Source organism: Leisingera sp. SA215 (assembly GCF_055902035.1).
Window position 1 is genome coordinate 1 of sequence record NZ_JBVVXU010000004.1, and the last position, 110,753, is coordinate 110,753.

General features: G+C 63.2%; 112 protein-coding genes, 1 tRNA gene and 3 pseudogenes (1 of these 116 running past the window's edge). 62 read left to right on the forward strand and 54 right to left on the reverse strand.

Features of this window, described 5'->3' with window-relative positions:
* Positions 1–1,270: serine hydroxymethyltransferase (gene glyA / locus AC0KW6_RS05760; RefSeq protein WP_323782561.1), on the forward strand; the 1,270-nt coding region annotated here is incomplete at its 5' end.
* Between the two features lie 225 nt (positions 1,271–1,495).
* Here glyA and AC0KW6_RS05765 read toward each other — a convergent pair.
* Positions 1,496–1,861, reverse strand: a complete 366-nt coding sequence (locus AC0KW6_RS05765; protein ID WP_323782559.1) for a hypothetical protein — start codon at positions 1,859–1,861, stop codon at positions 1,496–1,498.
* 103 nt (positions 1,862–1,964) lie between these two features.
* Here AC0KW6_RS05765 and AC0KW6_RS05770 point away from each other — a divergent pair, with 103 nt between their 5' ends.
* Positions 1,965–2,723, forward strand: a complete 759-nt coding sequence (locus AC0KW6_RS05770) for an alpha/beta fold hydrolase (protein ID WP_323782564.1) — start codon at positions 1,965–1,967, stop codon at positions 2,721–2,723.
* Positions 2,724–2,892: 169 nt separating this feature from the next.
* Here AC0KW6_RS05770 and AC0KW6_RS05775 read toward each other — a convergent pair.
* Together AC0KW6_RS05775 and AC0KW6_RS05780 are read right to left on the reverse strand one after the other, a co-directional pair.
* Positions 2,893–3,287: pseudogene (locus AC0KW6_RS05775) on the reverse strand (sterol desaturase family protein); the annotation flags it as partial.
* Between the two features lie 139 nt (positions 3,288–3,426).
* Entirely contained in the window at positions 3,427–4,185 is a 759-nt protein-coding gene (locus AC0KW6_RS05780; RefSeq protein ID WP_323782556.1) for a class II aldolase and adducin N-terminal domain-containing protein, read from the reverse strand.
* A gap of 113 nt (positions 4,186–4,298) precedes the next feature.
* On the opposite strand from AC0KW6_RS05780, the gene AC0KW6_RS05785 reads away from it, so the two are divergent.
* The 8 genes and pseudogenes from AC0KW6_RS05785 (at position 4,299) to AC0KW6_RS05820 (ending at position 8,793) form a co-directional block, all read left to right on the forward strand.
* Positions 4,299–5,189, forward strand: a complete 891-nt coding sequence (locus AC0KW6_RS05785; RefSeq protein ID WP_474034383.1) for a LysR family transcriptional regulator — start codon at positions 4,299–4,301, stop codon at positions 5,187–5,189.
* A 235-nt stretch (positions 5,190–5,424) separates the two neighbouring features.
* Complete coding sequence (gene queC, locus AC0KW6_RS05790) at positions 5,425–6,126, forward strand: 7-cyano-7-deazaguanine synthase QueC (RefSeq protein WP_474034384.1); 702 nt, start codon at positions 5,425–5,427, stop codon at positions 6,124–6,126.
* Complete coding sequence (queD, locus tag AC0KW6_RS05795; protein ID WP_323782547.1) at positions 6,126–6,479, forward strand: 6-carboxytetrahydropterin synthase QueD; 354 nt, start codon at positions 6,126–6,128, stop codon at positions 6,477–6,479. The genes queC and queD overlap by 1 nt, the downstream gene beginning before the upstream one ends.
* Complete coding sequence (gene queE, locus AC0KW6_RS05800; protein WP_474034386.1) at positions 6,476–7,183, forward strand: 7-carboxy-7-deazaguanine synthase QueE; 708 nt, start codon at positions 6,476–6,478, stop codon at positions 7,181–7,183. Before queD ends, queE begins: the two co-directional genes overlap by 4 nt.
* Positions 7,184–7,200: 17 nt before the next feature.
* A complete protein-coding gene (gene queF / locus AC0KW6_RS05805) occupies positions 7,201–7,665 on the forward strand; it encodes a preQ(1) synthase (protein WP_323782541.1) in 465 nt (154 codons plus the stop codon).
* A gap of 190 nt (positions 7,666–7,855) precedes the next feature.
* Positions 7,856–7,992, forward strand: a pseudogene (locus AC0KW6_RS05810) (IS5/IS1182 family transposase); the annotation flags it as partial.
* Positions 7,993–8,073: 81 nt separating this feature from the next.
* Positions 8,074–8,154: pseudogene (locus AC0KW6_RS05815) on the forward strand (IS5/IS1182 family transposase); the annotation flags it as partial.
* A 303-nt stretch (positions 8,155–8,457) separates the two neighbouring features.
* Complete coding sequence (locus AC0KW6_RS05820; RefSeq protein WP_474034387.1) at positions 8,458–8,793, forward strand: hypothetical protein; 336 nt, start codon at positions 8,458–8,460, stop codon at positions 8,791–8,793.
* A gap of 740 nt (positions 8,794–9,533) precedes the next feature.
* Here AC0KW6_RS05820 and AC0KW6_RS05825 read toward each other — a convergent pair.
* The 3 genes from AC0KW6_RS05825 to AC0KW6_RS05835 all read right to left on the reverse strand — a co-directional run bounded on the left by AC0KW6_RS05825 (position 9,534) and on the right by AC0KW6_RS05835 (position 10,867).
* Positions 9,534–9,619 (reverse strand) — tRNA-Leu (locus AC0KW6_RS05825).
* 107 nt (positions 9,620–9,726) lie between these two features.
* A complete protein-coding gene (locus AC0KW6_RS05830) occupies positions 9,727–10,263 on the reverse strand; it encodes a tetratricopeptide repeat protein (protein WP_474034388.1) in 537 nt (178 codons plus the stop codon).
* 133 nt (positions 10,264–10,396) lie between these two features.
* Positions 10,397–10,867 (reverse strand): Lrp/AsnC family transcriptional regulator, encoded by a 471-nt coding sequence (locus AC0KW6_RS05835; RefSeq protein WP_323783213.1) that lies wholly within the window; start codon positions 10,865–10,867, stop codon positions 10,397–10,399.
* A gap of 125 nt (positions 10,868–10,992) precedes the next feature.
* Here AC0KW6_RS05835 and putA point away from each other — a divergent pair, with 125 nt between their 5' ends.
* The 3 genes from putA (at position 10,993) to AC0KW6_RS05850 (ending at position 15,942) form a co-directional block, all read left to right on the forward strand.
* Positions 10,993–14,406 carry a bifunctional proline dehydrogenase/L-glutamate gamma-semialdehyde dehydrogenase PutA gene (gene putA, locus AC0KW6_RS05840; RefSeq protein WP_474034389.1) on the forward strand — a complete coding sequence of 1,138 codons (3,414 nt, stop codon included), beginning with the start codon at positions 10,993–10,995 and terminating at the stop codon, positions 14,404–14,406.
* 53 nt (positions 14,407–14,459) lie between these two features.
* On the forward strand, positions 14,460–15,230 hold the full coding sequence (locus AC0KW6_RS05845; RefSeq protein ID WP_474034390.1) for a rhomboid family intramembrane serine protease: 771 nt from the start codon (positions 14,460–14,462) through the stop codon (positions 15,228–15,230).
* Between the two features lie 331 nt (positions 15,231–15,561).
* Positions 15,562–15,942: a GFA family protein gene (locus tag AC0KW6_RS05850; RefSeq protein ID WP_474034391.1), complete on the forward strand. Its 381-nt coding sequence runs from the start codon at positions 15,562–15,564 to the stop codon at positions 15,940–15,942.
* Between the two features lie 81 nt (positions 15,943–16,023).
* Here AC0KW6_RS05850 and AC0KW6_RS05855 read toward each other — a convergent pair whose 3' ends face one another.
* Positions 16,024–16,809 (reverse strand): inositol monophosphatase family protein, encoded by a 786-nt coding sequence (locus tag AC0KW6_RS05855; RefSeq protein WP_323783240.1) that lies wholly within the window; start codon positions 16,807–16,809, stop codon positions 16,024–16,026.
* 189 nt (positions 16,810–16,998) lie between these two features.
* On the opposite strand from AC0KW6_RS05855, the gene AC0KW6_RS05860 reads away from it, so the two are divergent.
* The gene (locus AC0KW6_RS05860) at positions 16,999–18,018 is read left to right on the forward strand and encodes an NADP-dependent oxidoreductase (protein WP_323783243.1); all 1,020 of its coding nucleotides are present in this window, start codon (positions 16,999–17,001) and stop codon (positions 18,016–18,018) included.
* Between the two features lie 83 nt (positions 18,019–18,101).
* Here the strand turns inward: AC0KW6_RS05860 and AC0KW6_RS05865 are convergent, their stop codons facing one another.
* A complete protein-coding gene (locus AC0KW6_RS05865) occupies positions 18,102–19,007 on the reverse strand; it encodes a LysR family transcriptional regulator (RefSeq protein ID WP_474034393.1) in 906 nt (301 codons plus the stop codon).
* 98 nt (positions 19,008–19,105) lie between these two features.
* Between AC0KW6_RS05865 and metF the strand changes: the two genes are divergently transcribed.
* The 3 genes from metF to AC0KW6_RS05880 all read left to right on the forward strand — a co-directional run bounded on the left by metF (position 19,106) and on the right by AC0KW6_RS05880 (position 21,121).
* The gene (gene metF / locus AC0KW6_RS05870; RefSeq protein WP_323783250.1) at positions 19,106–19,975 is read left to right on the forward strand and encodes a methylenetetrahydrofolate reductase [NAD(P)H]; all 870 of its coding nucleotides are present in this window, start codon (positions 19,106–19,108) and stop codon (positions 19,973–19,975) included.
* Positions 19,976–20,039: 64 nt separating this feature from the next.
* Positions 20,040–20,525 carry a PaaI family thioesterase gene (locus AC0KW6_RS05875; RefSeq protein WP_474034395.1) on the forward strand — a complete coding sequence of 162 codons (486 nt, stop codon included), beginning with the start codon at positions 20,040–20,042 and terminating at the stop codon, positions 20,523–20,525.
* 80 nt (positions 20,526–20,605) lie between these two features.
* The gene (locus AC0KW6_RS05880) at positions 20,606–21,121 is read left to right on the forward strand and encodes a DUF2867 domain-containing protein (protein ID WP_474034397.1); all 516 of its coding nucleotides are present in this window, start codon (positions 20,606–20,608) and stop codon (positions 21,119–21,121) included.
* A 96-nt stretch (positions 21,122–21,217) separates the two neighbouring features.
* Here AC0KW6_RS05880 and AC0KW6_RS05885 read toward each other — a convergent pair whose 3' ends face one another.
* Genes AC0KW6_RS05885 through AC0KW6_RS05895 form a run of 3 tightly spaced genes read right to left on the reverse strand, consistent with a single transcriptional unit; the run spans position 21,218 to position 25,769 of the window.
* Positions 21,218–22,294 carry a DUF2235 domain-containing protein gene (locus tag AC0KW6_RS05885; RefSeq protein WP_474034398.1) on the reverse strand — a complete coding sequence of 359 codons (1,077 nt, stop codon included), beginning with the start codon at positions 22,292–22,294 and terminating at the stop codon, positions 21,218–21,220.
* Positions 22,272–24,569, reverse strand: a complete 2,298-nt coding sequence (locus AC0KW6_RS05890) for a xanthine dehydrogenase family protein molybdopterin-binding subunit (RefSeq protein ID WP_474034399.1) — start codon at positions 24,567–24,569, stop codon at positions 22,272–22,274. The genes AC0KW6_RS05885 and AC0KW6_RS05890 overlap by 23 nt, the downstream gene beginning before the upstream one ends.
* 48 nt (positions 24,570–24,617) lie before the next feature.
* Entirely contained in the window at positions 24,618–25,769 is a 1,152-nt protein-coding gene (locus AC0KW6_RS05895; protein ID WP_474034401.1) for a type III PLP-dependent enzyme, read from the reverse strand.
* Between the two features lie 106 nt (positions 25,770–25,875).
* Here AC0KW6_RS05895 and AC0KW6_RS05900 point away from each other — a divergent pair, with 106 nt between their 5' ends.
* The 17 genes from AC0KW6_RS05900 to AC0KW6_RS05980 all read left to right on the forward strand — a co-directional run bounded on the left by AC0KW6_RS05900 (position 25,876) and on the right by AC0KW6_RS05980 (position 42,836).
* A complete protein-coding gene (locus AC0KW6_RS05900) occupies positions 25,876–26,313 on the forward strand; it encodes an Lrp/AsnC family transcriptional regulator (RefSeq protein WP_323784103.1) in 438 nt (145 codons plus the stop codon).
* Positions 26,314–26,836: 523 nt separating this feature from the next.
* The gene (locus AC0KW6_RS05905) at positions 26,837–29,896 is read left to right on the forward strand and encodes a valine--tRNA ligase (RefSeq protein WP_474034402.1); all 3,060 of its coding nucleotides are present in this window, start codon (positions 26,837–26,839) and stop codon (positions 29,894–29,896) included.
* Between the two features lie 185 nt (positions 29,897–30,081).
* On the forward strand, positions 30,082–30,390 hold the full coding sequence (locus tag AC0KW6_RS05910; protein WP_323783867.1) for a DUF1330 domain-containing protein: 309 nt from the start codon (positions 30,082–30,084) through the stop codon (positions 30,388–30,390).
* Positions 30,391–30,432: 42 nt separating this feature from the next.
* The gene (locus AC0KW6_RS05915; RefSeq protein WP_323783871.1) at positions 30,433–30,894 is read left to right on the forward strand and encodes a tellurite resistance TerB family protein; all 462 of its coding nucleotides are present in this window, start codon (positions 30,433–30,435) and stop codon (positions 30,892–30,894) included.
* Positions 30,894–31,334 carry a tellurite resistance TerB family protein gene (locus tag AC0KW6_RS05920; protein ID WP_323783865.1) on the forward strand — a complete coding sequence of 147 codons (441 nt, stop codon included), beginning with the start codon at positions 30,894–30,896 and terminating at the stop codon, positions 31,332–31,334. The genes AC0KW6_RS05915 and AC0KW6_RS05920 overlap by 1 nt, the downstream gene beginning before the upstream one ends.
* Positions 31,331–32,095, forward strand: a complete 765-nt coding sequence (locus AC0KW6_RS05925) for a phosphate/phosphite/phosphonate ABC transporter substrate-binding protein (protein ID WP_323783863.1) — start codon at positions 31,331–31,333, stop codon at positions 32,093–32,095. Before AC0KW6_RS05920 ends, AC0KW6_RS05925 begins: the two co-directional genes overlap by 4 nt.
* Before the next feature lie 143 nt (positions 32,096–32,238).
* On the forward strand, positions 32,239–33,018 hold the full coding sequence (locus AC0KW6_RS05930; RefSeq protein WP_474034403.1) for an ABC transporter ATP-binding protein: 780 nt from the start codon (positions 32,239–32,241) through the stop codon (positions 33,016–33,018).
* 46 nt (positions 33,019–33,064) lie between these two features.
* The gene (locus AC0KW6_RS05935; RefSeq protein WP_474034404.1) at positions 33,065–33,772 is read left to right on the forward strand and encodes a transporter substrate-binding domain-containing protein; all 708 of its coding nucleotides are present in this window, start codon (positions 33,065–33,067) and stop codon (positions 33,770–33,772) included.
* Between the two features lie 108 nt (positions 33,773–33,880).
* Complete coding sequence (locus AC0KW6_RS05940; protein ID WP_323776702.1) at positions 33,881–34,765, forward strand: ABC transporter permease; 885 nt, start codon at positions 33,881–33,883, stop codon at positions 34,763–34,765.
* Entirely contained in the window at positions 34,762–35,568 is an 807-nt protein-coding gene (locus AC0KW6_RS05945; protein WP_474034405.1) for an ABC transporter permease, read from the forward strand. Before AC0KW6_RS05940 ends, AC0KW6_RS05945 begins: the two co-directional genes overlap by 4 nt.
* 194 nt (positions 35,569–35,762) lie before the next feature.
* Positions 35,763–37,082 carry a glutamine synthetase family protein gene (locus AC0KW6_RS05950; RefSeq protein WP_474034406.1) on the forward strand — a complete coding sequence of 440 codons (1,320 nt, stop codon included), beginning with the start codon at positions 35,763–35,765 and terminating at the stop codon, positions 37,080–37,082.
* A gap of 72 nt (positions 37,083–37,154) precedes the next feature.
* The gene (locus AC0KW6_RS05955; RefSeq protein ID WP_474034408.1) at positions 37,155–37,835 is read left to right on the forward strand and encodes a type 1 glutamine amidotransferase; all 681 of its coding nucleotides are present in this window, start codon (positions 37,155–37,157) and stop codon (positions 37,833–37,835) included.
* A complete protein-coding gene (locus AC0KW6_RS05960) occupies positions 37,835–39,193 on the forward strand; it encodes a glutamine synthetase family protein (protein ID WP_323776695.1) in 1,359 nt (452 codons plus the stop codon). The genes AC0KW6_RS05955 and AC0KW6_RS05960 overlap by 1 nt, the downstream gene beginning before the upstream one ends.
* Positions 39,194–39,299: 106 nt before the next feature.
* Entirely contained in the window at positions 39,300–40,610 is a 1,311-nt protein-coding gene (locus AC0KW6_RS05965) for an NAD(P)/FAD-dependent oxidoreductase (RefSeq protein ID WP_474034409.1), read from the forward strand.
* Between the two features lie 158 nt (positions 40,611–40,768).
* Positions 40,769–41,974 (forward strand): DegT/DnrJ/EryC1/StrS family aminotransferase, encoded by a 1,206-nt coding sequence (locus tag AC0KW6_RS05970; protein ID WP_323776691.1) that lies wholly within the window; start codon positions 40,769–40,771, stop codon positions 41,972–41,974.
* Positions 41,975–42,066: 92 nt separating this feature from the next.
* Positions 42,067–42,588, forward strand: a complete 522-nt coding sequence (locus AC0KW6_RS05975; protein ID WP_323776689.1) for a hypothetical protein — start codon at positions 42,067–42,069, stop codon at positions 42,586–42,588.
* A gap of 53 nt (positions 42,589–42,641) precedes the next feature.
* A complete protein-coding gene (locus tag AC0KW6_RS05980) occupies positions 42,642–42,836 on the forward strand; it encodes a hypothetical protein (protein WP_024089577.1) in 195 nt (64 codons plus the stop codon).
* A 181-nt stretch (positions 42,837–43,017) separates the two neighbouring features.
* Here AC0KW6_RS05980 and phaR read toward each other — a convergent pair whose 3' ends face one another.
* Positions 43,018–43,572, reverse strand: a complete 555-nt coding sequence (gene phaR, locus AC0KW6_RS05985; protein WP_323776687.1) for a polyhydroxyalkanoate synthesis repressor PhaR — start codon at positions 43,570–43,572, stop codon at positions 43,018–43,020.
* A 196-nt stretch (positions 43,573–43,768) separates the two neighbouring features.
* Here phaR and AC0KW6_RS05990 point away from each other — a divergent pair, with 196 nt between their 5' ends.
* Positions 43,769–44,083: a hypothetical protein gene (locus tag AC0KW6_RS05990; protein ID WP_474034411.1), complete on the forward strand. Its 315-nt coding sequence runs from the start codon at positions 43,769–43,771 to the stop codon at positions 44,081–44,083.
* A 163-nt stretch (positions 44,084–44,246) separates the two neighbouring features.
* A complete protein-coding gene (locus tag AC0KW6_RS05995; RefSeq protein WP_474034413.1) occupies positions 44,247–45,995 on the forward strand; it encodes an adenylate/guanylate cyclase domain-containing protein in 1,749 nt (582 codons plus the stop codon).
* Between the two features lie 94 nt (positions 45,996–46,089).
* Here AC0KW6_RS05995 and AC0KW6_RS06000 read toward each other — a convergent pair whose 3' ends face one another.
* Both AC0KW6_RS06000 and AC0KW6_RS06005 read right to left on the reverse strand, forming a co-directional pair.
* On the reverse strand, positions 46,090–46,539 hold the full coding sequence (locus AC0KW6_RS06000; protein WP_323776683.1) for a phasin family protein: 450 nt from the start codon (positions 46,537–46,539) through the stop codon (positions 46,090–46,092).
* A gap of 132 nt (positions 46,540–46,671) precedes the next feature.
* Positions 46,672–48,474 carry a PHA/PHB synthase family protein gene (locus tag AC0KW6_RS06005; protein ID WP_323776681.1) on the reverse strand — a complete coding sequence of 601 codons (1,803 nt, stop codon included), beginning with the start codon at positions 48,472–48,474 and terminating at the stop codon, positions 46,672–46,674.
* A 133-nt stretch (positions 48,475–48,607) separates the two neighbouring features.
* Between AC0KW6_RS06005 and phaZ the strand changes: the two genes are divergently transcribed.
* Together phaZ and AC0KW6_RS06015 are read left to right on the forward strand one after the other, a co-directional pair.
* On the forward strand, positions 48,608–49,882 hold the full coding sequence (phaZ, locus tag AC0KW6_RS06010) for a polyhydroxyalkanoate depolymerase (RefSeq protein WP_474034414.1): 1,275 nt from the start codon (positions 48,608–48,610) through the stop codon (positions 49,880–49,882).
* A 4-nt stretch (positions 49,883–49,886) separates the two neighbouring features.
* The gene (locus AC0KW6_RS06015) at positions 49,887–50,459 is read left to right on the forward strand and encodes a DUF6151 family protein (RefSeq protein WP_474034415.1); all 573 of its coding nucleotides are present in this window, start codon (positions 49,887–49,889) and stop codon (positions 50,457–50,459) included.
* On the opposite strand, the gene AC0KW6_RS06020 is transcribed toward AC0KW6_RS06015, so the two are convergent.
* From AC0KW6_RS06020 to AC0KW6_RS06030, 3 genes are all read right to left on the reverse strand, one after another.
* The gene (locus AC0KW6_RS06020) at positions 50,456–51,076 is read right to left on the reverse strand and encodes an alpha/beta fold hydrolase (RefSeq protein ID WP_474034416.1); all 621 of its coding nucleotides are present in this window, start codon (positions 51,074–51,076) and stop codon (positions 50,456–50,458) included. The two genes, AC0KW6_RS06015 and AC0KW6_RS06020, sit on opposite strands and share 4 nt — an antisense overlap.
* Positions 51,077–51,303: 227 nt before the next feature.
* Entirely contained in the window at positions 51,304–51,729 is a 426-nt protein-coding gene (locus AC0KW6_RS06025) for a VOC family protein (RefSeq protein ID WP_323776674.1), read from the reverse strand.
* A gap of 113 nt (positions 51,730–51,842) precedes the next feature.
* A complete protein-coding gene (locus AC0KW6_RS06030) occupies positions 51,843–52,592 on the reverse strand; it encodes an alpha/beta hydrolase (protein WP_474034417.1) in 750 nt (249 codons plus the stop codon).
* A 132-nt stretch (positions 52,593–52,724) separates the two neighbouring features.
* Here AC0KW6_RS06030 and AC0KW6_RS06035 point away from each other — a divergent pair, with 132 nt between their 5' ends.
* Positions 52,725–53,732, forward strand: a complete 1,008-nt coding sequence (locus tag AC0KW6_RS06035) for an Lnb N-terminal periplasmic domain-containing protein (protein ID WP_474034418.1) — start codon at positions 52,725–52,727, stop codon at positions 53,730–53,732.
* 102 nt (positions 53,733–53,834) lie between these two features.
* Here AC0KW6_RS06035 and AC0KW6_RS06040 read toward each other — a convergent pair whose 3' ends face one another.
* Positions 53,835–54,083 carry a hypothetical protein gene (locus tag AC0KW6_RS06040; RefSeq protein ID WP_323776670.1) on the reverse strand — a complete coding sequence of 83 codons (249 nt, stop codon included), beginning with the start codon at positions 54,081–54,083 and terminating at the stop codon, positions 53,835–53,837.
* A 282-nt stretch (positions 54,084–54,365) separates the two neighbouring features.
* Between AC0KW6_RS06040 and thrS the strand changes: the two genes are divergently transcribed.
* The 5 genes from thrS (at position 54,366) to AC0KW6_RS06065 (ending at position 59,082) form a co-directional block, all read left to right on the forward strand.
* On the forward strand, positions 54,366–56,312 hold the full coding sequence (gene thrS, locus AC0KW6_RS06045; RefSeq protein ID WP_474034419.1) for a threonine--tRNA ligase: 1,947 nt from the start codon (positions 54,366–54,368) through the stop codon (positions 56,310–56,312).
* A gap of 221 nt (positions 56,313–56,533) precedes the next feature.
* Complete coding sequence (locus AC0KW6_RS06050) at positions 56,534–56,839, forward strand: BufA1 family periplasmic bufferin-type metallophore (protein ID WP_474034420.1); 306 nt, start codon at positions 56,534–56,536, stop codon at positions 56,837–56,839.
* Between the two features lie 68 nt (positions 56,840–56,907).
* Positions 56,908–57,762, forward strand: coding sequence for an MNIO family bufferin maturase (bufB, locus tag AC0KW6_RS06055; protein WP_474034421.1), 855 nt, complete (start codon positions 56,908–56,910; stop codon positions 57,760–57,762).
* Positions 57,759–58,514: an HvfC/BufC family peptide modification chaperone gene (locus AC0KW6_RS06060; protein WP_474034422.1), complete on the forward strand. Its 756-nt coding sequence runs from the start codon at positions 57,759–57,761 to the stop codon at positions 58,512–58,514. The genes bufB and AC0KW6_RS06060 overlap by 4 nt, the downstream gene beginning before the upstream one ends.
* Before the next feature lie 4 nt (positions 58,515–58,518).
* Complete coding sequence (locus AC0KW6_RS06065; RefSeq protein ID WP_474034423.1) at positions 58,519–59,082, forward strand: DoxX family protein; 564 nt, start codon at positions 58,519–58,521, stop codon at positions 59,080–59,082.
* Between the two features lie 73 nt (positions 59,083–59,155).
* On the opposite strand, the gene AC0KW6_RS06070 is transcribed toward AC0KW6_RS06065, so the two are convergent.
* A complete protein-coding gene (locus tag AC0KW6_RS06070; protein ID WP_323776663.1) occupies positions 59,156–59,524 on the reverse strand; it encodes a hypothetical protein in 369 nt (122 codons plus the stop codon).
* Positions 59,525–59,566: 42 nt separating this feature from the next.
* Positions 59,567–59,884 (reverse strand): ArsC/Spx/MgsR family protein, encoded by a 318-nt coding sequence (locus tag AC0KW6_RS06075; RefSeq protein ID WP_474034424.1) that lies wholly within the window; start codon positions 59,882–59,884, stop codon positions 59,567–59,569.
* Positions 59,885–60,072: 188 nt separating this feature from the next.
* Here AC0KW6_RS06075 and AC0KW6_RS06080 point away from each other — a divergent pair, with 188 nt between their 5' ends.
* Positions 60,073–60,279, forward strand: coding sequence for a cold-shock protein (locus tag AC0KW6_RS06080; protein ID WP_323776660.1), 207 nt, complete (start codon positions 60,073–60,075; stop codon positions 60,277–60,279).
* Positions 60,280–60,334: 55 nt separating this feature from the next.
* Here AC0KW6_RS06080 and AC0KW6_RS06085 read toward each other — a convergent pair whose 3' ends face one another.
* On the reverse strand, positions 60,335–60,814 hold the full coding sequence (locus tag AC0KW6_RS06085) for a dihydrofolate reductase (RefSeq protein WP_323776658.1): 480 nt from the start codon (positions 60,812–60,814) through the stop codon (positions 60,335–60,337).
* Positions 60,815–60,832: 18 nt separating this feature from the next.
* Positions 60,833–61,729 carry a thymidylate synthase gene (locus AC0KW6_RS06090; protein WP_474034425.1) on the reverse strand — a complete coding sequence of 299 codons (897 nt, stop codon included), beginning with the start codon at positions 61,727–61,729 and terminating at the stop codon, positions 60,833–60,835.
* 541 nt (positions 61,730–62,270) lie between these two features.
* On the opposite strand from AC0KW6_RS06090, the gene AC0KW6_RS06095 reads away from it, so the two are divergent.
* From AC0KW6_RS06095 to AC0KW6_RS06105, 3 genes are all read left to right on the forward strand, one after another.
* The gene (locus tag AC0KW6_RS06095; RefSeq protein ID WP_474034426.1) at positions 62,271–63,317 is read left to right on the forward strand and encodes a hypothetical protein; all 1,047 of its coding nucleotides are present in this window, start codon (positions 62,271–62,273) and stop codon (positions 63,315–63,317) included.
* 6 nt (positions 63,318–63,323) lie between these two features.
* On the forward strand, positions 63,324–64,727 hold the full coding sequence (locus tag AC0KW6_RS06100; protein ID WP_323779301.1) for a surface lipoprotein assembly modifier: 1,404 nt from the start codon (positions 63,324–63,326) through the stop codon (positions 64,725–64,727).
* Between the two features lie 70 nt (positions 64,728–64,797).
* Complete coding sequence (locus tag AC0KW6_RS06105) at positions 64,798–65,226, forward strand: VOC family protein (protein WP_323779300.1); 429 nt, start codon at positions 64,798–64,800, stop codon at positions 65,224–65,226.
* A 310-nt stretch (positions 65,227–65,536) separates the two neighbouring features.
* Here AC0KW6_RS06105 and AC0KW6_RS06110 read toward each other — a convergent pair whose 3' ends face one another.
* The 3 genes from AC0KW6_RS06110 to AC0KW6_RS06120 form a co-directional block, all read right to left on the reverse strand.
* Entirely contained in the window at positions 65,537–66,034 is a 498-nt protein-coding gene (locus AC0KW6_RS06110) for a MarR family winged helix-turn-helix transcriptional regulator (RefSeq protein ID WP_323779298.1), read from the reverse strand.
* 76 nt (positions 66,035–66,110) lie between these two features.
* Positions 66,111–66,368, reverse strand: coding sequence for a succinate dehydrogenase assembly factor 2 (locus AC0KW6_RS06115; protein WP_323779305.1), 258 nt, complete (start codon positions 66,366–66,368; stop codon positions 66,111–66,113).
* A gap of 7 nt (positions 66,369–66,375) precedes the next feature.
* A complete protein-coding gene (locus AC0KW6_RS06120) occupies positions 66,376–66,792 on the reverse strand; it encodes a helix-turn-helix domain-containing protein (protein ID WP_323779296.1) in 417 nt (138 codons plus the stop codon).
* A gap of 97 nt (positions 66,793–66,889) precedes the next feature.
* Here AC0KW6_RS06120 and AC0KW6_RS06125 point away from each other — a divergent pair, with 97 nt between their 5' ends.
* Positions 66,890–68,092, forward strand: a complete 1,203-nt coding sequence (locus AC0KW6_RS06125; protein WP_474034427.1) for a pyridoxal phosphate-dependent aminotransferase — start codon at positions 66,890–66,892, stop codon at positions 68,090–68,092.
* Positions 68,093–68,106: 14 nt separating this feature from the next.
* Positions 68,107–68,520 (forward strand): hypothetical protein, encoded by a 414-nt coding sequence (locus AC0KW6_RS06130; RefSeq protein ID WP_323779291.1) that lies wholly within the window; start codon positions 68,107–68,109, stop codon positions 68,518–68,520.
* Positions 68,521–68,541: 21 nt separating this feature from the next.
* Here the strand turns inward: AC0KW6_RS06130 and AC0KW6_RS06135 are convergent, their stop codons facing one another.
* The 4 genes from AC0KW6_RS06135 to AC0KW6_RS06150 form a co-directional block, all read right to left on the reverse strand.
* Complete coding sequence (locus tag AC0KW6_RS06135; RefSeq protein WP_474034428.1) at positions 68,542–69,318, reverse strand: hypothetical protein; 777 nt, start codon at positions 69,316–69,318, stop codon at positions 68,542–68,544.
* A gap of 184 nt (positions 69,319–69,502) precedes the next feature.
* Complete coding sequence (locus AC0KW6_RS06140; protein WP_323779287.1) at positions 69,503–70,486, reverse strand: NAD(P)H-binding protein; 984 nt, start codon at positions 70,484–70,486, stop codon at positions 69,503–69,505.
* Between the two features lie 132 nt (positions 70,487–70,618).
* Complete coding sequence (locus AC0KW6_RS06145) at positions 70,619–71,062, reverse strand: nucleoside deaminase (protein WP_474034429.1); 444 nt, start codon at positions 71,060–71,062, stop codon at positions 70,619–70,621.
* Between the two features lie 86 nt (positions 71,063–71,148).
* A complete protein-coding gene (locus tag AC0KW6_RS06150; protein ID WP_474034430.1) occupies positions 71,149–72,531 on the reverse strand; it encodes an MATE family efflux transporter in 1,383 nt (460 codons plus the stop codon).
* Positions 72,532–72,652: 121 nt separating this feature from the next.
* Between AC0KW6_RS06150 and AC0KW6_RS06155 the strand changes: the two genes are divergently transcribed.
* Entirely contained in the window at positions 72,653–73,303 is a 651-nt protein-coding gene (locus AC0KW6_RS06155) for a TIGR02453 family protein (RefSeq protein ID WP_474034431.1), read from the forward strand.
* A 3-nt stretch (positions 73,304–73,306) separates the two neighbouring features.
* Here AC0KW6_RS06155 and AC0KW6_RS06160 read toward each other — a convergent pair whose 3' ends face one another.
* From AC0KW6_RS06160 to AC0KW6_RS06170, 3 genes are all read right to left on the reverse strand, one after another.
* Complete coding sequence (locus AC0KW6_RS06160) at positions 73,307–74,221, reverse strand: nickel/cobalt transporter (RefSeq protein WP_474034432.1); 915 nt, start codon at positions 74,219–74,221, stop codon at positions 73,307–73,309.
* A gap of 1 nt (position 74,222) precedes the next feature.
* A complete protein-coding gene (locus AC0KW6_RS06165; RefSeq protein WP_474034433.1) occupies positions 74,223–74,858 on the reverse strand; it encodes a DUF1007 family protein in 636 nt (211 codons plus the stop codon).
* Positions 74,859–75,103: 245 nt separating this feature from the next.
* Entirely contained in the window at positions 75,104–76,519 is a 1,416-nt protein-coding gene (locus tag AC0KW6_RS06170; protein WP_474034434.1) for a pyridoxal phosphate-dependent decarboxylase family protein, read from the reverse strand.
* A gap of 235 nt (positions 76,520–76,754) precedes the next feature.
* On the opposite strand from AC0KW6_RS06170, the gene parE reads away from it, so the two are divergent.
* From parE to AC0KW6_RS06200, 6 genes are all read left to right on the forward strand, one after another.
* Positions 76,755–78,713, forward strand: a complete 1,959-nt coding sequence (gene parE, locus AC0KW6_RS06175; RefSeq protein WP_474034435.1) for a DNA topoisomerase IV subunit B — start codon at positions 76,755–76,757, stop codon at positions 78,711–78,713.
* Positions 78,714–78,749: 36 nt separating this feature from the next.
* Positions 78,750–79,664, forward strand: a complete 915-nt coding sequence (locus tag AC0KW6_RS06180; protein WP_474034436.1) for a restriction endonuclease — start codon at positions 78,750–78,752, stop codon at positions 79,662–79,664.
* Between the two features lie 919 nt (positions 79,665–80,583).
* Positions 80,584–81,348: a hypothetical protein gene (locus tag AC0KW6_RS06185; RefSeq protein WP_474034437.1), complete on the forward strand. Its 765-nt coding sequence runs from the start codon at positions 80,584–80,586 to the stop codon at positions 81,346–81,348.
* 28 nt (positions 81,349–81,376) lie between these two features.
* A complete protein-coding gene (locus tag AC0KW6_RS06190; RefSeq protein ID WP_474034438.1) occupies positions 81,377–82,033 on the forward strand; it encodes a DNA-3-methyladenine glycosylase I in 657 nt (218 codons plus the stop codon).
* Between the two features lie 18 nt (positions 82,034–82,051).
* Positions 82,052–82,732 (forward strand): hypothetical protein, encoded by a 681-nt coding sequence (locus AC0KW6_RS06195; protein ID WP_323778483.1) that lies wholly within the window; start codon positions 82,052–82,054, stop codon positions 82,730–82,732.
* A 162-nt stretch (positions 82,733–82,894) separates the two neighbouring features.
* Positions 82,895–83,329 carry a DMT family transporter gene (locus AC0KW6_RS06200; protein WP_323778481.1) on the forward strand — a complete coding sequence of 145 codons (435 nt, stop codon included), beginning with the start codon at positions 82,895–82,897 and terminating at the stop codon, positions 83,327–83,329.
* A 61-nt stretch (positions 83,330–83,390) separates the two neighbouring features.
* On the opposite strand, the gene AC0KW6_RS06205 is transcribed toward AC0KW6_RS06200, so the two are convergent.
* The 5 genes from AC0KW6_RS06205 to AC0KW6_RS06225 form a co-directional block, all read right to left on the reverse strand.
* Positions 83,391–83,711, reverse strand: a complete 321-nt coding sequence (locus tag AC0KW6_RS06205) for a bactofilin family protein (RefSeq protein ID WP_323778480.1) — start codon at positions 83,709–83,711, stop codon at positions 83,391–83,393.
* Positions 83,712–83,922: 211 nt separating this feature from the next.
* Complete coding sequence (locus AC0KW6_RS06210; RefSeq protein ID WP_474034439.1) at positions 83,923–84,606, reverse strand: ABC transporter ATP-binding protein; 684 nt, start codon at positions 84,604–84,606, stop codon at positions 83,923–83,925.
* Positions 84,599–85,885, reverse strand: a complete 1,287-nt coding sequence (locus AC0KW6_RS06215; RefSeq protein ID WP_323778476.1) for a lipoprotein-releasing ABC transporter permease subunit — start codon at positions 85,883–85,885, stop codon at positions 84,599–84,601. The genes AC0KW6_RS06210 and AC0KW6_RS06215 overlap by 8 nt, the downstream gene beginning before the upstream one ends.
* A 245-nt stretch (positions 85,886–86,130) precedes the next feature.
* Positions 86,131–87,486 carry a proline--tRNA ligase gene (proS, locus tag AC0KW6_RS06220; protein ID WP_474034440.1) on the reverse strand — a complete coding sequence of 452 codons (1,356 nt, stop codon included), beginning with the start codon at positions 87,484–87,486 and terminating at the stop codon, positions 86,131–86,133.
* A 535-nt stretch (positions 87,487–88,021) separates the two neighbouring features.
* Positions 88,022–89,623: a BCCT family transporter gene (locus AC0KW6_RS06225; RefSeq protein WP_323778474.1), complete on the reverse strand. Its 1,602-nt coding sequence runs from the start codon at positions 89,621–89,623 to the stop codon at positions 88,022–88,024.
* 451 nt (positions 89,624–90,074) lie between these two features.
* Here AC0KW6_RS06225 and AC0KW6_RS06230 point away from each other — a divergent pair, with 451 nt between their 5' ends.
* The 3 genes from AC0KW6_RS06230 to AC0KW6_RS06240 are packed head-to-tail and all read left to right on the forward strand — an operon-like array spanning position 90,075 to position 93,488.
* Positions 90,075–91,148 carry an AI-2E family transporter gene (locus tag AC0KW6_RS06230; protein WP_474034441.1) on the forward strand — a complete coding sequence of 358 codons (1,074 nt, stop codon included), beginning with the start codon at positions 90,075–90,077 and terminating at the stop codon, positions 91,146–91,148.
* 5 nt (positions 91,149–91,153) lie between these two features.
* A complete protein-coding gene (locus AC0KW6_RS06235; RefSeq protein WP_323778470.1) occupies positions 91,154–91,861 on the forward strand; it encodes an HdaA/DnaA family protein in 708 nt (235 codons plus the stop codon).
* A 52-nt stretch (positions 91,862–91,913) separates the two neighbouring features.
* Positions 91,914–93,488, forward strand: a complete 1,575-nt coding sequence (locus AC0KW6_RS06240; RefSeq protein WP_323778491.1) for a Ppx/GppA family phosphatase — start codon at positions 91,914–91,916, stop codon at positions 93,486–93,488.
* 15 nt (positions 93,489–93,503) lie between these two features.
* Here AC0KW6_RS06240 and AC0KW6_RS06245 read toward each other — a convergent pair whose 3' ends face one another.
* Positions 93,504–93,884 carry a hypothetical protein gene (locus tag AC0KW6_RS06245; RefSeq protein ID WP_323778469.1) on the reverse strand — a complete coding sequence of 127 codons (381 nt, stop codon included), beginning with the start codon at positions 93,882–93,884 and terminating at the stop codon, positions 93,504–93,506.
* Positions 93,885–94,135: 251 nt separating this feature from the next.
* Between AC0KW6_RS06245 and AC0KW6_RS06250 the strand changes: the two genes are divergently transcribed.
* Positions 94,136–95,218: a hypothetical protein gene (locus tag AC0KW6_RS06250; protein ID WP_323778468.1), complete on the forward strand. Its 1,083-nt coding sequence runs from the start codon at positions 94,136–94,138 to the stop codon at positions 95,216–95,218.
* Between the two features lie 105 nt (positions 95,219–95,323).
* On the opposite strand, the gene AC0KW6_RS06255 is transcribed toward AC0KW6_RS06250, so the two are convergent.
* From AC0KW6_RS06255 to AC0KW6_RS06285, 7 genes are all read right to left on the reverse strand, one after another.
* Positions 95,324–96,319 carry an endonuclease/exonuclease/phosphatase family protein gene (locus AC0KW6_RS06255; RefSeq protein WP_323778466.1) on the reverse strand — a complete coding sequence of 332 codons (996 nt, stop codon included), beginning with the start codon at positions 96,317–96,319 and terminating at the stop codon, positions 95,324–95,326.
* Positions 96,300–96,998 carry a molecular chaperone DjiA gene (locus AC0KW6_RS06260; RefSeq protein ID WP_323778465.1) on the reverse strand — a complete coding sequence of 233 codons (699 nt, stop codon included), beginning with the start codon at positions 96,996–96,998 and terminating at the stop codon, positions 96,300–96,302. The genes AC0KW6_RS06255 and AC0KW6_RS06260 overlap by 20 nt, the downstream gene beginning before the upstream one ends.
* 9 nt (positions 96,999–97,007) lie before the next feature.
* The gene (locus AC0KW6_RS06265; protein WP_323778463.1) at positions 97,008–97,529 is read right to left on the reverse strand and encodes a GNAT family N-acetyltransferase; all 522 of its coding nucleotides are present in this window, start codon (positions 97,527–97,529) and stop codon (positions 97,008–97,010) included.
* A complete protein-coding gene (locus tag AC0KW6_RS06270) occupies positions 97,526–98,134 on the reverse strand; it encodes a VOC family protein (RefSeq protein ID WP_323778461.1) in 609 nt (202 codons plus the stop codon). Before AC0KW6_RS06270 ends, AC0KW6_RS06265 begins: the two co-directional genes overlap by 4 nt.
* Before the next feature lie 114 nt (positions 98,135–98,248).
* Positions 98,249–98,737: an MAPEG family protein gene (locus AC0KW6_RS06275; protein ID WP_474034442.1), complete on the reverse strand. Its 489-nt coding sequence runs from the start codon at positions 98,735–98,737 to the stop codon at positions 98,249–98,251.
* A 306-nt stretch (positions 98,738–99,043) separates the two neighbouring features.
* Positions 99,044–101,173 (reverse strand): methylmalonyl-CoA mutase, encoded by a 2,130-nt coding sequence (gene scpA, locus AC0KW6_RS06280; RefSeq protein ID WP_474034443.1) that lies wholly within the window; start codon positions 101,171–101,173, stop codon positions 99,044–99,046.
* A complete protein-coding gene (locus AC0KW6_RS06285; protein ID WP_474034444.1) occupies positions 101,139–102,071 on the reverse strand; it encodes a hypothetical protein in 933 nt (310 codons plus the stop codon). The genes scpA and AC0KW6_RS06285 overlap by 35 nt, the downstream gene beginning before the upstream one ends.
* A 176-nt stretch (positions 102,072–102,247) precedes the next feature.
* Here AC0KW6_RS06285 and AC0KW6_RS06290 point away from each other — a divergent pair, with 176 nt between their 5' ends.
* Complete coding sequence (locus tag AC0KW6_RS06290) at positions 102,248–102,682, forward strand: DUF4174 domain-containing protein (protein WP_323783379.1); 435 nt, start codon at positions 102,248–102,250, stop codon at positions 102,680–102,682.
* A gap of 22 nt (positions 102,683–102,704) precedes the next feature.
* Here the strand turns inward: AC0KW6_RS06290 and AC0KW6_RS06295 are convergent, their stop codons facing one another.
* From AC0KW6_RS06295 to AC0KW6_RS06335, 9 genes are all read right to left on the reverse strand, one after another.
* A complete protein-coding gene (locus AC0KW6_RS06295; protein WP_323783377.1) occupies positions 102,705–103,208 on the reverse strand; it encodes a hypothetical protein in 504 nt (167 codons plus the stop codon).
* A 147-nt stretch (positions 103,209–103,355) separates the two neighbouring features.
* On the reverse strand, positions 103,356–105,401 hold the full coding sequence (locus AC0KW6_RS06300; RefSeq protein ID WP_323783375.1) for an acetyl/propionyl/methylcrotonyl-CoA carboxylase subunit alpha: 2,046 nt from the start codon (positions 105,399–105,401) through the stop codon (positions 103,356–103,358).
* Positions 105,402–105,529: 128 nt separating this feature from the next.
* Positions 105,530–105,733 (reverse strand): hypothetical protein, encoded by a 204-nt coding sequence (locus AC0KW6_RS06305; RefSeq protein ID WP_474034445.1) that lies wholly within the window; start codon positions 105,731–105,733, stop codon positions 105,530–105,532.
* Between the two features lie 649 nt (positions 105,734–106,382).
* Positions 106,383–106,727, reverse strand: coding sequence for a hypothetical protein (locus tag AC0KW6_RS06310; RefSeq protein ID WP_024089508.1), 345 nt, complete (start codon positions 106,725–106,727; stop codon positions 106,383–106,385).
* A 69-nt stretch (positions 106,728–106,796) separates the two neighbouring features.
* Positions 106,797–106,937, reverse strand: coding sequence for a hypothetical protein (locus AC0KW6_RS06315; RefSeq protein ID WP_024089507.1), 141 nt, complete (start codon positions 106,935–106,937; stop codon positions 106,797–106,799).
* A 214-nt stretch (positions 106,938–107,151) separates the two neighbouring features.
* The gene (locus AC0KW6_RS06320) at positions 107,152–107,553 is read right to left on the reverse strand and encodes a DUF6497 family protein (RefSeq protein ID WP_474034446.1); all 402 of its coding nucleotides are present in this window, start codon (positions 107,551–107,553) and stop codon (positions 107,152–107,154) included.
* 98 nt (positions 107,554–107,651) lie between these two features.
* On the reverse strand, positions 107,652–108,080 hold the full coding sequence (locus AC0KW6_RS06325) for a hypothetical protein (protein WP_474034447.1): 429 nt from the start codon (positions 108,078–108,080) through the stop codon (positions 107,652–107,654).
* A 79-nt stretch (positions 108,081–108,159) separates the two neighbouring features.
* Positions 108,160–109,692, reverse strand: a complete 1,533-nt coding sequence (locus tag AC0KW6_RS06330; protein WP_323782442.1) for an acyl-CoA carboxylase subunit beta — start codon at positions 109,690–109,692, stop codon at positions 108,160–108,162.
* 168 nt (positions 109,693–109,860) lie between these two features.
* Positions 109,861–110,753 carry the 3' portion of a hypothetical protein gene (locus AC0KW6_RS06335; RefSeq protein WP_323782439.1) on the reverse strand. 316 nt of this gene lie beyond the right edge of the window, so the window shows 893 of its 1,209 coding nt (coding positions 317–1,209); its start codon lies beyond the right edge, outside the window; the stop codon is at positions 109,861–109,863.

Below are 110,753 nucleotides of genomic sequence, written 5' to 3' on the forward strand. Positions count from 1 at the left end.
CTTTTTCACCCAAGCGCTGTCGGAGCGCGATCCTGAACTTTATGCCTCGATCACAGCCGAGCTGGGCCGCCAGCGCGACGAGATCGAGCTGATTGCCTCCGAGAACATCGTCTCGGCCGCGGTGATGGAAGCGCAAGGCTCCGTCCTCACCAACAAATACGCCGAAGGCTACCCGGGCCGCCGCTACTATGGCGGCTGCCAGTATGTCGACGTCGCCGAAAACCTGGCCATCGACCGCGCCAAGCAGCTGTTCGGCTGCGAATATGCCAATGTGCAGCCGAACTCCGGCAGCCAGGCGAACCAGGGTGTGTTCCAGGCGCTGATCCAGCCCGGCGACACCATTCTGGGCATGGATCTGGCCTCCGGCGGCCACCTGACCCATGGCGCCCGCCCGAACCAGTCGGGCAAGTGGTTCAACGCGGTTCACTATGGTGTGCGCGAAAGCGACAACCTGATCGACTACGATCAGATCCAGGCTCTCGCAACCGAGCACCAGCCCAAATTGATCATCGCCGGCGGCTCCGCCATCCCGCGCCAGATCGACTTTGCCAAATTCCGCGAAATCGCCGACAGCGTCGGCGCCTATTTCATGGTCGACATGGCCCATATCGCGGGTCTGATCGCTGCCGGTGAGCACCCCTCGCCGTTCCCGCACGCGCATGTGGCCACCACCACCACCCACAAGACCCTGCGCGGCCCGCGCGGCGGCATGATCGTGACCAATGACGAGGGCATAGCCAAGAAGGTGAATTCGGCGATCTTCCCCGGCATCCAGGGCGGCCCGCTGATGCATGTGATCGCCGGCAAGGCGGCGGCCTTCGGCGAGGCGCTGAAGCCGGAGTTCAAGGCCTACCAGAAGCAGGTCCGCGCCAACGCGGCGGCACTGGCGGACCAGCTGATCCAGGGCGGGCTGGACATTGTCACCGGCGGCACCGACACCCATGTCATGCTGGTCGACCTGCGCCCCAAAGGCGTCACCGGCAATATCGCCGACAAGGCGCTGGGACGGGCCCATATCACCACCAACAAGAACGGCATCCCGTTCGACCCGGAAAAGCCCACCGTGACTTCCGGCCTGCGTCTGGGCACCCCGGCAGGCACCACCCGCGGCTTCGGCGAGGCAGAGTTCCGCCAGATCGCCGATCTGATCATCGAGGTGATCGACGGGCTGGCCGCCAACGGTGAAGACGGCAATGCGGATGTGGAGGCCGCGGTGCGCGCCAAGGTTGCGGATCTCTGCGCCAGGTTCCCGCTGTACCCGAACCTGTAAGCCCTTGCAGGAGTGAAAAAAACGAACCGCCGCGCGCCGCAAGGCCGCGGCGGTTTTGCTTTGCGTCAGGAGGCGCCCGCACCGCGCGCAGGTGTGGCCGCAAAAACCGCGCTCGATACCCCGCTCGCGCCGGGTGGCGCGCTTCTGCCTTGCCTGCCATGAGGCCGCAGTGAGTTTTGAACCACGTTCAAAATACTGCCGGTAGCGTTGGCGCTTAGCGGGGAATCAGACCAGGCCGCGCCAGCGCAGGACCACGATCAGCAGGATCAGCACCACCATCACGGAAAACGCCATACTGCCCAGCACTCCCAGCCAGAAGCCTTTGCGCCGGTCTGCCAGGTCGACTTTCTGCAGATGCGCCTTCACTTCGCGCGCAGCGCCCCGAAGCGGTTTCTCGTCCACCGTCGGCCGCAACTTGGGATGTTCCAGCATCGGCAGAGCATCGGCAAGTTTCATGCCCTGCTTGTAGATCCGGCGCGGCAGACGGCGGCGCGCCCGTTTCAATGCGGCGGCAAGATCGCCGGAGGCCTGTTCGCGCTCCTTCAGCAGCGTACGGATGTCCTCGATATCCTGATCCAGACTGGCGGCCATTCTGGCACTCTCCCTCAGCTGCCGTTCGCGGCCACCCTAGCCTGCGCTGATGACTGTCTCAATGGGGGTGGCAAGCCCTTGCCTGCGCGGCTATCTAGACCTTATGCTGAACACAATCACACATGGCACTGCCACTGGAAAACCCCCGCTGCTGATTGCCCATGGCCTTTATGGCTCAGCCCGGAACTGGGGCGTCATCGCGAAACGCCTGTCGGATGAACGGCAGGTTGTTGCCGTCGACATGCGCAATCACGGCGACAGCCCGCGGACGGACAGCCACACCTATCCTGAGCTGGCCAAAGATCTGGCAGAGGTGATTGCAGCCCACGGCGGGCAGATGGATGTGATCGGCCATTCAATGGGCGGCAAAGCGGCGATGACGCTGGCACTGAACCATCCCGAGGCGGTGCGCCGCCTGGTGGTTGCCGACATTGCACCGGTTGCCTACGGCCATACCCAGATCCAATACATCCACGCGATGCGCACGGTGGACCTGGATACGGTTGAGCGCCGCCCGGAGGCCGCCGCGCAACTGGCCGAGGCCGGAGTAGAACCTGCGCTGCAGAGTTTTTTCACCCAGTCGCTGGATATCCCGAACAAGCGCTGGAAGCTGAACCTGGACACGCTGGCGGATCAGATGCCGAACATCATGTCTTTTCCTGAGACTGATGCCGCGTGGCAAGGACCGGCGCTGTTCTTGTCGGGCGCCAACTCGGACTATGTGCTGCCCGAACACCGCGATAGGATCCGCGCACGCTTCCCTGCCGCCCGTTTTGCGAAACTGCCCGGTGCAGGCCATTGGCTGCACGCCGAGAAGCCGCGGGAATTCGAGGCCGCGGCACGGGTGTTCCTGAACGCGTGACGACCCGGGCGGCACCATGACCCGGCCCGCCGGGCGGGGCTACCGGGTGTACATCTGCTTCTTCAAGTTCCGGGTGCGTTGCGTCGCGGCGGCGGAGCCATCCGTGGTAGGTGCCGACCCATCTGTCAAAGGGGGTCTCCGACGTGCCATAGTTGCACTCGAAGTACCGGTGATGCAGCTGGTGAAAGAAATCACCTGCCCGCGCGGTCCCGGTCTCCTTGACGATGACCCTCTCGAAGCCGGAATGTGACAACACCGGACTCACCTGCTGGAACATCGCGTGGAACACCAGATGCAGCGGGTGCGAGGGCAGCACCAAGTGGATGAAATAGGCGGTGAAATACAGCAGGTTTCGAACCAGTTATTGGAAATCCCTGACCACGAGCCGGTGTTGACGTTGCGGTGATGCACCGTATGAACATGACGATAGAGTTTCGGATGATGCTCGAGCCAGTGCACCCAGTAAAAATGCAGGCCGGACCACATCGGGATCAGCAGCACCCAGACCACGCACCAGACCGGTGCTTCGGCAAAGCTGGCAACCGGCACCCAGCCGTTCGCCATCACCCAGAACTGCGCCGCCCGGCCTGGGTGGCCATTGAAACAGCGGGTTGAGCGGCACCGGTCCCTCGGGGCGGTAGTTCCAGCGCTGGTTTTCCGGATCCGGATGGCTTGCAGTCATGGTTACAACTCCTGCTTGCGGTCAGCTGGCGTAGTCCGCTCCTTCGCCGTCGAGGATCGCCTTCAACTGGGCCAGGTGGCGTTCTGCCTGATCCGGGTAATCCTCCAGCTCTTTTGCAGTTTTCTCAGCAATCTCGTCGCTCAGCACCCGCAGTTCCCGGCCGGTTTGCAGGGCACGGATATAGGTCTCCGCTGCGCGTTCAAAGTAGTAGAGCCGGTTGAAAGTGTCCGCGACACTATCGCCGATGATCAGCACTCCGTGGTTGCCCATGATCATCACCTTGACCTTTGGGTCGGTCAGCATCGAGGCGCAGCGCGCGCCCTCGTCGGCGAACGCCAGCCCGCCAAAATCGTTGTCGATCACATAGCGGTTATAGAAGGTCGCGGTGTTCTGATCGATCGGCGGCAAGGTGCTGTCGGCCAGGCAAGCGAGCACAGTGGCATGGATAGAGTGCACATGCATCACGCAGCGGGCATGCGGGCACAGCCGATGGATGGAACCGTGCAGCCCCCAGGCGGTCGGGTCCGGCGCGTCGGGGCGTTCCATCGTCTTGGGGTCGCCCGCGTCCAGCAGCAGAAGATCCGAGGCCTTCACCCGGGCAAAATGCACCTGGTTCGGGTTCATCAGGAACTGGCTGCCGTCCTCATTCACCGCCAGGCTGAAGTGGTTGGCCACCGCCTCATGCATGTTCAGCCGCTCGGTCCAGCGGAAGGCGGCCGCCATGTCGACGCGCTCCTGCCAATGGGTGAGGTTCGGGCTTAGGTCTGTTTGCTTGTTCATTCTGGCACCTCCGGAAACGTTGCTGCGGTATTGGTGCCAGCCACAAGAACTGCTGACAAACAATTGATTCAGCGGTAATGCATTAGGTGAACTAATGCATAGGTCATGCATCCATGCCATCATCCGGATCGCACTCATCGTCCCTGCCTCCGCTTACCTGGCTGCGCGCCTTTGAAGCCAGCGCCCGGCACCTGTCCTTCACCCGCGCCGCGGGTGAATTGAACCTGACGCAATCAGCCATCAGCCAGCATGTGCGCAGCCTGGAGAACTTCCTGGGGCGCGAGCTGTTCATCCGCAAAACCCGTGCGCTGGAGTTGAGCGAGGCAGGCGCCAATTACATGCCCATCGTGCGCGAAGCCTTTGACCTGATTGCGGCCGGAACACAGGCCTTTACCGGCGGCGATCAGGGGCGGCATCTGGTGCTGCAGTGCAACATGGCGTTTTCGGTGTTCTGGCTGTCGCCGCGCCTGCCCCGGCTGTATAAAGAGTTCCCCTGGCTGGTGCTGAACATCGTGACGCCGATCTGGGACCCCGATCGGCACGCAGTCAATGCCGGCACCGAAATCCGCTTTGGCCGCCCTGCGGACATGTCCGCCGCCGCGATCCGGCTGACCCGCGACAGGTTCTACCCGGTGTGCGCGCCGGGCTATCAGGGCGGCGAAGTGGACTTTAAGACCTCAACCCTGTTGGATTGCGGCGGTGTAACAGGCTCTTGGGGGGCATGGTTCAAATCGCAAGAGCTGCCGTTTGAGCGCAATCATGAGATCAATCTGGCCTCCACTTACGTGATTGCCATGACCGCGGCGGTGAATGGCGCCGGGATAGCGATGTCGCACGATACGCTGGCGGGCGGGCTGCTGGAGAGCGGCCAGCTGGTCAAGCCCAGCGGCCATTCGGGGGAGCTTTTGGAGAACTATTTCCTGATGCCGCCACCCAGTCATGCCAGCACGCCGGCGTCGCGTGCATTTCTGGAGTGGCTGGCGGGGGAACTGCCGCCGGTGTAGCGGAAAACATGAGGTTCGTGCCTGACCTTGGGGAGGCGCAAAAGCGCCTTCCCGGGGGAAGGTCAGGCGCGGGCCGTGCCCCTGCGCGCCACGGCCCAAGAAGGCACTTTCAACATTTTCCGACATCACCTTAGAAAAGTGCGCAATCCGTCCGCCCCTTGCGTGTGACCGCCTGCGCCGCTATATCCGCCGCACCGGTCGCAGCCTACCCGGTCACCAAAACAAGGGTTCAAAAATGAAGACTATCGTTATCTGCTCGGGCGGGCTGGATTCCGTTTCGCTTGCCCATATGGTCGCTGCCGAACAGCAGCTGACCCGTCTTGTCTCCTTCGACTATGGCCAGCGCCACCGCAAGGAGCTCGACTATGCCGCAGCCGCCGCCAGACGGCTGGGCGTGCCGCATGACATCATTGACATGCGCACCATCGGCGCCGCGCTTTCGGGTTCCGCCCTGACCGATGACATCGACGTGCCGGACGGCCACTACGCAGAAGAGACCATGAAGGTCACCGTGGTGCCGAACCGCAATGCCATCATGCTGACCATCGCCTATGGCATTGCTGCCGCGAACGGTGATGAGGCGGTGGCAACGGCGGTGCATGGCGGCGACCACTTCATTTATCCGGACTGCCGCCCGGCCTTCACCGAGGCGTTTGATGCCATGCAGCGGGCAGCGCTCGACGGCTACGCCGATGTGCGTCTCTATACCCCGTTTGTACACCAAACCAAGGGCGACATCGTGACAGCGGGGGCGAAGCACAACACCCCCTTTGCCGGCACCTGGTCCTGTTACAAGGGCGGCGACAAGCATTGCGGCCGCTGCGGCACCTGCGTGGAACGGCGCGAGGCGTTCCATCTGGCGGGCGTCGAGGATCCGACAGAATATGCAGACCCCGATTTCTGGCAGCAGGCGATTGCCGGGAAGGACGGCGGCTGATGTTCCGGATCACCAAGGAGTTCCACTTCTCCGCGTCGCATCAACTGACGCATCTGCCGTCCGATCACCAATGCGCCCGCCTGCATGGGCACAACTATGTTGTGGTGGTGGAACTGGCGGCCAAGGAGCTGAACGCGGACGGTTTCGTGCGCGACTATCACGAGCTGAAGCCGCTGAAGGAGTATATCGACGGCACCTTCGACCACCAGCATCTGAACGATGTGCTGGAGAGGCATTCGACGGCGGAAAACATGGCCAAGCATTTCTATGACTGGTGCCATGCGCGCTGGCCGGAAGTCACCGCGGTGAAAATTTCGGAAACTCCGAAAACCTGGGCGGAGTACCGGCCATGACCCTGCGCATTGCTGAAATCTTCGGCCCCACGATCCAGGGCGAAGGTGCGCTGATCGGGGAGCCCACGATATTTGTGCGCGCAGGCGGTTGTGATTACCGCTGCTCCTGGTGCGACAGCCTGCATGCGGTCGACAGCGCCTACCGCCATGACTGGGCCGTGATGGCGCCGGAGCAGGTCATGGCAGAGGTGCGCCGCCTGTCTGGCGGCAGGCCGCTGACAGTGTCGATTTCCGGCGGCAACCCGGCGATCCAGGATTTCGCCCCGGTCATTGCCTATGGCAAGACCGAAGGCTACCGCTTTGCCTGCGAGACCCAAGGATCTGTCAGCAAGGCCTGGTTTGCGGATCTCGACACGCTGGTGCTGAGCCCCAAGCCGCCCTCAAGCGGTGAAACGGTGGATTGGAAAGCCTTCGGCCAATGTCTTGAAGCCGCCAGGGGCTGCGGCCAGGCGGTGATGAAGATCGTGATATTTGACGACAAGGACTACGCTTGGGCCAAGTCCGCCGCTGAACGCCATCCCGAACTGCCCCTGTATCTGCAGCCCGGCAACCCGGAGGTCGACCCGACCCTGCCGGTCGATCTGAGCCAAGCCACCGACCGGCTGTTGTGGCTGATAGAAAAAGTAACCGGCGACGGCTGGTTCACCCCCCGCGTCCTGCCCCAGCTGCATGTGCTGGTCTGGGGCAACAAGCGCGGCGTCTGAAGACAAGGAACCCTGACATGTCCGACAGCATCTACAGCAACCTGAAACAGCTGGGCGGCGACACCATCCTGCCGGCCAGCCCGGAAGAGGCTGAACTGGAGCGCGTCCAGAATCCGCAGGCCGACGTCGCCTATAACGTGCGCTTCACCGCGCCGGAATTCACCTCGCTCTGCCCGATGACCGGGCAGCCGGATTTCGCCCATCTGGTGATCGACTATGTGCCCGGCAAATGGCTGGTGGAGAGCAAATCGCTGAAGCTGTTCCTGACCTCCTTTCGCAACCACGGCGCCTTTCACGAGGATTGCACGGTCTCCATCGCCCGCCGCCTGGCGGACTTCCTGGAGCCGCAATGGCTGCGCATCGGCGGCTACTGGTACCCGCGCGGCGGCATTCCAATTGACGTGTTCTGGCAAACCGGACCGATGCCCGAGGGCGTCTGGATCCCTGACCAAGGCGTGCCGCCCTACCGCGGCCGCGGCTGACACAAGCCTAAGCATCTGCAGCATACCTCGGCCCGGCGGCACTGCTGCCGGGTTTTTGGTTCAGAACAAGCCATACCCGATCCTGGCCACCCGGCTGCAGGAAGAAACGAGTTCAATTTGAAATGTGGGCCAGGACCCATTGATTTCCGTAGGCCTGCGTGATTCACGGCTCATAAATAGTGCGCGGAACATGTCTGATCCTTTCTGGCTGAGCGACGCACAGATTGTGCGTTTGGAGCCTTTCTTTCCCAAGCCTGATGGTAAGCCTCGTGTCAATGAGCGGCCTGTGCTGAGCGGGTTATCTTCTTCAACCGCAATGCCTTACCTTGACGCGACGCACCCGCTGCCTATGGCCCGCACAGTCAGGCAGGACCGTCGCCCCAGTGGGACGATGCAAGCCCGGTGAACGCCTTCTGCGATAGCCGCGGGCGCCCTCTCAACCTGTTCGTCACCGCCGGGCAAGTCAGCGACGACATCGGCGCGCGGGCTCGCGCAGCAGCGCCGCGTCATGTCCGCGTGCGCAACCTGCGCCAGGGGTGCTAACCGGAGAATTCAAACATGGATCCCCCGGTGAAAAAAGGGGCGCGCGGCCCCTCAACCGCCACGCGCCCAGATCCAACCGGGGAGGATCTGGCGGGGGCATGCAGGCGCGCCCATCCCCGGTCAACCCCCTGCCTTGGAACCAGCGTAAATGCCACTGGCGCCCCTTTTAACAGCGGGAGCTAACCAAACCCTCTTGAAACAGCCCCTCGGTTCGTGCCTAACCGCTCCGCATTGTTTCAGGAGCAAGTCATGGACACATTTGAAGGGCTGTATAAGGCAGATTTCATAACCCCCTCCCAGCACGGATACGGAGTACTCGTTGTTTCTAATGGCACCGCGCGCGGGGGCGACAGCATCGTGTCTTACGATGGAACCTATGCCCTGTCCGGCACAGACGTCACCTTCGACCTTGATGTCTTCCGGCATTCCAGCATGGGAACTCGGAGCCCCATCTTCAAGCGTGACAGTGTCACCCTGACGATCAACGCAAAATGGCTGGCAGACGGCCGGATCGCGGGCAACGGCCAGAGCCCTGAAGCCCTTGGCATTCCAATGAAAATCGTTCTGACCAAGCTGCGGGACTAATACGATCATGCCGCCCGCACCATCGCCTGGCCGAAGTCTCCCGGCGGGCCGGGATCCGTCAGCATAACCAGCAGCGCGATGTGGCTGGCGGGGGCGGAAGTAGACCGACAATAGGTCAGGCGCATTTGCTTTCATCGCGTATGGGTCAATGCGAATTGACCCAAGACTGTCGACCACCCGCCGCACCAGACTGGCCGCAGGATACATCATTGTTCCCAATCGGGGTTAGGTTGGGGCGGCTCATGCAGCTTCCCCATCGCGTGCTTGGACGGTTTCCCCTCAGCTATGAGCCAAGGTGAAAGCCGCGGGCGGCCAGCGGTTCGACCCCGCTCGCCTGCGCGCCGCCTACCTGATCGACCGGCCCGAACCCGCGCCGGAACCCATGGACCAGACCCTCGCGCGCGTCGGCGCCATGCGCGCCCGCTGCCGGTTCGGCCAGGCGATGCTGCTGCAAGAGCTGGGCGGCAGGTTCACGCCGGGCAGCACAGACCCGATCGACCGCTTCGATTTCAAAGAGACGCGCTGGCGCTTGTCCCTTCTCGGCCTCTCAGCCACCGGGAACGACATGCCGTCTGCGCCCGTGCCAGCCGCAAAGCCCTGTCCCGCTCCGCTCAGCAGCGCAGGAAATAGCCTGGACCAAAACGGGAACAGAACGAGACTGTGGGAGCAAGGTGTGGGAGTCGCGCAAATCGCGCAAAACGTCCCCTCCGCCGCGGGAACATATTTTCCTGTAAAATCAATGGTGCGGACGGCGGGACTCGAACCCGCACGGCCATACGGCCAGGAGATTTTAAGTCTCCGGTGTCTACCATTCCACCACGTCCGCGCAAGGCACCGCAGGACGGCGCCTTAGCAGCAGGTCTAGCCTTCTGAATTCATGCGGACAATCGGTTTTCGGCGCCTACCGGAAAATTTCCCGCGTCCGGGGCAGGACTACAACTCCACATCTCCTGCGCCCTGCGGTGCCAGCGGCCCGCCCGGGCCGGCCAGTTGGCGCTCTGGCAGCCAGGGGTTTAACGCCAGCGCTTCGGCCAGGGCCGCGCGTGCTTCATCCAGCCGCGACAAACCGTAAAGCGACAGCGCCCGTCCGCTCATCGCGGCGACATGGCGGGGCGACAGCTCCAGCGCCCGGTCCAGATCGCGCAGTGCCGCGGCAAAGTCCCGCCGCAGGTACTGCACAAAGGCGCGCTGGTTGTAGCCCTCGGCATAATCCGGACAGTAGGCGATCAACTGGTCAAAATCCTCCAAAGCCCCCAGAAAGTCCAAGGCCGTGCGCTTGGTCATCCCGCGGTCCAGCATAGCCTGAGCCTGCGAATCCGGCGCATCGGCCCAGAACTCCCACATCCGGTTGGCAATCTCGCGCGCCTGATCCTCGGTGGCGGCCTTCTGCACCTCGTGCAGCAACCCGTCCAGCCGGGCGCTATGGTCAGGAGCAGCCGGGCAATCAGAGGCCTGTACAGGGAAACCCATGGTCAAGGCGGTAAAGACCGCAGCAAATCCGGTTAAGCGAAGCGGTGTGCGAAACAATACATAGAGCATGCTGCTATGCTGGCATATTTTGGCATTCGATCAAGTCAACTGCACGCGCGCATTCCGCCCCGTCCTATAGGGGTGCCAATGCGCCGTCTTCTTTGACCGCTTCCATCGCAACATAGGTCGAGGTCGAGGCGACATGCGGCAGCGAGGAAATCTTTTCCCCCAGCACCGCCCGGTAATCAGTCATCGAGCGGGTCCGCACCTTCAGCAGATAATCAAAATGCGACGCCATCATATAGGCCTGTTCGATCTCCGGCAGCCTCGCCACAGCCGCGTTGAACTTGACCAGCGCCGCCTCGCGGGTGTCGTCCAGCTTCACCTCGACAAAGGCGACGTGGTCCAGCCCCAGCCGGATCGGATCCACCAGCGCCCGGTAGCCGGTAATGATGCCCTCAGCCTCCAGCCGCCTGAGCCGGGTCTGGGTGGGTGTTTTCGACAGACCGATCTTGCGGGCCAGATCGGCAATGGAGATCCGGCCGTCCTCACTCAGCACATTCAGAATCGCCCGATCGAACCGGTCCAGTTCAGGAAAGTTCATTTGGACCTCCTCATTCCTTATTTTTCACTCTTTCGCCTTAGTATTCCTTATATTTAGGCGATTGTCCCGCCTGAAAGGGTGTATCCTGTGCAAAAGCCCTGCACACCCTTTGTGGAGTTCCCCGCATGACAACCCAACCAAAACTGCGCCACCGGATCGACGCCGGAACCTATGCCGATCAAACCGCGATGCGTGACCAGCTGATTGCTCAGGCAGCCCTGTCCGAGGCCGATCGCACCCGGATCTGTTCCAATGCTGCAGCGCTCGTGCGCGACATCCGCGGCCATTCGGCACCCGGCCTGATGGAAGTTTTCCTGGCCGAATACGGTCTTTCCACCGATGAAGGGGTGGCACTGATGTGCCTGGCCGAGGCGCTGCTGCGGGTGCCGGATGCCGACACCATCGATGCGCTGATCGAGGATAAGATCGCGCCCTCCGACTGGGGCAAGCATCTGGGCAAGTCCACCTCCTCGCTGGTCAATGCCTCGACTTGGGCGCTGATGCTGACCGGCAAGGTGCTGGACGAGGAACGCAGCCCGATCGGTGCCCTGCGCGGTGCTATCAAACGTCTGGGCGAGCCGGTGATCCGCACCGCCGTCAGCCGCGCGATGAAGGAGATGGGCCGCCAGTTCGTGCTGGGCGAGACCATCGAAAGCGCGATGGATCGCGCTGCAGGCATGGAGGCCAAGGGCTATACCTATTCCTATGACATGCTGGGCGAGGCCGCCCGGACCGAGGCTGACGCAGCCCGCTATCACCTGTCCTATTCCAAGGCGATCTCGGCCATTGCCGCCGCCTGCAACAGTGACGACATCCGCAAGAACCCTGGCATCTCGGTGAAACTGTCCGCGCTGCATCCGCGCTATGAGCTGGCGCAGGACGCCAGCGTGATGGAGCACCTGGTGCCGCGGCTGAAGGCGCTGGCGCTGCTGGCCAAAGCAGCGAAAATGGGCCTCAACATCGACGCCGAAGAGGCCGACCGCCTGTCGCTGTCGCTGGAGGTGATCGAGGCGGTGGTGTCTGATCCGTCACTGGCCGGCTGGGACGGCTTTGGCGTGGTGGTGCAGGCTTACGGGCCGCGCACCGGCCTGGCGATCGACGCATTGCATGAGATGGCAGAGAGGTATGACCGCCGCTTCATGGTGCGGCTGGTGAAAGGCGCTTATTGGGATACCGAGATTAAACGTGCCCAGGTCGAAGGCGTGGATGGGTTTCCCGTGTTCACCAACAAGGCGCTGACCGATCTGTCCTATATCTCCAACGCCCGCAAACTGCTGGGCATGACGGACCGGATCTATCCGCAATTCGCAACCCACAATGCCCATACTGTTGCCGCCATCCTGCATATGGCCGCGGACAAGGACAACGCAGACTACGAGTTCCAACGCCTGCACGGCATGGGCGAAACCTTGCACCAGATGGTGCTGGAGCAGAACAGGACCAACTGCCGGATTTATGCACCTGTCGGGGCCCACCGCGATCTCTTGGCCTATCTGGTCCGGCGCCTGCTGGAAAACGGCGCCAACAGCTCTTTCGTGAACCAGATCGTCGATGACAACGTCCCGCCCGAAGTGGTCGCCGCCGATCCCTTTGCAGCGGTTGCCGATATCAGCCGCAAGATCCCGACCGGGCCTGAGCTCTACGCGCCGGAGCGCCCGAACTCCAAAGGCTTCGACCTGGGCCATGCGCCCACCCTGGCCAAGATAGAAAAGGCCCGCGCGCCGTGGCGGACCCATCGATGGCAGGCCGGACCGCTGCTGGCAGGCGATGCCCGCCCCGAGACCGCCAAGGATGTGACCAGCCCCACCGATCTGAGCGTGACCGGAACCGTCAGCCAGTGCAGCCCAGAAGATATCGAGCTGGCACTGGCGCTGGCCGACCCTTGGGATGCTCCGGCTGCCGAACGCAGTTCCATCCTGAACAAAGCCGCGGATTTATACGAGGAAAACTTTGGTGAGCTGTTCGCCATCCTGGCCCGCGAGGCCGGCAAGACCATTCCCGATGCGGTGGCCGAACTGCGCGAGGCGGTGGATTTCATGCGCTATTATGCGGCCCGAATCCCCGATGCGCCGCCGGCTGGGATCTTCTCCTGTATTTCGCCCTGGAACTTCCCGCTTGCAATCTTCACTGGTCAGGTTGCAGCGGCGCTGGCGGCAGGCAACGCGGTGCTGGCAAAGCCCGCCGACCAAACGCCGCTGATCGCTCACCGCGCCGTGCAGCTGATGCACGAAGCCGGCGTGCCGCGCAGCGCCATGCAACTGGTGCCAGGCCGCGGCAGCGTGGTCGGCGCGGCAATCACCTCCGATCCGCGGGTTAATGGCGTGGCCTTCACCGGCTCCACCGCCACCGCCCTGCGCATCCGCCGGGCGATGGCCGACAACCTGCAGCCCGGCGCACCGCTGATTGCTGAAACCGGCGGTCTGAACGCGATGATCGTCGACTCAACCGCCCTGCCTGAGCAAACCGTGCAAGCGGTGATTGAAAGCGCCTTCCAGTCGGCGGGTCAGCGCTGCTCCGCCCTGCGCTGCCTCTATCTGCAGGAGGACATTGCCGACACCGTGCTGAAAATGCTGAAGGGCGCAATGGATTGCCTGCATCTGGATGACCCCTGGCATCTGTCTACTGACAGCGGTCCGGTGATTGACGAAGGCGCCCGTGCGGGAATTCTCGCCCATGTCGCCAAGGCCCGTGCCGAGGGCCGCGTGCTGAAAGAAATGCGTGCCCCGCAAGGCGGAACCTTTGTCGCCCCCACGATGATCGAAATCCCCGGCATCAGCGCGCTGGAGGAAGAGATTTTCGGCCCTGTCCTGCATGTTGCGCGGTTCAAATCCCAACAACTGGATCAGGTCATTTCCGACATCAATGCAACCGGTTATGGTCTCACCTTCGGGCTGCATACACGTATCGACGACCGGGTGCAGCATGTCTGCGACCGGGTGCATGCAGGGAACATCTACGTGAACCGCAACCAGATCGGCGCCATCGTCGGCAGCCAGCCGTTCGGCGGCGAGGGTCTGTCCGGCACCGGCCCCAAGGCGGGCGGTCCCTACTACCTCAGCCGTTTCTGCGCGCCGGACCGTCAGCACAGCAACGCTGTGTGGCAGACCACCTTTGCCGAACTGCCTGGGGAAAGCGGCGTGCCTGTGCGCCCTTTGACCACCACCCTGCCCGGCCCGACCGGGGAATCGAACCGCCTGACCGTCTCGGCCCGCCCGCCGCTGTTGTGCATGGGACCAGGGCCCGAGGCCGCGGCGGACCAGGCCAAAGAGGTGATCGGTCTCGGCGGTACCGCAATTGAGGCGCACGGGATGTTCGATCTGCACCGGCTGGAGGCGATCCAGGGCATTGCCGGCGTGTTGTGGTGGGGTGACGAGGCAACGGGCCGCGAGATCGAACAGTGGCTGGCCAAGCGCGACGGCCCGATCATCCCGCTGATCCCAGGCACGCCAGACCGTGCCCGCGTCCTGGCTGAACGCCACGTCTGCGTTGACACAACTGCCTCGGGCGGTAACGCGGACCTGCTAGGCGGCAACGCCTGAGCTGCGCCCGATAAGTGCTTGACGCTGGGCCATTTCCGGCCCAGCGTTTCCCCATGTTTCCGATCCGCGACCACAACCCGTCCGGCCGCAGGCCCTATGTCGTCTATGCGCTGATGACGGCGAATATCCTGGCCTATATCTATTACACGGCCAGCTATGCCTCCCCCCGCGCACTGGTCTATTTCTATGATGCCTATGCGGTGGTTCCGGCCGAGGTCAGCAACGGGTACGGGTTTGAAACCCTGTTCACCTCATTGTTCATCCATGCCGGCCTGATGCATCTGGGCGGCAACATGCTGTTCCTGTGGATCTTCGGCGACAACCTGGAGGATGAGATGGGCCATCTCCCCTTCCTTGCGTTCTACCTTGCCAGTGGCATCGGCGCAGGGCTGATCCACGTCTATTCGGCGCCGGGGTCCATGGTGCCCACTGTCGGGGCTTCCGGTGCCATTGCAGGCGTCATGGGCGGTTACCTGCTGATGTTCCCCAAGGCCCGCGTCGATATCCTTCTGGTGCTGATCATTTATTTCCGCATCTTCACGATCCCCGCCTTTGTGATGCTGGGCGTTTGGCTGGCGATGCAGTTTTTCGGCGGCCTCGGCGCCGATCCGGACCAGGGCGGCGTCGCCTATTGGGCCCATGCCGGCGGTTTTGCGGTGGGGCTGATCCTCTGCCTGCCCCTGTGGCTGCGGCGCGGCGGCCCGGCGTTCTGGAACAGGACAGACGGCCAGCCGCCGCATCCGGAAAGCAAGTATGAATACTCCGCCAGCCGCATCCCCAAACTGCCCCGCAAGAAACGCAACCCGGGGCCTTGGGGGAAATAGGATGATGGCAGAAGGTTCGTGTCAGGGGATGCCGGATTTGATGCTTCCCGCGGACGGCAGAGATACGCCGCGGCCGGATCGCAACGGCCCGCAATGGAAATTTGTCACCCCGGCGACTGTCAGGGCTGTTTCAACACCGGCCTGCGGGAAAAAATCCTCGGGTTCATGCAACCCGATGAACACAGAAAGCCGTTTGATCGTCGAGCGGCCCGCAGCAATAATAACCTAAAAGTAATGCAGGCCGCTCTATCCCGACTATCGTCCCCCAGAAGAAGATCGGGATGTCCGGGATGTAGGGCAGCGGAAAGCTGTGTCCAGTACAGGAGGTCAAATGGAACACCTGAAAGCCAATTGCCATTGCGGCGCGGTTGAAATCGAAGCTGATTTCCCCCAAGGCCTTGCCTCTGCCGCGCGCTGCGACTGTTCCTTCTGCCGCCGCCGCGGGGCGGCTGCCGTCACCGCCGTTGCCGCCGGCCTGAAGGTGCTGAAAGGGGCGGAGAACCTCAGCCTCTACACTTGGGGCACTCACACGGCGAAACACTATTTCTGCAAGACCTGCGGCATCTATACCCACCACCAGCGCCGCTCCGACCCCAGGGAATGCGGTGTCAATCTGGGCTGTATCCAAGGCGCCAATCCGCGGACGCACGCGCAAACCTATGGCGAGATCCCCTGGAACGACGGTGTTAACCATCCGTCAGACCAACAATAGCCTTCCGCCCGGCCTTAATAACCTGAAACGAAAAACGCGGCCCAGAGGCCGCGTTTCAAATCGTCGGGTTTCCGGGCTGGTTCAGCCGCGGATCACCTTTGCGAAGTTATCGAAGATCGGCTCGTTCGCGCAGACCACGCTGCCGCTGTCGATAATGCCCGCCTCGGGGTCGATCGCCTCGGCAAAGCCACCGGCCTCTTTCACAATGATGATGCCCGCGGCCAGGTCCCAGGCGTTCAGGCGGCGTTCCCAGAAACCCTCGTAACGGCCGGCGGCCACATAGGCCATGTCCAGCGCGGCAGAGCCCCAGCGGCGCACACCGGCACAGGCCGGCATCAGCCGGGCCAGGTCCTGCAACGTCAGCGGCAGATCGGCGCGGCCGCCGAACGGCACGCCGGTGGCAAAAATGGACTCGATCATCCGGTGGCGGCCCGACACGCGGATCCGGGTATCGTTCATCCAGGCACCGGCGCCCTTCTCGGCAAAGAACATCTCGTCCTTGGCAGCGTCATAGACCACGCCCGCGACGATTTTGCCCTTATGCTCCAGCGCAATCGAGATCGCCCAATGCGGCAGCCCATGCAGGAAATTCGTGGTGCCGTCCAGCGGGTCGACGATCCAGCGGCGGGTGGGATCCTCGCCCTCTTCCTCGCCGCCTTCCTCGGCCAGCCAGCCATAGGTCGGGCGCGCGTTGCGCAGCTCTTCCTTGATGATTTTTTCAGCGGCGATGTCAGCCCTGGAGACAAAGTCGCCGGCGCCTTTCATCGACACCTGCAGATTCTCCACCTCGCGGAAGTCTTTCACCAGGGAACGGCCAGCCTTGCGGGCGGTCTTGATCATCACATTGAGGTTTGCGCTGCCAATCATATCTGCAGTATCCTGTCACGTCGGGGAGATGCCGGTCAAACCGTGCCTATACGCCCCCTGCCCGCAGTTGCCAAGGGGCTTTGCCGCAAAGTGCCCAACCGCTTTGACGCCCGGTTACCTTCTCAGGAGCGGTTGAAATCCTGCGTCATGACGCCCAGAGTTTGACAAAATCAGATCAAGGAACAGCTCATGTCCGACCAGATGCAGCGTATCGTGCTGGCCAGCCGCCCCGAAACCCAGGCCAGCGAAGACAACTTCCGTCTTGAGGTTGCCGGCTTGCCCCAACCCGGCGACGGCGAAGTGATCGTAAAAGTCCACTATATGTCGCTGGACCCCTATATGCGCGGACGCATGAATGCGGGAAAATCCTATGCCGCACCGGTCGAAATCGGGGACACTATGACCGCAGGCGGTGTTGGCGAGGTGATGGCCTCAAACAGTCCGGATTTTGTTCCCGGCGACTTTGCTCTGGGCATGTTCGGCTGGGCCAGCCATGCCTGCATCCGGGCCTCGGAGATCCGCAAGCTGGACCCGCAGATGGCTCCGCTTACGACGGCGCTCGGCGTTCTTGGCATGCCGGGGTTTACCGCCTGGCATGGCTTGCAGGCCTATGGCCGTCCCAAGGCCGGCGAAACCCTGGTGGTTGCCGCGGCCACCGGCCCTGTCGGGTCGATGGTGGGGCAGTTGGCGAAACAGGCGGGGCTGCGGGTGGTCGGCATCGCGGGCGGCGAAGACAAATGCAAACTGGCAGTGGAGACATTCGGCTTTGACAGCTGTCTCGATCACCGCGCCCTGGGCTCAGCCGAGGCGCTCAGCGCGGCATTGGCGGCCGCCTGCCCGGAGGGGATCGACATCTACTATGAAAACGTCGGCGGCAAGGTTCTGGAAGCGGTGCTGCCGTTGATGAACAGCTTCGGTCGAATTCCTGTCTGCGGCATGATCGCTTGGTACAACAGTGCGGAAACAGAGCTGACGGCCCCCGCCATCTGGCGTTCCGTGCTGACCAAATTCCTGTCCGTGAACGGCTTCATCATCTTCAACCACTACGACCGTTACCCGGAATTCCTGCAACAGGTCGCGCCCAAGATCGCCAGCGGCGAGATCAAATATCTGGAAGACATCGCCGAGGGGCTGGAGAACGCGCCCAAAACCTTCCTGTCGATGATGCAGGGCGGCAATACCGGCAAGCAGATCGTCAAGCTGGTCTAGGCCCCGCGCCCGCTTGCCAGTATCACGCCACCGCGCGGAGCGGGCACGGAAGCCGGAACGGCGCCCGGCCGCTCCGCACCCTGTCAAACATGCTGCAGCTTGCGGGCTTCGACCTTGGCCAGGCGGATCAGCTCCTGCATGTAAGGTTTCTCGCGGTCCTCGGCCCGGATCGCTGCATAGAGCCTGCGGCTGATCCCCGATTTTGTCAGCGGCCGTGTCACGTAGTCCGAGGAATATTTCACCTCCCGAACCACCCAGTCCGGCAGCACTGATACGCCGCGGTTTGATGCCACCAGCAGCAGGATCACCGCCGTCAGCTCCACCTGGCGGATCGAGGCAGGCTCAACCCCCGCCGGGATCAACAGCTGGCTGAACACATCCAGCCGGGTCTTTTCCACCGGATAGGTGATCAGATTCTGGCCAATGAAATCAGCAGCTTCAACAAATGGTTTCTCTGCCAGGGGATGCTGGGCCGAGGCGACAAACACGGCATTGTAATCAAACAGCTCAATAAACTCGACGCCGGCAATCTCCTCGGGATCGGAGGAGACCACCAGATCCACCTCCTCCTTTTGCAGCGCAGGCAGCGCATCAAAGGCGAGGCCAGGGCGGATATCCACATCCACATCGCCCCAGTTTTTGCGGAACCCCTCCAGCACCGGAAACAGCCACTCAAAACAGGCGTGGCACTCGATGGCGATATGCATGCGCCCGGTGTGCCCGTCGCGCAGGGAGGAAAACTCCGCTTGTGCTGCTTCAAGTTGCGGCAAAACCTGCTCGGCCAGCCGCAACAGGCGCTTTCCCGCCGGTGACAGTTTCATCGGCTTGGAGCGCCGGATGAACAGTTCGACGCCGGCTTGCTCCTCCAGCCCCTTCACCTGATGGCTCAGCGCGCTTTGAGTGATGTTCAGCTGATCCGCGGCACGGGCCAGCCCGCCAGCCTCGTGAATGGCCTTGATCGTGCGGAGGTGACGGAACTCAATATGCATTATTCGATTGCGCTCATGTTGTTCTTGAGGATTATGAAATTGTCTCACAATGCTGCGCATGCAACAAGAGGTGAAATCAACCTAGCGAGAGACCTGAGATGACGACGCCCAAGATTTCCTTTGAATTCTTTCCGCCGCAGAATCTCGAAGCCTCCTTCCGGCTTTGGGACACCGTGCAAGTCCTCGCCCCGATGGACCCGCGGTTTGTGTCCGTAACCTATGGCGCAGGCGGCACCACCCGCACGCTGACCCGCGATGCGGTGGCTGCCCTGCACAAATCCTCCGGTCTGAATGTCGCCGCGCATCTCACTTGCGTGAATGCTTCCAAGGCCGAAACGCTGGAGATTGCCGACCAGTTCGCCGAAGCCGGCGTGTCCGAGATTGTCGCCCTGCGCGGCGATCCGCCCAAGGGCGAAGGCAAATTCATGCCGCACCCCGACGGTTTTGCCAATTCGGTGGAGCTGATCAAGGGGCTGGCCTTGCGCGGCAATTTCAACATCAAGGTCGGCGCCTACCCGGACCGCCACCCGGAAGCCGCGGATCAGGCCGCAGATGTGGAATGGCTGAAGCGCAAACTGGATGCCGGCGCGGATGAGGCGCTGACCCAGTTCTTCTTTGAGGCCGAGACCTTCTTCCGCTTCCGCGATGCCTGCGAAAAGGCCGGTATCGACAGCAGCAAGCTCACCCCCGGCATTCTGCCGATCGAGAACTGGAAGGGCGCGCGCAACTTTGCCAAGCGCTGCGGCACCATCATCCCTCAATGGGTCGAAGACGCCTTTGACAAGGCCCTGCGCGACGACCGCGAGGAACTGCTGGCCACCGTACTTTGCACCGAACTGTGTTCGGACCTGCTGGAGGGCGGTGTGGACAAGCTGCATTTCTACACGCTGAACCGCCCCGAGCTGACCCGCGATGTGTGCTTTGCCCTGGGTGTCACTCCCAAGGTTTCGCTTCAGAACGTGGCGTAAGCCTTGCGGGCCCCGGCGCGCGGTTTCTAATGGAGGGAATTTCCCCGCCAAGGACCCGCGCGCCATGTTTTATGCTGACAAACCTGCCGACCTGCTGACAGTGGAGCAGATCACCCGGATTTCCGGTCTTGATTTCATGCAGGGTATCCTGGACGGCCGCTTGCCCGGCCCCCCGATCGCAGCAACGCTGGGCTATCATCTGCACAGCGTCGAAGAGGGTCAGGTTGTGTTTCGCGGCACGCCGGAATTCCCGGTCTGCAACCCGATGGGCACCGTGCATGGCGGCTGGTACGGCACGCTGCTGGACAGCGCCATGGCCTGCGCGGTGATGACCAAAGTGCCTGCGGGGTCGGTCTATACAACGCTGGAATACAAGATCAACATTCTGCGGGCGATCCCGCTGGGCACCACCATCGACTGCAGCGGCACCATCGACCACGTGGGCCGTTCCACCGGTGTCGCGCATGGTGAAATCCGCGGGCTGCAAGACGGGCGGCTTTATGCCACCGGCTCCACCACCTGCATCGTGATGCAGGCAGCCCCGGGCTGACCCGCCTTCCGGGCTTGCCCGCTGCCTGCATCCGGCTATGCTTCTTCCCAGCTGCCGGACGACCGGAAAGAGGGCTGATCATGCCGCCAAACAGTTTCGGCCGGGCCGCCACTGCCCGCATTCAAATTCTGGCTCCTGCCAAGGAGCTGGATTTCCTGGATACGCAATCCATCGTCCTGCCCGTCCCTGTCACTCCGCTGGCGGCCTGGAACATCATGCACGCGCGGCCACTGCCTGGCATGAACCTGGCTGTCCGGCTGCGCGACGCGATTTCAGCCTGTTTCGGGGTCAAACGCATCGGCGGCATCAGCCGCACGCCAAAAGCGGCGGTCAAAACAGGTGATAAGCTGGATTTTTTTCTGGTGGAGGCCCTGTCGGATGAGGTTCTGACCCTGACCGTCCGGGACCGGCATCTGGATGTGATGACCTGCGTTTCCTCCAACAGCGGTGTGTTGTCGGTGACATCGTCCGTCAAGACGCACAATCTGTTCGGCCGGGTCTATATGATCCCGGTCCGCCCCGCCCACAGGCTGATCGTGGCCCGGACGCTGAAACGTCTGCAGCAAGAACTTGCGCGGCGGGCGCTTGGCGGCTAATCGTCATTGCCGCCGTGACCGTTTCGCTCGGGACAGGCTTTGCGACCGGGCCCGGTTGCCTGGCTGGCCGGGGTTAAACCCGGCTGCGCCGAGGCATCAGGTCTTCGAGAACATGGCCAGCCAGCCACCACCTTCAGCGGCCCCCTGCTTGCCGCCATCGACGCTGCTGTGCAAACGCTCGCTGCCGTCCAGACCAACCCGGCGGCGGCTGCGCAGCAGGAAAATCTTGCCCCATCCGCGCCAGGTGCCAACAGAAGGTGCATTTGGATCCACCGGATACCGCATACGCCAGTCCAGCGGCAGCGGCAGACCGCGGTCCTCGGCCTTCTCCAGCATCCACACCAGCGGAATGTTTGCCTTGGGGCGGGCCTCTTCAAATCCGCCAAGCTGGCCGCCGACGTCGCCATGGGCGCCGCGGAACCAAACCTGTTCCACATGACCGCGCCAATCCTTGGGGCAATCCCACAGCACCGGATTGAAAACATCGCGGGTCTCGTCCAGCGCCAGCGCGTGGTAGCCGCTTTTGACGTGGTGGCCCAATTGGTGGTTGTGGAAATTGTGCCGGTTCTCCGCCCAGCGCCACAGCAACGGCAAACGCAGCCCCAAAGCCTTGACCGTGTCCCAGACGCCGACCATCTCAATCCCGACCTCTTCGTGGCAATGCGCCGCGGTGAAGGCACCCGATGACTTTGACCGCCCGTTCAGGCGGTAATGCCGGTAGGCCGTGCGAATGTTGCGCACCGTTGCATGTTCCGCCTTCAAAAGGCCGATCCGGTCGATCACACCGGCCAGCGAGCGCACTGCATAGGCGCCGCGGGAATAGCCGAACAGAAAGATCCGGTCGCCGGGACGGTAGCGGGAGGCAAGATATCCATAGGCCCAGCGGATCTGGCGGTTGATGCCGCGCCCCATCATCACGTCCGGCGCACTGCCCCAGCCTTTCCACTGCACGCCGGATTCATAAAAAATCGAGACCTCGCCGCTCATTTCACGGCACAGCCGGAACAGCTGGCCGGCATGAGTTTCATTGCCCTCATCCAGGGTCGACATGGTGCCGTCCAGGATAATCACATGGGCCTGCGGCCCGCGCAGCTTGGTTTCGCCGGAATGCACCGAGCGCAGCGGCCGGCCAAGCCACTCAAGAACCTTTTTACTCAGCTGCGTCAGAAACATCCCTAAGCACTTCCCAAACTCTCTGCGGGGTGAACGGCATGTCCACCTGCCGCACACCACGGTCCCAGACCGCGTCCTGCACCGCATTGGCGACCGCCGCCAGCGCGCCGACGGTGCCCGCCTCGCCGCAGCCCTTCATTCCCATCGGGTTCTGGGTCGACGGCACGGGCTCGGAGGTAAACCCAATCATGGGGAGGCCGCTTGCGCGCGGCAAGGCATAGTCCATGAACGAAGCTGTGAGCAGCTGTCCGTCTGAATCGTAGACAACCCGCTCCAGCATGGCCTGTCCCAGCCCCTGCGCCACCCCGCCATGCACCTGGCCCTCGGCCAGCAGCGGGCTGATCAGATTACCGAAATCGTCGACTACAGTGTAGCGCTCAACGGTGGAATTCCCAGTCTCCGGATCAATCACAACCTCGGCAACATGGGCGCCATTGGGAAACGAACGTCCCGGCAGCCTGGCCCGCGCCGCGTGGCGCTGCAGATCGAGCCGCCCTTGCGCGCGGGCCATCTCTGCCGCTTCCAGCATGGTGGGGGTCAGATTGGAACCCGGAGCACGGAAGGTATCGCCATCAAATTCGATCGCTTCCTTCTTCACGCCCATCTCCTCCGCCAGGAAGGGGATGAAGGCCGCGATCATCGTCTCCACCGCGGCCAGCGTGGCGTTGGCCTGGGTGGTGACCGAGCGCGACCCGCCAGTGCCGCCGCCCGTTGCAATCCGGTCGCTATCGCCCTGGATCACTTGAATATGGTCGGCCGGGATACCGCTCTGGTCCTCAAGGAACTGGGCATAGACTGTTTCATGCCCCTGGCCGTTGCTTTGCGTGCCGACATAGATATTCACCCGGCCACCCTCCAGAAACTCCACTTCCGCGCCTTCTGAAGGATCGCCCAAAATGCTTTCGATATAGTAACAGACCCCGACGCCCCGGTACTTGCCGCGTTTACCATCTGCGGCGCGGCGAGCGGCGAATCCCCCCAGATCCGCCTCATCCGCCGCGCGGCTCAAAACTTTGCCGAAGTCGCCCACGTCATAGGTCTCTCCGGTCACGGTGCCATAGGGAAAGGCCCCCGGTTTGATAAAATTGCGCCGCCGCAGCTCCAGCGGATCGACGCCCAGCTCGCGCGCGGCGCGGTCCATCGCCCGCTCCAGAACATAGATCGCCTCTGGGCGCCCAGCGCCGCGGTAGGCATCCACCTGGGTGGTGTTGGTATAGATCCCCTCTACCTGCAGCCAGGCAGTCTGGATGTCGTAGACGCCTGCCAGCACCCTGCTGAACAGCTGGGTCTGGATCGGCTGGCCGAAAGGCGCGTTGTAAGCGCCGAGGTTGCAGCGGGTGCTGACCCTGTAGGCGGTGATTTTCAAACTTTCATCAAAGGCCAGTTCCGCCAGCGAGGTCAGGTCCCGCCCGCCGTTGTCGCTCAGCATCGACTCGGTCCGGTCGGCAATCCAGAACACCGGGCGACCAAGCAAGCGGGCGGCCTGGGCGACGGCAAAGTATTCCGGGTACGGAAAAGCCTTCATGCCAAAGCCGCCGCCCACATCCGGGATCGTGACTTTGACGTCTGCTTCATCCAGCCGCATCTTGGCCGCCAGCTGGGATTTGATCGCCCAGACCCCCTGCCCGCCGAAGGTGAAATGCAGCCGCCCGCCGGTCCATTCGGCAAAGCAGCCGCGCGGTTCCATCGAGTTGACGATAATCCGGTTGTCCTCCACCTGCAGCGCAACGGTGTGCGCCGCGGTGCGGAAAGCCTCGGCCGTTGCGGCCTCATCCCCCATGCCCCAGTCAAAGGCGCGATTGTCCGGCACCTCCGCATGCAGTGGCTCACCGCCCGGCAAGACGTCCATCTTGGCAGGCAGATCATCAATGCCGAGCTCGATCAGCTCTCCTGCATCACGGGCCTGATCCAGTGTCTCCGCAATGACCACCGCCACCGGTTCCCCCACATAGCGCACACGGTCCCGTGCCAGCATCGGCCGTTCGGGGGCGGCGCCGCTGGAGCCATCCCGGTTCTTGACCGTGGTGCCATCCATGGAGACGTCAATGCCGGCAGCCTCCAGATCCGCTAGGGTGATAACCGCATGGACACCGTCGCACGCGCGCGCATCTTCAATGTTCAGCGCCGTGATCACGCCATGCGCCACCGGACTGCGCAATACCCAGGCGCGCAGGGCGCCTGCCGGGGCAGCATCCTCGATGTACTGCCCCTGACCGGTCAGAAACCGCAGGTCCTCGACCCGCTTCACCGGCTGACTTTTACCGAATTTTCCCATGCTTGCCCCCTTGATCGCGCTGACTGGCGTTTCGGGGCGAGACTAACCTCAGCGGGCAGCTTGTCCAGACAGCTCAATCACCGTCGCCACGTCAGACAGCCCATAGCCGTTGAATTGCGTGCTCATCGCGGATGAATAGGCCCCCAGCCCCGGAAACAGCACATAGTCGCCGGTTTCGGAATCAGCGGGCAGCGGCAGCCCGTCCGGCAAGCGGTCAAGACTGTCACAGGTCGGCCCGAACACAACGCGGGGCTGGCGCAGGCCTGCACGATGGGCGCCATCCGCCCCGACCACTTCCACCCGCCCCGGCAGACCCATGTCGCGGATATCAACCAGCCCGCCATAGATGCCGTCGTTCAAAAACACCACCTCGCCGCCCTTGCGCATCCCCTTGATTCGAGCTGCCAGGGTGAAGCTTTCAGACACCATCGCCCTGCCCGGCTCGCAGATCAGCGTGGGTTTGTCCGCGCCGAACACCTGACCCGCGGCGGCACCAATGGCGTCAAAGACCTTCTCCAGATCCGGCGCCACGCCATCCCGGTTGGCCGCAAACCCGCCGCCCACATTAAGGCGTGCAATCTTCACCCCCGCCGCGTCCACAATCCGCTTGGCTGCGTGGACGTATTCCACCCAAGCGCTTTCGTCCTCGCACTGGGTCCCGGGGTGGAAGCACAGCGCCGGCGTCCAGCCATCTGCCGCCACCTGTTTCAACAGCTCTATGGCTTCCTCCGGGGCGGCGCCGAATTTGCTGCCGAAATCATAGACCGCACCGGCCACCGGCAAGGCAAAGCGTACAGCTACTTCGCAAGAGCGCGGCACTGCGCCCAGTTTCTCCAGCTCGCTCAGCTCATCCACCGACCAGCTGGCGACGCCATGTTCGATCCCCGCAGCGATCTCTGCCTTGGAGCGCATCGGGTTATTGTAGTGCATCACCGCATCGGGGCTGGCAGCGCGCACTGCCGCCATTTCGGCGGGCGAAGCTACATCAAACGCGGTGATCCCTGCCGCCACCAGATTGGACAATACGGCTGGATGCGGGTTGGCCTTAACGGCATAGGTCACCAGCCCCGGAAACCCCCGCTGAAACCGCCCCGCAACCTCATGCAGCACCCGCGGCGAGAAATAGAGGATCGGGTGATCCGGCGTGCTGCGGGCCAGATGGGATTCAGGGGAAAGCCAAAGCGGTGGAATTTGCTGCATCAGGGAAAACCTCGTTCGTTTTTTGTATTTTCCGATGATTTCCCGTCGATTCCGCTCGTCAATTCCACTAAAGTGACGGAAACAGACGTCAAATCGTAGGCAATTTATGCAAACCGACGGCACTGATCAGCGCCTCGTTACCCTCCTGCGGGAAAATGCCCGCCGCCCGGTTGCCGATCTTGCCCGCCATCTGGGGCTCGCGCGCACCACCGTGCAGGCAAGAATCGAGCGGCTGGAAGCCACCGGGGTAATCACCGGCTACACGCTCAAATGCTCTGCAGCCTCCCGCCCGCCGTTGCAAGCCACGGTGCTGATGTCGATCGAGCCGCGCTCAGGGCCAGAGGTGCTCGCCCGTTTGCGCAGCCTGCCGGGGGTGGAGGTGGTGCACACAACCTCGGGCCGGTTCGACCTGCTGGCCCAGGTGGTGGCGCAAAGCACCGCCGAGCTGGACCAGACCATCGACCATATCGCCGAGGCGCGCGGCGTGCGCTCCTCGGAAAGCCTGATCCATCTGGCCACCAAGCTGGACCGCACCGGGCAGTAGGCGCCAAACCCTGCGCTCGCAGTCCGGCAGCCAACCGCGGAACAGCTTGGCAGCCGGGCGCATTGAACCGCGATCCAGCTAGATCAGGCGGCACGCCTTCTGCCCCGGCACTTCGGCCTCCGGCAGGCTACGCCGCACTCTCCGAGCGGGCGGCAGGAAAGACCAACCCGCGCCGAAATTTACCCCCTTCGGTACCAACAGGAACGCCGCCGCAAGATCCGGGTCGGCGAATGAGATGTGCTCGGGGAAAAAAGCGGCCCACTCTCCCAATGCGGTACAGGCTGGAGAGCCGATGACCGCACCAGGAAGAGGCCGCCTCCGCCGTTGGCAGGATTATCTCTTTCGGACGGACGGCCCGGTTGCGGTGGCGCTTCGACCTTGCTTCTTGCTGGTCTGAAATACTCAAATCGCGGCCGCCGCCCCCTCCCACAGCGGCTTGCGGTAAAGAAAACCCCATATCCGCCTTCCCCTTCCTGCCGCCATTGGGTAATTGATCGCCCAACTGCATGAGGGATCAAGACGCATGGCGATGGAAAAGACGTTCAACGCGGCCGAAGCGGAGAGCCGCCTTTACAAGGCCTGGGAAGAGGCCGGCTGTTTCAAGGCAGGCGCCAACGCCAAGCCGGAGGCCTCCACCTATTGCATCATGATCCCGCCGCCGAACGTCACCGGCGTCTTGCACATGGGCCATGCCTTCAACAACACGCTTCAGGATATTCTGATCCGCTGGAAGCGGATGCAGGGTTACGACACTCTGTGGCAGCCGGGCACCGACCATGCGGGGATCGCCACCCAAATGGTTGTCGAGCGTGAGCTGGCAAAAAACCAGCAGCCGTCGCGCCGCGAGTTGGGCCGCGAGAAGTTCCTGGAGAAGGTCTGGGAATGGAAAGAGAAATCCGGCGGCACCATTGTTGAACAGCTGAAACGCCTTGGTGCGTCCTGCGATTTCTCCCGCACCGCCTTTACTATGGCCGGTGCCCATGGCGACACCCGTACCGGCCACGAGAATTCCCCCAACTTCCACGATGCCGTGATCAAGGTCTTTGTGGAGATGTATAACAAGGGCCTGATCTACCGCGGCAAGCGGCTGGTCAACTGGGACCCGCATTTCGAGACCGCGATTTCCGACCTTGAGGTCGAAAACATCGAAGTTGCCGGCCACATGTGGCACTTCAAATACCCGCTCGCGGGCGGCGCCACCTACACTTACGTGGAGAAGGACGAGGACGGCAACGTGATCCTCGAGGAGGAGCGCGACTATATCTCCATCGCCACCACCCGGCCCGAGACCATGCTGGGCGACGGCGCGGTGGCTGTGCACCCCTCGGACGAACGCTATGCGCCCATCGTCGGCAAGCTGTGCGAGATCCCGGTCGGTCCCAAGGAGCACCGCCGCCTGATCCCGATCATTACGGACGAATACCCGGACAAGGACTTCGGCTCCGGTGCGGTGAAGATCACCGGCGCGCATGACTTCAACGACTATCAGGTCGCCAAGCGCGGCGGCATCCCGATGTACCGCTTGATGGATATGCGCGGCCAGATGCGGGCTGACGGTGAAAGCTACGACGCTGCCGCCACTCTCGCCATGGCCGTGGCCAAGGGTGAGAAGGTGCTCTCCGAGGCCGAAGCCGACGCTGTCAACCTGGTGCCGGATGAGCTGCGCGGTCTGGACCGGTTCGAGGCGCGCAAACTGGTGGTTGAGCAGATCACCAGCGAAGGCCTGGCGGTGATGGTCAGCGTCACCAAGACCGATCCTGAGAGCGGCGAAGACGTTGAGGTGCTGGAGCCGTATGTCGAGAACAAGCCGATCATGCAGCCCTTTGGCGACCGCTCCAAAGTGGTGATCGAGCCGATGCTGACCGACCAGTGGTTTGTTGAGACCGACAAGATTGTTGGCCCGGCGCTGGATGCGGTGCGCAATGGCGATGTGAAGATCCTGCCGGAGTCGGGTGAGAAGACCTATTACCACTGGCTGGGAAATATCGAGCCCTGGTGCATCTCGCGCCAGCTGTGGTGGGGCCATCAGATCCCGGTTTGGTATGGTCCGAGCATTGTTGCCAATGAGGATGGCAGCGAAACCGAAGACTATGACAATCCCAAAGCCTTCTGCGCGCCAAGCTTTGAGGAAGCCACGATCATTGCGGAGAAGTATTACCACTCCTTCAAGTTCACGCAAATTATCGGTGGCGAAGCGGACGACCGAAACACCTCCCAAGAACTGACGGACAAAGTTTATGAAGAGCCAGTCGACCGGGTCTTCCTCTGGCGCGATCCCGACGTGCTCGACACCTGGTTCTCCTCCGGCCTCTGGCCGATCGGCACCCTGGGCTGGCCGGAAGACACCGCGGAGATGCAGAAATATTTCCCGACTTCGACCCTGGTCACCGGTCAGGACATCCTGTTCTTCTGGGTTGCCCGGATGATGATGATGCAGCTAGCCGTGGTCGATCAGATCCCCTTCGACACCGTCTACCTGCATGGCCTGGTGCGCGACGCCAAAGGCAAGAAGATGTCGAAATCCACCGGCAACGTGGTGGACCCGCTGGAGATCATTGACGAGTTCGGCGCCGACGCGCTGCGCTTCTCCTCGGCCGCGATGGCGGCGCTCGGCGGCGTGCTGAAGCTGGATATGGAACGGCTCAAGGGCTACCGGAACTTTGGCACCAAACTGTGGAATGCGGTGAATTTTGCCCATTTCAACAAGGTCTATGATGCTGACGTCCCGGCCTATGATTGCCCCGATGCACAAGCCGCAGTGAACCAGTGGATCATCGGCGAGACCGCCAAGGTGCGGGTTGAAGTGGACGCAGCGCTGGAGGCCTACCGTTTCAACGACGCCGCCAATGCGCTTTATGCCTTTACCTGGGGCAAGGTCTGCGACTGGTATATCGAGCTGTCGAAGCCGCTGTTCAACTCGGATGACGAGGCGGTGATCGCCGAGACCCGCCAGACCCTGGGCTGGGTGCTGGATCAATGCATGATCCTGCTGCACCCGATCATGCCCTTCATCACCGAAGAGCTGTGGGGCAACACCGCCAAGCGCGGCAACATGCTGGTGCATCAGGACTGGCCCGCCTACGGCACCGAGCTGGTCAATGCGGACGCCGACGCCGAGATGAATTGGGTGATCACCGCGATCGAGAACATCCGCTCCACCCGCGCGCAGATGCATGTGCCGGCCGGTGCCAAGGTCCCGATGGTGGTGACCGAATTCTCCGATCAGGCGCGCGCCGCCTGGGAAAAGAACGAGGCGATGATCCAGAAGCTTGCCCGTATCACCTCGCTGGAGCAGGTCGGCAGCTTCCCCAAGGGCTGCGCCAGCGTGGCCGCCCCCGGCGCCGCCTTTGGCCTGCCGCTGGCGGATGTGATCGACGTGGACGCCGAAAAGGCGCGTCTGGAGAAGTCTCTGGGCAAGCTTGCCAAGGAACTGGGCGGCCTGCGCGGGCGGCTGAACAACCCGAAATTCGCGGCCTCGGCGCCGGAAGACGTGGTTGCGGAGGCCAAGGCAAACCTTGCCGCGCGCGAGGAAGAGGAAGCCAAGGTCAAGGAAGCCCTGGCCCGCCTGGCTGAGATCGGCTGAGCCGGCTGTTAAACACGTTTCGAACGCCCGCCTTCTCCGGCGGGCGTTTTGCATTTCGCGGCAAAGCCCTGAACCCGGCGCAAATTACCGCGGAACGGAGTAATTCTTGACAACCGCCCCATTGTCTTTGCCCCGCTTTTGTATCAGCCTGCCTGCAACCATAAGAACAAGGGAGGCTGCAGCCCATGCCTAATGACACCAGGCCCAAAGGATACTGGGTGGCCCATGTGGATGTGCACGACATCGAGCGCTACAAGGAATACATTAACGCAAACGGCCCAGTCTTTGCTGAGTACGGCGCAAAGTTCCTGGTGCGCGGCGGAGGCCGGGAAGTGCGCGAGGGCCAGTTCCGCGCCCGCACCGTGGTAATTGAATTCAAGGATTTCGAAACCGCAAAAGCCTGCTATGATTCCATGGCCTATCAGGATGCCAAGGCGCTTCGCGATCCTGTCTCGGCGGGTGATATGCAAATCATCGAAGGTTACGGTGCCTAATGCCGCCGGTCCTGCTGCTATTCCAAAGGTCTGCTGATGCCCTTGCTCAAGAAATTCTTCCAAGCGTTCCGTCCCTCTGAGACGCCGGCGCTTCCGGACCCGGATGCCGAATTGGCACTGGGTGCCCTGCTGGTGCGGGTGGCCCAGTCCGACCGCGAATATCAGCTGGAAGAAATCAGCCTGATCGACCGGATCCTGGCCCGGCTCTACCAGCACAACGCAATCGAGGCTGCCAAGGTGCGCGCCACCTGCGAAAAGCTGCACGCCGCGGCACCGGAAACCGACACCTTCGGGCGGCTGATCCGTGAGACCACCGGGCTGGAGGAACGGCTGGCGGCGATGGACGCGCTGTGGGAAGTGGTGCTGGCCGACGGCAACGAGCGCGCGGGTGAAGTCACCATCGTCGAAGAGGCCCGCAAGGCTATGGGCCTGTCCTATGCCGACAGTCAGAAAGCCCGCGCCCGCGCGGTTGAGAAATTCAGCGGCACCGCGGAGGAAAGCTGATGTTCAAGGAGCTTCTGCAGCGGCTGCTGGAACCTGGGCCTGCGCCGCTGGATGATGAGGGCGCGCGGCTTGCCCTGACCGCGCTGCTGGTGCGGATCGCCCGCTCTGACCACAATTACTCCGAAGTGGAAAAGGACCGGATCGACCGGATCCTTGCCACCCGCTACAGGCTGGACACCGGCGGCGCGCTGATCCTGCGCGAACAGGCTGAGGCGATGGAGGCCGAGGCCCCCGACACTGTGCGCTTTACCCGGGCGATCAAGGATGCCGTGGCCTATGAGGACAGAACCGGAGTGATCGAGGCGCTGTGGCAGGTGGCCTTGGCCGATGGCCGCCGCGATGCGAATGAAGATGCTCTGCTGCGGCTGTCTTCCAGCCTGCTTGGGGTTTCGGATGTGGACAGCGCCAGGGCGCGCAAACGGGCAGAGGCTGCATTATGATTGCTCATCTTGGAATGTATGACCGCCCGGAAACCGCTGAGGCTAACGACCGGTTCTGGGCATTGATCCGCGCCCATCTGGGCCACGGGCCGGAACAGCTGACCCGCGGCGCCGATTTCTGGGAGGTTTGGAAATCGCCGGAGCTGCTATTGTCGCAAACCTGCGGCCTCCCCTTCCGCACCCGGCTCTATGGCGAGGTAGAGCTGGCCTGCACCCCGGACTACGGCCTGCCCGGCTGCCCGGCGGGCTGTTACAACAGCGTCTTCATTGCCCGCGGCGCGGACGCAGGCCAGCCTCTGTCAGCCTTTGCCGGCCGTCGCTTTGCCTATAACGAAGGGTTGTCCCAATCCGGCTGGGCCGCACCGATGGTGCATCTGCACGACCGCAGCATCCTGCCAGGTGCGCTGGTGGAAACCGGCGGCCACAGCCTGTCGGCCCAGGCCGTTGCCGAAGACCGGGCCGATTTCGCAGCACTGGACGCGCTGACCTGGGAATTGGTCAAGAGGCACGACGGGTTCGCCGAAGGCCTGACCGAAATTGAACGCACTGAACCGACGCCCGCCCTGCCCTATATCACCGCCCTGGGCCAGAACCCGCAGACGCTTTTTGCAGCCATCGAAGCCGCAATCCGCGGGCTGGACGAAGACACCAGGAACCTCTTGCATCTGAAGGGGCTCGTGCAGTTTGCCCCCAGTGACTACTTGGCGGTGCCAACCCCTCCGGGGCCAGTGCTGACCGAACAGCGCATCCGGGCTGCTTAACTGACGCCGCGTTTCCTTCCGAAATGGCGGATCCCCCCGTCACTTTGGTCCCCGCAGTGCCGGCTTTTGCGGTTTGAACGTTGCATTCGGTCTTTTTTTCGGTCCAATAAGAACGGATTTCCACTTACAGGGACAAAAACGCCTTGACCGATACTTCGCCCGTTCTGCAAATCCGCGGCCTGCATAAATCCTATGGCGAGCTGGAAGTGATCAAGGGCGTTGATATCACCGCCCACAAGGGCGGCGTGGTCTCTCTGATCGGGTCTTCGGGATCAGGCAAGTCTACCCTGCTGCGCTGCTGCAACCTGCTGGAAGACAGCCAGGAAGGCGAAATCCGGTTCAAGGGCGAGCCGATCACCTGGTCCGGCGTGGGACCGCACCGCCGCCCGGCAGACGCCAAACAAGTCCTGCGAATCCGGACCAACCTGTCCATGGTGTTCCAGCAATTCAACCTGTGGGCCCATATGACCATCCTGCAGAATGTGATGGAAGCCCCGGTCACCGTGCTGGGCCGCAACCGGGCCGAGGTGGAGGAAAAAGCCCGCCATTACCTGGCTAAGGTCGGCATCGGGGACAAATGCGACGTCTACCCGGCGCAATTGTCAGGCGGTCAGCAGCAGCGCGCCGCAATTGCCCGCGGCCTGTGCATGGAACCCGAAGCACTGCTGTTCGACGAACCTACCTCCGCACTCGATCCCGAGCTGGAGCAGGAAGTTGTCAAGGTGATCAAGGACCTCGCTGCAGAGGGCCGCACCATGCTGATCGTGACCCATGATATGAACATGGCGGCGGATGTATCCAGCCACGTCGTCTTCCTGCACCAGGGTCTGATCGAGGAGGAAGGAACCCCGGAGGAAGTCTTTGGCGGCACCCGCTCTCAACGGCTGCGTGCATTCCTGTCCTCGACCCGCCACGCGCATTAAGCAATAACAAACACGTCCAATAACAAAACAGAACGGGAGTTAACTCATGAAGTCACTGATCCTTGGCACCGCCGCCCTGGCGCTGACCGCGGGCATGGGCCTGGCGGACACCGTGCGCCTGGGCACCGAGGGCGCCTATGCGCCGTGGAACTTTGTCAACGACGCTGGCGAGATCGACGGCTTCGAGCGCGAACTGGGCGACGAGCTGTGCAGGCGCGCCGAGCTGACCTGCGAATGGGTCAAGAACGACTGGGATTCGATCATTCCGAATCTGGTCTCCGGCAACTACGACACCATCATCGCCGGCATGTCGATCACCGACGAGCGTGACGAAGTCATTGATTTCACCCAGCCCTACACGCCGCCGGATCCGTCCGCCTATGTGGCGCTGTCGGCAGACGTTGACCTGGAAAACGGCGTGATCGCGGCGCAGGCGACCACCATTCAGGCCGCCTTTGTGGCCGAGCAGGGCTGGACCCTGGTCGAATTCGCCACCCCGGAAGAAACCGTCGCCGCTGTGCGCAACGGTGAAGCTGACGCGGTTCTGGCCGACAAAAGCTTCCTCGACACTGTGGTTGGCGATGACCTTGTGATGCTCGAAAAAACCGAAGCGCTCGGCGGCGGCGTTGGCATGGGCTTCCGCGAATCCGACGCAGAACTGCGCGGCACGTTCGACGCGGCGATCCAGACGATGAAAGACGACGGCACGCTGAACGAACTGATCGCCAAATGGGAAGTCTCTTCCCTGTGGTAATCTGATCCTGTTTCAGGATCTGCAGGCCCGCCGCTGCGGCGCGCGGGCCTCATTTATTCTCATCCGGCGCTGCCCGCCGGGCGTGAACAGAAAAAGACAGGCTCACCTATGTTTTCCTATTGCACGGACCCATCAACGCTTGAGGGGTTGAGCTGGCTTAGCTGCTACCTGACCACCGGCAAGCATTTGAACCTTTATATCTCGGTCTTTGTGGTCCTGACCCTGCTGGCCATCACCGCACCGGTTGCGCTGCTGTTCGGATTCGGCGCGGCCAGTGCCGCCCGCTCCAAGATCCTGCCGCTGCGCTGGTTCGGGATCGGTTATACCAGCATTGTGCGCGGTGTGCCCGATATCGCCTTCTTCCTGTTTTTCGTCATCGCGCTCGACCAGGCGTTCGAATGGATGCGCCACAAGGTGAAATGCCCGGACTGGGACGAACCGGTCCGGCGCGGCATCGACTTTGTGGTTTGCGATGCAGCAAAACTGCCGCTGTCCACCTCGCCGCAGTGGGTGCATGAGACCTATGGCTTCTTCCTGGCGGTACTGACCTTCTCGATCGTTTTCGGCGCCTTTGCCGCCAATGTCCTGTTTGGCGCCATGCGTGCCGTGCCGCACGCCCAGATCGAAACCGCCGAAGCCTATGGCATGACCACCCGCCAGGCCTTCTGGCGCATCCTGGTGCCGCAGATGTGGGTCTATGCGCTTCCGGGCCTGTCGAACCTGTGGATGGTGCTTATCAAGGCCACCCCGCTGCTGTTTCTGCTGGGGGTCGAGGACATCGTTTATTGGGCACGGGAACTGGGCGGCACCAAAACCTCCAGATTCACCGACTACCCGCATCCGAACTGGCACGTCTGGTACTTTCTGGCCCTGCTGGTGTTCTACCTCTGCTTTACCAAAGTGTCGGAAGTGGCACTGGACCGCATCATGAAGCGCCTGACCAAGGGCCAGGCCACTGCGGCAGGCGAAGCACAGAGAAAGGCAGCGGCATGAGTTGCATTGAAACCATACAGGCCTATGCCTTCCGCTCCCTGGGCTTTGGAGAACGGCTGCTGCCCAAGGGCGACTACACCCTGTGCGAACACTTCACTCTGATCGGCTCCGGTCTGATCTGGAATGTTTACTTCGGCATCGTTGCCCTGACGACTGGCTTTTTCCTGGCCGTCGCCCTGGCGGTTGGCAAATCCAGCCCCAATCCGCTTTGGCGCAAACCAGCGGAGTGGTTCATCTTTGTGTTCCGCGGCAGCCCGCTGTTCATCCAGTTCTTCTTTGCCTACGCTTGCTTCCTCAGCCTCAAAAGCGTCTCCAGCTTCTTTGATCCCTTCACCTCGGCCTGGCTGGGCGCCTTGGTCGTGCTGTTCTGCAATACCGCGGCCTATTCCGGCGAGATCTTCTATGGCGCACTCTTGTCGATCCCCAAAGGCGATATCGAAGCGGCCGACGCCTATGGCATGTCCGGCTGGGCGCGGTTCCGCCGGATCACCTTCCCGACCATGATGCGGCTGGCCTGGCCTGCCTACACCAACGAGGCGATCTTCCTGTTCCACGCCACCACGCTGGTGTTCTTTTCAGGCTTTCCAGCCTGGCGGCAAAAGGGCGATGCGCTGTACTACGCCAGTTATTTCGCGGACAAGACCTTCAATCCTTTTGTCCCCTACCCGATCCTGGCCTTCTATTTCATTCTGCTGACACTGGTCGTCATCTCCGTGTTCGGTTTTGTGAACAAACGGCTGAACCGGCACCTTCCGCAAGAGCGGCGCAGCCGGACCAAGCTGAGGTTCAACCTGATCCGCTGAATTCAGAATGGCTCCTTCGGGAGCCATTTTTTTGAAACGCCGGATCGCGCCGGGCGCGTTTTGGGCCTCTGACCGCAGGGTGCTTTCCCTGAAGATGAAGCCGCCGGAGCGTCACCTCAAACTTTTGATCAAATTATCTTGGCGAATGGAATTCTCTGCGCTAGGGTTGGCGCAACACATTCATGGAGCCTCCAATGGACCTGTCCGGACTAAAGACCATCCGCATTGCCGCCTGTGACATGAACGGCCAAATGCGCGGCAAACGCCTGCCTGCCGGCATGGCCGCCAAGCTGGACAGCGGCGCGGCCCGGATGCCGATCTCCACCCTCAATGTCGATCTCTGGGGGTGCGATGTTGAAGACAACCCCCTGGTGTTTGAAACCGGCGACGCCGACGGGGTGATGCTGCCCACCGAACGCGGCGCCGTACCGATGCCCTGGCTCAAAAGCGCCTCGGCGCTGGTGCCGATGGCGATGTACTGGGAAGACGGCTCAGCTTTCTTAGGCGACCCGCGCCACGTTCTGACCGATGTGCTGTCGCGCTATGCCGAGCGCGGCTGGACCGTTGTGGCCGCGACGGAAATGGAATTCAGCCTGCTGGATGACAGCGGCCTCCGCCCGGCACCGCCGATCGACCCGCTGACCGGCCGTGAGCTGGATCAGCAATCGGTGCTGTCGGTGGCCGAACTGGATGCCTTTGATGACTTCTTCACCGATCTCTATGACGGTGCCGAGATGATGGGCATCCCCGCCCAGTCCGCAATTTCCGAGGCAGGCCTGGGCCAGTTTGAAATCAACCTGAACCATCAGGAAGCGATGCGCGCCGCAGATGATGCCTGGCTGTTCAAGGCCTTGGTAAGAGGGCTTGCACGCAAACACGGCTTTGCGGCGACTTTCATGGCCAAACCTTATCCGCAAGAAGCCGGTAACGGAATGCATGTGCATTTCTCGGTCGAGGACAAGGACGGCAGCAACGTCTTTGACAACGGCGGCGAGACGGGATCGGACCTGCTGATGCACGCCGTGGCAGGCTGTCTGGCCGCGATGCCCGCCAGCTCGCTGATCTTCGCCCCGCACGGCAATTCCTATGACAGGCTGGTGCCTGGCGCCCACGCGCCCGTCAGTGCCGCCTGGGCCTATGAAAACCGCACCGCCGCCATCCGCATTCCCGGCGGCAGCCCCAAGGCCCGGCGCATCGAACACCGCGTCGCCGGCGGCGACATCAACCCCTATCTGATGCTCGCAACCGTGCTTGGCTCTGCCCTGGCCGGGATCGAAGATCAGATGCAGCCCCCCGCCCCGTCCGAGGGCAACATCTACGAGATCAAGGGCCTGCCGCAGCTGGCCGCCGACTGGGAGACCGCGATCAACTGGTTCGAAAGTGATCCGCTGATCGCCCGCGTGCTGCCGGAACTCGCCATCCGGAACCTGGTGATGACCAAACGGCAGGAGCTGAAAGGCTTTGCCGAGCGTCCCCGTGAGAGCCATTGGCTGTCCTGGCTGGAAGCGGTATAGCACTGCCTTGCCCCGGAGCTTGCCTGCTCCAGCCCCCTCAGCTAGGCTCAATTTGATCAAATCTGGTGACTTATGAAAATCGGCATCCTGCAAACTGGACACTCCCCCGAAGATCTGTTCGGCCCTTTCGGGGATTACGACGGTATGTTCCGCGACATGCTGGACGGCAACGGCTTTGAATTTCAAACTTGGGCGGTGGTGGATGGTATATTTCCAGACAGCGCCGATGACGCCGACGCCTGGCTGATCACCGGCTCCAAGCACGGCGCCTATGAGGACCACGCCTGGATCCCGCTGCTGGAAGCGCTGATCCGCGAGATCAACACCAGGAAACAGCCGCTGGCCGGCATCTGCTTCGGCCATCAGATCATCGCCCAGGCGCTTGGCGGCAAGGTCAGGAAGTTTGAGGGCGGCTGGGCCGTGGGCCGCGTCACCTATCAGGTGGACGGCCGCGAGCTGACCCTCAATGCCTGGCATCAGGATCAGGTCGTGGAGCTGCCCGACTGCGCCCGCGTGCTGGGCGGCAACGACTTCTGCCGGAACGGCATCCTGGCCTATGGCGACCATATCATCTCCTGGCAGCCCCACCCCGAATTTCCCAGCGCCTTTGTCGGCGGCCTGATCGAAAAACGCGGCCGCGGCGTGGTACCGGACGGCCTGCTGGACCGTGCAGCCGCTGAGCTGGACGCCCCCGTGGACAATCAAGACATCGCAACCTTCCTCGCAGAATTTTACAGGAAAGAGAGGACTTAATGTCAGCCTGGCTCGACGCCCTTCCCGAAGCAGCAAAAACCTATCTGGAGGGCCGTCGTCTCGACGAAGTTGAATGCGTTATCTCGGACCTTCCCGGTATCGCCCGTGGCAAGGCGGTACCGGCATCCAAATTCGCAAAGACCGACTATTTTCATCTGCCTGACAGCATCTTCTACCAGACCATCACCGGGGACTGGGCTGATGCCGCGGATGAAGACGGCTGGATAGAAAAGGACATGACGCTGAAGCCGGACATGTCCACTGCCACGGCCGCGCCCTGGACCGGCGACTGGACGCTGCAGGTGATTCACGACGCCTATGACCGCGACGGCAAGCCGATACCCTTCAGCCCCCGTAACGTGCTGAAGCGTGTTGTGCAGCTCTATCATGACAAGGGCTGGAAACCGGTTGTGGCGCCCGAGATGGAGTTTTTCCTGGTCGCCCGCAATATTGATCCTGCACATGAGATCAAGCCGATGATGGGCCGCTCCGGCCGCCCGGCGGCGGCGCGCCAGGCCTATTCGATGACTGCGGTCGATGAATTCGGGCCGGTGATCGACGATATCTATGATTTCGCCGAAGCCCAGGGCTTTGAAATCGACGGCATCACCCAGGAAGGCGGCGCCGGCCAGCTGGAGATCAATCTGCTGCACGGCGACCCGGTCAAACTGGCGGATGAAGTCTTCTACTTCAAACGGCTGATCCGCGAAGCAGCCCTGCGGCACGATTGTTTTGCCACCTTCATGGCCAAGCCGATCGAGGATGAGCCCGGCTCGGCCATGCATATCCACCATTCGGTTCTGGATATGGAAACCGGCGAAAACATCTTCTCCGGCCCGCAGGGCGGCGAGACGGATGCGTTCTACAACTACATCGCAGGGTTTCAGAACCATCTGCCGGCGGGCCTGGCAGTGATGGCGCCTTATGTGAACTCCTACCGCCGCTATGTGAAAGATCACGCCGCCCCGATCAATCTGGAGTGGGCACGCGACAACCGCACCACCGGAATCCGGATCCCGCTGTCGGGTCCCGGGGCGCGGCGGGTCGAAAACCGCATCGCCGGCATGGATTGCAACCCTTACCTGGGCATCGCGCTGTCGCTGGCCTGCGGATACATTGGCCTGATCAACGAGGAACGCCCGCGCAAGCAGTTCAAGGGCGACGCCTATGAGGGCGAAGGCGATATCCCGCAAGTGATGGGTCAGGCACTGGATCTGTTTGATGAGGCCACCGAACTGCATGAGGTTCTGGGCCCGGAGTTCGCCCGCGTCTATTCCATCGTGAAACGTGCGGAATATGACGAGTTCCTTCAGGTGATCTCCCCCTGGGAGCGCGAACATCTGCTGATGAACGTGTAAGCCCTCTGGCGCTGCGCCTGGGCGCAGCGCCAGTGCAATTGAGTATTTAAGAAAAGATGAAGTGCAGGCTGCCCGCAAGGGCGCCTGCCACCGACAGAGGTGCGTGATGGGCATGAACCTGCTCTATTCCAATGACCGCAAGGGCCATTATCCAAACAGCTGGTACGCAGCGACGGCCACGCCAATGGAGCGATTTCCGGCTCTGGCGGGGGAGCTGACAGCGGATGTCTGCATCGTTGGCGGCGGCTATACCGGCCTGTCCGCTGCGCTGCATCTGGCCGAAGCCGGGCAGCGTGTCGTTGTGCTGGAGGCGCACCGCGCGGGCTTTGGCGCCTCGGGCCGCAACGGCGGCCAGCTCGGCAGCGGCCAGCGGATGGAACAGGACGGGCTGGAAGCGCTGATGGGCGAGCCCGAAGCGCAAAAGCTCTGGCAGCTGGGCGAGGACGCCAAAAACCTGGTGAAAGCGCTGATTGACCGGCACCAAATCGACTGCCACCTGAAACCCGGCATTGCCCATGCGTGCTTTTCCAAAAGCGAGGCCGCCCATGAACGCGCCTACGCCGAGCACCTGCAAAACTGCTATGGCTACGATCAGATCCAGCCGCTGGATGAAGCCGGGCTGCAGACCGTCTGCCCCTCTCCCGCCTATAAGGGCGGCTCGCTGGACATGGGGGCCGCCCATCTGCATCCGCTGAACTTTGCCCTGGGCCTGGCCCGGGCTGCGGCAGGCGCCGGCGCGCAGATCTGCGAGCAAAGCGAGGTTCTGGACATCCAGGAAGGCGCGCAAATCCGCGTGCGGACTGCAAGCGGCACTGTTACAGCCGGACATTTGATCCTTGCCTGCAACGGCTACCTGGGCGGATTGAACCGCCAGGTCGCCGCGCGGGTGATGCCGATCAACAATTTCATCGTGGCAACCGAACCGCTGGGCACGGATGCCGCGCGGGTGCTTGCCCGTGACGTGGCGGTGGCAGATAGTAAATTCGTGGTGAACTATTTCCGCCTCAGCGATGACAAGCGCCTGCTGTTCGGCGGCGGCGAAAGCTACGGCTACCGCTTTCCTGCCGACATCGCGTCCACCGTGCGCAAACCGATGCAGCAGATTTTCCCGCATCTGAAAGACGTCCGTATCGACTACGCCTGGGGCGGAACCCTGGGCATCACCATGAAGCGGATGCCTTATCTGGCGCGCCTTGCGCCGAATGTCCTGTCTGCTTCGGGCTACTCCGGCCACGGCGTCGGCACCGCCACCCATGCGGGCCAGCTGATGGCACTGGCCCTGCAGGGCCAGGCCGAGGGCTTCGACACCTTGGCCCAGGTCCCCGCGCCCCGTTTCCCGGGCGGGCCGCGGATGCGATCTCCGCTGCTGGCTCTGGCCATGACCTGGTTTTCCCTGCGTGACCGGCTGGGGATCTGACAGTCCCTTCCATCCTTGTCCGAGTGGCCGGTTTCCGCGCAACTCCGCAACAGTTCTGTGAAATTTCGCCTGCAGCGGCGATTTCCGCTGCAGGGACCCTTGGCAACTCCGGCATCCATATTTACATTTTCCACAGAAACAATTCGGGATTCTGAAATATGGCTCTGCCGCCCAACGTTCATGACGCTGAACCCATTCCCGCAGCTGCCCGTGAGGCCATTGAGGCCCTGATGCAGTCGGGCGATCTGTTCCGCTACACTGCGCCGGAAAACGCACCTGTGACGCTGCTGGAACAGGAGTATGCAGACCTTTTGGGAAGCAAATATGCGCTGGCAGTCTCCTCCTGCTCTGCCGCCTTGTTCCTGTCACTGAAGGCGCTTGGCCTGCCCCGCGATGCACATGTGCTGATCCCCGCTTTCACCTTTGCCGCGGTGCCCTCCTCGGTGGTGCACGCCGACTGCGTGCCGGTTCTGTGCGAGGTGGGCGAAAACTACCGCATCGACATGGCGGATTTTGAGGCCAAACTGGGCGGTGTGCAGGCGGTGATCATCAGCCACATGCGCGGCCACACCTCGGACATGGACGCGATCATGGCGCTCTGCGACGCCCGCGGCATCCCGGTGGTCGAGGACGCGGCCCATTCGCTTGGCACCACCTGGAACGGCCGCAACATCGGCACCATCGGCACGGCGGGCTGTTTTTCCTTCCAGTCCTACAAAATGGTCAACGCCGGCGAAGGCGGCATTCTGATCACCGACGACGCCGACCTGATTGCCCGCGCTGTCATCATGTCCGGCGCTTACGAGCACAATTGGAAAAAACACAAGGGCCCGCATGGTGAAAATGCCCCGGATCTGGAACAGGCTTTCGCCAAGTGGCAGAACCAGCTGCCGCTATATAATCTGCGGATGAGCAATCTGTCCGCTGCCGTGATCCGCCCGCAGCTGCCGGAACTGGCACGCCGGGTGCGCGACGGGCGGGCCAACCATGACTATGTGGCCGCGCGTCTGAATGCCTCCCCTTATTTTGACGTGCCAGCACCGCTTGCCCCTGAACGCCGCGCGCCGGATTCGATCCAGTTCAACCTGGCGGGTCTCAGCGCGGCGCAAACCCGCGCCTTTGCCAGCGCGGCAGAATCCAAGGGAGTCAAAGTGCAGGTCTTCGGCCTCTCCAGCGACAACGCCCGCGCCTTCTGGAACTGGCAGTTCCTGCGCGAACAGCCCGAGCTGCCGCAAACCCGCGCCATGCTGATGAAGGCTTGCGACGTGCGGCTGCCGGTGCGCCTGACCCGTGCCGAGCTGGATGTCATTGCAGATATTCTGCTGGCTGCGGCCAAGGAAACGATGGCCAAGGCAGCCGCCTGAAAAGCACCGGTGCTAGACCACGCAACCGCCCCGGCCCTGTGCCGGGGTTTTTCGTGATTGCAATCCTGGGCTGTGCCGTCCAGTTTGCAGCCATGACTCCGCTTCCCGAATTCGAACGGCGCCCGGCCACAGCCCTGGTGGCAATGGCCAATGCGCTTGGCATGGGCGATCCCGTCAGCGAGGACGCGCTGATGCAGGTCATGCGCGCGGTTTCCGCCAGCAGCGGCGAACGGGCGGCCCTTCTGGCTGCGATCGGAGCCGCAAATGATCCGGAAACCGGAGTCACGGTGGCGGATTTGCTGACCGCCTTTGCCACCCGCGCCGGCGATGCCGAAGCCCAGGTCCAGGATGCGGATCAGGTCATCGGCCAATGGTCGCAGCGGCTCGCCGCCGGCGCGCTGCTGGCCAGCTTCGCCGCCGCCATCGCCGGCACTGTAACCGGCGGGCTGGCCTTTGGCCTTACTCTGCTGTCCTTTTCCGGCTTCATCTTCGCCACCGCCTCCCGCCTCGGGGGACGGGCGCGGCAGCGTCTCAAGGCACAAGAGCGCGAGGCGGCAGAAACCCTGGCCCGCCACGTTCTGCAAGCGGCAAATCACACAAACACTGCGAAGTGATATGGAATTTTCAGCGGTCTATGCCTATATTGGACCCGAAACCGGAGAACAGCATGATTGAAGCCATGGGACTGGAAACTGTCATCGTCAGCGCAATTACTGGGGCCTGCACCCTGTCTTTTGCTGCGAGCGTCTATTTGTTCTATCGCTCCAAACCGCAGCCGGAAACCGGCGATTTGGACGAAATCGTCAGGAACGCGCCTTACCACCGGCTGCACAATATCCTGAAAATCAAACCACGCGCCTGACCGCCGCTTCCGGGGTCTGATCCCCGCCGCAGCGCATGGGCGCAGCAAACCTCACTGATAAAAGAAGCTAAACGAGAATGGCACCGCAACGCGGTGCCAAGCCCGGCTGTGAGGAACAGCCGGAGATTGTTTGCGGCCAGGCGGCTGCCCCGGTGATCAGGACCCCGCGCTGTCAATCGCCTCACTTCATCTTCGACAATTTTTCCTGCAGCTCGGCCAACTGCTTCTTGATGTCGTCCAGGTCCTCACCGTCTTCGGATTTCTCTTCCCCGGACGCGCCGCCGGTCCAGCCGGCCGCGCCAATTCCGCCGGTCATTGCCTTTAGAAACGCTTCCTGCTGCGCCTTCATCGCTTCGAACCCCGGCATCTTCGCCATCGGGTTCATCGCGCTCATGTTTTCCATCATCTTTGACTGGCTTTCGCGCAGCATATCAAAGGAAGACTGCAGGAACTGCGGCATTACCCCGCCGCCGGGCACCATGTAGCTGCGCACCAGATCGTTCAGCACATTCACCGGCAACACATTCTCGCCGCGGCTTTCATGCTCAGCAATGATCTGCAACAGATACTGCCGTGTCAGGTCGTCGCCGGTCTTCAGATCAACGATCTGCACCTCGCGGCCTTCCCGGATGAACCCAGCGATATCCTCCAGCGTGACGTAATCGCTGGTCTCGGTGTTATAAAGCCTGCGGCTCGCGTATCGTTTGATCAGCAAGGGTTTGTCCTGTTCTGCCATGTAATCCCTCCCCGGTCATGACGCATTGCAGCAAAGCCTATGCCAGCGCAGAACAAAAGGGAAGCCTCCGCATGTTTTCAGCAACATTTGTTCCTGCCTCCCCTGCAGCGGCTGCAACCAAGACGCGTGACCACAACCCGGCTCGAGATTTGACAGAGGATCCCGCACCAGAAACGGCATCCTGAACGCGCGGGACATGAAAATCCTGATTCCCGGCGGCACCGGATCCACTGGCACCGCCGTCATCCAAGACCTGGTCCGGCACGGGCATGTGGCTACCGGCCTCAGCCGCCAGGATACCTGGGACCGGAAACTGGCGGCCCTGGGTGCCCGACCCTTGGGCAGCGATCTGCGCCACACCTGCAGTCGGGTCCGCGAGATTGCCCGACGCCATGGCAATGACGCCAGCTATGTTGTGCGCAGCCTCAAGCATATCCTGATCAAATCCGGCGATTGGGCCGAAGGCCCGGCATTGGATCAGCAGATAGACACTGGGAACTGCGCCGGATAACTGGCCGTCGGCCGCAGAAAAACAGCCTCCGCAATGCGCAGTTTTGACTTCAGGACGGGAACTCATGAACAAATACTGAACATTTTGCATTTGAGGTGCGAAAATAGATTCTCAATGTGATATAAATCAGTCAGGGTCTTTTGAGTCTGTGGTAGCGGGAATAATGGCTGACCAAGGGGACAGACAAAGACAAGCTGCTGTACTTATTGCCGATGTGGCTGGGTTTTCCGCGCTGGTTGAAACCGGCGAAGCGGAGGCGGTTGCCGCGGTTCGCAGTCTTGCGGACGACATCGTCGTGCCTGTGGCGCATCAGTATTCAGGTCAGCTTGTCAAAACATTGGGCGACGGTTTTCTGCTGGAGTTCGGAACCTCTGTGCAAGCGGTGAAAGCCGCCTTGCTGATTGCCAAGCGGACCGCTGCCTTGGCTGCCAGCCGCCCGCCGCCCCATCTGCACCTTAGAATGGGAATTCACACAGGCAACGTCATTGCTGCCGGGGGCGATCTGTTCGGCAGCTGTGTCAATATCGCGGCCCGCCTCGAAAGCCTTGCCGGGCCCGGTGAAATCTGCGTGTCCGGCACGGTTCAAGAGCAGGTCCGCGGCAGGATCAATGCCGCCTTTGACGATCTTGGCCTGCAAGTCATCCGCAATATCTCAGACCCGGTGCGGATCTTCCGCATCGCCGAAAACCCGCTGCCCCGCTTTGAAGCCGAAGGCCCCGCCTACGAAGTGTCCATCGCCGTTTTACCCTTTCTGAACAAATCCCCTGGTGCACCCAGAGCAGACAGTCTGGCTGAAACCCTGACCGAAGACGTGACCCTCGGCCTGTCCCGGTTCCGGGATCTGCGTGTCATATCCCGCACCACGGCATTCCGCTTTGCCAGCAGCGCATCAGAAACATCTTTGGCGGCGGTGGAACTCGGCGTCCGCTATTTGGCCGAAGGCACGGTGCGGCAGCGGCCTGGAAAACTGCGGGTTACCGTTTCGCTGGCAGATGGCTGCAGCGGTACGACACTGTTCAGTGAACAATACCATCTGGACGATCAAGCCGGCTTCAGCCGTCAGGACGCTTTGGCGCGGCAGATCACCCAAACCCTGGCCGGACAGCTGCAGGCCACCGCAAAACGCATATCGGCCGAAGTTTTGGCAAGCGGCGGCCCCTGGACGTCAAAGGAACTGGTTCTGCAGGCCAAAGCCCTGATCCTCGACACCCGGGACGCCCTGCATCAGTGCCGGGAGCTGTATCAGACCGCCTGTGCCAGCGACCAGGGGAACCCGTCTGCCTATTCGGGATTGGCGCTCACATATCTGGTGGAATGGATGAGCGGCTGGGGCTTGTCGCCCGAGGACACTCTGGATCAGGCCTTCCCCTATCTGCGCCGGGCAGCCCGTATCGACCCGCTGGACAGCGCCGTGCAACGCCGGCTGGCCATCATGCATCTGTTCAAAGGAGAGTTTTCCCTGGCAGAGGACCATTTCCAGCGCGCCCTTGCCCTGAACCCGAACGACACCGAAGCGATGGCCTTCCACGGCCTGTCCTATGTGTACCTGGGCCAGCCTGAGAAGGCCCTTGCCGAATTGGACCAAGCTTCTGACCGCAACCCGTTCCATCCAACTTACTTTCACTGGTTCAGGGGGCTGGCGCTCTACATGTGCCGGGAATACCTGCCAGGCATTTCAGAAGTGAACAAGGCTGTCGGGCTGTTTCCCGGTTTTCCGGCCCCGCACCGCCACTTGGCTGCCTGCTATGCCCAATTGGGAGACAGGGCAGCGGCGGCGCGGCAATGCGGGCGCATCCTTGGCCTCGAGCCGGAGTTTTCGGTCGCCCGCATCAGCAAAACCCTTCCCTTCGTCAGAGCCGCAGATCTGGAGCATTACTGCGACGGGCTGCGGCGGGCCGGACTGCCGGACTGATCTCTGAACAGCAAAAAGGCAGGCCTTGCGGCCTGCCTTTTCTCACAGTCCGGCTCCGTCAGGGAGGAGAGCCAGGGCCGGTCCGTGGTCGATCTTACTTTGCAGCAGCAGAAGCTTTTTTCGCTGCGGAGGTCACTTCGTCGGTGGCCTTCTTCACAGCTGCGGTGGCTTCTTCGCCCATGTCTTTGCCGGCAGCCATCACCAGTTCGACGGTTTCCATCTGGACCTTCTTGGCGATCTCAGCAAAGGCAGCCATGTTTTCAGCAGCCACTTCAGCGGAAGCGGAGGCGAAATCGGTTGCGGCTTTGGCATAGTCGGCCGGGTCGGCTTTGACTTTGGACACATCGCCCAGCTTGGAGATGGTGTCTTTGGTCCACTTGTTCGAGATCTCAGCGGATTTGCCGGCAGCGTCCAGCGCAACGGCGGACAGCTTCTCGTTCAGGGCTGCGGTGTTCTTGAAAACGTCTTCCATCGCTTTGGTGTCAACCGGGAAGGCGCCCATGAAGTCTTTCATCATCGCGGTGAAGTCTTGGGTCTTTGCCATAGTTCTAATTCCTCAGAAAGCTGCAGCAGGACCATCCTGCGCTCTTAGCATGAGAAGAATATGCTTTCTGCGGTGCAGCATTTCAAGGTTTTTCATGCTGCGGTGCAGAAAAAAATCGCAAATCCCGTGAAATCAACGGTTTGCCTTGACCCTGACATAGGACCCGGGGGCAGGCATCAAAGAGGGATACCCCGAATCCCCGGCTTCGCGGGCGGGAACCTGCTTGCCCGACCGCTTCTTCAGCCAATCATTCCAGCGCGGCCACCAGGAGCCCTGGTGGTATTCCGCCCCCTCCATCCAGGCTTCGCTGTCACCTTTCAGATCTGTATTGGTGTAATGGCCGTACTTCTTCTTGCTGGGCGGGTTGACGATACCCGCGATATGGCCGGACTCCGACACGATGAAACTTTTGCTGCGCGACCCCATCTGCTGCACCCCCCGGTAGCAGTCCTTCCAGCGGGCGATATGGTCTGTCTCGCAGGTAATCGACATCAGCGGCACATCCACATCCCTGATATGCAGCTTGTGGCCCATCAGCTCGAATCCGTCGCGGACAAATTCATTGTTCTGGCACAGGCCCCGCAGATACTGAACCGCCATCCGGCCCGGCAGGTTGGCGCCATCGCCGTTCCAATACAGCAGATCAAAGGCCGGCGGCGTCTCGCCCATCATGTAGCTTTTGACGGCGGGGCCATAGATCAGATCCTTGGAGCGCAGGAACGACATGGTCCGTGCAATCACCCAGGAGCGCAGCAGCCCATCCTCTTCCACCTGCGCCTCGATCCCGTCAACGAAATCATTCTGCAGGAACGGCGTGAACTCGCCCTGATCACCGAAATCGGTCAGCGTGGTAAAGAAGGTCGCTGATTTCACCGATTTATCGCCGCGCTGCTTCAACAGCGACAATGTCAGGCTCAGCGTGGTGCCGGCGATGCAGTAGCCGACAGCGTTCACCTGCTTGACCTTGCAGATCTCCTTGACCGTTTCAATCGCGGTCAGGATGCCCTCCTGCATGTAGTCTTCCATCCCCACCTCGGCATGGCTGGCATCCGCATTGACCCAGGAGACGACAAACAGGGTATAGCCCTGCTCGGTCACCCATTTGATCATGCTGTTCTGCGCCTTCAGGTCGAGGATGTAGAACTTGTTGATCCAGGGCGGGAACAGGACAATCGGAGTCTCGTGCACGGTTTCCGTCGCGGGTTTGTACTGGATCAGCTCCATCATCCGGTTGCGGTAGACCACATCGCCAGGCGTGGTGGCGATATTGCCGCCCAGCTCAAAGGCGCTCTCGTCCGCCAGCCGCACCACCAGTTCGCCATTGTTGGCTTCCAGATCGGTGACCAGGTTCTCCAGCCCGTCGATCAGCGACTGGCCTTCGGTCGCAACAGCCTTTTCCAGCGCATCCGGGTTGGTGGGCAGAAAATTGGTCGGCGACATCATCTCGATGATCTGGTCGGCAAAATACGTCAGGCGCTGCTTGTCCTTGCCGTCCAATTCGCCCGCATCCTGCACCGCTTTGCGGATCGCATCGGCGTTGGTCATGTATTGCTGCTTCACAAAATTGAAGTACGGGCTGCTTTCCCACAGCGGATTCGAAAAACGGCGGTCCGCGGGGCCGCCGTCATCGGTGCTGTCCAATTGTCCGGCCAGGGCCTTCTGAGCTTCGGCGAAATTCAGCACCGATTTGCTCCAGTACCCGATCTGCTGCTCCAGGATCTTGGCGGGGTTTTGCATCGCCTCTGTCCAATAGGCGGTTGCTGCGCGTGCATAAAGCTCTCGATTCGGACCATCCAAAGCGGGGTTATGCGGGACCTTCCGGGACATGACATCGGCGAGACGCTTGCTCAGCTCCTCAACGCGGCTCATGTTTTCCTTAAGTTTTTCAATGCTCTCGGAATTGGCCACTGCGGAAAATTCGTCACTAGTTGTCATATAAATGAATCCCTCATAGGCTTTCTGCTATGCAGAATACTCTTCTGCATTTTTCAGGGCAAAGCGGCGATTGGTCCAATGTTCCGGATTTGATGGTCCGATGACGCAGGGGCAAAGCCCGAAGGAGACACGCATGCGATACATGATGACCTACGATCTGATGGAGACAGTCCGGAACACCAACCAATGGCTGGGCGCCACCGCGCTCTCCATGGCATCTTACCCGGTCTTTTCCGCCTTGCCAAACCCTGCTCTCAGCTGGATGGCCGCCTGGGGTGAAGTAACGGAACGTACTTACCAGCGAATGGTGGTGAAACCGGACTGGGGCATCCGCACTTTCACCTGCGAAGACGGCAAGGACCATCTGGTGGACATCACCACTGTGGTCGAACGGCCCTTTGGCGATCTGATCCATTTCAAGGTCAACGGACGCGAAGAACAGCCGCGCAGGGTGCTGCTGGTTGCCCCGATGTCCGGCCATTACGCCACCCTCCTGCGGTCCACCGTCAAAAGCTTGATCGTCAATTGTGAAGTCTACGTGACAGACTGGCACAACGCCCGCGACATTCCTGTTTCCGCGGGGAAATTCGATGTCGAGGACTATACGCTTTACCTCGTCGACTTCATGCGCGAACTGGGGCCGGACACCCATGTTGTCGCGGTGTGCCAGCCGGTTCCCTTGACCCTCGCCGCCACCGCCTATCTGGCCGAGCAGGACCCCAAGGCGCAGCCGTCATCCTTGACGCTGATCGGCGGCCCGGTGGATCCGGACGCCACCCCGACCGAGGTCACCGATTTCGGCCGCCGCGTCACCATGGGCCAGCTGGAGGAAACCATGATCCAGCGGGTCGGCTACAAAAACAAAGGCGTCGGCCGCAAAGTTTATCCGGGCCTGTTGCAGCTGGCCTCCTTCATGTCGATGAACGGCGAGCGCCATTCCAGGGCCTTCATGGACCAGATCCAGCGCGTGTCCCGCGGCGAGGCGTCGGATCATGACGCCCACAACCGGTTCTATGACGAATATCTGGCTGTCATGGACATGACCGCGGAATTCTACCTGTCCACTGTCGAGCGCGTCTTCAAGCGACGCGAGATCGCCCGCAACGAATTCATTGTGAATGGCCACAAGGTCGACATCGGCAAGATCACCAATGTGGCGGTAAAAACTGTCGAAGGCGCCAAGGATGATATCTCTGCCCCCGGCCAATGCGTCGCCGCGCTGGATCTGTGCACCGGCCTGCCTGACAGCATGAAAGCCAGCCACCTGGAGCCGGGCGCGGGCCACTATGGCATTTTTGCCGGCCGCAGCTGGCGCGACAACATCCGCCCGCTGGTGATCGATTTCATGAACACCAACAGCCGCCGGAAACCGGGCCACACGCCTGCGAACAAGAACGCGGCTGCCTGACAGCATGGGGGACGGGCTGGCGTTTTCCTGCAATTGCGGGGCCTTGCGCGGCGACGTGTCAGCGCAGGGCATCAAAGGCGGCACCCGTGTTGCCTGCTATTGCGCCGACTGCCGCGCCAATGAGCTGCACCACGGCCGGCCCGACCCGGCGCCGGATCCGGTGGATCTGTTCCAGCTGGCGCCGGACAGCATCACCATCACCCAGGGCGCCGCGCATCTGAAAGCGCTGCGCCTGGGACCGCGCGGGCCGTTGCGCTGGTACGCATCCTGCTGCGGCACGCCCTTTGCAAACACGCTGGCCAAGCCCACCCTGCCCTTTGCCGGGATGCGGGCAGACCTGTTCCAGGACAAATCCGCACTTGGCAAAATCCGCGCCAAGGCCTTCCTCCCCGTTGCCGGCAAACAGACCCGGACCAAGGGCGGCGGGGTCTTGGCCTGGGGCATTCTCAGCCGGATGATCACGTCGCGCCTGTCCGGCCGCTGGAGGGAAACGCCGTTCTTCGATGCGGCCACCGGCAGGCCGGTGGCCGAGCCCGAATTGCTCAGCAAAGACCAGCGCGCAAAACTTTACTCTTAGGACACCGGCACAGCCAGCCAGTTCAGCAGCGCCCGGTTCACGGCGTCGGGCTGCTCCAGCACCGGCAAATGCCCGGCTCCGGCGATCACCTGCAGCTGCGCATCCGGGATCAGTTGCGCCAGCACCCGCAGCTTGGCGACCGGGGTGATCGTGTCATGCTCCCCCGCCAAAACAAGCGCCGGCACATGCACCCGCCGCATCGTGGCCTGCTGATCCAGCCGCCGCTGCAGCGCGCGGGACTGCGCCACAAACATCTGCGGCCCCAGTTCCATCCCCATTTGGCAGAACAGGTTGTGGACGTCCAGCCGGCCCGGCCCCGGCGCCAGCGCCTCCAGCGGCAGCGTCTCACGCAGCACATCCATCAGCCGTCCGGTCCGGGCTGCGATGATATGCGGTTCCCGGTCAGCGGCCTGCTGCGGCGTTTCCGCCAGCGGGCCCGCGCCCATTATGCACAGCCGGCTGATCCGTTCAGGTGCGCGGCGCAGCAGCTCCATCGCCACGATCCCGCCCAGCGACACGCCTGCCAGGGCAAACCGGGGCGGCAAATGAGCCAGCATCCGGGCGGCAATCCTTTCCACCGTGTCGCCGCCTGCCAGCGGCAGCACCATCACGGGCATACTGCCGGAAAAACTCCTGACCTGAGCGTCAAAGATCCGGCCGTCGCACATTATCCCCGGCAGCAGAACCAAAGGTTCCCGGCACGGTTGCTGGTCATAAGGCATATGCTGCCCTCGCGGTTTGCCTGCCACCCGTTGCCTCAACTCTGCGGAGAACAGCCCCCGGGAGCAAGAAAAACTTCCCGGCTGCGCGGATTTAGAAAGCTGCTGCCGCCGCGGTGCCTCGCCTAGTAGCCGTTCCAGCAAAAGGCGCCATTGCCGGCCAGTTTTGAAAACGGGTTGAAAGCGATTTCCCAGATGTGCCCGTCCGGGCTGCGGAAATAGCCGTGATGCCCGCCCCAGAACACATCCTGCGCAGGCTTCAGCACCGCGGCGCCAGCCGCCTCTGCTGCCGCCAGCAGCGCAGCCACATCCTCCTTGCTGCGGGTGTTGTGGCTCAGCGTCACCGCACCGGTGCCCAGCTCCGCTTCTGCAAGACCGGTCTCAGCCGCCAGCGCCGCCAGCGGATACAGCCCCAACGTCTGCGAGATCAGATCAAAGGCAATCACCCCGTCCGGGCTTTCCGCACGCTGCCATCCCAGTGCTTCGTAAAAGGCAGCCGCCCTTTCCATATCCGGCACACCCAGCGTAATCAGGCTTACTCTCTGTTCCATCAGTCAATCCCATGCCTCTGCAACCACATCCACAGCGCCGCCGCGGCACCCTGCCGCCGGTCCGGCAAAATCATTTCATCATCCAGACTGCCCTATGCGCAGAACCCGCCGCATCAAACCCCGCCCAGAACGTCCAGAACGGCGTCTTCGATCATTGTCAGGCAAGCCTGATCCGAGAACCGGTGGTCGGCATCCTTGACCAGGGTCAGCCGCATGTCGGCGCAGACCGCATGATCCAGCAGCCGCAGCGCGGTCCCGGTTGACACTGCGGTATCCGCCGTTCCCTGCAGGCAACGGACCTTGAAGGGCAGGAGCAACGGCGCGCGCAGCACCAGCCGCAGGCGCCCGTCTTCGATCATCCGCTTGGAGACATGATAGGGCTCCATGTAGTCGCTGGGCAGTTCCACATAGCCTTGCGCCTCCAGCTCGGCCTTCTGCGTGTCGGTAAAATTGGCCCAGTACCCGTCCTCGGTGAAATCCGGCGCCGCCGCGATGGTGACCATCCCCTTGATCCGCTCCGGCACCTCCCGCGCCAGCAGCAGCGCCTGCCAGCCGCCCATCGACGACCCCACCGGGACGATCTCCCCATCGGTCAGATGGGCCACCGCCTCCAGCGTGTCCTCGTGCCAGTCGCCGATGCAGCCTTCCTCGAACATGCCCGAACTTTCGCCATGGCCGGAATAGTCGAACCGCAGAAAGGCCTGACCGCGCGCTTTGGCCCAGGCTTCCAGATGCACCGCCTTGGTGCCCTCCATGTCGGATTTCAGCCCGCCCAGGAACACCACGCACGGCCCCTGCCCGTCGCTCTTGTGATAGGCAATCCGGCGGCCCTGAGCGGTCTCGAGGAAAGATGTGGCGGGCATGTCGTTGGTCTCCTGTCCTTTTTCCTGAAATGTGGCATGACGGCGCCTGCCCCGCAAGCGCCGGCACTCCCTGCTTGCAAGCCCCCCGCCTGCCTCCTTATGGTCCGCGAAAATTTTCAAGGGACCCAGGGCATGTTCAGACTCATCAAAGGCGCTGTGATCGCCGCCGCCATTTTGGCCGTGGCCCTCGCCACCGCCTGGGCGGCTCTGGCGCTGTGGTACCGGCTGCCCTTCGGCACGATACCGCGCGGCCTGCTGGCAGGCGGGTTTACCCTGCTCGGCCTTGCCGTCATCGCCGGTCTGCTCCGCAGGCGTGCCTTGCGGGCGCTGACCACATTCACACTGGCACTGGCCGCGGTGATCCTGTGGTGGTCCACCCTCGCGCCGCCCTCCGAACGCAACTGGTCCCCCGACGTGGCCCGCCAGGTCACCGGCCAGGTTGACGGCGACACGCTCACGCTTACGGATGTGCGCAACTTTGCCTGGCAGACGCCCGAAGCCTACAGCGAACGCTGGGAGACCCGCAGCTATGACCTGACCGCGCTCGACACAGTGGATTTGTTCATGTCCTATTGGGCCGGGCCGCAAATGGCGCATATGATCGTCAGCTTCGGCTTTGACAACGGCGATCACATCGCCTGGTCGGTTGAGGTGCGGCGCCAGTCCGGCGGCGGCTTCTCTCCCATTGCCGACCTGTTCAAGACCAACACCCTTGTGATCCTGGCCGCCGATGAACGCGACGTGATCGGAACCCGCACCAACGCCCGCGGCGAAGACGTGCAGCTGTTCCGTATCGGCGTCAGCCCCGAGACCGCCCGCGCCCTGCTGTTGCAATATGTCGACGCCGCCAACAGCCTTGCCGTCCGGCCGGAGTGGTACAATTCGCTCACTACAAATTGCACCACCGTGGTGATGACAATGATCCGCGCCTTTGCGGACGAAGTGCCGCTGGACTGGCGGGTGCTGGCCAATGGCTACCTGCCGGACTACGCATGGGAACAAGGCGTGCTCGACCAGACCCGCACAATCGGCGAGCTGCGCGCCTTGGGCAGCATTTCCCCGATCGCCCGGGCCCACGGCGTGACCCCGGACTATTCCGCCGTGATTCGCCAAGGCATCCCCGCCTTCGCATCGAACTGATCCGGCTTCTTTCCGGTCTGAAATACTCCGCGGAGCGCGAGGGGCCGGCCCCTCGCCTCTTTTCTGTTTGCAGCTGCGTTCAAAAACCCCCGATGGGCGTGGTCACGAAACGCCCGCAGCCGGGCTGGAAACGGTCTTCCGAGTGCTCAAGCGCCCAAGCAGTTCCTGTATCCGGCTCAAGGTCTCTCCAACCCGCAGCGCCTTTTCGCCGCTCGGCCCGCCCTCGACATGCGCGCAATGCTCATAAGACAGGTGGCGCTGCGACAGGATTTTCTGTGACTGGCAAAGCGCGGTTTCTATCAGGTCCACATCCTCAACCGTCAGGTCAAAGTTCGGGTTCGGGCGGGTCATCGGAACACTCCTCCGGGTATGTCCATAGGGTTAAATCTTCTGGCCACCCTGCCCCAAGCCGTTTTGCATTGCAATATTTTTTTGTTACTTTTCAACTGCTTACCTGTATACACATATGTGCAATCGCATGCACAGGCACACAATGGAAAATTCAGGGGCAATTACAGCGGCATGCAAACCCGTCTTGACTTGCCCCCGCTTTGACCGCAAAACGCGCGGACCAAACACATACCCGCAACCGGGCGTTCTGTGGGCGCCAAACCGACGAGGAGCAGCCAGACAATGGCCCAAATCTCTCTCACCTTCCCCGATGGCAATGCACGGTCCTATGACGCAGGCGTAACCCCTGCGCAGGTGTCCTCCGGCATTTCCACCTCGCTGGCCAAAAAAGCCATTTCCGCCACCGTCAACGATCAGCACTGGGACCTGCAGTGGCCCATTGAAGGCGACGCCACTATTGCCATCCACACCATGAAGGACGAGGCCCAGGCCAACGAGCTGATCCGCCACGACCTGGCGCATGTGATGGCGCGCGCGGTGCAGGAAATCTGGCCCGACACCAAAGTCACCATCGGCCCGGTGATTGAAAACGGCTGGTACTACGACTTTGACCGGGCTGAGCCCTTCACCCCCGAAGACCTCGGCGCAATCGAGAAAAAGATGAAGGACATCATCAACAAGCGTGATGAGGTCCGCACCGAGGTGTGGGAGCGCACCCGCGCGATCCAGCATTACACCGACTTGGGCGAGCCTTATAAGGTCGAGCTGATCGAAAGCATTCCCGGCGATGAGCCGCTGCGGATGTATTGGCACGGCGATTGGCAGGATCTCTGCCGCGGCCCGCATCTGCAGCACACCGGCCAGCTGCCGGGCGATGCCTTCAAGCTGATGTCGATTGCCGGCGCCTACTGGCGCGGCGACAGCTCCCGCGCCATGCTGCAGCGGATCTACGGCGTTGCCTTCACCGGCAAGGAAAAGCTGAAGGCGCACCTCACCATGCTGGAAGAGGCCGCCAAGCGCGACCACCGCAAACTGGGCCGCGAGATGGACCTGTTTCACATGCAGGAAGAGGCACCGGGGCAGATCTTCTGGCACCCGAACGGCTGGAAGATCTACACCCAGCTGCAGGACTACATGCGCCGCCAGCAGGACCGCGGCGGCTATGTCGAGGTGAACACCCCGCAGGTTGTCGACCGCAAGCTGTGGGAGGCCTCGGGCCACTGGGAGAAATACCAGGAGAACATGTTCATCGTCGAGGTCGACGAGGAGCACGCCCGCGAAAAGGCCGTGAACGCGCTGAAGCCGATGAACTGCCCCTGCCACGTGCAGATCTTCAACCAGGGCCTCAAGTCCTACCGCGACCTGCCGCTGCGGATGGCCGAATTCGGCTCCTGCAACCGCTATGAACCCTCGGGCGCGCTGCACGGCATCATGCGGGTCCGCGGCTTCACCCAGGACGACGCGCATATTTTCTGCGCCGAAGACCAGATCGAGGCGGAAACCAAGAAGTTCATCGACTTCCTGTCCACCATCTACAAGGACCTCGGCTTCGAGAAATTCTCGGTCAAATTCTCCGACCGGCCGGAAAAACGCTCCGGCTCGGACGAGGTCTGGGACAAATCCGAGGCGGCCCTGAAGGCGGCAACCGAGGCCGCGGGCTGCGCCTATGAGCTGAACCCTGGCGAAGGCGCCTTCTACGGCCCCAAGCTGGAATTCGTGCTGACCGACGCTATCGGCCGCGACTGGCAGTGCGGCACCCTGCAGGTGGACTTCGTGCTGCCCGAGCGGCTGGATGCGACCTACATCGGCGCGGACGGCGCCAAGCACCGCCCTGTGATGCTGCACCGCGCAACGCTCGGCTCCTTCGAGCGCTTCATCGGCATCCTGATCGAAGAGCACGCAGGCAAGCTGCCGTTCTGGCTGGCGCCGCGGCAGGTGGTTGTCGCCTCGATCACCTCCGAGGCGGATGACTATGTGCAGGAGGTCGTCGCGGAACTGAAACAGGCAGGCGTGCGCGCCGAGGCCGACATCCGCAACGAAAAGATCAACTACAAGGTCCGGGAGCATTCGGTGGGCAAGGTGCCGGTCATCCTCGCCGTCGGCCACCGCGAGGTGGAGGAGCGCACCGTCTCCGTCCGCCGTCTTGGCGAAAAGCAGACCAAGGTCGACTCCCTGGAAAATGTTACAAAGGCGCTGGCGGCGGAAGCAACTCCGCCGGACCTTCTGTAACATTTCCCCGAAAGATCAGCTTCAGCGGCCCCCATTCGGGGGCCGTTTTGTTTCAAACGCCGGCAAAAGCCCCTGAAACCAACGCTCTATGCAGTGGTCCGCCCTCACATAGCCTGACGCCGGCGTGAGACACGGGGTCGTGACTTAAATTCCCGGAAACCGCGGGTTAGGCTTTGCCTGTCATCACGACACCGCATGTTAACCCGAAAGGAATTCACGAGATGTCGAATACTGCAAAATCCCTGGCCGTCGCCGGCGCCGTCGCCGCCGCTCTGACCGCTGCTTCGACCATGCCCTCTGCCGCCGCCACCAAGGAAAAATGCTACGGCGTTTCGCTGGCTGGCCAGAACGACTGTGCGGCCGGCCCCGGCACCACCTGCGCGGGCACCTCGACCACCGACTATCAGGGCAACGCCTGGACTCTGGTTGACGCCGGCACCTGCACTGGCCTTGAACTGCCGGCCATGGCTGACGGCACCGAGCGCAAAGGCTCGCTGGAGCCGCTGGAGCGCGACCAGCCGGCATAAGCGCCGCTTGAATTCGGGGGCGGGAGTGTGAGTTCCCTCCCCTTTTGCCTCCGGACACAGGACTTGCCATGCTTGACGCCGCATCACATGACAGGCTGCCCGCCGCCGCCGGCGTTGGCTACAAGCCGCAGCATTTCACCCGGGTCACTGCGGATCCGGGCGCTGTCAAATGGTTGGAAATCCACGCCGAAAACTACATGGGGGACGGCGGACGCCCGCTAGCGCAGCTGCGCCGCCTTGCCGAAAGTTTTGCCATGTCGGTGCATGGCGTCGGCCTGTCCATCGGCGGCGAAGACCCGCTGGATGCCGGCCACCTCTCCCGGCTCAAACACCTGGTTGGCTGGCTGAACCCCGCCAGTTTCTCCGAGCATCTGGCCTGGTCCACGCATGACAGCCGCTTTTACAACGACCTGCTGCCGCTGCCCTATACGGACGCCAGCCTGCAGCGGATCTGCGATCACATCGACCAATTGCAGGACACCATCGGACGGCCGATGCTGCTGGAAAATCCCTCCAGCTATCTCGCCTTTGCCGAAAGCACCTGGTCCGAGCCGGCATTCCTGGCCGAGATCTCCCGCCGCACCGGCTGCGGGCTGCTGTTGGACGTGAACAACGTCTTTGTCTCAGCCACCAACCTTGATTTCTCGCCGCAGGGCTACATCGACGCCTTCCCGCTGGAGAAAGTGGGTGAAATCCACCTTGGCGGCCTTGACGAGGATGAAGACGAGCACGGCCGCCCCCTGCTGATCGACAGCCACGGCCGCGCGGTGGTGGATCCGGTCTGGGCGCTGCTGGATTATACCCTCGCCCAATCCGGACCCAAGCCGGTGCTGGTCGAATGGGACAACGACGTGCCGGACTGGCCCACCCTGGAGGCCGAGGCCGCCCGCGCCGCAGCCGCGCTGGAGCGCGTCCCGGCATGAGTGTATCCCAAGCAGACTTCACCCGCGCCATGATGGATGCAGACCTGCCGGTTCCGGACGGTCTGACCGATCACCACGCCCGGCCCGCCGGGCGCCGCTTCAGCGTCTACCGCAACAATATTGCCGTGTCGCTGACCGAAGCGATGCACAGCGCCTTTCCGGTGGTTGCCAGGCTTCTGGGCAAACAGAACATGGACGGGCTGGCAGGGCTGTATCTGCGCCGGCACCCGCCGTCATCGCCGCTGATGATGTTCTACGGCAAGCACTTCCCGGAATTCCTGGAGGGCATGGAACAGCTCAAGCACCTCGGCTACCTTGGCGATGTGGCCCGTTTGGAACTGGCCCTGCGCCGCGCCTATCACGCCGCCGACGCAGCCCCCATCCCGCCCGAGGCGCTTGGCGCCTTGCCGCCGGACGCGCTGATGAACGCCCGGCTGCAGCTGGCCCCGGCGGTGCAGGTGCTGCGTTCGCCCTGGCCCGTTCATGGCCTCTGGCGCTACAACACCGAAGACGGCGCGCCCAAGCCCCAGGCAGAGGCCCAGGATGTGCTGATCACCCGCCCCGAATACGATCCCATTCCCCAGGTCCTGCCGCCCGCCGGCGCAACCTGGATCCGTGCCCTGATGACGGGCGCCAGCATCGGCCAGGCATTGGACCAGGCCGCCGCCGAAAACGAAACATTCGACCTGGGTGCCACGCTGGCCCTGCTGTTGCAGGGCAGCGCGATAACCGGACTGGACAGCAAAGGGTAAGACCATGCACGCACTTGTCACCATTCACAACGCCGTTTTCGGCCTGGTGGAACGGGCCGGAGAGCGGCTGATGCCGCTGGCCGCCCGCTTTGTCTTCGCGTCAACGCTGCTGCTGTATTTCTGGAACTCCGGCCTGACCAAGCTGGGCGACGGTTTCTCCGGCCTGTTCAGCCCCTCAATCGGTGCCTACAGCCAGATCTTCCCAAAACAGCTGGAGGCTGCGGGCTATGATGTCTCGCAATTCGGCCTGTTGCAGAAACTGGTGGTGCTTGCAGGCACCTACGCCGAGTTTATCCTGCCGCTGATGATCGTGATCGGCCTGGCCACGCGCCTGGCGTCCTTTGGCATGATCGGCTTTATCATCGTTCAATCCCTCACCGATGTCGTCGGCCACGGCGCCACAGACATCAAGACGCTCGGCGCCCTTTTCGACCGCTTCCCGGATGCTGCGATCCTGGATCAGCGCCTGCTGTGGATCTTTGTGCTGACCTATCTGATGGTAAAAGGCGCAGGCGCCCTGTCGGTGGATGCTGTACTGCGCCGCCGGATGGAACCGGCAATCGCCTGACCCGGCCGCCCCGGCAAGGGAAAGGCGCCCTGCCCCCGGCAGCGGCGCCTTTTTCAGCGCCGGGCAGCGTGCCTCAGAAATGCGCTTTGGGCTCATCCGGCTGGCCGGCCGCCAGCGCCATCAGCCCAGCCGCGGCGGCAAAGCTCAGCGGGAAGATCGTAAACACATTGAGACCGAACCCCGCATACATGCCCGCAGCCGATCCCAGCAACAGGATCCCGCCCCACAATGCCCGCGCCCGCGCCATCGCACCGCCGGTGATCGCCAGAAGCGGCGCCAGCACCGCCAGCAGCCGCAGCTGTTCCACATTATCGACCTGTTCAGCCAGCCCTTCGACCTCGCCGAAATGCTCCACCGCCGCGGTGTAGCCATAGCCGAAAAAGCCCACGATCATACCAAAAACACCGGCGATGATCCCCAAAACCAGGGCGGCGTTGCGCATAGTGACTCTCCCAAAACGTCCGCTACCGACATAGGCAGCTGTTCAAGTTCCGCCAAGAGCCGCCTGTGTGTTCTGATCCCAACCCAGGAATAATTCCCCGTCGCGGTCGATCAGCGGCCGCTTCATCAGCGCCGGATGCTCGCGCAGCAGCGCCAGCGGCGCGCTTGCCCGCTCCTGCTCGCTCAGACCACGCCAGGTGGTTGACCGCGTATTGACCAGCTTGGCGCCGAATTGCGCAAGGGCCGCCTCTAGCAGCCCCTCTGGCATGCCATCGGCACGAATGTCCACCAGAGTCGAATTTTCAATCTTCTTCAGCGCCTTACGGCAGGTATCGCAGTTTTTCAGCCCATAGATCTTCATAAATCCTCCATCCTCTCCGCGGAACGCACACAATTTATGGTGGAATGCGCCGGTTTTTCTTGATTTTCGAACAGCCCGTGTAAAACTCAAAGTTGTCTGGCCATGACTCACTCGCTTCAGACAACGGGACGGGCCGGATGTCTTGGGAAGCCTCAAGGCGACGTGCAAACTAGAAGGAGACGCGGGAAATGCCAAGTGGCACCGTGAAGTGGTTCAACACCACCAAAGGGTATGGGTTTATTGAACCCGATCAAGGCGGCAAGGATGTGTTTGTGCACATTTCCGCGGTGGAACGGTCGGGCCTGGCCGGTCTCGCCGACAACATGAAAGTCGGCTACGAGCTGTCCGAAGGCCGCGATGGCCGCCAAATGGCTGCAGAGCTTAAAGAGCTTTGATTTATTGATCTGCACTGCGCCCGGGATCAGACTGGGCGCAGGCAAAGAAAGCCCGTCAGCCCCGCCGCAGATACTCAGCCATCACACAGGCCGGATCGCTTTCGCGCAGCACCGTTTCGCCGGCCTTGCTCCACTCCTCTTCCGGGAAATCCGGGAAATAGGCGTCCGCATCCTCAACCGTCAGATTTACCTCGGTGATCAGCAGCCGGTCCGCCATCTCCAGCATGCCGCGGTAAATGCCTTCGCCGCCGATGCCATAGACCCGGCGGTAGCCTTGCGCATAAGCCTCCTGCACTGCCGCCCCGATTGACGGCAGCACGATCCCGGCCGCCTGCGGATTGGACGACACCACCAGATTCAGGCGGTTTTTCAACGGCTTCACCGGCAGGCTGTCCCAGGTGTTGCGGCCCATGATGATGGCGCCGCCCAGCGTTTCGCGCTGAAACGCTTTCAGATCCTCTGGCGCGAACCATGGGATATCATTGTCCTTGCCAATGGCGCCGTTGCGCGCCCGCGCAGCGATCAGAGTAATCATGAGTGTCTTCCTTGCTTGTCAAACCGCAACATCGGCCTTTATGTGCGGATGCGGATCGTAACCTTCGACTTCGAAGTCCTCAATCCGGTAGTCGTCAATACTCTCCGCACGTTTGGCCAACGATATCTTCGGCAACGCCCGAGGTTCACGCCCCAGCTGCTCACGCGCTTGATCGAAATGGTTGCGGTAGAGGTGCACATCCCCTCCGACCCAGACCAATTCGCCGGGGCGCAGGCCCGCTTGCTGCGCAAGCATCAGCTGCAACGCAGTAGCCCCGACATAGTTGAAGGCGGCGCCCAGCAGCAAATCGACCGATCTCTGGAACAAAAGGCAGTTCAAACGCCCGTCGGAGGTCACATGGTACTGATAGACCATATGGCAGGGCGGCAGCGCCATCTCTCCCAGTTCCGCAACGTTCCAGCCGTGAAAGAGCAGACGCCGGCTCGCAGGGGTTTCGCGCAGCGCGCGGATCAGCGTCCCGATCTGGTCATGTTCGCGGCCGTCGGACCCCATCCAGCGCCGCCACTGCTTGCCGTACACGGGGCCAAGCTCACCCCATTGCGCTGCGAATCCGTCGTCCTCGACAATCCTGCGCTCGAATTCCGCTTGCGTGACGCCGTCCCCGGTCTCGCGGCGATAGGCCGCCAGCGGCCAGTCCGTCCAGATCCGGACGTTCTCCCGCAGCAGGGGCTGAATATTGGTTCCCCCTGTCAGGAACCATAGCATTTCCTTGATCGCGGTTTTCCAGTAGACGCGCTTGGTCGTCAGAATAGGCGCCGTGCCATCCGACAAATTAAAGCGCACCATGGCGCCGAACAGCGAGCGGGTACCGACGCCCGTTCTGTCAACCCGCTCGTCCCCGTATTCCAGGACCCGTTCGATCAGATCCAGGTACTGATACTCCGGATGCCGCATGCCTCTGCCTCCACAATTTTTGCCAACAACAGAAACCTGCGTGGCAGCCCGTTTCAATCATAATGAATAACGCGTGCCGGGTCATAGCGCATTCTACCGCCACAGCGCTCCCGGACAGTTTTAACACGTGATTTCGGCCCGCAGGCCGCAACCGCGGAAACTGGCGCCATTGATGGCCATTGATCAGCTCCGGACCGCCGTTCCCCTTCGCCCGGGGGGGGGGCTCAAAAGGCCCCAGCGGCCCGGAATGCGGCAGCGCCGGCCGGGATCCTGATGCATGGCTGTTCTCCATGACTTTCACCATGGCTTCCACCGAAAATTCACGCCCCGGCATAACGTCTGCGCCGCCGGGCGCCAAGCTCTAAAAGCAGCGCTGCGCCACCTTCTCGATACCACATCTGCCCGGCCGGCCTGAAATGAAAACCACATGCAGGTAGCGCATCCGCCACGGTTGCGTCCAAATGCCGTCTGCTCAATTGACAATGACCCTGCCCGCACCGAATGTGGCGCAAAACGATAATACATATTGAGGTAGAGGCAGATGAGGCGCTATTGGCTGGGGCTCGCGGTTGTCACCGCGCTGTCCGCATGCAGCGGGGGCAACCCCTTCGAGACCGAAGACGACACCGGCACGGATCCCGGAACGGATCCCGATCCCGGCACGCCGATCAGCCGCGACGGGATTCCTCCTGGAACCGCTTCCCCGACACCGGACCAGGCCATCTTCCGGTCTGAACCGACAGCGGCGGACGGCGGTGAACTCGGCGACGGCTATGCTTCCGGTATCGTGTACAACGCCGGTGATGATACTTTTACGGTCGACAACCTCGGCTTTGACGGTGACAACACCTATGCCCGCGGATCCGCCGTCAGCAGCCTCGGCCCCTTTGCAGTCTATGAGGCCGACGCGCAGTTCCCCGATATCGTTGATGGCGAAATCATCAACCAGTTCACCCACCGTGCGATTTACGGCGTCAGCAGCTCTGGCAACAGCCAGTTTGCGATTGTGCGCACCGGCGCCTATGTCGACTACGGCTTCGGCGGCTTTGTATACCAGCGCGACAACAGCGTCACCCTGCCGGATAGCGGACAGGCGATCTATCAGGGTTCCATTGCAGGTGTTCGCGATTTCAAAGGCTCAGGCGGTCTCGAATACACCACCGGCGACATCGAAATCGCGATCGACTTTGATGACTTCAACGGCAGCACCGGCCAGCGCGGCGATGCAATTGCGGGCACGATCTCCAACCGTTTGATCTTTGACACCAACGGCACCCATATCACCAGTCAGGTCCTGAACCGCATCAATGCTGAAAACTCCCTCAGCCTGAATGAAATCCCGACCCTGACCTTTGATGTCGGGCCGGGCAATCTGGATGACAACGGGGAAATCCTTGGCACATTGAACAGCTACTATACCGACGCCAACGGCATCACTCAGGTCTATGAAAGCGGCAACTATTACGCCCTGGTTTCCGGCGACAACGCCGAGGAAATCACCGGCATTGTTGTGGTGAAAAACACAATGGACCCGGCCGGCACCGAAGTGCGGGAAACCGGCGGTTTCATCGTTTACAACAACGAATGATCCCCGATGCCCGCCCCGCTTAAAGGCTGGCGCAGGGGCGTTCTGGCGGCATTGCTGATGGCAATGCCGCCGCTCGCGCTGGCGGCCCCCTCCGGCCAGGACACCGCAACCCCGGACCAGGTCCGCCAGGCTGCTGCAATTGCCCTGAAGCAGGGCCGGACCACGCAGGCCTATTCGTTTTCCGAGGCGCTTTTGCAGCGGGATCCGCAGGACCGTCTGGCCTTGCTGATCAAATCGCGCTCTGCCCGCTCCCTGGGAGAGTTCCGCGACGCCCGCCATTCAGCACGGCAAGCCTGGAAACTGGCCGAAAATGACGGCCAGAAGTATGCCGCCTCGATGGTGATGGCACAGGCGCTGTCCTCCGGCGGCCAAAAAACGCTGGCCAAATTCTGGCTGCGCCGCGCCGTCCAGCACGCCCCCAGCAAGCACTTGGAACGGCTCGCCATCCGCGACTTCCGCTACGTCCGCGCCGCCAGCCCCTGGCTGCACCTGTTCTCCTTTTCCGTTGCACCGGAATCCAATATCAACAACGGCTCTTCGGAACGGTCTTCCTTCCTGAACTACGAACTGACCGAAGTCCTCCTTGGCGGGCCCGCGGAATTCCAGCTCGGCGGCAGCCAGCGGGCGCTTTCCGGCATCGAATACTCCTTCAATTCGCGCTCCCGTTTCCGGTTCCGCGAAACCCCGACCCGCGCCCATGACCTGACAGTTGCCGTCGATCTGCGCACCTACACCCTGTCATCCGAAGCCAGGGCGCAGGCGCCCGACGCCAAGGGCAGCGATTTCACCTACGCCTCCTACGCGCTTGGCTACGCGCACAAAGGGCTGAATTTCAACCGCTTGGGCGAATACCGGCTGTCCGGCCAGGCCGGGCAAAGCTGGTACAGCGGCGACGAATACACCCGCTTTATCCGCCTGTCCGCCGGCCAAAGCTACAAGCTGGAGCGCCAGCGCCGGGTCAATGCCCGGCTGTCCACCGAACGGCAATTCGGCGTTATGACCAGCGATCAGGACATCTGGCGCGGCGACCTCTCCTACAGCTTCCGGCTCGGCTCCGGAGCAACCCTGTGGAGCGGCCTTACCCTGGCGCAGGCAAGCGCCAGCACCGCATCAGACGAATTTTCCGAGGCTGGACTCAGCACCCAGCTCACCCTTGCCAAACCGGTGTTCGGCGCCACGGTCCTGCTCGGCCTGTCCGCGCGCGACCGCGGCTATGACGTCTCCCGCCACAGTCCCGACGGGCGGCAGGACCGTAAATACAGTGCGGATATCTCTCTTCTTTTCAGGGGCATCGACTATTACGGCTTCAATCCGACCCTGCGCCTGTCCGCCTCCAAGAACGACAGCAACATCGGGTTGTATGAATCCCACCGCTTCGGAGTGAACTTCGGCATTCAATCGGCTTTCTGAACCCGGTTCCTCGACTTCCCGCAGCTGCACGCTAGGCTGCTGCGGACACCGATGCACAAAGGAATCACCGATGCCCCTCACATATCTTCACACTATGGTCCGGGTGAAAGATCTGGAACAATCGATGGCATTCTACGCCCTCCTCGGCCTTCAGGAGACCCGCCGCTGGGAGAATGAGCAGGGCCGGTTCACCCTGGTCTTCATGGCACCTCCGGGCCAGGAGGATACGCCGCTGGAACTGACCTACAACTGGGACGGCGATGATGCGCTGCCCGATGACAGCCGCCATTTCGGGCATCTCGCCTATGGTGTCGATGATATCTATGCCGCCTGCCAGCACCTGATGGACAATGGCGTCACCATCAACCGCCCGCCCCGCGACGGGCACATGGCCTTTGTCCGTTCCCCCGACAATGTCTCGATCGAATTGCTGCAGAACGGCGAATCGCTGGCCCCGGCAGAACCCTGGGCCAGCATGGAAAACACCGGCCATTGGTAAGGCAGCACCGCGCCCGGCAACGCGGATAACCCGGCGCAGCACCGCTTTGGTGCTGCCCGTTCCATCCGGCATCTGCCTCCGCGCACTGGCTTTCTGGCTTTCCGCAAGCCTCAAACCCGGCAACAAGGGCGGCCGCTTCTGCGACCTCTGCCATGGACCTTCATGCGGGTCCCGGCACTTTGCCCTTTGATACGTCCAGGGCACGGTTTCGCCTCATGCCCTGTCTGCACACCCTGTCTGCGGCCCGCCGGAATTGTCCCCGCACGACCCGGCCTGGTGCCCGCAGGGGTTTCACATCCCGACCGGCGGCTCAGTAGATATAGCGGATCTGATCCGACCAGTAACGCTCCATCCGCTTCAGCGCAGTAGAGATGTCCTCGATCCCTGCGGATGAGATCACATCCCTCTCCTCCAGGCCCTCCGCATGGCGCGAGAACAGCGCCGCCACGATATCGCGGATTTCCCGGCCCCGCTGGGTCAGGCGGACGCGCACCGACCGGCGGTCGATCTCACAGCGCTGATGGTGCATATAGCCCATCTCGACCAGCTTCTTCAGGTTATAGCTGACATTGCTGCCCTGATAGTAGCCGCGGGTTTTCAGTTCCCCGGCGGTCACTTCATTATCGCCGATGTTGAACAGCAACAGCGCCTGGACCGCATTGATCTCCAGCACGCCGACGCGCTCAAACTCATCCTTGATGACGTCCAGCAGCAGACGGTGAAGGCGCTCAAGCAGACCCAGCGCCTCCAGATAGCCAGTCATGAACCCTTTGCGGTCTGTCTGGCCGATTGGCAATTCCATACTCATTCGCATCTCCGACTCGAATTTGCTCTTGAGACAATATGCCAACAATTCCCCAAAAATCAGTTAAGCTGGGATTTTATTATTTTTGGTACGTTTGCGCTATATCGGCCACCAGGGCGCAGAACCGCTCCTGCGGTGCCGCCTGGCCGGTGACCCATTGGTACAAATCCTGATCGTTCTCGAGCAGCAGCTGGTCATAAAGATCCAGCTGCGCCTCGTTCATCTGCTCAAGATTCGCGGCCGCAAAGGCCGACAGCAGGATATCCATTTCCTTGATACCCCGGCGCATCGAGCGCATCTGCAGCCGCTTCAGACGGATGGCACGGTCTTCCTGCATGCCGGTCTCAGGCAGCTTCCGTTGTCTGGCTGTCATTGACCTGCAGCAGCGTCCGCAGTTTTTTCTCCAAACGCGCCGCGCGTTCCGCATTCTGGCGCATTTCGCTGCGCAGGTCGCGCAGTTCGCTCAGAACACTTGCAAAATCACCGGCTTCCAGCTCCAGCGGCGCCGGTTCCGACATGCCTTCGCCTTCACCGGTCAGCAGCCACGACATCGAGACGTTCAACACGCCAGCCAGCATGGTCAGCTTGTTGGCACGCGGTTCCGCCAGATCCCGCTCCCAGGCGCTGAGAGTGGATTTCTTGATGCCAAGCCGGCGCGCGAGCTGGCCCTGGGTCATCCCGGCGGCTTCCCGTGCGGCCGCTACGCGGTCGCCAAATGTTGCTGCATCCGGACCGTACCAGTCTGTGCTCTGCTCAGTCATTGCCAGTTCTCCTAAATCCAGTTTCAACGCGGCTTGATCGCCATCTAGCCGCACCCTATGACAGTTCTGCGAAACATACAAACCAAGGCCACAGCCCATGTCTTTCCTGTCCGAGACCTTATCCCGCGTCAAACCGTCACCGACCATCGCGATGACCGCAAAAGCCGCCGGGCTGCGGACCGCGGGGCGCGACGTCATCGGGCTCAGCGCCGGTGAGCCGGACTTTGACACGCCGCAGAACATCAAGGACGCGGCCGTCGCCGCCATTGCCGCGGGCAAGACCAAATACACCGCCCCCGACGGCATCCCCGAGCTGAAACAGGCGGTCTGCGCCAAGATGAAGCGCGACCACGGCCTGGACTACACGCCCGCTCAGGTGTCGGTCGGCACCGGCGGCAAGCAGACGCTGTACAATGCGCTGATGGCAACGCTGAACGAAGGCGACGAGGTGGTGATCCCCGCGCCCTATTGGGTCAGCTACCCGGACATGGTGCTGCTGGCCGGCGGCACGCCGGTGATCGCCGAGACCTCGATTCGGTCCAATTTCAAGCTGACCGCCGATCAGCTGGAGGCCGCGATCACCCCGAAAACCAAATGGTTCATTTTCAACTCGCCCTCCAATCCCACCGGTGCGGGCTACAGCCGGGCGGAGCTGAAGGCGCTGACCGAGGTGCTGATGCGCCACCCGCATGTCTGGGTGATGACCGATGATATGTATGAGCACCTCGCCTATGACGGGTTTGAATTCTGCACCCCCGCCCAGGTCGAACCGGCGCTTTATGACCGCACCCTGACCTGCAACGGTGTGTCCAAGGCCTATGCAATGACCGGCTGGCGCATCGGCTATGCGGCCGGCCCGGAACCGCTGATCGCCGCCATGCGCAAGGTGCAGTCGCAATCCACCTCCAACCCCTGCTCGGTCAGCCAATGGGCCGCGGTTGAGGCGCTGAACGGCACGCAGGATTTTCTGGCACCGAACAACGAGATGTTCGTCCGCCGCCGCGATCTGGTGGTGTCGATGCTGAACGAGATTGACGGCATCTCCTGCCCCGTGCCGGAGGGAGCCTTCTACGTCTACCCCTCCATCGCCGGGCTGATCGGCAAGACCACGCCGGCAGGCAAGGTGATCGAAACGGACGAGGATTTTGCCACCGCGCTTCTGGAAGAGGCGGATGTTGCCGTGGTGTTCGGCGCGGCCTTTGGCCTGTCGCCAAACTTCCGCGTCAGCTACGCTACCTCCGACGCAGCACTGGAGACGGCCTGCAGCCGTATCCAGACCTTCTGTGCCGCGCTGACCTGACCGGAGAACAAGACATGAGCGCCGACCTGCCGGACTACTATTTCCGCGTCCGTGAAAACGGCGCTTTTGTCTTTCGCGTCGATACCGAGAACCGCCAGCGGCGGATTGAAATGGACCAGATCGCCGTTGTGAACATCCGCAACGGCGAGATCAAACCGCATGGCCAGCGCGCGCTGTCAGACCAGGACATCGCCGAGATCAAGTCCTGGATGGAGGCCCGCGCCGCCACCCTCGCGGCCCGCGATACCGACGACATCCACCGCGCCATCGACCACCTGAACCACACCGCCCATTGGGCCAACAGCCGGGCCACCGACGCGCAGCTGGAGGACGTCACCGACGCGCTTTTGCTGGCCATGCATGACCTGCGCAGCGTGCTGGTCCGCAAAAAGGCCGACCGGCTGATGAAAGACCGCGGCGCGGAGTGACCTCCGTCCCGTCCGGACGCTTCAGCCGCAGACCGGTGTCCGAACCGAATAAGACCGGAACCGGGTCTCCGCCCGCTCCGGGACCGGGCCGTGCCCCGCCACCTGGCGCCGGGGCAGCAGCGGGCTGCCCAGCACAAACCATCTGCGCTGCCACAATTGTTCCGCCGTGCCGGCCTCAGGGCCCCTCAGCCCCAGCCGCCACCGCAGATGCAGGCTCCATCTTTGCTGCGGATCACCGCCCAGGCGGAACAGGTGCCGGCTGTCCGGCAGCGGGCGGGGCACCGGCGCCGGCTCGTCCAGACTGGCGACCTGGCAGATGTATTGTTCCTTGACCGCCGCCTGCAAAAAGGCGCCGCCCCGCGTCAGGGTGATCTTGTGCCCGCCCTTGATCCCTGCCCCGCGGATGGCAAATTCCAGCACCTCCGGCAGCTTGAAAACCCGCGTGTCCGGACCAAAAAGCCGCCCCTCGTCCTGCCAGCCTGTTCCGCTGGCAAAATGCAGCACATAACGGCCCGGCGGCACCAGAACCTTGAAGAACGCACCGCCCTTGAAATAGGCCGCCAGCGCTTCTTCTCCGCTGTCTTCACGGCTCAGCACCAGGAAATAATCCGCGCCGGGCGGGCTTTTCACCTGCAGCGGGAAAACAGCCGGCAACCCGGTCCGGTTCCACATCAGCCCGCTCCGCGGCCGGTCGCCCTCGGCGGCGGCGCCCGCCGCCAAGGCGATCAATGCCAGGCAGGCCAGCAAGGCGCCCCTCAGAGACGCCGGAAAAACAGAACAGGTAACGGAGCGTGCCATTGCAGGGTCCTCCTTGCCGCCGCCAGCGGTGATCCGGCCCAGCATATCACAGCGCGGCAGCGGATGCAGGAATGGGCGGCACCGGCGCCGCCGTTTATCCCCGGCGCAGGATGGGCAAAGGGCTTCGCGCCGCCAGCGCGAAGCCCCCTTTTCTTACCGGCTGCTTCTTACCGGCTGCTGCGGCTCAGGACGCCGGGACTGCCGCTGCATCCTTCATCGCATCGACGCCTTTCTTCCACAGATTTCCCTGCCACAGCTCCTCCAGCCCGGTTTCGCCGCTGGCGCCCCTGGTGGTCAGGTAATCATAATAGGAGGTCGGCTTGTGCCCGGTGATGTTATAGAAATCCGGGCTGCAGCGGGTGTAGAAACCATTGGTCAGATATTCAAAGAACCCGGCGCGGGTGCTGCCGAAATCCGCCTCGAACTGCTCCATGGATTGCGGGCGGTACTTGATCTCCCGGCCCATGGCGCGGCCCAGATCGGCCGCAATCTCCGCCATCGACTGCGGCGCCGGGCCGGTGATGTCATAGAACTTGTTGCCATGCCGCTCCGGGCCTTCTGCCAGCACCACCGCGGCCGCCTCGGCGATGTCACGGGTGGCCACGAAAGAATTGCGCATACCGCCCAGCGGGTTCGAGAACCAGCCTTCGTTTTCAATGGTTTCGCAGTCGGTCTTCAACAGGTGATTCATAAAGAAGTTGTTGCGCAGCGCGGTCACGTTCAGGCCTTCGTCGATCAGCGCCTTTTCGCCCCACCAATAGTGCTGCAGCATCAGCGGAATCGCCGCGCCGGGGCGCGAGGCATGGGTATCCGCGTCATAAGACGCAGTGTTGGTATCGGCGCCCATGCAGCTGACGCGCACCACATGTTTGATCTGATCCTTCCGGCCGCCCAGCGCCTTGGCAAAGGCCAGATGCCCCTCCAGCATCGGATCCAGCGAGGCGGAATAAACCGCCGAAACTCCCTCCAGCGCCGCCTCCCAGGTGGCCGGTTCCGACAGGTCGAACTTCACCGCCTCATCGGCGCCCAGCGCGGTCAGCTGGTCTGCCTTGGCCGCGCTGAAATAGCAGGCGCGCACGGTGAAACCGCCTGCCGCGGCCAAACGTGCGACCAGCTCGCGGCCGATGCGGCCGGTGGCCGAGGTGATCAGAACAACGGGTTTGGACATGGGAAAGCCTCCTGATGCCGCGCAGCGCGCGCATGCATTGCAAATCTGCGCAGACCCTACAGCGAAAGCCCGGCGCGAAATCTTCGAAACCCGACGCGAAATGCCAATATTTCGTCAGCCCTCAGGCCGCCGTCACTCGGCAATGTCTTCCGCCCACAGCGCAGGCTTTTCCCGGATGAACCGCGCCATCAGCGCAATGCAGTCCGGATCGTCGGCGATTACCACTTCAACGCCCCTTGAGCGCAGGAATTCCTCATTGCCGCCAAAATTTCTGGTATCGCCGATCACCACCCGCGGAATGCCGAACTGCACAATGGTGCCGCTGCACATCATGCAGGGCGACAACGAGGTATAAAGCACCGTATCGCAATAGGATTTCTGCCGCCCCGCCTTGCGCAGCGCGTCCATTTCCCCGTGGGCAACCGGATCGCCCTTCTGCACCCGCTGATTGCGCCCCTGGGCCACCACCCGGCCGCCGCGCGCCAGCACCGAGCCGATCGGGCAGCCGCCCTCGTCAAAACCCGCCCTGGCTTCCTCGTAGGCAACGCGCAGCAGGCGTGTATCGTCATCGGTCATCATCGGGAACGGCCTCTTTTCTGACTGCAGGCAAAGCTGTTCAGCAAGCCTGCCCAGACACCTGCAGCTGGTCAACCCCGCCCGGCTCAGACAGCCGGGGCGCCTGCCAGCTTGATCGACTTGATCCAGAACCGCGCCATCAGGCACACGCCCGCGGTAGAGAGCCCGGCAATCAGCCCCGCCCAGACGCCAACACCGCCCCAATCCAGCACAAAGCCAAAGACATAAGACGCCGGCATCCCGATGGCCCAATAGCTGAGCACCGCAATCACCATCGGCACGGCTGTATCCTGCACCCCGCGCAGCAGTCCCAGCGCAACCGCCTGCATCCCATCCATCATTTGAAACAGCGCCGCCGCCGCCAAGAGCCCGGTACCGATCAGCAAGATTTCCGTCTTCTGCGGATCCGCAGGGTCGAGAAACAGCGACATCAGCGGTTCGGGGATTGCCAGGAACAGGGTGACCCCGACCACTGAAAACGCCAGTGACATCACTGTCACGACCTTGCCGCCGCGCGCCATGTGATCCCGGTCGCCGCGCCCGTATGCATTGCCCGCACGGATCGTGGCCGCATTGGACAGACCCAGATGCACCATGAACGTCAGCCCCGCCAGCGAGATCGCAATCCCATGCGCGGCCAGCGGCACCGTGCCCAGCCACCCCATCATCATCGCCGAGGCCGCAAACAGGCTGGCTTCAGCCAGGGTGGTCAGTCCGATCGGCGCCCCCAAGCGAAGCACCTGCCCCAGCATCTCCCAGTCGGGGCGCTGGAAGTTCTTCAGCAGCTCATGTTCCGGCAGCACCTTCAGCGCATAGGCCAGCACCAGCGCAAAAGACACCCCGTTGGTCACCAGCGACGCAATCGCCGCCCCGGTGATGCCCAGCTCCGGCGCGCCCCAGTTGCCAAAAATCAGCGCATAATTCACCAGCGCGTTCAGCACGGCCCCGAACACCGACAGCCACAGCACGATCTGGGTCCGCTCCAGCGCCGCCAGATACGATTTGGCCACCATATACAACAGGGCCGGAAAGATCGCCCAGCCGGCAATCCGCAGGTACTCTGCCGCCGCATGCGCAATGTCGGCCTTCTGCCCCAGCATCAGCAGGATCGCTTCCGACCACCACAGCAAGGGCATCGCCAGCGCCCCGTACAGCAGCGACAGCCACAACCCCATCCGGGTGCTGCGCCGGATCTGCCGCTCCTCCCCGGCACCCGCCGCGGCAGCCACCATCGGCATCACCGCAAAGGCAAAGCCGGACCCCAGCAGGAAGATCGAAAAGAAATAGGTCGACCCAAGCGTCACCGCCGCCAGTTCCTCCACCCCGTAGCGGCCCAGCATCACGGTATCGGTCAGGCCGATTGCAAACTGCGCCACATGGCCGCCGACCAGCGGCAGCCCAAGAACGGCTATCGCCCTTGCATGGCCGCGCAGCGGCATCCCGGTGTGTTTTCTCGCCAAGGTGTTCATGCGGCCAGCCTTAGACTTGGGCGCGCGCTCCCGCAAGAGCGGAGTTCCCTTGCCCTTGCGCAGACCTATGGTGATAATCCCGCAGGCGGATTTCCCGCCCGCGCCCCAGGAGCCTCTTGCGATGACCAACGCCCTTCCGCCGCTGTTCCCCGATGCCCGTGACTTTCTGGCAGCGCTTGCGCAGAACAACAGCCGGGACTGGTTCACGGCGCATAAGGACAGGTATGACGCCGCGGTGAAATTCCCCGCGCTGCGGCTGCTCGACGAGATCTCCGAAGCCATCGCCCGGCGCAGCGGCGCCCCGGTCACGGGCAAATTGTTCCGCCCCCAGCGCGACGTGCGGTTTTCCAAGGACAAGACACCCTACAACACCCATCTGCACCTGATGTGGACGTTGAACAGCAGCGGCTGCGCGCTGTTCTTCGGGCTGGCCCCCGGCTACTGCACCGCAGGCGGCGGCATCATGGGCTTCAGCAAGCCGCAGCTGCCGCGCTGGCGTGCGGCCGTCGACGGCGCCTATGGCGACGAAATCGCAGCGCTGGTGGACATCCTTGCGCTCAAAGGCTTCACCGCCAAAAACCCCGAGTTGAAACGCGTGCCCGCCCCCTATCGCAAGGCCCACCCGCACGGCCACCTGCTGCAGCGCAAGTCGCTGACCTTCTGGCACGAGATGAGCGCGCGGGAACAGGCCGCGCCGATGCCGGCCCTGATGTCGGCTTACCTCATCCTGGAACCGATGTTTGCCCTGCTGGAAAGCGCACTGGCGGAGTGATCCTCACAGCGCCCGCAGCATGATCTGGCCGGCCAGAAGCGCCACCACAGCGCCTGCGGCAATCTCCAGCACCGCCGCGGCCCGCAGCGCGCCTGTCCCTTGCAGCTGAACCAGCGCCCCCTTGCGCAGGGTGACCGCCGCCGCCGCCACCGCCACGGTCACCGATGCAGTGCCAAGCCCCATGGCAAAGGCGCCGGCAACACCGGCCCACAGCACCCCCATGCGCCAGGTCAGGAGCAGCAGAAACACCGCCCCCGTGCAGGGCCGCAGCGCCACCGCGCCGATGATCGCCAGCGCGTCGCGCAGCGAGGCGGCACTGGCCGCCTCCTCCGCCGTCGGCCCGTGGCGGTGGCCGCAGGAGGCGCAGACCTCCCCTTGCGCATGTCCATGATGAGCGCGGCGGTTCTCCTTCGCCGCCGCAGTCCGGCTCGCCAGCAGCCGCCGCACGCCCCGCAGCAGCAGCCACAGCCCGACCAGCGCAATCAGCCCATAGGACACCGGCGCCAGCACCTCCTCGGCCGCAGTGGTCAGCTGCTCGCGGCCCCAGTCCAGCAGCAGCAGCCCGCCCGCCACCAGCAGCACCGCGGTGGCCGCCTGCGCCAGCGAAGACGCCACAGCCAGCCCGGCCAGCCGGGCCAGCGGCACCGTCTTGCCGATGCCGTAACCGCCGATCACCAGCTTGCCATGCCCCGGCCCGGCGGCATGAAAAAACCCGTAGGCAAAACACAAGGCCAGCAGCGCCAGCAGCGCCCCGGGCTCACCGGCCCGTAACGCCCGCAGCCCCCGCGCCAGCGCATTCTGCGCCTCGCGCTGGCCTTCGCCCGCCCAGACCGCAACAGCGCCGGCGCCGCCGAACCCCCACAGCCAGACGGCGGAAACCGCAACGGCCAGCGCAGAAACTGCCAGAAAAACCCGCACCTTACGCCCCGCAGCTCAACTGCACAGTGTCGGCAAAGGCTTCGCCGACCTCCGGATACACCGCCTCCGCCTGATCCGCCGGCATCGCATAGAGCAGCTCTTCAACCTTGGTATAGGCCGCGTCCAGATCCGGCGGCGTGACACGCCCCTGGCAGCCGCCCGAAACCGCCAGCCCGCCAGTCAGGGTATAGGCCGTGTAATAGGTCGGATCATAGGCCTTGATCATCACCCCATGCGCTGCCTGCGGCTGCACCAGAACGCGCCGGTGGCGGGTGGTGATACGCCCCTCGGCAACTTCGGTGGACAAATGCTCCGGCGCCCCCAGCGCCAGCGCAGCACCGTCATGGGTGAGATAGGTGTCGCCCTGAAACCCCTCGGTCCACGCCATGTCAAACCCCTGCAGCCCGGCCAGCTCCGCCGCGGTCAGCACGCCGTCATAATCGCTGTCCAGCCCCCGGTCCTCGAAAATCAGCAGTGAATAGAACTCATCATAGGCCCAGGTGATTTCCACCGCCTGCAACTGCCCGCTATCGGAAACGATCACCTTCAGCGCGGTATCGACAAAAATATGCGGATGCGACCCGGCATCCTGCGGGGCCAGCAGCGCAGCGGCAAGCAAAGGAACCAAATGTTTCATGGTCCCAGCTTTACGCCCCAATCCGCAGCCCCGCAACTGCCGGGCCCGGAACCGGCAGGCTTCAGCCCGGCAGCTTCGTTCTGGTGGAAAATACTCCGGGATGAGGCCGCAAGAGCGAGGGGCAGCGCCCCTTGCCTTTCCCCTGCCGCCGGGATCTTTCGGCGATCGCACCCGCCCCAAGCAAAAATGAAACCGGACGCCGCAGATCGGCTGCCCTTGCAAGCGATCTGGCGCCTCTCAACGCCTCACACCGCCGCCTCCCGCGCCACCGCGGCAACCGCCGCTGCCACATCCGCCTCGCGGCTGCGGTGGTTGGTGATCGCGGCGCGCAGCATCACCCGGCCCTGCGAACGGGTGGTGGAGAACACCGCCTCGCCGCTTTCCTGCAGGGTCTGGGCAATCCGCGCATTCACCTCCGACTGCATTTCAGGCTCCAGATCGCTGCGGGCGGTGAACACGCAGACATTCGACACCACCGGCGCCCCCAGCGCCATCTTCGGCTGCGCCTCAACCTGCGCCGCCATATATGCCGCCAGCGCGCAATTGCCGGTGATCGCCTCGGAAAACGCCGCCTCGCCATAGGTCTCCAGCGCGGTCCAGATCTTCAGCGCCCGGTTGCCGCGGCTCAGATCAATGCCGTAATCGCAGAACCACGGCTCGCCGCCCGCCAGCCCGCGCTCGGCCCCTTCCAGATACGACGGCCGCGCCGAAAACGCCGCCCGGTGCTCCTCCTCATTGCGCAGCAGCGCCATGCCGCAGTCATAGCCCACATACATCCACTTGTGGAAATCCAGCGCGATGCTGTCGGCCCGTCCAATCCCGTCGGACAAGGACCGCCACGGCTCCGCCGCGATCCGCGTCCAGGCGCCAAACGCCCCGTCCACATGCAGCCACAGCCCCAGACCGGACGCCGCATCCGCCAGCGCATTCAGATCATCATAGAGCCCCAGATCCACCGACCCGGCGGTGCCCACCACCAAAAAGGGCAGCGCCCCTGCGGCCTTGTCCTCTGCCACCATTCGGGCCAAAGCCGCACAGTCGATCTGCCCAGCCTGCAAGGGCACCATGCGCAGATTGTCCGAACCAATGCCCAGCAGTTCCACCGCCTTCAGCGTCGCATTGTGAACGCCCTCGCCGGCATAGGCGGTCAGCCGCACACCGCCCTGGCCACACTTGCGCAGATCCTTCATCACCCGCAGCCGCGCCGCCTGAAAGCCGATCACGGTGGCCTGTGAGGTGCCCGTGACCAGCAGCCCGCTTGCGCCTTCGGGCATCCCCATCTTGCGGCGCGTCCAATCCACCACCGCGCGTTCCATGTAGTTCGCACCGTGGTCGCGCCCGCCCATATTGGCATTCACTGCCGCCGCCGCGACCGAAGCGATCAGGTCCGTTGCCAACCCTGACCCCTGCACCCAGCCCCAGAACCGCGGATGGGTGTTGCCGCCATGATAGGGCAGCACATCGCGGATGATCCGGTCCACCGCCGCCCGCGGCCCCTGCGCCTGCGCCGTCACCGCATAGCGCCCATCGATGTCCTCAGGCACCGGCTGCCAGGGGTGCTCCGCGGCCTGTTGCATCTGATCCAGAGCCGCCTCCAGCATCCGCTGCGCCTCCTCCCGGAACGCCGCCCAGTCCTGCGTCTTGATCCCCTTTTCAGCCACCCGCGCGCCCTCCTCATGCCGTCCGCTGGCCGGGGTTTAGCCCGCAGGCCCCGTCCCTGCACGGGAAATATCGACGCAGCCGGTTAACCGGAACGTTTCTTCGATAGTCTGAAAACTTTGCTTCTCCGGCCGCCCCGGGTGCCTTATCCACAGCCCCTTGCGTGCCTCTTCCACCCGGCCACGACACCTGCCATAATGGCTGCCAATCAACACCAAGGAAGAGCAGTTCCCGCACATGGCCGACGACCTCCTCAGCACGCCTGCAGCCGACACCTATGACGCCTCCTCTATCGAGGTTCTGGAAGGGCTCGAACCGGTCCGCCAGCGCCCCGGCATGTACATCGGCGGCACCGATGAGCGCGCGCTGCACCATATGGTCGCCGAAATCCTCGACAACTCGATGGACGAGGCCGTCGCGGGCCATGCCAACCGCATCGAGGTCACCTTGAACGCGGATTATTCCGTCACCATCACCGACAACGGCCGCGGCATTCCGATCGACCCGCACCCCAAATTCCCGGACAAATCCGCGCTTGAGGTGATCCTCTGCACCCTGCACGCGGGCGGCAAATTCTCCGGCAAGGCCTATCAGACCTCCGGCGGGCTGCACGGCGTCGGCTCCTCGGTGGTGAACGCGCTGTCGGATTCGCTGGTGGTGCAGGTCGCCAAGAACAAGGAATTGTTCGAACAGCGCTTCTCGCGCGGGCTGCCGCTGGGGCCGGTGGAAAAAATCGGCGCCGCCCCCAACAAGCGCGGCACCTTCGTGACCTTCCACGCGGATGAGGAAATCTTCGGCTCGCACCGCTTCAAGCCCGCCCGCCTGTTCAAACTGGTGCGCTCCAAGGCCTATCTGTTCTCCGGCGTCGAAATCCGCTGGAAGACCCTGATCGACGACGGCGAGACCCCGGCCGAGGCCACCTTCCACTTCCCCGGCGGCCTCAAGGACTACCTGACCGAGGTGCTGGGCAAATCCTCCGTCTATGCCGACGCGCCCTTTGCCGGCAAGGTCGAGTTCCGCGAGAAATTCAACGCCCCCGGCTATGTCGAATGGGCGATCAACTGGACCCCGTCGCGCGACGGCTTCACCCAGTCCTATTGCAACACCGTCCCCACCCCCGAGGGCGGCACCCATGTGGCCGGCTTCTGGGCCGCGATCCTCAAGGGCATCAAGGCCTACGGCGAGCTGGCCGGCAACAAGAAGGCCGCCCAGATCACCCGCGACGACCTGATGGCGGGCGGCTGCGCGCTGGTCTCCTGCTTCATCGCCGACCCGGCCTTTGTCGGCCAGACCAAGGACCGCCTCTCAACCGAAGCGGCCTCCAAAATGGTGGAAAACTCGGTCCGCGACCATTTCGACAACTGGCTTGCCGCCGACACCAAATCGGCCGGCGCCATCCTCGATTTCCTGGTCCTGCGCGCCGAGGAACGGCTGCGCCGCAAGCAGGAGAAAGAGACCCAGCGCAAATCCGCCACCAAGAAGCTGCGGCTGCCGGGCAAGCTCACCGACTGCACCTCGAAAGACCGCTCCGGCACCGAATTGTTCATTGTCGAGGGCGACTCGGCCGGCGGCTCCGGCAAGGGCGCGCGCAACCGGGTCAATCAGGCGCTGCTGCCCTTGAAGGGCAAGATCCTGAACGTGCTGGGGGCGGCCTCCAACAAGATCAGCACCAACGCCGAAATCCGCGATCTGTGCGAGGCGCTTGGCGTCGGCACCGGCACCAAGTTCAACCTTGACGATCTGCGCTATGACAAGATCATCATCATGACCGATGCGGACGTCGACGGCGCCCATATCGCCTCGCTGCTGATGACCTTCTTCTTCACCCAGATGCGGCCCCTGATCGACGGCGGCCACCTCTACCTCGCCTGCCCGCCGCTGTTCCGCCTGACCCAGGGCGCCCGCCGCGTCTACTGCCTGGACGAGGGTGAACGCGACGCCTGGCTGGAAAAGGGCCTGGGCGGCAAGGGCAAGATCGACGTGAGCCGCTTCAAGGGTCTTGGCGAAATGGACGCCAAGGACCTGAAAGAGACCACGATGGACCCCGCCACCCGCAAGCTGATCCGCGTCACCATCGACGAGGACGAACCTGGCGAGACCGGCGAGCTGGTCGAACAGCTGATGGGCAAGAAACCCGAACTGCGCTACCAGTATATTCAGGAAAACGCGAAGTTCGTGGAGGAGCTGGATGTTTGAGGGAGGATCAGAACCACCTTACAGGACAAATAAATTATGCCCGTACCAGATTACCAAACATTAATGCTTCCCGTACTTCAACTTTTTGCAGATGGCAAAACTAGTATAAAGGAATGCATCCAACCACTCCGCGCCCAGTTTAATATCACTGATGAAGAAGCGTTAGAAACCCTGCCTAGCGGCCAAACGGTTTTATATAATCGCGCGCATTGGGCGCGAACTTATTTGGGCAAAGCTGGCCTTCTAGAGTCGCCCAAACGCGGCTTCCATCAAATCACCGGCCTAGGGCTTAAAATCCTCTCAACCCGCCCTTCACGAATTGACGTAAAATCTTTAAAAGAGCTCGAGCAATTTAATAACTGGTTCGAGAGCAACAAGCGCGACAGCAGTTCAGAACCAAGTTCGCAAGCACGAACTGAGGATGACCAAACACCAGAAGACGCAATTCAATCTTCCAGCAAAGTACTAAATGCTGCTCTTCGAGACGACTTGATTTCAGCCCTTCTACAGGTTTCACCGACACGGTTTGAGCAACTAATCCTGGAGCTTCTTGCCGCTATGGGCTTTGGCAAGGGGCGATCAGAAAATCAACTATTAACCCCAACTTCCAAAGATGGTGGCATTGACGGTGTCATAAATGAAGACGCATTGGGACTTGACGCAGTTTACATACAAGCAAAACGCTACGCTATTGAAAACAAGGTCAGTCGGCCAGACATCCAAAAGTTCGTCGGTTCGCTTACAGGGGAAAGTGCGACGAAAGGCGTCTTTGTTACTACATCTGACTTTTCGAAAGAAGCCACGTCCTACATCGATAGAGTACAACAGCGCATAGTCCTTATTGATGGTCAACTTTTGGCGCAATTGATGATCGATCACAATGTAGGTGTAAAAACTCGCTCCACCGTTCACATCAAAAGCTTAGACGAAGACTACTTTGCGGAACTTTAAAATACACCCTTCCTGCCAGCCTCCCGCACCACAAGGCCCGCGCCTGACCTTGGGGAGGCGCGAATGCGCCTTCCCGGGGGGAGTGAAGGCCGTCGCGGAAACGCTCCGGGGGAGCGTTTCAGGCCTGAACGGGCGAAGCCCAAGGCGCGGGCCGTGCCGCTGCGCGCCACGCCCCAGGAGAAATCCTGCCAACGCCGCTCTTTGACTTGCACTGTTGGTTGCGAGGGGCTCCGCCCATCCACGCCTCAAACAGTCCCCCGGACTGTTTGTCCCTGCGGGAACCGGCGTGTACTCCCGAAGGGAAGGTCAGGCGCGGACCGTGCCGCTGCGCGCCAGGTCCCAAAGGGGGCACAGCGCCACCCATTTCACCTTCCCCAAATACTCCCGCCCCCTGCCCGGCAGGCGGCTTTGCCGCCGAGAGGGGAGGCATCCAACGTTAGGCCGCAAGCGGCCCGGTCAAACCGGCCCGCCCCCGTTGCGCCAAGCCCCAAACCACCGCACGCCCCGCTTGCGCGCCCTTAACCCAGGCCTGCCATACTGCAATGCGTCGCGGCACCGGTGCGGACTGACACCCCGCACCAGCAGGAGATACGGACCCCCAAAGACCACCTCTTCATCGGGTGCAGGGAGGGGTCCGCAAACAGGAAGCTTTCAAGCGGACATGGGGCCTTGCGATCCCCATCCGGCCCTCCGCCATCCTGGCGGCGCCGCCTCCTTTGACCCGGCCAGCACGACACGGCCTTGCGCATATACCGGCCCCCCGGCCCCAGGCAGCAGATCCCCGGACGGAGCCCGCCTCCCGCCCGGCCCAACCCATGCACGCACGCCGCCGCATGACACCTGCGTGAGCGCGGTTGCCTGAAACCCCGTCCTGTTCCTAAACTTATCCCGACAGCAACAACGCAAAAGAGATCCGGGCATGTCCTTTATCGCAGACAACCAGCTGCCCCTGCTGCTGCTGTTCTTCCTGGCCGGCCTGATCGGCACCGCCTTCCTGTTCCGCAAACCCGCGGGCCACCGCGCCTGGAAACTGGCGGATCTGGTCTGGGTGGTGCTCGGCGGCTTCGGCGCGCTGGCCGCGGTGATCTCCGGCATCTACGCCGCCGACTCATCCAGGCTGGAACGCCAGATCGACATCGCCTATGCCGCCACCGCCGCCTTCGACCGCGACGCCGCCCGGTTCCGGCTCAGGTTCTGCGACCCCGCCTATGACACCGACATCGCGGTCCTGTGCGAAAAGGTCGAATTCCTCTCCGCCTCGACCGCCGGCAACGCCGAACTGCCGCTGTTCATCGCGGTGACCGATGAAGTCGCGCCGCTGCAGGGCCTCCGCTTCCTGTTCGGCAGCGGCGCAGAAAGCACCGGCGCGATGCAGGAGATGAAAGCCCAGGCCAGCGCCTTTGACCCGGCCGCCTTCCTGGTCTTCACCGCGCTGGACGGCACCGCCCAGGCCGCCGTCGACAACATGCGCCGCAAGGTGCCCGCGATTGCCGGCGACTACCTGATCATCGCCCGCGCCTATGACGCCCTCATCGCCCATGTCTCCAAGCTGAAGGACGAATGGGAATACCTGCAGGCCAACGCCGATATCCTGGTCTGGCAGATCATCGCGCTGTGCCTGGTCAGCTTTGCGGCCCCGTTCCGGCTCGGCAAATCGATTGTCGAGCTGCGCGCGCGCCGCTAACCTCTTCCGGCACGCTCAGGGATTTGCCATGCGAACATTCGACGAGATCCACGCCATCGCCGCAGACCGCCACGGCGGCGCAAAGGCGCTGGAGGCGAAACTCACCAGACCCGGCCCCGATGCCACCGCCCTGCCCGAAGACCGCTGGCTGGCAACCATGACCAAATGCATCTTCCAGGCGGGCTTCAACTGGCAGGTGATCGAGGCCAAGTGGGACGGGTTTGAGGAGGTCTTTCACCGGTTCGACCCCGGCTCTTGCGCCTTTATGGCTGAAGAGGAATTCGACCGGATCCTGCAGGATACCCGGGTGGTCAGGAACGGCGCCAAACTGGCCAGCGTGCGCGAAAACGCCGCCTTCCTGATGGACCTGCGCGCGGACGGCGGTGCGGGCCAGGTTCTGGGCGGCTGGCCCTCCACCGATTACACCGGCCTGCTGGAGATGCTCCGGAAACGCGGCTGCCGGCTGGGCGGCAGCACCGGCCAATACGCCATGCGCTTTGCCGGCCGCGACAGTTTCATCCTGTCCCAGGACGTCACCGCCCGGCTGATCGCCGAAGGGGTGATCGGAAAACCCGCCGCCTCCAAGACTGCGATGAAAGCGGTGCAGGCCGCCTTCAACACCTGGATGGAACAATCGGGCCGCACATTGACTGACATCAGCCGCGTGCTGGCGATGAGCTGCTGACCGGATGGCCGCGACCGGATGATCCGCTTTCTGCTTCTTGCCCTTCTGGCTGTCTCCGCCTGCGGCCGCCCGCTGACGGACACGGAACGCGCCTATCTGGCCGGGCTGCACGGCTCCAGCCTGGACGCCGGCAAGCTCCGCATCGTGAAGGGCGCGCCGGTTGCCGCCATCACCTTCCGCCGCTCACAGCGCCCGCGCGTCACCTGCCGCGAGCGCATCCTGCCGCCGGTCACCGACGAGGTCGTCACCTCCTCCCCCGCCGCGGTTGCGCTGTTCAACCGGATCTTTTTCGTCCGGGACTGGTACAGCGACGACTACCTGCCGGACTACCCGGACAAGCTGCACCTGGTCGAGGCGATGCTGCTGGCGCATGAGGCGACCCATGTCTGGCAGTGGCAGAACCGCAGGCAAACCGGCTACCACCCGCTGCGCGCCGCCGCCGAGCATGGCGGCCGCCGCGATCCCTACCTGTTCGACCTGGAGGGGGAGCCGGATTTCCTCACCTATGGTTTTGAGCAGCAAGGCGCCATCATCGAGGAATACGTCTGCTGCCGCGCCCTGGCGCCGCAGGCGGCACGGACCCGCCGGCTGCACGGGATGCTGGCGGCGGCAATGCCCGTCAGCGCCCTGCCGCAAAGCCGCGAAAGCGATGTCTACCTGCCCTGGAAAGACGCCGGATTGCGCGGCATCTGCGACTGACCCTGCGTTTCCCGGCGCTGCGAGCGGTTGCGGAAACCAGGTATGGAAAGCCGATTCTTCCGGGCCGGGTTTCACACCGGAGTCCGGCGCCGCAACGTCGCAGTTGTCCCCGCAGGCCGATTGTGTCCAGAACGGTCCTGCAACCACGAAAGGCACAGGCCCTTGACTCAATACGCCCTCATCATGCTGGCCGCGGGCCTTGGCATTCCGGTTCTGGCCGCCCTGAATGCGGCCCTGGGCAAGCTGATCGGCTCTCCCGCCTCAGCCGCTGTGGTGCTGTTCCTGATCGCGCTGGTTTCGACCCTTATCTATTGCCTGATCGCCGGACCGCAGGCCCTGTCGAAAATCCCGGCGGCACCGAAACACTTGCTGCTGGCGGGTGTGCTGGTGGCCTTCTACGTGCTGTCCATCACCTATGTGGCGCCGCATTTCGGGGTCGGCAACGCGGTGTTCTTTGTGCTGATCGGCCAGCTGATCTCAGCGGCGGCCATTGACCACTTCGGACTGTTCGGCGCCCGGATCAGCCCCCTGACCCTGACCCGCACAGCCGGTATTTCAGTGATGGCGCTGGGGGTCTGGATCACCCAGATGGCGTGACCGGGGGGCGGGCAATGCGGAAACATCCGGTGTTTCAGCAGCGGCAGCCCGCCGCCTGCCCTTACCCCTTCTTGCCGGCGATCCGGATTGTGCCTTCCACCTGCGCGCCGCTTTCGGTGGCCATGCTGTGGGCAGACACATCCGCCTTTACCTGCGAGCTGGCCGCCAGCCGCAGGTCCTCGCACTCGATCTTGCCGCTGTAGATGCCTTCAACGGTCACCGACTTCGCGCTCAGGGCGCCGTCAACCGTGCCGCCCGCATGCACCGTGACCGCCTGCGCCGACAGATCGCCGATCACCCGCCCGCGGACTTCGACACTGCCTTTGCTGGAGGTGATATTGCCCTCAATAGTCACATCTTTTTCGATTACCGAATTCACCACGTCTCAGCCCTTTCTGCGCATCCCCGGTCAGCCTATCCTGAAAGGCCCGGTTTGAACACCTGATAGCAAACCGCCGCTCCCGGCCATAGTCCTGCCCTGGGGCTCCCGGCAAGGTTCCGCTGGCGCCGCGCGCAGTCCGCCCCTGGCGCCCGCCTTCACCTTTCCCCAAATACTCCCGCCGGAGGCCCTGCGCCGCCAAGGCGCAGTTTGCTCAGACCGGCACCAGCAGACCGTCCTGCAGTTTCACCTGCCGGTCCATGCGCGCGGCCAATTCCAGGTTGTGGGTGGCAATCAGCGCCGACATGCCGGTGCCGCGCACCAGCTCCATCAGCGCAGCAAACACCTGGTCCGCGGTGCCGGGATCAAGGTTCCCCGTCGGTTCATCCGCCAGCAGCACCCGCGGTGCATTGGCCAGCGCCCGGCAAAAGGCAACCCGCTGCTGCTCGCCGCCCGACAGTGCCGCCGGGCGGTGACCGGCCCGGCCCGCAAGGCCGACAGCGGCCAAAAGATCCGTTGCCCGCGCCGCGGCGGCCTTCTGCGCCGCGCCATTGGCCAGCTGCGGCAGCACGATGTTTTCCAGCGCGGTGAACTCCGGCAGCAGATGGTGGAACTGATAGACAAAACCCACTTCCTGCCTGCGCACGCGGGTGCGGCGGCGGTCGCCCTTGCGGGTCACGTCCTCGCCCGCAACCCGCACTTCGCCCGCGTCCGGCGTGTCGAGCAGGCCCGCGATATGCAGCAGTGTCGATTTACCGGCACCGGAGGGCGCCACCAGCGCCACCACCTCGCCCGCCTGCAAGGCCAGATCGGCGCCGCGCAGAACTTCGACCTGACCGGGCGTGCCCTGCAGATAGGATTTGCTGATCCCGGTCAGCTCCAGCGTCGGTTCACTCATAGCGCAGCGCCTCCACCGGGTTCAGCCGCGCCGCGCGGCGGGCCGGGAAAATGGTCACAAAGAACGACAGCCCCAGCGACAGGGCAACGGCCGACAGCACATCGCCCGCACGCAGCTCGGCCGGCAGCGCATAGATGCCGCGGATCGACGGATCCCAGACCCCGCCGCCCATCAGGTAGTTCACAAAAGAGAAGATCGGATCGATATAAAGCGCAAACAGGCAGCCCAGCAGCACGCCGAACAGCGTGCCCAGCACCCCGGTAAAGGCGCCGCAGATGAAGAACACCCGCATGACGGAGCCTTCGCTGAGACCGATGGTGCGCAGGATGCCGATGTCGCGGCCCTTGTTCTTGACCAGCATGATCAGGCCCGAGACGATGTTCATCGCCGCGATCAGCACCAGGATCGACAGGATGATGAACATCACGTTGTCCTCGACCTCCAAGGCCCGCAGGAACCCGCCCGAGGCATCGCGCCAGGTCCACACCCCCGCGGTGCCGCCTGCCGCCGCCAGGATCGCGGCCGCGATCGCATCGACGTCTTCCGGCTCCTCGACCATCACCTCGATCTCATCCGCCGCGCCTTCGCGGTTGAAGAAGCTCTGCGCCTCGGCAAACGGCAGGTAGACGCGGGTGCGGTCGATGTCCCAGCGCCCGGCGGTGAAGATATACACCACCTCATAGGCATTGACCCGCGGGCTGGTGCCAAAGGCGGTCTTGACCCCGTTGGGCGAGATCAGCTTGATCTTGCCGCCCAGGCCCACCCCCAGTTCGCGCGCCACCCCCGAGCCGATGGCGATGCCGTCTTCAAACCGCGCCAGATCGCCCAGCGCCTCCTCGCTTTGGGCCACACCGGGAATGCCCTTGATGTCCGCAGCCGAAATCCCGAACACCTCGACACCTGCGTTGCGCTGGCGCAGGTTCGCCATCACCTGGCCTTTGACCAGCGGCGCTGCACGGGTGACGCCGGGGACAGCGGCCACCGTTTCAGCAAGCGCCTCATAATCCGTCAGCGAGCGGTCCAGCACCCCGGCCTCGGTCACCTCGCCATAAGAATACAGCGTCACATGCGCGTTGGCGCCCAGGATGGTGCCGACAAACTCCGAGCGGAAGCCCGACCGCACCGCCAGCGTTGCAATCAGCGCAAACACCGCAAGCGTAATGCCGATCAAGCTGATCCAGGTCATCACGCTGACCCCGCCCTCGGCCTTGCGGGCGCGCAAGTACCGCCAGGCGATGATCCATTCGAAACGTGAAAACGGCGGAGGTGTCGTGGCCATATGCGGTCCTGCCCGGGAAATTTGCCTGCAACCTGTGCTGCCCGGCGCGCGGGGTCAAGATGTGGTTGCAGATCGGCCGGATAATCCGCCAGCCACGGCAGAAAGCGGCCACCGCAGCCCAGCCAAATCTTCTGCGAAAAAGATTTGCCAAGCGTTTTCCTGAAAACTCTTGCCCCCGGACATGCAAACAAGGGCGCGAAGCCGCGCCCTTGTTCCTGCAATCATTTCAAGCGGGTGACCGGCGCTCAGAAGCCGCGGCCGGTCGGATGCTTGGCATAGACCGCGGCCACCTTCTTCACCGCCTCTTCCGGGCTCAGCTCCTCGCTCTCGCCGCTGCGGCGCGAGGTCAGCTCCACCACGCCGTTCTTCAGCCCGCGCGGGCCGACCGTGATGCGCCACGGCAGGCCGATCAGGTCCATGGTGGCAAACTTGCCGCCTGCCCGTTCCTTGCGGTCATCATAAAGCGGGTCCAGCCCGGCCGCCGTCAGCGCCGCATAAAGCTGGTTGCAGGCGGCGTCCGCCTCGTCGTCGCCCTGCTTGAGGTTGACGATACCGCAATGGAACGGCGTCACGCCCTCGGGCCAGATGATGCCCTTGTCGTCATGGCTGGCCTCGATGATCGCCCCCAAAAGGCGCGACACGCCAATGCCGTGGCTGCCCATGTGGACCGGCACCGGTTTGCCATCCGGTCCCTGCACAGTGGCGCCCATCGCCTCGGAATATTTGGTGCCGAAATAGAAGATCTGCCCCACTTCGATGCCACGCGCCACCCGGCGGCGCTCCTCGGGGATCTGATTGAACAGGGCTTCGTCGTGGGTCTCGTCGGTGCGGGCATATTTCGAGGTGAACTCCTCCAGCACGCCCTGGCACTGCGCGACGCTGTCATAGTCGATTTCGCGGTCGCCAAAGGTCAGATCGGTGACGGCGCTGTCATAGAACACTTCCGACTCGCCGGTGTCGGCCAGCACCAGGAATTCATGGGTGTCATCGCCGCCGATAGGTCCGGAATCGGCGCGCATCGGGATCGCCTGCAGCCCCATCCGCTCATAGGTGCGCAGGTAGCTGACCAGATGGCGGTTGTAGGCGTGCAGCGCGTCTTCCTTGGTCAGGTCGAAGTTGTAGCCGTCCTTCATATAGAATTCACGGCCGCGCATCACGCCGAACCGCGGCCGGATCTCGTCGCGGAATTTCCACTGGATCTGATACATCGTCAGCGGCAGGTCCTTGTAGCTGCTGACATGGGCGCGGAAGATGTCGGTGATCAGCTCTTCGGCGGTCGGGGTGAACAGCATATCGCGGTCATGCCGGTCCTTCATCCGCAGCATTTCCTGGCCATAAGCCTCGTAACGGCCCGACTCGCGCCACAGGTCGGCGGACTGCATGGTCGGCATCTGCATCGGGATGTGGCCGGCGCGGATCTGCTCGTCATGGACGATGCTTTCGATCTTTTTCAAGACTTTGAAGCCAAGCGGCAGCCAGGAATAGATCCCGGCGGAGGATTGCTTGATCATCCCGGCGCGCAGCATCAGCCGGTGGCTGACGATCTGGGCTTCCGAGGGGTTTTCCTTCAGAACCGGCAGGAAATAGCGGGACAGGCGCATCTTGGCTCCATCAATGATGTGTGGTCGGGGTCCCGCCCGGTTTAGTGGCTGTGAGGGATGCGGGCAAGGGGATGTTCTTTTCCTGATAAAAAGCCCCTGCTTGGGAAGCCAACCATCGGGAAGGACAGACGGGCGGAGCCCTTCGCTGAGGCCGGTGCCTTGGAAGGTCACGCTGGCGGTGTACCCATTGGGGCGTGCGGCGTCAGCCGCACACCCCGCGCCTGACTTCCCCCCGGGAGTTCGAACTGGTCCGCGCAGCGGCAAACGCTCCGGGGGAGCGTTTGAGGTTCGGACGGGCGGAGCCCCTCGCACCTAACCGTGCAAGTCAAAGAGCGGCGTTGGCAGGATTTCTCCGGGGGCGTGGCGCGCAGCGGCACGGCCCGCGCCTGACCTTCCCCCCGGGAAGGCGCTTCACGCCTCCCCAAGGTCAGGCACGGGCCTTGTGTTGGGCAGCATGCCCGATCGCAGCAAAAAAACACGGGCGCCGGAGCGCCCGCAGTTCTATCACGTCAATCACGCGGTCTTCCGGGTTGAACTACATCTTCGCCCGCTCGGCCCGCAGCGCCAGCCACAGGCAGTAGCACATGATCAGCACCACCAGCGTGAACGGGATGCCGGTTGACACCGCCGCCCCCTGCAGCGCAGACAACCCGCCGCCCAGCAGCAGCGCAATCGCCACCAGACCTTCGAGCGTGCACCAGAACACCCGCTGGATCACCGGTGCATCCATCTTGCCGCCCGCGGTGATGGTGTCGATCACCAGCGAGCCGGAATCGGACGAGGTCACAAAGAAGATCACAATCAGCACCAGCGACACTGGCGCCACGATCGAATAGAGCGGCAGCTCCTTCAGGAAGCCGAACAGCGCGCCTTCGGGCTTGTAGCTGTCGATCACCGTCGCCTTGACGCCCTCGGCGCCGCCGGCATTCAGCATATCGATGGCACCGCCGCCAAAGGTCGACATCCACAGCGCGCAGACCGCAGTGGGCGCAATCAGCGCGCAGAGCACAAATTCACGCACCGTGCGGCCCTTGGAAATGCGGGCGATGAACATGCCGACAAAGGGCGACCAGGCAATCCACCAGGCCCAGTAGAAGGTGGTCCAGCCGTGGAAATAACTGGTGTCCTCGCGCCCGAACGGGTTCGACAGTTCCGGCAGCAGCATCACGTAATCCGCCATCACGCTGAAATAACGGGTGATGGCCGACACAACACCGGTGGCCAGAATCACAAAGATGAACAGCGCCACCGCCATCACCATGTTGATCTCCGACAGCCGTTTGACGCCGGCATCCATGCCCAGCAGCACCGAGCCCAGCGCAATCGCAGTGATGCCGATGATCAAAAGCACAACCACCGTCGGGGACGGTTCGATGCCAAAGACCTCGTACAACCCGGCCGCCACCTGCTGCGCCCCCAGGCCCAGCGAGGTGGTCAGCCCGAACAGGGTGGCAAACACCGCCAGCGTGTCGATCGCGTGGCCCCACCAGCCCCAGACCCGTTCGCCCAGGATCGGGTAAAAGGCCGAGCGCAGGGTCAGCGGCAGGCCAAGGTTGTAGCAGAAGATCGCCAGCGACAGGCCAACTGCGGCATAGACCGCCCAGCCCTCCAGACCCCAATGGTGGATGGTGCCGACAATGCCGATGTATTCATTGCCCGGCTGGGTGATGTCGATGTTCAGGGGCCGGGCTGCCCCGCCTTCGGAGAAGTTGTAATAGACCGGTTCAAGCACACCGAAGAACAGCAGGCCGATGCCGATGCCGGCCGCGAACATCATCGCAATCCACCCGGCATAGGAATAATCCGGCGTCGCATCCTTGCCGCCGATCCGGACCGCGCCGACCGGCAGAACGATCAACGCCAGGCAGAACAGGGTGATCGCATCCACCGACAGCACCAGGAACCAATCAAAGGTGCTGGTGAGCCAGGGCCGGAGCCAGCCGAAAAAGACCGCTGCAGCCTCCTGATTGGCGAGCGCAATCAGCACAAACGCCGCGATCAGAACGCTGGAAATCAAAAAGACCGGATTATGGATATCGAGGCCGAACGGCCGGATGTTGTCCTGGCCAAGCTCATGTTCTGTCTCGAAGTCCCAGACCCTCGGATCGGGATCGAGCATTTTCTTTGCCTTTGGCATGACGCCTTCCCTTTTTCTCGTGGACGATTTGCCAAGTGTCGCATTAAATTCAGAAATCGCCTAATCCGGTATTCAGGCCTGCTGCTGCGGCAGGCCGCAGATCGCGCAAAAGGCCGCCGCCGCGCGCCTGCGGCGATGCCGCTTTCGGCCCGTCCTGAGGCAAGTGAACGTGAACCGCCGTTCAAGAGTCGAAACTGATACCGGAACCATCGCCCTCAGCTGCGGCAAGGGCGGCACAGACCTGGCCAGAACCAAGGGATTGCCCCGCAAGGGGCGGGAAGCCTTCAGCAGTTGCCCCCCAGTTGCCCCCCGGTTGCCCCCGGCCTTTTCCGCCTTATCCCCGGCTTGCCCACAGGCGATTTGCCCGCAGCCCTTGCAAGCGCCTGCCCCTTCAGGGAAGACTACCCGTCAAGATCCTGAACCAAACGGATAAAGGGCGGCTTGTCTGACCATGGCGCTACCAGCACAGAAACAGTTCAAATACTGGGGCATCGCCGCAGTGGTGTTTGCCGTGGTGATGTGGGCGCTTGGCGGTGTGCTGATGCCCTTCATCCTGGGCGCGGCGATTGCCTATATGATCGACCCGATTGCCGACCGGCTGGAGGCCTGGGGGCTGAGCCGCACTGCGGCCACCGCCCTCATCACGGTCGGCGCGCTGCTGGTGTTCCTGCTGCTGCTGGTGCTGGTTGTGCCGGCGCTGGTGTCGCAGATGATCGACCTGGCACAGGTGCTGCCGCAACTGATGCGCGATCTGCGCAGCTTCGCCTCCGAGCATTTCCCCTCGATCTTTGAGGAGAACAGCCGCATCCATCAGGCGGTCACCGCCTTCCTGCAGACAATGCAATCACGGGCGGTCGAGGTGCTGCAGTCGGTCGCGGGGTCGGCGGTGTCATTGCTGAACGTGGTGATTCTGCTGGTCATCGTGCCGGTGGTGGCGGTCTATCTGCTGCTCGATTGGGACCGCATGGTCGCCCGCATTGACGAGCTGCTGCCGCGCGACCATCAGCCGGTGATCCGCCACCTGGCCCGCGAGATCGACACGGTGATGGCCTCGTTCATCCGCGGCATGGGCACCGTCTGCCTGATCCTCGGCACCTATTACGCCGTTGCGCTGATGCTGGTGGGGCTGAATTTCGGCCTCGCTGTCGGCTTTATCGCCGGGCTGGTCACTTTCATCCCCTATCTCGGCGCCCTGATCGGCGGCGCGCTGGCGATTGGCCTGGCGCTGTTCCAGTTCTGGGGCGACTGGCTGTCGATCGGGATGGTCGCCGTCATCTTTGCCGTCGGCCAGGTCGCCGAGGGCAATTTCCTGACCCCCAAGCTGGTCGGCGGCTCGGTCGGTCTGCACCCGGTGTGGCTGCTGCTGGCGCTGTCGGTGTTCGGCGCCCTGTTCGGCTTTGTCGGCATGCTGGTGGCTGTTCCTGTCGCCGCCGCGCTGGGGGTCGTCGCCCGGTTCCTGACCGGGCAGTATCTGCACAGCCGCCTCTATCAGGGGCAAAGCCACCGGGACGCAGGGGCGGAATAAGTCACATGGCACAACAGCTGAGCTTTGACCTCCCGGCGAAACCTGCGCTGGGGCGGGAGGATTTCTTTGTCGCCCCGTCCAATGCGATGGCGGTGGCGCTTCTGGACCCGCATTTTGCCTGGCCCAGCGGCAAGCTGGTGCTGACCGGCCCCAAGGGCGCCGGCAAGACCCATCTGGCGCATGTCTGGGCCAGCCAGTCGGGCGCGCGGATCCTGGCGGCCGCAGCGCTGACCGCCGAGGCGGTGCCGGGACTGGCGCAGGGCCCCGTGGTGGTCGAGGACGTGCCGCAGACCGCCGGCCGCACCGAACAGCAGAACGCCCTGTTCCATCTGCACAATATGGTGCTGGCAAACGGCCATTCGCTGGTGATGACCGGCCGCGGCGCGCCGAACCTGTGGGGGCTGTCGCTGCCCGATCTGCAAAGCCGGGTGCAGGCCGCCACCCACGCCGAACTGCAGCCGCCGGACGACCAGCTGCTGGCGGTGGTGCTGGCGAAACTGTTCAACGACCGTCAGATCACCCCGAAGCCGGACGTGATTCCCTATCTGGTCGCGCATATGGACCGTTCCTTTGCCGCCGCGGCGCGGATCGTCGGGCGGCTGGACCACCTGTCGCTGGCCGAAAAACGCAGCCTGTCAAGGCCGCTGGCGGTGCGGGCGCTGTCCGAGATCCGCCAGGAGGCCACGGAAAATGACGCATCCGCAAGCGGTTGACCGCTGCCTTGCCTTCGACCATCCTGACCGCGGATTGCCAGACGGAGCCCTCATGAACGTCACCCAGGACCCCGCCGCCGCCAAGACCGATTGGGGCCCCTTCGGCCGCCCGATCTTTAACGACCCCGGGGCCCGGGCGCTGTCGCGGGTGGGGGTGGTCGATGTCGGCTCCAACTCGGTCCGGCTGGTGGTGTTCGACGGCGCCGCCCGCAGCCCGGCCTATTTCTATAACGAAAAGGTCATGTGCGCACTGGGGGCCGGGCTGTCGGAGAGCGGCCGGCTGAACCCCGAGGGCCGGGTGCGGGCGCTGTCGGCGCTGCGCCGGTTCCAGCATCTGGCCAGGGGCATGGGCCTGCCGCCGCTGTCCGCCGTCGCCACCGCGGCGGTGCGCGATGCCGCGGACGGACCGGAGTTCTGCGCCGAGGTGCTGCGCGAGACCGGCCTGAAGGTCCATGTCATCGACGGCCGCGAGGAAGCCCGGCTGTCGGCGCAAGGCGTGCTTTTGGGCTGGCCCGGCGCCTATGGGCTGGTCTGCGATATCGGCGGCTCCTCGATGGAGCTGGCGGAGATCCAGGAGAACACCGTCGGGCGGCGGCTGACCTCGTCGCTGGGGCCGCTGAAGCTGCGCGACATCAAGGGCGGGCGCAAGGGCCGCAGGGCGCATATCCGGGAGGTGATCGAGCAGCTGAAAGGCGAAATGGGCCCGCAGCGCGACCGCCTGTTCCTGGTCGGCGGCAGCTGGCGGGCGATTGCCCGGATCGACATGCACCGGCGCGGCTATCCGCTGAAGGTGCTGCATGAATACCGGATGACGGCCAGGGACGTGCGCGAAACCGCGCGCTACATCGAGACCCGCAATCTGGACAAGCTGCGCGACGCCTGCGGCATCTCCTCCAGCCGGATGTCGCTGGTGCCCTATGCGATCGATGTGCTGACCCGGCTGGTCAAGACCTTCAAGCCCAAGGATATCGCGGTGTCCAGCTATGGCATCCGCGAGGGCCTGCTGTACGAGCAGATGCCGCAGCGCCTGCGCGCCCGCGATCCGCTGATCGAGGCCTCGCGCTTTGCCGAGGCCAAGGATGCCCGCGTGCCCGGCTTCGGCGGCACCCTCTATGACTTCGTGATCCCGCTGTTCAGCGGTGCCCGGCTTGCCAAGCGGCGGCTGGTCAAGGCGGCCTGCCTGCTGCATGACGTCAGCTGGCGCGCCCATCCCGACTACCGCGCCGAGGTCTGTTTCGACAATGCCACCCGCGCCAACCTGGGCGGGCTGAAACATTCCGAGCGGGTGTTCCTGGGGCTGGCGCTGCTGCACCGCTACAGCAACAAGCGGCAGGGCAGCGCCTTTGAGAACCTCTATGCGCTGCTGGATGTGAAAGGCCAGCACGAGGCCGAGGTGCTGGGCAAGGCGATGCGGTTCGGCGCCATGCTGATGCTGACCAGCAGCGGCGATATCGGCTCCCTGCGCTGGCAGCCGCGCAAGCGGGTTCTGCATGCCGAACTGCCGGATGCGGCCCGGCCGCTGTACGGCGAAGTGGCTGCAGCCAGGCTGCAGGCTCTGGGCAAGGCACTGGAGGCTGAGATCGTCCTGACCTTCAACAAGCCCGCGCCGCCGCCTGACGCCGAATGACCGGGCCTGCGGGCGTCAGATTTCGGTGACGCCTTCCTCATCCCCCTGATCCTTGTCCGCGGGCGCATTGTCCTTGGGCTTTTTGCGGATGATGATATCGCCGTTGGGCAGGATCTCGGGCAGCTCATAGGCGCTCCAGTCCTCCACCTGCTTGGCAATGTCCGCCAGGGCCGGTCCCATTTCGGCCAGGAAAGCGCCCATCGAGGGGCCGATCTCCTCCATCATGCCTTGCAGGTCTTCCAGGGCCGGCGCCATTTCCTCGCGCAGCCCCTCCCAGAACAGCTCCGCCCCGCGTTCCATCAGCGAGGGCGCATCGCCCTCCTCACCCGCTTCCTGGGCGGCAAGCGGAGCGGACATCAGGGCGGTCAGGGCGGCGGGCAAAAGGATCTGTTTCATGAGGGGTAATATAGGGACAGGCTGACGGCAGGAACAGGGGGCCGCGCCAAGGAGATACGAAGCGCAGTCACAGCAACACAGGCCGCTGCCCGGCAGCCCCCCGGCACCATCCGGCCCGGGGGCGCAGGCTGCAAATGTCTGTTGCGCGCAAATGGCCCGGTCACAAAGCTGTTGCCGCTACGGCGGCGCGGCGACTACGCTGCCCCTTGCAAACCTCTGCCGGGGATCGTCAGGTCAGGAGGCTCGTCACGATGAATACGCCAAAGACAGATGCCAAGGCAGCACCTGCTGCCAAGAAAGACGACAGTAAGAAACTGACGGATCAGCTTGCCAAGGAAGTAAGCGAGCGCGCCGGCAAACTGGTTCCGAAAATAAATGCGGCCTTCACAAAAGCCAGAACCGAGGCGGTGAAACAAGCCAAGGCCGAGCTGGAGAAAAAGGCGAAGAAGGAGGCCAAAGGCGGCAAACCCGATGCAAAGGAGCTGGCCAAGAAAAAAAGCGAGCTGGAAAAACGGATTCCAAGCTTTAGCGCGGCCATCAGCGACACCATCGAAAGCAGCGGCCTGCGCACAGCGGACGAGCAAGCCTATTACGCGATAAAAGGCTGGTCCAGCACCTGCTCCTCTGCCCATATGCGGCGGGCGGCAATCCATGTTCCGGTCACGGCCGTCCGGGCCGGCAAATCCAAGGTCATCCCGCACAAGAAAACCAACCTGCTGACCTATTTTCCGTCCAAGTATTCCCATGCCGACCACCTCGACGAAAAGAAGGAAGTCTGGGCCATCATGTCCTATGCGGATTTTGCCAAAGCATGGGCCGATGCCGTCAAGGGCGCCAAACTGGCAAACTGGGGCGGCAAGAAGCCGGATCTGGCTCCGGATGATCCCTGGCATGTGGAACTGCCGCGCAAGGCCGTGAAAGGCGGAGCAGACAAGGCGGATGTCGTCAAGAAAACGCGGCCCGGACGCAGCGATAAAGAGGTCAATGCCTGCGTGGAAAACTACGCCGAATACATCGCTTTGACGGATGAGCTGCCGAAAGGCAAAAAGCTGAAACGGAACGCGGAAATCGAGAAGAATTACAAGTCGCTCTTCGACAAGAAATTCAAGGCTGCCAAGGCCAAGGTCGACGCCGAACGCAAGAAGGCAAAGGAACAGGCCGAAAAGGCAGCCAAAGCCGAGGCCAAGGAAAAGGACAAGAAGGCCGACCCCAAGGCGGTAAAGGCCAAGACCGACGAAGCAACAAAGAAGCTGAACGATGATCTGGAAAAGCGGGCGAAAAAGCTGGTCAACAAAATGAACCCTGATCCAAGCCGGTTCAAGCTGGAAAAATAACCCGGCCGCCTTTGTGACCTTGGAGTGGCGGCCGTCCGGGGGCCACACTGCTATCCGGCACTTGCGTCAATTGGGCCTGGCCATGGCTGCACCGCAGGCAGCGACTCAGGCCAGGTCAATATCCAGCGTCACCGGGAAATGGTCCGAGGCGTCGAGCAGCGCCTGCCGCATCTCGTCATCGCCATAGCATTCCGCATCCTCGAACGGGTGCCAGATCCGCCACTTGGGGGCGAACCCCATCAGGCTGTGCGAGATCATCACATAATCCAGCAGTGCCGTAAAATACCGTTTGGTCTCAGCGTTGTAGAACCGCGAGCTACTGGGCAGCGAGGTGGCGCGCGGCGGCAGAAGGCATTGCGCGTGGGGGTCATTCAGCAAATCGCCCATCACGATTTCGACCGAAGACTGACCAAAGAGTTTTTCGTAGGCGTCCGAACCGGGGCCATCATTGAGATCGCCCATCACGATCACATGCTCACCTGCGGCCACATGTTCCGCGGCCCGCCGGTGGAGCCAATTCGCCTGCGCCAGCTGCTTGCGCTGATTGGCAATGGCGAGGGCAGTGATGTCCTTGGGCATTCTGGCCCCATGCGGCGCCTTGGACTTCAGATGCGCGCCAATCATCCGCAGCGCGGTGCCGCCCCGGGTGGTGACCGCCAGTTCCAGCGGCGGTTTGGAGAACTCCGCCTTGTCCAGCCGTTCATCAACATCGAGGTCGATCTCGAACACGCCGTTAAACAGCGGGGCGGTCTCGCTGGCGCGGGCATCATGCACCGCGTCCAGCGCATCGGGATCATAAAGAAGCGCGATTTCCTGGTGGGTGTCGTTCGGAAATCCGCTGACCGCCTCGCGCGCGCGCAGGCCCGCCTCGGCAGCGAAATTCTCCAGCGCGCGGGTGCTGCGCTGGGTCCGGCCGGTGTTGGGGGCCTCGATCACCATGATGGCGTCGGCGTCGATGCGCTGCAGCACATGGGCGATGGCCCGCCCCTGCGTGTAGCGGTCAACGCCGTAAACGCCGGACGGCTTGCCATCCAGCATCAGCCGGTCGTTCTTGTCGAACAGATCGGCGAACCATTCGATATTATAGGTTGCGATCCGCATTGCCGCAGCACCCGCTGATCTCGTCCCAGGCGCGGTTGATGTCGATCATCCGCTTTTCCGCCAGCCGCACTGCCTCCTCCGGGACGCCGCGGGCGATCATCGCATCCGGGTGGGTGTCGCGCACCAGCTTGCGCCAATGCATGCGGATCTCCTCCCTGGACATCTGCGGCGAGACGCCCAGCACGGTATAGGGATCCTTGGGCGCATCCGGCACAAACCGGGCCCGCAGCGCCTGGAACTGCTGCGGGGTCTGGCCGAAGATGCGGCTTACTTCCTCGAGGAATTCATTCTCGCCGGGGTGATAGAACCCATCCGCCATGGCGATGTGGAACAGCCCCTCCATCAGGTCGCACAGCGTGGTGGGATCATCGGCAAACATGCTGTGGATGCGGCGGGCGTATTCCTGGTAGCCGGCCACATCGGTGCGCGCCATGTCAAAGACGCGGGCGGCGCCGGTTTCATCATCGCGGGCGATCTGAAACACTTCGCGAAAGGCGGTGACCTCGTCGCGGGTGACCTGGCCGTCGGCCTTGGCCATCTTGGCGCCAAGCGCGATCACGGCAATGGCAAAGGCCACGGTGCGTTCGGGCGGCGCGCGCAGGCGGTCGAAAACTTCGGACAGGCTTTCGCCTGCGGCAAGTGCGGCCAGCGCGTCGGATATGCGGGTCCAGAGTGACATGCTGCCAGCCTATGCGTCTTTGCCGGGGTTGTCAGGGGCGGGAATACCGGGTGTCAGGATTTTCTGCATGAAAACAGTGTCGAGCCAGCGTCCCTGCTTGCAGCCCAGCTCCGGCATCCGGGCGGTTTCCAGGTATCCCAAGGCGGCGTGAAAACCGATTGCCGCGGGGTTGGCACTGCTGACACTGGCGATCAGCACATGAATGCCCGCCTGTTCCGCCTTGGCCTCCAAAGCCTGCATCAAGGCGCGGCCCGCCCCCTGCGCTTGCGCTTCGGGCAGCAGGTGGATCGTATGCTCCGCCGTGCAGCGGTAGCCGGGACCGGAGCGGAACGGAAAGAAATGCGCGTGGCCAAGGATCCTGCCGTCCTGTTCCGCCACCAGATAGGCGCCGTTGCCGGCCTCGATCTGGTGGCGGACATCTTCGGGCGATTTTTCAATGCTGTTGAAGGTGGCCAGCGTGTCGCGGATCACCCAATTGGCGATGGCGCAGACGGCTTCGGCATCATCCGGGCAGGCAGAGCGGATTTTCACCGCAGCACCCTTGGCCCATGCGGGGTGGCGAATTCGGCCATCATCGCGGGCGCCCCCGGCTCCACTGCGACGCGCGGGTCTGCAAGGATCCGGTCCAGCGCGGCTTGCAGCTCTGCCGCCTCCGGGTGGCTGAGGATCAGGCGGGTCAGGCTGCAGCCCGATTGCGGCAGCTTGCCCGCAGGCGGCTCGGCCTGCCACTGCAGCACCGCAGGGAAGAGATTGTCATAGGGGAGCAGCCCGTCCGCCGGCACCGTCATCAGCCATTTGAGGGAGCCGCGCTGCATCGCCACATGGCGCTGCGCATGCGGCGGCAGCAGCGGTTTTTCGGCCTCCAGATCTTCGCTGCGCAGGATCCAGTTGCTGAGCCGCGCGGGGCCGGTGAACCGGTCGAGGTTGAACCAGCGCGGCTGCTCCTGCGGCTGCTGCTCCGGGTCGATGGCGATGGCCTCAAGATACAGCCCGTCCGCCAGCCCGATCAGCCGGTTACGGGTGCCATAGCGCGCATGGGCGCCGCCGGGGCCAAGGGCGATGCCCAGGGCCTCCTCCAGATGCGCCGCGGCCTCTGCCAGCGTTGTGCCTGCCACGGCCAGGTGGTCGAGTATCATATGCGCGCCCTCCGCTTTTGCGGCTGAGACTAACGGTGCGGCGGCAGGGTTCAAGGCGGGATTTTGGGCCGGGCGGGCGCGCGGCGGTTGCGGCGTGTTCCGGGCAGCATAGTTTCAGAACCAGACCGCCACCGCCCAGACACCCGCAATCACCGTCGGGTAAAACGTCCCGGCAAAGCCCAGCCCCCTGAGCGGCGGCGACAGGTGATAGCCGGCCCAGAACAGCATGCGCATCAGCGCAAAAGACAAGCCAAGGGCAAGAACCACCGCGCCGCCCAGTGCCGCGGCGGCGAAGGGCCAGACCGCAAGCGCCAGCACCAGCTGCTCGGCGGTGTTGGTCAGCACCCGCTGGTCGATCCCGGCCGGCGAGCCGGGAGCAAAGGGGGCCCCGTCGATGATCGTATCGTCAAAGAACCGCCGCTGCGCGATGCGGCCGATGATCAAGGCGTGGATCAGACCCGGCGCAAGGAAGGCGCCGGGCAAGGCGATCGGGGCCGGGATATACGGCAGGCCGAGCCATTGCGGCAGGCCGGTCACCACGACGCCCCAAAGGGCGCCCAGGGCCATGCCGGTCAGGATCTGGGGACGTTTGGATCGCTGCATGGCGCCACTCAATCACCGCGCCGCCGGTTTGCCAAGATCCAGCGCCAGGCTGAACAGCCAAGCGGAAAGAGGCAGCGGGTTCTGAAAACAAATCTCCGGACCGGAGCGCTCCCGCCCGCTGGCGGCCGTGCCTTTGGCACATCCGCACCGGTTGGGCGCGGCATCGCGCGCCGCTGGCGCGCGATGCCGGCAGCCAGCCTGAAGGCTGGCTGCCAAGCCAAAAGCCGCCAAGGGGTCTGCCCCGAAGGGCAGGCACCTGCGGGTGCGGGAGTGCCCCCCCTTGCCCGCAAGCGCCAAACCTCTGGGTCAGGCCCGCGCTTCGCGGATCAGGCGCAGGATGTCCTGGGCGGCCTCGGGGATGTTGGTGCCGGGGCCGAAGATTGCTTTGACGCCCTTGGAATACAGGAACTCGTAATCCTGCTGCGGGATCACACCGCCGCAGATCACGATGATGTCGCCTGCGCCTTCGGCCTGCAGCGCCTCAACCAGCTGCGGTGCCAGCGTCTTGTGGCCTGCGGCCTGGCTGGAGATGCCGATCACATGCACGTCGTTGTCGATGGCGTCCTGCGCCGCCTCGGCCGGGGTCTGGAACAGCGGGCCGACGTCGACGTCAAAGCCGATGTCGGCAAAGGCGGTGGCAATCACCTTGGCGCCGCGGTCATGGCCGTCCTGGCCCATTTTCACCACCAGCAGGCGCGGGCGGCGGCCTTCTTCTTCGGCGAAATCCTCGATCGATTTCTGGATCGCGGCAAAGCCCTCGTCACCCTCGTATGCGGCACCATAGACGCCTGCCAGGGTCTTCACCTCGGCGCGGTGGCGGCCGAATTCCTTTTCCATCGCCATGGAGATCTCTCCGACTGAGGCCCGCGCGCGGGCGGCTTCGACTGCGGCTTCCAACAGGTTGCCGCTGCCCGCCTGGGCGCGGCGGGTCAGTTCATCCAACGCGGCCTGGCAGGCGGCCTCGTCGCGGGTCTCGCGCATCTTCTGCAGGCGGGCGATCTGGGCGTCGCGCACCGCGTGGTTATCGACATCCAGGATGTCGATCGGGTCTTCCTTGTCCTTGCGGTACTTGTTGACGCCGACCACCACCTCGTCGCCGCGGTCGATCATCGCCTGGCGGCGTGCGGCGCTTTCCTCGATGCGCAGCTTCGGCATGCCGCTCTCGACCGCCTTGGTCATGCCGCCCATCTCCTCGACCTCTTCGATCAGCGCCCAGGCTTGCTCGATCAGATCGTTGGTGAGGCTTTCGACATAGTAGGAGCCGGCCAGCGGGTCGACCACATTGGTGACGCCGGTTTCCTCCTGCAGCACCAGCTGGGTGTTGCGGGCAATCCGGGCGGAGAAGTCGGTGGGCAGCGCGATGGCCTCGTCCAGCGCGTTGGTGTGCAGGCTCTGGGTGCCGCCGAGCACCGCCGACATCGCCTCGTACGCGGTGCGGATCACGTTGTTGTAGGGGTCCTGCTCCTGCAAGCTGACGCCCGAAGTCTGGCAATGGGTGCGCAGCATCTTGGAGCGTTCGGACTTGGCGCCGAATTCAGTCATCACCCGGTGCCACAGGGTGCGGGCAGCGCGCAGCTTGGCGATTTCCATGAAGAAATTCATGCCGATCGCAAAGAAGAAGCTCAGACGCCCTGCGAATTTGTCCACGTCCATGCCCGCATCCAGCGCCGCGCGCACGTATTCGCGGCCGTCGGCGATGGTATAGGCCAGCTCCTGCACCAGGTTCGCGCCGGCCTCCTGCATGTGGTAGCCGGAGATCGAGATCGAGTTGAACTTGGGCATCTCGTTCGAGGTGTATTCAATGATGTCCGAGATGATCCGCATCGAGGGTTTCGGCGGATAGATATAGGTGTTGCGGACCATGAACTCCTTCAGGATGTCGTTCTGGATGGTGCCCGCCAGCAGGCTCTTGTCGTGGCCCTGTTCCTCGCCTGCAACGATGAAAGAGGCGAGCACCGGGATCACCGCGCCATTCATCGTCATCGAGACGGAGACCTTGTCCAGCGGGATGCCGTCGAACAGGATCTTCATATCCTCGACGCTGTCAATGGCAACGCCGGCCTTGCCGACATCGCCGACCACGCGCGGGTGGTCGCTGTCATAGCCGCGGTGGGTGGCCAGGTCGAAAGCAACCGAGACCCCCTGCTGGCCCGCGGCCAGGTTGCGGCGGTAGAAAGCGTTGCTTTCTTCGGCGGTGGAGAAGCCCGCGTACTGGCGGATGGTCCAGGGGCGGCCGGCGTACATGGTGGCCTTCACCCCGCGGGTGAAGGGGCCGACGCCGGGCAGCGTGCCCATATGGGGCAGGTCCCTGGTGTCGTCCTCGGTATAGAGCGGCTTGACCTCGATGCCTTCCAGCGTCTGCCAATTGAGGTCGTCAACCGCCCGTCCGCGCAGCTCTTTTTCAGCCAGAGCCCGCCATTCGTCTTTGTTTGTCATCAGGTCTTCCTCTTGTCAGGTCGATACGGGGCGGGTTCAGGCCCGCCGCCAGTTTATCCGGGTCTTGCACCAGCGTAGCGATGCCATCGGCACCGCCCGCCAGCCACATCATGTCGTCGGCATAAGCCTCGCGCAGCTGTGCGGTCTGCGCGTCGTCAAACGGGCGCCAGCGGCCGGAGCCGTCCGGCAACCGGGCCGCCACCGAGGGCGGCACGCCGGCCCGCAGGTCCTGCAGGCAGAGCGAGGCATTGAGACGCACCCTGGCGTGGGTGCGCGGCGCCTTTGCCCCGGTGAGGGCGGCCAGCTGCGCCTCGGGACGGGCGCCGAAGATTTCAAACGGCAGCACATGCAGGCGCGCATCGGGCACCGCGCAGGCGATATCGGTGATCACATCGCGCCAGCTGCGCGGCGCCTGCGCCAGCCGCTCCAGCTGCGCCGCAGCGGGCACCTGCTGGCTGCGGGCCACCGCATAGGCCAGCGCCGAGGCCCAATAGCTGTCCAGGCTGCGGATGCTGAGCGCCACATCTGTCACGGTGTTGCCGAAGGCCTGGGAGAACCGCGCCATCCGCTCCCCCGCCCCGCTGTAGAGATCGCCAAGCCGCAGATTGCCGCGGATCGACCCGATCATGTTCTCTTCGCTCACCAGCAGCTGATCCACGCCCTGGTCGCGGCACCCGGCGATCTGGATCTGCAGCCGCCCATGGGCACGCTGGGCCAGGTCGCGGCCGGTCACCCGTGCAGGCCCCGGCTGGATGCCGTGAAACAGGCCGCCGCGGGTGCGGAACGGACCCCAGAACCCGATGCCCGATTTGGCAAGCCCCTGCGCATTCTGACGCAGGTATTCCTGAAAAGATGTGGTTGCGCAGCGGTGCGCGCCGGTGTGAAGGATCACTTTCATCTTGTTTCGGGCCTCTTCTGGAGGGCCGCAGGCCGCAGCCCGGTCAAGGGGAATGGCACAATCATGGCCGGCAACCCCTCAGGATCCCGTTAACGATGATGTTTTTTGGCCAAGTTGCGGATTTCGCGGTCGCATTTGCCGCCGCGGCGCATATATTCAACGGGACAGGAGAGATCATGAGAGCATTCCTAACCGTTGTTTTGGCAGGTTTTCTTCCCCTTGCGGCCCTGGCGGCCGATGGCAGTGCGCCTGATTGGATCCAGCCCGGGTATGAGGTGGAACTGGAGGATTTCCAGTGGAAGCAGCGCCCTGTGGTGGTGTTTGCCGACAGCCCCGACGACCCGCGCTTCCACGAGCAGATGGAGCGGCTGATGCAGGGCGCCGAGGATCTGAAGACCCGCGATGTGGTGGTGCTGGTCGACACCGACCCGGCCGCAAAATCCGCGCTGCGCAAGAAGCTGCGGCCGCGCGGGTTCATGCTGGTTCTGGTCGGCAAGGACGGCGGTGTGAAGCTGCGCAAACCGCACCCGTGGACGGCGCGCGAATTGTCCCGCAGCATCGACAAATTCCCCGAACGGCTGCGCGAAGTCGAAGAGCGGCGCGGCGGCTGAGCAGGCCGGGCCGCGGTTGCTGTCAGCTGTTGCCGCGGACGTAGATCAGCGCCATCGCCTGTTTGTCGAGCACAACCATCGCACGGCTGTCCGGCACAAAGACGAGGTTGGACTGCGGATTGAGGATGGCCCGGTAGTAGACGCCCTTGACGATCTCGCTCATGCAGTTGACGCCGGCCAGGCCCGAATTCAGAATCCCGATGCCCTGCGGCAGATCCCGCGACATGATCGCCTCGGTCACCGCATTGGGCGATTTGCCGGCCACCCGGAACACAACCGGCTTGCCGTCTGCCAGCATCTTCATGCCGGTATTGACCGACCGCGCCCTGTCCAGCAGCGAGGTGATCCGCGGCCGGTCCGAAGTGTGGAACACCGCCGCGGTGCAGGTGGACGAGGATTGGAAAAAGAAGGTTTCGCCCAGTTCCGTCCAATCGGACAGCAGCAGGCGCACCTCCTCTTCCTTGTCGAGCGTGCAGCCCGTCAGCAGGAGAATGCCCGAGAGCAAACCGGTCATCAAACGGATCATGCGGCACCTTGAGGAAGTTCGACCCGGCCAGGATCGCAGAGAGTCCTGAAGATTTCGTGCACGCCGCAATAAAAACCGGGGCAGGCACGGCTACGGGGGCGGAAAAACCCGCCTGCCCGTCTGCATATGTGCCTGCCCCGTGATGCATTATTCGAATTCCATGATCACATCGTCGACCGCCAGGCTGTCGCCGGCACCCGCGTTGATCTTGGTCACCACGCCCTTTTTCTCGGCGCGCAGGATGTTTTCCATCTTCATCGCCTCGATGGTGCAGAGCGCCTGGCCCTCCTGGACCTCCTGCCCCGCTTCGACATCGACCTTCACGATCAGGCCGGGCATCGGGCACAGCAGCATCTTGGAGGTGTCGGGCGGCAGTTTTTCCGGCATCAGCTCTGCCAGTTCGGCCTGGCGCGGGGTGCGCACATGCACCTTGAGGTCGGCCCCGCGGGAGCGGATGCGGAAGCCTTGGGTGACCTTGCCGGTCTTCAGCACCAGGGTTTCGCCATCCACGTCCAGCGTCGCCAGCTGGTCGCCCGGCGTCCAGTCCGAGGTCACCCGCAGGGCCGCGCCATCGTCAAAGCGGACAGTCGCCCCTTCGCGGTCGGCGTCGACCACCACGCTGTAGGACTGGTCCTGCAGGCTGACAACCCAATCGGTCCCCACCTTGCGTTCGTGGTTGTCCATCCGGCCAGAGACGCGGGTGCGGCGGATTTCGGCAACCCGGTGCATGGCGGCGCAGGACGCCGCGATCTTGCGCAGGTCCGCTTCCGGCAGTTCGACCCCCTCAAAACCCTCGGGATACTGCTCCTCGATGAAGGCGGTGGTCATGGTGCCGTCAATGAAGATCGGATGGTCCATCACCGCGCTGAGGAACGGCAGGTTGTGGCCGATGCCCTCCACCTCGAAGCTGTCCAGCGCGATACGCATGGCGTCGATCGCCTCGGCCCGGGTCGGCGCCCAGGTGCAAAGTTTGGCGATCATCGGGTCGTAATACATTGAAATCTCGCCGCCTTCATAGACGCCGGTGTCGTTGCGCACGGCAGCCTCGCCCGCGGGCGCATCGCCCTGCCACTTGCCGTTTTCCAGCATCGGGCCTGCGGCGGTCTCGGCCGGCGGGCGGTAGCGCGACAGGCGGCCGATGGAGGGCAGGAAGCCGCGGTAGGGATCTTCGGCATAAAGGCGGTTTTCAATCGCCCAGCCGGTGAGGGTCACATCCTCCTGGCGCAGCGGCAGTTCTGCCCCGTCCGCGACGCGGATCATCTGTTCGACCAGATCGACGCCGGTGATCAACTCGGTCACCGGGTGCTCCACCTGCAGGCGGGTGTTCATTTCCAGAAAGTAGAAATTCTTGTCGCCATCGACGATGAATTCGACGGTGCCCGCGCTGGAATAGCCAACGGCCTTGGCCAGCGCCACGGCCTGTTCTCCCATCGCCTTGCGGGTATCCTCGTCCAGGAAGGGGCTGGGTGCCTCTTCGACGACTTTCTGGTTGCGGCGCTGGATCGAGCATTCGCGCTCGCCCAGGTAGATGCCGTTGCCGTGGGTGTCGCAGAGCACCTGGATTTCGATGTGGCGCGGCTGGGTCACGAATTTCTCGATGAAGATCCGGTCGTCGCCAAAGGAGTTCGCGGCCTCGTTCTTGGAGGACTGGAACCCTTCGCGGGCTTCCTCGTCGGTCCAGGCGATCCGCATCCCCTTGCCGCCGCCGCCCGCAGAGGCCTTGATCATCACCGGATAGCCGATCTGGTTGGAGATCTTCACCGCCTCGTCGGCATCGGCGATCAGCCCCATGTAACCGGGCACGGTGGAGACGCCGGCCTCCTGGGCGATCTTCTTGGAGGTGATCTTGTCGCCCATGCTTTCGATTGCGCCCACCGGGGGGCCGACAAAGGCGACGCCTTCGGCGGCCAGCGCCTCGGCGAATTTGGAGTTCTCAGAGAGGAAGCCGTAGCCCGGATGCACCGCCTGGGCGCCGGTTGCGCGGATCGCCTCCATCACCTTGTCGATGACGATATAGGACTGGTTGGCGGGCGGCGGGCCGATGTTGACGGCTTCATCCGCCATCTGCACATGCAGGGCCTGCTTGTCGGCGTCGGAGTAGATGGCAACGGTCTTGATGCCCATTTTCCGCGCGGTTTTGATCACTCGGCAGGCGATCTCGCCGCGGTTGGCGATCAGGATCTTATCAAACATAGGCAGTCCCTTGTTCCTTGGTATTCCGGAATGCAAAACGCCGCGCCCGGGACAAGCCCAGGCGCGGCGATTGCGCGATGTCAGAAGCGGCCCGCAGGGGGCGGCTGATCAGTTCTGCGGCCTGGGCCTCAGCACTTGCGGGGGTTTTGCTCGCAGTAAACGAGGTTTGCGGCAACACCGACAGCGGCGCCAGTGACCAGGTTGGCGTCGAGGACCGCAGCACCAAGCGCGCCGGCGCCGCCGCCGTAGATGATCCGCTCGCCGGTGGTGTCGCCGCAGGCCGCCGCGAGGCCGCAGAGCGACAGGGCCGCGATGAGAGATTTTGCCCGCATGTCCATATTCCTTGTTCCGGGGACGTGACTGTCCCTGCGGAATTTGCAGGCTGGGCAGCCGTGCGCAACGCTGTACGGAACCGGCCCTTCAGTTGGGCGGAGGCTTGCCGCATCGGGGGGGGGATACGGCAAGCTTCCGCCGGCGCCCGAAGGGGAGAAAAGACGGGCAGGACGCGGATGGGGGCGCGTACCTGCCCGTTCAGGCGAAGGGGCCGGAACAGATGCTCGGCACAGCAGCGTGGCTGCGCTGCTTGATCTACGATGCACGGCGCCGGCGCTGCTGTAAGCACCGGAAATGCGAAGCCGCGGATTTGGGCAGATTCCTGCTGACCTGCGCGGCGGTTGTGCAATTTCACGCCGAAATCACGCTGGGCCGCTGGTCCGGGGACGCCGGAGCGCATCAGCTTTGTCACATCGCCGTTAAAGCTATGGTGCTGGTCTGTCCTGCGCGTGGAGCCGCCGGACCGGCGGCTGTCCAAGCACCGGGCCGGGGCGGTACGGCCTTCGCCGGCACTGCCGGCGCCTGCACCTTGCAGCTCCGGCGGACCTTCTGACAGGCCAGCGGACCGGCGGCGCCCCGGACGCAGCGGCAGGCATCGCGGAGAGATCCGCGGTGCCTGAACCGTGATATCCGCCCGGGGCCGCGGCATCAGTCGAACGCGTCCGGGAAGGAGGCGCGCGCCACCGCCTCGTCAATGACCAGCAGCGCCTCGTAACTGGCGGGGTCAAACGGATCCTCGGCCGGGATCACTTCGCGGCCGAACAGCCAGCTCAGACGGCCGGCGTCCAGATTGCCGCGCTCGAACGGCTGATCGCCGAACTGCTCCCACAGCGCCCGCATGAAGGTGGCGTCGACGCGGCGGTCGACGTTCTTGCGGTCGCGGTAGCGCTCGCGCCGGGTCAGCGGCGTGACCCCCTTGGGATTGGGGCGGCGGACGGTGAATTGGAAATCGGTGCCGGGCATACGGCCCGGAAACCCGCGGTGTTTCAGCATTTGGGTGCCTCCTGTCCGGCACCCTGCGGGCGGGTAAGGGCCGGCCGCAGGGCCGGACCCTTGTGGTCGTTACTTGTACTTGCCGGTAAATTCCGGCTCCTGCGAGATCGGCTCGGGCTCGACCACGACAAACTCTTCTTCCTGCTGGGCGCAGGCAGTGACGGCGGCCAGCAGGCCTGCCAGGGCGATAAGCTTGATGCTCTTGGACATTTCTGTCTCCTGATAAAAAACGCGAAACCTGCGGGGGCGTGGCCCGCCGCATGCCTCAACCTCAATGTGAAGGCAGCCCGCAGGCTGCCCGCGCAAAGGATAGCCGGGTTTGCATCCGAGTCACATGCGAATCGCGGCAATTGGCGGCGCTGTGGCTGCAATGCCGCAAGAATCCGCCGATCTGAAGCTGTCCCCGCAAGATGTTGTGGATGCATCAGAAAGCCTCCCAGATGCAGGCTGCGCTGTCGGGGCGGTAGGCCTCGAAAAACTGGGTGGCGGCAGGGTCCTGCGCCCCGAACGGCACCGCCCGGTCCGAGAGCGAAATCACCACCCGCGCCGCGGTCAGCTGCTGTTCGGCCAGGTAGGGCAGTACCAGGGTCTCGCAGAGATGGTCCATGTCGGACGCCGCCGCCTCATAGCCGACAGAGCCGGTGCCGCGGGCAATTTCCGGCGCCAGAAAACGGAACCGCGCCCAGGTTTCGCCTGCCTGCCCGGACGCCTTGTCCAGCAGCACCTCGGCCAGGGTCACGGGCTGGCCTGACGGCACCGCAACCGGCCCGGCGGCAGCAACGGACAGGGCGGGCAGGACGGACAATGCAAAGGGGATAACAGCCATATATCCGCAGCCCCGGCCCCCGGTTTCCCGGGCTCCTCCGGCCGGGGCTGCTGGCGCAGCGCTGAAAGCGCGCGCTGTCTGAATCCGGTTGACGCAGATCATGAAACTGATTCGCTCTTCATGTCAATTTTTGCCGCAAATTCGAGCGGATTATTCGTTTCCGGACCGGTTTCCGGGCATATCCTGTCCCGGCGCCGCGCCGCATGGCGCAGCCAGCGGGTCCGGTTGGCCGGGTTTTCCAGCACATCGGCGATCCGCCCGGCCGCATTGGACGGCACCCGGCCCAGCACCTGCCCGCCGGCCCTGACCGCCAGCCCCTGCCCTTCAGCTGTGATTTCCACCACCGGGGAGAAGCCGCGCAAGGCCTGCAGGTGCCGCCACATGTCCTGACGGATCTGATGCGCCAGCCGCAGCGGGTCCGCCTGCGGCAGCAGGGTTTCCGCCGCCACATCAAAGCGTGCAGGCAGGCGGCGCGACAGCGTCAGCGCCCCGTCTTTCCGCGTGATATGCCAACCGCTGCTGGACAAATCCAAAGCCTCCCTTTTCTTTCTGGTCACAAATATTTCCGGCGGAGCGGGGGCTGTCTGCCCCCGCTCAGCTCTTGCCTCAGAGCGGAATGTTGTCGTGCTTTTTCCACGGGTTCTTCAGCTGCTTGCCACGCAAGGAGGCAAAGGCGCGGGAGACCCGGCGGCGGGTGGACTGGGGCATGATCACCTCGTCGATGAAACCGCGTTCCGCCGCCACAAAGGGGTTGGCGAAACGGTCTTCGTATTCGGCGGTTTTCTGGGCGATCTTTTCGGGATCGTTCAGATCGGCGCGGTGGATGATCTCGGTGGCGCCCTTGGCGCCCATCACCGCGATTTCCGCTGTCGGCCAGGCATAGTTGAAATCGCCGCGCAGGTGTTTGGACGCCATCACGTCGTAAGCGCCGCCATAGGCCTTGCGGGTGATCACGGTGACCTTGGGCACGGTGGCCTCGCCATAGGCAAACAGCAGCTTGGCGCCGTGCTTGATGACGCCGCCGTATTCCTGGGAGGTGCCCGGCAGGAAGCCCGGCACGTCGACGAAGGTCAGGATCGGGATCTCAAAGCAGTCGCAGAAGCGCACAAAACGCGCCGCCTTGCGGGAGGAGTCGATGTCGAGGCAGCCCGCCAGCACCATCGGCTGGTTGGCGACAACGCCGACGGTCTGGCCTTCGAGACGGATGAAGCCGGTGATGATGTTCTTGGCGAAATCCTCCTGGATCTCGTAGAAGTCGCCCTCATCCGCGATCTTGGTGATCAGCTCCTTCATGTCATAGGGGCTGTTGGGGTTTTCCGGGATCAGGGTGTCGAGGCTGGTCTCGATCCGGCCGGGTTCATCAAAGAACGGCCGCACCGGCGGCTTTTCCTGATTGTTGAGCGGCAGGAAATCGACCAGGCGGCGGACTTCGGCCAGCGCTTCGACATCGTTTTCAAAGGCGCCGTCGGCAACGGAGGATTTCCGGGTATGGGTGGAGGCGCCGCCCAGTTCCTCGGCGGTCACCACCTCGTTGGTCACGGTTTTCACCACGTCCGGGCCGGTCACGAACATGTAGGAGGTGTCCTTGACCATGAAGATGAAGTCGGTCATCGCCGGGGAGTAGACCGCGCCGCCCGCGCACGGCCCCATGATGACGGAGATCTGCGGGATCACGCCCGAGGCCATGATGTTGCGCTGGAAAATCTCGGCATAGCCGGCCAGCGCATCGACGCCTTCCTGGATCCGGGCGCCGCCGGAATCGTTGATGCCGATCACCGGCGCGCCGTTCTGCACCGCCATATCCATGATTTTGCAAATCTTCTGGGCATGGGTTGCCGAGACGGAGCCGCCGAGCACGGTGAAGTCCTGGCTGAAGACATAGACCTGGCGGCCATTGATCGTCCCCCAGCCGGTGACCACGCCGTCGCCTGCCGGCCTGTTGTCTTCCATGCCGAAATCGGTGCAGCGGTGGCCCATGAACATGTCGAACTCTTCAAAGCTGTCCTCGTCCAGCAAGAGTTCGATCCGTTCGCGGGCTGTCAGCTTGCCGCGGCCGTGCTGTGCGTCGATGCGGCGCTGGCCGCCGCCCAGCCGCGCGTCCTGGCGGCGGTCTTCCAGCTCGGAAAGGATGTCTTTCATGGCACATGTCCCCTGTAGATTTCTCCGCGACCATATATTGCGCCGCAGCGAAGCCAAAGGACATTATCGCAAATTTGCAAATCTTTTGCATACGGAGTTAGCAAACCTGTAAATCAGCAAATCCGCCGCCCGGCTTCCGGCCCCCTGCCCGGGCCCGGAGCAGCGTCTTCAGGCGGCTTTGGCGATCTCGGCCATTTGCCGCAGGGCCTTTGTCAGCGGTGTCTTGACCGGGGCTTTCACGCCGAAAGGATTGTCTTCGACCATGGCGATCACCGGATCGTCTTTGAGGAACTTCAAATAGGCGGCAATCTGGGCCAGCAGCGCCTGTGCGGCTTTTTTGCGGGCCTCGCCGGCGGCGGACCTCATCTCGAACAGCGCCTTCATCAGCGCGGTCTGATTGCCATCGGTGACGCCGGACAGACCGGCATCGGCGATTTGCGCCAGCACCGGGTGGTTCTGGGATTTCAGCGCGTCCTGAAGGCTGGAGATGCCACGGTCCACATCTTCCTTGGCGGCCTGCCAGATCTCCATCGGGTCGGCTGGCGGCGCCGTGTCCCCGGCAGCGCTGTCCAGCGTCTTGATCAGCGCCTTCAGGCCGACGGCGGCCTCGGGCAAGGCGCCCGATTTCAGGCTGGCGGCAATGGCGCGGGCCTGTTCGGCCAATGGGGCGGCCTGTTCTGGCGGCAGGGTTTTGATCCTGGCAGCCTGTGCGGACAGCAGTTTGGAAAGCTTGGCAGCCTGCTCCGAATCCGCCGGGGCGGATTTCGGCTGGGCTTGCAGCTTAGCCAGTGCAGCCTCCAGCCGGCCGAGCCGTGCGGCGCAACCGTCGTGATCGCCCTGCCCCAGAAGTTTCACGCTGGCCTTGATTTCCGGTGCAAGCTTGCCCGCCAGCTCCGGGTTGCCCAGCGCCTTGACCGCCTCGGCGGCGGCGGCGAGGCGCTGTTTCAATGCGGCTGCCGCGGCATCATCCGCCTGTGCCGGCGCGCTGGCTTCAGGCGCCTCGGCATCGTCATCCGGCAGGCTGTCTTCGTCGATGATGCTGCCGTCGGGGCCGATCAGCA

Coding starts and splice junctions, on each gene's coding strand:
- AC0KW6_RS05765 (WP_323782559.1), bottom strand. CDS start 1,861: ATGGCCGCCAGTCTGGATCAGGATATCGAGGACATCCGTACGCTGCTG.
- AC0KW6_RS05770 (WP_323782564.1), top strand. CDS start 1,965: ATGCTGAACACAATCACACATGGCACTGCCACTGGAAAACCCCCGCTG.
- AC0KW6_RS05780 (WP_323782556.1), bottom strand. CDS start 4,185: ATGAACAAGCAAACAGACCTAAGCCCGAACCTCACCCATTGGCAGGAG.
- AC0KW6_RS05785 (WP_474034383.1), top strand. CDS start 4,299: ATGCCATCATCCGGATCGCACTCATCGTCCCTGCCTCCGCTTACCTGG.
- queC (WP_474034384.1), top strand. CDS start 5,425: ATGAAGACTATCGTTATCTGCTCGGGCGGGCTGGATTCCGTTTCGCTT.
- queD (WP_323782547.1), top strand. CDS start 6,126: ATGTTCCGGATCACCAAGGAGTTCCACTTCTCCGCGTCGCATCAACTG.
- queE (WP_474034386.1), top strand. CDS start 6,476: ATGACCCTGCGCATTGCTGAAATCTTCGGCCCCACGATCCAGGGCGAA.
- queF (WP_323782541.1), top strand. CDS start 7,201: ATGTCCGACAGCATCTACAGCAACCTGAAACAGCTGGGCGGCGACACC.
- AC0KW6_RS05820 (WP_474034387.1), top strand. CDS start 8,458: ATGGACACATTTGAAGGGCTGTATAAGGCAGATTTCATAACCCCCTCC.
- AC0KW6_RS05830 (WP_474034388.1), bottom strand. CDS start 10,263: ATGGGTTTCCCTGTACAGGCCTCTGATTGCCCGGCTGCTCCTGACCAT.
- AC0KW6_RS05835 (WP_323783213.1), bottom strand. CDS start 10,867: ATGAACTTTCCTGAACTGGACCGGTTCGATCGGGCGATTCTGAATGTG.
- putA (WP_474034389.1), top strand. CDS start 10,993: ATGACAACCCAACCAAAACTGCGCCACCGGATCGACGCCGGAACCTAT.
- AC0KW6_RS05845 (WP_474034390.1), top strand. CDS start 14,460: ATGTTTCCGATCCGCGACCACAACCCGTCCGGCCGCAGGCCCTATGTC.
- AC0KW6_RS05850 (WP_474034391.1), top strand. CDS start 15,562: ATGGAACACCTGAAAGCCAATTGCCATTGCGGCGCGGTTGAAATCGAA.
- AC0KW6_RS05855 (WP_323783240.1), bottom strand. CDS start 16,809: ATGATTGGCAGCGCAAACCTCAATGTGATGATCAAGACCGCCCGCAAG.
- AC0KW6_RS05860 (WP_323783243.1), top strand. CDS start 16,999: ATGTCCGACCAGATGCAGCGTATCGTGCTGGCCAGCCGCCCCGAAACC.
- AC0KW6_RS05865 (WP_474034393.1), bottom strand. CDS start 19,007: ATGCATATTGAGTTCCGTCACCTCCGCACGATCAAGGCCATTCACGAG.
- metF (WP_323783250.1), top strand. CDS start 19,106: ATGACGACGCCCAAGATTTCCTTTGAATTCTTTCCGCCGCAGAATCTC.
- AC0KW6_RS05875 (WP_474034395.1), top strand. CDS start 20,040: ATGTTTTATGCTGACAAACCTGCCGACCTGCTGACAGTGGAGCAGATC.
- AC0KW6_RS05880 (WP_474034397.1), top strand. CDS start 20,606: ATGCCGCCAAACAGTTTCGGCCGGGCCGCCACTGCCCGCATTCAAATT.
- AC0KW6_RS05885 (WP_474034398.1), bottom strand. CDS start 22,294: ATGTTTCTGACGCAGCTGAGTAAAAAGGTTCTTGAGTGGCTTGGCCGG.
- AC0KW6_RS05890 (WP_474034399.1), bottom strand. CDS start 24,569: ATGGGAAAATTCGGTAAAAGTCAGCCGGTGAAGCGGGTCGAGGACCTG.
- AC0KW6_RS05895 (WP_474034401.1), bottom strand. CDS start 25,769: ATGCAGCAAATTCCACCGCTTTGGCTTTCCCCTGAATCCCATCTGGCC.
- AC0KW6_RS05900 (WP_323784103.1), top strand. CDS start 25,876: ATGCAAACCGACGGCACTGATCAGCGCCTCGTTACCCTCCTGCGGGAA.
- AC0KW6_RS05905 (WP_474034402.1), top strand. CDS start 26,837: ATGGCGATGGAAAAGACGTTCAACGCGGCCGAAGCGGAGAGCCGCCTT.
- AC0KW6_RS05910 (WP_323783867.1), top strand. CDS start 30,082: ATGCCTAATGACACCAGGCCCAAAGGATACTGGGTGGCCCATGTGGAT.
- AC0KW6_RS05920 (WP_323783865.1), top strand. CDS start 30,894: ATGTTCAAGGAGCTTCTGCAGCGGCTGCTGGAACCTGGGCCTGCGCCG.
- AC0KW6_RS05925 (WP_323783863.1), top strand. CDS start 31,331: ATGATTGCTCATCTTGGAATGTATGACCGCCCGGAAACCGCTGAGGCT.
- AC0KW6_RS05935 (WP_474034404.1), top strand. CDS start 33,065: ATGAAGTCACTGATCCTTGGCACCGCCGCCCTGGCGCTGACCGCGGGC.
- AC0KW6_RS05940 (WP_323776702.1), top strand. CDS start 33,881: ATGTTTTCCTATTGCACGGACCCATCAACGCTTGAGGGGTTGAGCTGG.
- AC0KW6_RS05945 (WP_474034405.1), top strand. CDS start 34,762: ATGAGTTGCATTGAAACCATACAGGCCTATGCCTTCCGCTCCCTGGGC.
- AC0KW6_RS05950 (WP_474034406.1), top strand. CDS start 35,763: ATGGACCTGTCCGGACTAAAGACCATCCGCATTGCCGCCTGTGACATG.
- AC0KW6_RS05955 (WP_474034408.1), top strand. CDS start 37,155: ATGAAAATCGGCATCCTGCAAACTGGACACTCCCCCGAAGATCTGTTC.
- AC0KW6_RS05960 (WP_323776695.1), top strand. CDS start 37,835: ATGTCAGCCTGGCTCGACGCCCTTCCCGAAGCAGCAAAAACCTATCTG.
- AC0KW6_RS05965 (WP_474034409.1), top strand. CDS start 39,300: ATGGGCATGAACCTGCTCTATTCCAATGACCGCAAGGGCCATTATCCA.
- AC0KW6_RS05970 (WP_323776691.1), top strand. CDS start 40,769: ATGGCTCTGCCGCCCAACGTTCATGACGCTGAACCCATTCCCGCAGCT.
- AC0KW6_RS05975 (WP_323776689.1), top strand. CDS start 42,067: ATGACTCCGCTTCCCGAATTCGAACGGCGCCCGGCCACAGCCCTGGTG.
- AC0KW6_RS05980 (WP_024089577.1), top strand. CDS start 42,642: ATGATTGAAGCCATGGGACTGGAAACTGTCATCGTCAGCGCAATTACT.
- phaR (WP_323776687.1), bottom strand. CDS start 43,572: ATGGCAGAACAGGACAAACCCTTGCTGATCAAACGATACGCGAGCCGC.
- AC0KW6_RS05990 (WP_474034411.1), top strand. CDS start 43,769: ATGAAAATCCTGATTCCCGGCGGCACCGGATCCACTGGCACCGCCGTC.
- AC0KW6_RS05995 (WP_474034413.1), top strand. CDS start 44,247: ATGGCTGACCAAGGGGACAGACAAAGACAAGCTGCTGTACTTATTGCC.
- AC0KW6_RS06000 (WP_323776683.1), bottom strand. CDS start 46,539: ATGGCAAAGACCCAAGACTTCACCGCGATGATGAAAGACTTCATGGGC.
- AC0KW6_RS06005 (WP_323776681.1), bottom strand. CDS start 48,474: ATGACAACTAGTGACGAATTTTCCGCAGTGGCCAATTCCGAGAGCATT.
- phaZ (WP_474034414.1), top strand. CDS start 48,608: ATGCGATACATGATGACCTACGATCTGATGGAGACAGTCCGGAACACC.
- AC0KW6_RS06015 (WP_474034415.1), top strand. CDS start 49,887: ATGGGGGACGGGCTGGCGTTTTCCTGCAATTGCGGGGCCTTGCGCGGC.
- AC0KW6_RS06020 (WP_474034416.1), bottom strand. CDS start 51,076: ATGCCCGTGATGGTGCTGCCGCTGGCAGGCGGCGACACGGTGGAAAGG.
- AC0KW6_RS06025 (WP_323776674.1), bottom strand. CDS start 51,729: ATGGAACAGAGAGTAAGCCTGATTACGCTGGGTGTGCCGGATATGGAA.
- AC0KW6_RS06030 (WP_474034417.1), bottom strand. CDS start 52,592: ATGCCCGCCACATCTTTCCTCGAGACCGCTCAGGGCCGCCGGATTGCC.
- AC0KW6_RS06035 (WP_474034418.1), top strand. CDS start 52,725: ATGTTCAGACTCATCAAAGGCGCTGTGATCGCCGCCGCCATTTTGGCC.
- AC0KW6_RS06040 (WP_323776670.1), bottom strand. CDS start 54,083: ATGACCCGCCCGAACCCGAACTTTGACCTGACGGTTGAGGATGTGGAC.
- thrS (WP_474034419.1), top strand. CDS start 54,366: ATGGCCCAAATCTCTCTCACCTTCCCCGATGGCAATGCACGGTCCTAT.
- AC0KW6_RS06050 (WP_474034420.1), top strand. CDS start 56,534: ATGTCGAATACTGCAAAATCCCTGGCCGTCGCCGGCGCCGTCGCCGCC.
- bufB (WP_474034421.1), top strand. CDS start 56,908: ATGCTTGACGCCGCATCACATGACAGGCTGCCCGCCGCCGCCGGCGTT.
- AC0KW6_RS06060 (WP_474034422.1), top strand. CDS start 57,759: ATGAGTGTATCCCAAGCAGACTTCACCCGCGCCATGATGGATGCAGAC.
- AC0KW6_RS06065 (WP_474034423.1), top strand. CDS start 58,519: ATGCACGCACTTGTCACCATTCACAACGCCGTTTTCGGCCTGGTGGAA.
- AC0KW6_RS06070 (WP_323776663.1), bottom strand. CDS start 59,524: ATGCGCAACGCCGCCCTGGTTTTGGGGATCATCGCCGGTGTTTTTGGT.
- AC0KW6_RS06075 (WP_474034424.1), bottom strand. CDS start 59,884: ATGAAGATCTATGGGCTGAAAAACTGCGATACCTGCCGTAAGGCGCTG.
- AC0KW6_RS06080 (WP_323776660.1), top strand. CDS start 60,073: ATGCCAAGTGGCACCGTGAAGTGGTTCAACACCACCAAAGGGTATGGG.
- AC0KW6_RS06085 (WP_323776658.1), bottom strand. CDS start 60,814: ATGATTACTCTGATCGCTGCGCGGGCGCGCAACGGCGCCATTGGCAAG.
- AC0KW6_RS06090 (WP_474034425.1), bottom strand. CDS start 61,729: ATGCGGCATCCGGAGTATCAGTACCTGGATCTGATCGAACGGGTCCTG.
- AC0KW6_RS06095 (WP_474034426.1), top strand. CDS start 62,271: ATGAGGCGCTATTGGCTGGGGCTCGCGGTTGTCACCGCGCTGTCCGCA.
- AC0KW6_RS06100 (WP_323779301.1), top strand. CDS start 63,324: ATGCCCGCCCCGCTTAAAGGCTGGCGCAGGGGCGTTCTGGCGGCATTG.
- AC0KW6_RS06105 (WP_323779300.1), top strand. CDS start 64,798: ATGCCCCTCACATATCTTCACACTATGGTCCGGGTGAAAGATCTGGAA.
- AC0KW6_RS06110 (WP_323779298.1), bottom strand. CDS start 66,034: ATGAGTATGGAATTGCCAATCGGCCAGACAGACCGCAAAGGGTTCATG.
- AC0KW6_RS06115 (WP_323779305.1), bottom strand. CDS start 66,368: ATGCAGGAAGACCGTGCCATCCGTCTGAAGCGGCTGCAGATGCGCTCG.
- AC0KW6_RS06120 (WP_323779296.1), bottom strand. CDS start 66,792: ATGACTGAGCAGAGCACAGACTGGTACGGTCCGGATGCAGCAACATTT.
- AC0KW6_RS06125 (WP_474034427.1), top strand. CDS start 66,890: ATGTCTTTCCTGTCCGAGACCTTATCCCGCGTCAAACCGTCACCGACC.
- AC0KW6_RS06130 (WP_323779291.1), top strand. CDS start 68,107: ATGAGCGCCGACCTGCCGGACTACTATTTCCGCGTCCGTGAAAACGGC.
- AC0KW6_RS06135 (WP_474034428.1), bottom strand. CDS start 69,318: ATGGCACGCTCCGTTACCTGTTCTGTTTTTCCGGCGTCTCTGAGGGGC.
- AC0KW6_RS06140 (WP_323779287.1), bottom strand. CDS start 70,486: ATGTCCAAACCCGTTGTTCTGATCACCTCGGCCACCGGCCGCATCGGC.
- AC0KW6_RS06145 (WP_474034429.1), bottom strand. CDS start 71,062: ATGACCGATGACGATACACGCCTGCTGCGCGTTGCCTACGAGGAAGCC.
- AC0KW6_RS06150 (WP_474034430.1), bottom strand. CDS start 72,531: ATGAACACCTTGGCGAGAAAACACACCGGGATGCCGCTGCGCGGCCAT.
- AC0KW6_RS06155 (WP_474034431.1), top strand. CDS start 72,653: ATGACCAACGCCCTTCCGCCGCTGTTCCCCGATGCCCGTGACTTTCTG.
- AC0KW6_RS06165 (WP_474034433.1), bottom strand. CDS start 74,858: ATGAAACATTTGGTTCCTTTGCTTGCCGCTGCGCTGCTGGCCCCGCAG.
- parE (WP_474034435.1), top strand. CDS start 76,755: ATGGCCGACGACCTCCTCAGCACGCCTGCAGCCGACACCTATGACGCC.
- AC0KW6_RS06180 (WP_474034436.1), top strand. CDS start 78,750: ATGCCCGTACCAGATTACCAAACATTAATGCTTCCCGTACTTCAACTT.
- AC0KW6_RS06185 (WP_474034437.1), top strand. CDS start 80,584: ATGTCCTTTATCGCAGACAACCAGCTGCCCCTGCTGCTGCTGTTCTTC.
- AC0KW6_RS06190 (WP_474034438.1), top strand. CDS start 81,377: ATGCGAACATTCGACGAGATCCACGCCATCGCCGCAGACCGCCACGGC.
- AC0KW6_RS06195 (WP_323778483.1), top strand. CDS start 82,052: ATGATCCGCTTTCTGCTTCTTGCCCTTCTGGCTGTCTCCGCCTGCGGC.
- AC0KW6_RS06210 (WP_474034439.1), bottom strand. CDS start 84,606: ATGAGTGAACCGACGCTGGAGCTGACCGGGATCAGCAAATCCTATCTG.
- AC0KW6_RS06215 (WP_323778476.1), bottom strand. CDS start 85,885: ATGGCCACGACACCTCCGCCGTTTTCACGTTTCGAATGGATCATCGCC.
- proS (WP_474034440.1), bottom strand. CDS start 87,486: ATGCGCCTGTCCCGCTATTTCCTGCCGGTTCTGAAGGAAAACCCCTCG.
- AC0KW6_RS06225 (WP_323778474.1), bottom strand. CDS start 89,623: ATGCCAAAGGCAAAGAAAATGCTCGATCCCGATCCGAGGGTCTGGGAC.
- AC0KW6_RS06230 (WP_474034441.1), top strand. CDS start 90,075: ATGGCGCTACCAGCACAGAAACAGTTCAAATACTGGGGCATCGCCGCA.
- AC0KW6_RS06235 (WP_323778470.1), top strand. CDS start 91,154: ATGGCACAACAGCTGAGCTTTGACCTCCCGGCGAAACCTGCGCTGGGG.
- AC0KW6_RS06240 (WP_323778491.1), top strand. CDS start 91,914: ATGAACGTCACCCAGGACCCCGCCGCCGCCAAGACCGATTGGGGCCCC.
- AC0KW6_RS06245 (WP_323778469.1), bottom strand. CDS start 93,884: ATGAAACAGATCCTTTTGCCCGCCGCCCTGACCGCCCTGATGTCCGCT.
- AC0KW6_RS06250 (WP_323778468.1), top strand. CDS start 94,136: ATGAATACGCCAAAGACAGATGCCAAGGCAGCACCTGCTGCCAAGAAA.
- AC0KW6_RS06255 (WP_323778466.1), bottom strand. CDS start 96,319: ATGCGGATCGCAACCTATAATATCGAATGGTTCGCCGATCTGTTCGAC.
- AC0KW6_RS06260 (WP_323778465.1), bottom strand. CDS start 96,998: ATGTCACTCTGGACCCGCATATCCGACGCGCTGGCCGCACTTGCCGCA.
- AC0KW6_RS06270 (WP_323778461.1), bottom strand. CDS start 98,134: ATGATACTCGACCACCTGGCCGTGGCAGGCACAACGCTGGCAGAGGCC.
- AC0KW6_RS06275 (WP_474034442.1), bottom strand. CDS start 98,737: ATGCAGCGATCCAAACGTCCCCAGATCCTGACCGGCATGGCCCTGGGC.
- scpA (WP_474034443.1), bottom strand. CDS start 101,173: ATGACAAACAAAGACGAATGGCGGGCTCTGGCTGAAAAAGAGCTGCGC.
- AC0KW6_RS06285 (WP_474034444.1), bottom strand. CDS start 102,071: ATGAAAGTGATCCTTCACACCGGCGCGCACCGCTGCGCAACCACATCT.
- AC0KW6_RS06290 (WP_323783379.1), top strand. CDS start 102,248: ATGAGAGCATTCCTAACCGTTGTTTTGGCAGGTTTTCTTCCCCTTGCG.
- AC0KW6_RS06295 (WP_323783377.1), bottom strand. CDS start 103,208: ATGATCCGTTTGATGACCGGTTTGCTCTCGGGCATTCTCCTGCTGACG.
- AC0KW6_RS06300 (WP_323783375.1), bottom strand. CDS start 105,401: ATGTTTGATAAGATCCTGATCGCCAACCGCGGCGAGATCGCCTGCCGA.
- AC0KW6_RS06305 (WP_474034445.1), bottom strand. CDS start 105,733: ATGCGGGCAAAATCTCTCATCGCGGCCCTGTCGCTCTGCGGCCTCGCG.
- AC0KW6_RS06310 (WP_024089508.1), bottom strand. CDS start 106,727: ATGCTGAAACACCGCGGGTTTCCGGGCCGTATGCCCGGCACCGATTTC.
- AC0KW6_RS06315 (WP_024089507.1), bottom strand. CDS start 106,937: ATGTCCAAGAGCATCAAGCTTATCGCCCTGGCAGGCCTGCTGGCCGCC.
- AC0KW6_RS06320 (WP_474034446.1), bottom strand. CDS start 107,553: ATGGCTGTTATCCCCTTTGCATTGTCCGTCCTGCCCGCCCTGTCCGTT.
- AC0KW6_RS06330 (WP_323782442.1), bottom strand. CDS start 109,692: ATGAAAGACATCCTTTCCGAGCTGGAAGACCGCCGCCAGGACGCGCGG.